Annotated in this window: 120 protein-coding genes, 3 tRNA genes and 1 pseudogene (2 of these 124 running past the window's edge); 50 read left to right on the forward strand and 74 right to left on the reverse strand. The window is 46.0% G+C overall.

The features are described 5' to 3' along the window. Positions 1–581: the beginning of a pyridoxal phosphate-dependent aminotransferase gene (locus ZMTM_RS08545; RefSeq protein ID WP_221763479.1), read on the reverse strand. The gene continues 646 nt to the left of window position 1, outside the view; 581 of the gene's 1,227 nt are visible here — the first part of the coding sequence; it begins with the start codon at positions 579–581; its stop codon lies off the left edge, out of view. Positions 582–746: 165 nt separating this feature from the next. Between ZMTM_RS08545 and ZMTM_RS08550 the strand changes: the two genes are divergently transcribed. Next, positions 747–1,136 (forward strand): Mth938-like domain-containing protein, encoded by a 390-nt coding sequence (locus ZMTM_RS08550; protein WP_221763480.1) that lies wholly within the window; start codon positions 747–749, stop codon positions 1,134–1,136. Between the two features lie 12 nt (positions 1,137–1,148). Here the strand turns inward: ZMTM_RS08550 and fabB are convergent, their stop codons facing one another. Beyond that, the gene (fabB, locus tag ZMTM_RS08555) at positions 1,149–2,378 is read right to left on the reverse strand and encodes a beta-ketoacyl-ACP synthase I (protein ID WP_221763481.1); all 1,230 of its coding nucleotides are present in this window, start codon (positions 2,376–2,378) and stop codon (positions 1,149–1,151) included. Positions 2,379–2,440: 62 nt separating this feature from the next. Further along, positions 2,441–2,956 carry a 3-hydroxyacyl-[acyl-carrier-protein] dehydratase FabA gene (fabA, locus tag ZMTM_RS08560; protein WP_221763482.1) on the reverse strand — a complete coding sequence of 172 codons (516 nt, stop codon included), beginning with the start codon at positions 2,954–2,956 and terminating at the stop codon, positions 2,441–2,443. Between the two features lie 242 nt (positions 2,957–3,198). On the opposite strand from fabA, the gene ZMTM_RS08565 reads away from it, so the two are divergent. The 6 genes from ZMTM_RS08565 to ZMTM_RS08590 are packed head-to-tail and all read left to right on the forward strand — an operon-like array spanning position 3,199 to position 8,678. Further along, complete coding sequence (locus ZMTM_RS08565) at positions 3,199–4,215, forward strand: AAA family ATPase (protein WP_221763483.1); 1,017 nt, start codon at positions 3,199–3,201, stop codon at positions 4,213–4,215. A gap of 24 nt (positions 4,216–4,239) precedes the next feature. Next, the gene (locus ZMTM_RS08570) at positions 4,240–5,103 is read left to right on the forward strand and encodes a DUF58 domain-containing protein (protein WP_221765655.1); all 864 of its coding nucleotides are present in this window, start codon (positions 4,240–4,242) and stop codon (positions 5,101–5,103) included. Between the two features lie 46 nt (positions 5,104–5,149). Continuing rightward, on the forward strand, positions 5,150–6,139 hold the full coding sequence (locus ZMTM_RS08575) for a hypothetical protein (RefSeq protein WP_221763484.1): 990 nt from the start codon (positions 5,150–5,152) through the stop codon (positions 6,137–6,139). Continuing rightward, on the forward strand, positions 6,139–7,119 hold the full coding sequence (locus ZMTM_RS08580; protein WP_221763485.1) for a vWA domain-containing protein: 981 nt from the start codon (positions 6,139–6,141) through the stop codon (positions 7,117–7,119). Before ZMTM_RS08575 ends, ZMTM_RS08580 begins: the two co-directional genes overlap by 1 nt. Beyond that, positions 7,110–7,646 (forward strand): hypothetical protein, encoded by a 537-nt coding sequence (locus ZMTM_RS08585; RefSeq protein WP_221763486.1) that lies wholly within the window; start codon positions 7,110–7,112, stop codon positions 7,644–7,646. The genes ZMTM_RS08580 and ZMTM_RS08585 overlap by 10 nt, the downstream gene beginning before the upstream one ends. 21 nt (positions 7,647–7,667) lie before the next feature. Next, a complete protein-coding gene (locus ZMTM_RS08590) occupies positions 7,668–8,678 on the forward strand; it encodes a vWA domain-containing protein (RefSeq protein WP_221763487.1) in 1,011 nt (336 codons plus the stop codon). Positions 8,679–8,681: 3 nt separating this feature from the next. Here ZMTM_RS08590 and ZMTM_RS08595 read toward each other — a convergent pair whose 3' ends face one another. Further along, positions 8,682–9,143: a protein YgfX gene (locus ZMTM_RS08595; protein ID WP_221763488.1), complete on the reverse strand. Its 462-nt coding sequence runs from the start codon at positions 9,141–9,143 to the stop codon at positions 8,682–8,684. A 105-nt stretch (positions 9,144–9,248) separates the two neighbouring features. Here ZMTM_RS08595 and ygfZ point away from each other — a divergent pair, with 105 nt between their 5' ends. Beyond that, positions 9,249–10,265 (forward strand): CAF17-like 4Fe-4S cluster assembly/insertion protein YgfZ, encoded by a 1,017-nt coding sequence (gene ygfZ / locus ZMTM_RS08600; RefSeq protein WP_221763489.1) that lies wholly within the window; start codon positions 9,249–9,251, stop codon positions 10,263–10,265. Between the two features lie 17 nt (positions 10,266–10,282). Here the strand turns inward: ygfZ and ZMTM_RS08605 are convergent, their stop codons facing one another. The 12 genes from ZMTM_RS08605 to ZMTM_RS08660 all read right to left on the reverse strand — a co-directional run bounded on the left by ZMTM_RS08605 (position 10,283) and on the right by ZMTM_RS08660 (position 22,323). Then, on the reverse strand, positions 10,283–11,746 hold the full coding sequence (locus tag ZMTM_RS08605; RefSeq protein ID WP_221763490.1) for a sensor domain-containing diguanylate cyclase: 1,464 nt from the start codon (positions 11,744–11,746) through the stop codon (positions 10,283–10,285). Positions 11,747–11,795: 49 nt separating this feature from the next. Next, positions 11,796–12,173, reverse strand: coding sequence for a cell division protein FtsB (gene ftsB / locus ZMTM_RS08610; RefSeq protein ID WP_221763491.1), 378 nt, complete (start codon positions 12,171–12,173; stop codon positions 11,796–11,798). A 19-nt stretch (positions 12,174–12,192) separates the two neighbouring features. Beyond that, complete coding sequence (gene eno / locus ZMTM_RS08615; protein ID WP_221763492.1) at positions 12,193–13,479, reverse strand: phosphopyruvate hydratase; 1,287 nt, start codon at positions 13,477–13,479, stop codon at positions 12,193–12,195. Positions 13,480–13,544: 65 nt separating this feature from the next. Further along, on the reverse strand, positions 13,545–14,384 hold the full coding sequence (kdsA, locus tag ZMTM_RS08620; RefSeq protein ID WP_221763493.1) for a 3-deoxy-8-phosphooctulonate synthase: 840 nt from the start codon (positions 14,382–14,384) through the stop codon (positions 13,545–13,547). Positions 14,385–14,387: 3 nt separating this feature from the next. Further along, the gene (locus tag ZMTM_RS08625) at positions 14,388–16,025 is read right to left on the reverse strand and encodes a CTP synthase (protein ID WP_221763494.1); all 1,638 of its coding nucleotides are present in this window, start codon (positions 16,023–16,025) and stop codon (positions 14,388–14,390) included. 368 nt (positions 16,026–16,393) lie between these two features. Continuing rightward, positions 16,394–17,218, reverse strand: a complete 825-nt coding sequence (locus ZMTM_RS08630; protein WP_221763495.1) for a TatD family hydrolase — start codon at positions 17,216–17,218, stop codon at positions 16,394–16,396. Between the two features lie 7 nt (positions 17,219–17,225). Next, complete coding sequence (ribD, locus tag ZMTM_RS08635) at positions 17,226–18,350, reverse strand: bifunctional diaminohydroxyphosphoribosylaminopyrimidine deaminase/5-amino-6-(5-phosphoribosylamino)uracil reductase RibD (protein ID WP_221763496.1); 1,125 nt, start codon at positions 18,348–18,350, stop codon at positions 17,226–17,228. 2 nt (positions 18,351–18,352) lie between these two features. Continuing rightward, a complete protein-coding gene (gene nrdR / locus ZMTM_RS08640; RefSeq protein ID WP_221763497.1) occupies positions 18,353–18,844 on the reverse strand; it encodes a transcriptional regulator NrdR in 492 nt (163 codons plus the stop codon). A gap of 21 nt (positions 18,845–18,865) precedes the next feature. Further along, positions 18,866–20,113, reverse strand: coding sequence for a serine hydroxymethyltransferase (glyA, locus tag ZMTM_RS08645; protein ID WP_221763498.1), 1,248 nt, complete (start codon positions 20,111–20,113; stop codon positions 18,866–18,868). Positions 20,114–20,471: 358 nt separating this feature from the next. After that, positions 20,472–20,771 (reverse strand): high-potential iron-sulfur protein, encoded by a 300-nt coding sequence (locus ZMTM_RS08650; RefSeq protein WP_221763499.1) that lies wholly within the window; start codon positions 20,769–20,771, stop codon positions 20,472–20,474. Between the two features lie 325 nt (positions 20,772–21,096). Next, the gene (locus tag ZMTM_RS08655; RefSeq protein ID WP_221763500.1) at positions 21,097–21,564 is read right to left on the reverse strand and encodes a DUF3429 domain-containing protein; all 468 of its coding nucleotides are present in this window, start codon (positions 21,562–21,564) and stop codon (positions 21,097–21,099) included. Between the two features lie 12 nt (positions 21,565–21,576). After that, on the reverse strand, positions 21,577–22,323 hold the full coding sequence (locus ZMTM_RS08660; protein WP_221763501.1) for a tetratricopeptide repeat protein: 747 nt from the start codon (positions 22,321–22,323) through the stop codon (positions 21,577–21,579). 176 nt (positions 22,324–22,499) lie between these two features. Here ZMTM_RS08660 and ZMTM_RS08665 point away from each other — a divergent pair, with 176 nt between their 5' ends. The 7 genes from ZMTM_RS08665 to lpxO all read left to right on the forward strand — a co-directional run bounded on the left by ZMTM_RS08665 (position 22,500) and on the right by lpxO (position 28,914). Further along, positions 22,500–24,023, forward strand: coding sequence for a fumarate hydratase (locus ZMTM_RS08665; RefSeq protein WP_221763502.1), 1,524 nt, complete (start codon positions 22,500–22,502; stop codon positions 24,021–24,023). Positions 24,024–24,035: 12 nt separating this feature from the next. After that, complete coding sequence (locus tag ZMTM_RS08670) at positions 24,036–25,115, forward strand: NADH:flavin oxidoreductase/NADH oxidase (protein WP_221763503.1); 1,080 nt, start codon at positions 24,036–24,038, stop codon at positions 25,113–25,115. An 18-nt stretch (positions 25,116–25,133) separates the two neighbouring features. Continuing rightward, complete coding sequence (iscX, locus tag ZMTM_RS08675) at positions 25,134–25,328, forward strand: Fe-S cluster assembly protein IscX (RefSeq protein WP_404804661.1); 195 nt, start codon at positions 25,134–25,136, stop codon at positions 25,326–25,328. Between the two features lie 21 nt (positions 25,329–25,349). Next, entirely contained in the window at positions 25,350–26,750 is a 1,401-nt protein-coding gene (locus ZMTM_RS08680; protein WP_221763504.1) for a phosphomannomutase/phosphoglucomutase, read from the forward strand. A gap of 12 nt (positions 26,751–26,762) precedes the next feature. Beyond that, complete coding sequence (locus ZMTM_RS08685) at positions 26,763–27,239, forward strand: retropepsin-like aspartic protease family protein (protein WP_221763505.1); 477 nt, start codon at positions 26,763–26,765, stop codon at positions 27,237–27,239. A 140-nt stretch (positions 27,240–27,379) separates the two neighbouring features. Beyond that, positions 27,380–27,862, forward strand: coding sequence for an EF-hand domain-containing protein (locus ZMTM_RS08690; RefSeq protein ID WP_221763506.1), 483 nt, complete (start codon positions 27,380–27,382; stop codon positions 27,860–27,862). 149 nt (positions 27,863–28,011) lie between these two features. Next, positions 28,012–28,914 carry a lipid A hydroxylase LpxO gene (lpxO, locus tag ZMTM_RS08695; protein WP_221763507.1) on the forward strand — a complete coding sequence of 301 codons (903 nt, stop codon included), beginning with the start codon at positions 28,012–28,014 and terminating at the stop codon, positions 28,912–28,914. 143 nt (positions 28,915–29,057) lie between these two features. Here the strand turns inward: lpxO and ZMTM_RS08700 are convergent, their stop codons facing one another. After that, a complete protein-coding gene (locus tag ZMTM_RS08700) occupies positions 29,058–30,707 on the reverse strand; it encodes an alpha-D-glucose phosphate-specific phosphoglucomutase (RefSeq protein ID WP_221763508.1) in 1,650 nt (549 codons plus the stop codon). Between the two features lie 188 nt (positions 30,708–30,895). Here ZMTM_RS08700 and ZMTM_RS08705 point away from each other — a divergent pair. Together ZMTM_RS08705 and ZMTM_RS08710 are read left to right on the forward strand one after the other, a co-directional pair. Continuing rightward, positions 30,896–30,971, forward strand: a tRNA-Lys gene (locus ZMTM_RS08705). A 142-nt stretch (positions 30,972–31,113) separates the two neighbouring features. After that, positions 31,114–32,016, forward strand: coding sequence for a hypothetical protein (locus tag ZMTM_RS08710; RefSeq protein WP_221763509.1), 903 nt, complete (start codon positions 31,114–31,116; stop codon positions 32,014–32,016). A gap of 176 nt (positions 32,017–32,192) precedes the next feature. On the opposite strand, the gene ZMTM_RS08715 is transcribed toward ZMTM_RS08710, so the two are convergent. Beyond that, complete coding sequence (locus tag ZMTM_RS08715; RefSeq protein ID WP_221763510.1) at positions 32,193–32,798, reverse strand: LexA family protein; 606 nt, start codon at positions 32,796–32,798, stop codon at positions 32,193–32,195. Between the two features lie 145 nt (positions 32,799–32,943). Between ZMTM_RS08715 and ZMTM_RS08720 the strand changes: the two genes are divergently transcribed. The 4 genes from ZMTM_RS08720 (at position 32,944) to ZMTM_RS08735 (ending at position 36,345) form a co-directional block, all read left to right on the forward strand. Beyond that, positions 32,944–33,546 (forward strand): LexA family protein, encoded by a 603-nt coding sequence (locus ZMTM_RS08720; protein ID WP_318840490.1) that lies wholly within the window; start codon positions 32,944–32,946, stop codon positions 33,544–33,546. A 165-nt stretch (positions 33,547–33,711) separates the two neighbouring features. Continuing rightward, complete coding sequence (locus ZMTM_RS08725; RefSeq protein ID WP_221763511.1) at positions 33,712–35,130, forward strand: cytochrome ubiquinol oxidase subunit I; 1,419 nt, start codon at positions 33,712–33,714, stop codon at positions 35,128–35,130. A gap of 44 nt (positions 35,131–35,174) precedes the next feature. Continuing rightward, positions 35,175–36,182, forward strand: coding sequence for a cytochrome d ubiquinol oxidase subunit II (gene cydB / locus ZMTM_RS08730; RefSeq protein ID WP_221763512.1), 1,008 nt, complete (start codon positions 35,175–35,177; stop codon positions 36,180–36,182). Next, positions 36,169–36,345, forward strand: coding sequence for a DUF2474 domain-containing protein (locus tag ZMTM_RS08735; protein ID WP_221763513.1), 177 nt, complete (start codon positions 36,169–36,171; stop codon positions 36,343–36,345). The genes cydB and ZMTM_RS08735 overlap by 14 nt, the downstream gene beginning before the upstream one ends. Positions 36,346–36,390: 45 nt before the next feature. Here the strand turns inward: ZMTM_RS08735 and cheZ are convergent, their stop codons facing one another. From cheZ to flhD, 17 genes are all read right to left on the reverse strand, one after another. After that, positions 36,391–37,062, reverse strand: a complete 672-nt coding sequence (gene cheZ, locus ZMTM_RS08740; RefSeq protein WP_221763514.1) for a protein phosphatase CheZ — start codon at positions 37,060–37,062, stop codon at positions 36,391–36,393. A gap of 1 nt (position 37,063) precedes the next feature. Further along, complete coding sequence (gene cheY / locus ZMTM_RS08745) at positions 37,064–37,462, reverse strand: chemotaxis response regulator CheY (protein ID WP_221763515.1); 399 nt, start codon at positions 37,460–37,462, stop codon at positions 37,064–37,066. A 130-nt stretch (positions 37,463–37,592) separates the two neighbouring features. Beyond that, on the reverse strand, positions 37,593–38,669 hold the full coding sequence (locus ZMTM_RS08750) for a protein-glutamate methylesterase/protein-glutamine glutaminase (RefSeq protein ID WP_221763516.1): 1,077 nt from the start codon (positions 38,667–38,669) through the stop codon (positions 37,593–37,595). A gap of 31 nt (positions 38,670–38,700) precedes the next feature. Then, entirely contained in the window at positions 38,701–39,312 is a 612-nt protein-coding gene (gene cheD, locus ZMTM_RS08755) for a chemoreceptor glutamine deamidase CheD (RefSeq protein WP_221763517.1), read from the reverse strand. After that, a complete protein-coding gene (locus ZMTM_RS08760; protein ID WP_221763518.1) occupies positions 39,309–40,184 on the reverse strand; it encodes a CheR family methyltransferase in 876 nt (291 codons plus the stop codon). The genes cheD and ZMTM_RS08760 overlap by 4 nt, the downstream gene beginning before the upstream one ends. A gap of 137 nt (positions 40,185–40,321) precedes the next feature. After that, on the reverse strand, positions 40,322–42,997 hold the full coding sequence (locus ZMTM_RS13550; RefSeq protein ID WP_221763519.1) for a methyl-accepting chemotaxis protein: 2,676 nt from the start codon (positions 42,995–42,997) through the stop codon (positions 40,322–40,324). A 160-nt stretch (positions 42,998–43,157) separates the two neighbouring features. Continuing rightward, positions 43,158–43,385, reverse strand: a complete 228-nt coding sequence (locus tag ZMTM_RS08770; protein WP_221763520.1) for a hypothetical protein — start codon at positions 43,383–43,385, stop codon at positions 43,158–43,160. Between the two features lie 186 nt (positions 43,386–43,571). Continuing rightward, positions 43,572–46,268 (reverse strand): methyl-accepting chemotaxis protein, encoded by a 2,697-nt coding sequence (locus ZMTM_RS13555; RefSeq protein ID WP_221763521.1) that lies wholly within the window; start codon positions 46,266–46,268, stop codon positions 43,572–43,574. A 74-nt stretch (positions 46,269–46,342) separates the two neighbouring features. Then, positions 46,343–46,843, reverse strand: coding sequence for a chemotaxis protein CheW (locus ZMTM_RS08780; protein WP_221763522.1), 501 nt, complete (start codon positions 46,841–46,843; stop codon positions 46,343–46,345). After that, positions 46,840–49,212: a chemotaxis protein CheW gene (locus ZMTM_RS08785; RefSeq protein ID WP_221763523.1), complete on the reverse strand. Its 2,373-nt coding sequence runs from the start codon at positions 49,210–49,212 to the stop codon at positions 46,840–46,842. The genes ZMTM_RS08780 and ZMTM_RS08785 overlap by 4 nt, the downstream gene beginning before the upstream one ends. Positions 49,213–49,294: 82 nt before the next feature. Next, on the reverse strand, positions 49,295–49,660 hold the full coding sequence (locus tag ZMTM_RS08790) for a response regulator (protein WP_221763524.1): 366 nt from the start codon (positions 49,658–49,660) through the stop codon (positions 49,295–49,297). Between the two features lie 95 nt (positions 49,661–49,755). Then, positions 49,756–50,304 (reverse strand): chemotaxis protein, encoded by a 549-nt coding sequence (locus ZMTM_RS08795; RefSeq protein ID WP_221763525.1) that lies wholly within the window; start codon positions 50,302–50,304, stop codon positions 49,756–49,758. A gap of 48 nt (positions 50,305–50,352) precedes the next feature. Continuing rightward, the gene (motB, locus tag ZMTM_RS08800; protein WP_221763526.1) at positions 50,353–51,282 is read right to left on the reverse strand and encodes a flagellar motor protein MotB; all 930 of its coding nucleotides are present in this window, start codon (positions 51,280–51,282) and stop codon (positions 50,353–50,355) included. Positions 51,283–51,339: 57 nt separating this feature from the next. Further along, the gene (gene motA / locus ZMTM_RS08805) at positions 51,340–52,200 is read right to left on the reverse strand and encodes a flagellar motor stator protein MotA (RefSeq protein ID WP_221763527.1); all 861 of its coding nucleotides are present in this window, start codon (positions 52,198–52,200) and stop codon (positions 51,340–51,342) included. Between the two features lie 193 nt (positions 52,201–52,393). Further along, entirely contained in the window at positions 52,394–52,978 is a 585-nt protein-coding gene (locus ZMTM_RS08810) for a class I SAM-dependent methyltransferase (RefSeq protein WP_225906997.1), read from the reverse strand. 335 nt (positions 52,979–53,313) lie between these two features. After that, positions 53,314–53,868: a flagellar transcriptional regulator FlhC gene (gene flhC / locus ZMTM_RS08815; protein WP_221763528.1), complete on the reverse strand. Its 555-nt coding sequence runs from the start codon at positions 53,866–53,868 to the stop codon at positions 53,314–53,316. A 109-nt stretch (positions 53,869–53,977) separates the two neighbouring features. Beyond that, complete coding sequence (gene flhD / locus ZMTM_RS08820; protein ID WP_221763529.1) at positions 53,978–54,295, reverse strand: flagellar transcriptional regulator FlhD; 318 nt, start codon at positions 54,293–54,295, stop codon at positions 53,978–53,980. A gap of 647 nt (positions 54,296–54,942) precedes the next feature. On the opposite strand from flhD, the gene flhB reads away from it, so the two are divergent. The 10 genes from flhB to ZMTM_RS08870 all read left to right on the forward strand — a co-directional run bounded on the left by flhB (position 54,943) and on the right by ZMTM_RS08870 (position 67,038). Continuing rightward, positions 54,943–56,121 carry a flagellar biosynthesis protein FlhB gene (gene flhB / locus ZMTM_RS08825; RefSeq protein ID WP_221763530.1) on the forward strand — a complete coding sequence of 393 codons (1,179 nt, stop codon included), beginning with the start codon at positions 54,943–54,945 and terminating at the stop codon, positions 56,119–56,121. Continuing rightward, the gene (gene flhA, locus ZMTM_RS08830) at positions 56,118–58,196 is read left to right on the forward strand and encodes a flagellar biosynthesis protein FlhA (RefSeq protein ID WP_221763531.1); all 2,079 of its coding nucleotides are present in this window, start codon (positions 56,118–56,120) and stop codon (positions 58,194–58,196) included. The genes flhB and flhA overlap by 4 nt, the downstream gene beginning before the upstream one ends. After that, positions 58,196–59,728: a flagellar biosynthesis protein FlhF gene (gene flhF, locus ZMTM_RS08835; RefSeq protein WP_221763532.1), complete on the forward strand. Its 1,533-nt coding sequence runs from the start codon at positions 58,196–58,198 to the stop codon at positions 59,726–59,728. The genes flhA and flhF overlap by 1 nt, the downstream gene beginning before the upstream one ends. Then, a complete protein-coding gene (locus tag ZMTM_RS08840) occupies positions 59,721–60,587 on the forward strand; it encodes a MinD/ParA family ATP-binding protein (RefSeq protein ID WP_221763533.1) in 867 nt (288 codons plus the stop codon). Before flhF ends, ZMTM_RS08840 begins: the two co-directional genes overlap by 8 nt. An 11-nt stretch (positions 60,588–60,598) precedes the next feature. Next, positions 60,599–61,333: an RNA polymerase sigma factor FliA gene (locus ZMTM_RS08845; protein ID WP_221763534.1), complete on the forward strand. Its 735-nt coding sequence runs from the start codon at positions 60,599–60,601 to the stop codon at positions 61,331–61,333. After that, positions 61,315–62,055 carry a flagellar motor protein gene (locus tag ZMTM_RS08850; RefSeq protein ID WP_221763535.1) on the forward strand — a complete coding sequence of 247 codons (741 nt, stop codon included), beginning with the start codon at positions 61,315–61,317 and terminating at the stop codon, positions 62,053–62,055. Before ZMTM_RS08845 ends, ZMTM_RS08850 begins: the two co-directional genes overlap by 19 nt. Before the next feature lie 14 nt (positions 62,056–62,069). After that, complete coding sequence (gene motD, locus ZMTM_RS08855) at positions 62,070–62,981, forward strand: flagellar motor protein MotD (RefSeq protein ID WP_221763536.1); 912 nt, start codon at positions 62,070–62,072, stop codon at positions 62,979–62,981. 14 nt (positions 62,982–62,995) lie between these two features. After that, on the forward strand, positions 62,996–64,036 hold the full coding sequence (locus ZMTM_RS08860) for a Gfo/Idh/MocA family protein (protein WP_221763537.1): 1,041 nt from the start codon (positions 62,996–62,998) through the stop codon (positions 64,034–64,036). Positions 64,037–64,105: 69 nt separating this feature from the next. Then, complete coding sequence (locus tag ZMTM_RS08865) at positions 64,106–65,827, forward strand: sensor domain-containing diguanylate cyclase (RefSeq protein ID WP_221763538.1); 1,722 nt, start codon at positions 64,106–64,108, stop codon at positions 65,825–65,827. 29 nt (positions 65,828–65,856) lie between these two features. Continuing rightward, entirely contained in the window at positions 65,857–67,038 is a 1,182-nt protein-coding gene (locus tag ZMTM_RS08870; RefSeq protein ID WP_221763539.1) for a PilT/PilU family type 4a pilus ATPase, read from the forward strand. 82 nt (positions 67,039–67,120) lie between these two features. Here the strand turns inward: ZMTM_RS08870 and ZMTM_RS08875 are convergent, their stop codons facing one another. The 3 genes from ZMTM_RS08875 to flgA form a co-directional block, all read right to left on the reverse strand. After that, positions 67,121–67,579, reverse strand: a complete 459-nt coding sequence (locus ZMTM_RS08875; RefSeq protein ID WP_221763540.1) for a flagella synthesis protein FlgN — start codon at positions 67,577–67,579, stop codon at positions 67,121–67,123. 21 nt (positions 67,580–67,600) lie between these two features. Then, positions 67,601–67,909, reverse strand: a complete 309-nt coding sequence (gene flgM / locus ZMTM_RS08880) for a flagellar biosynthesis anti-sigma factor FlgM (protein WP_221763541.1) — start codon at positions 67,907–67,909, stop codon at positions 67,601–67,603. 140 nt (positions 67,910–68,049) lie between these two features. Then, entirely contained in the window at positions 68,050–68,790 is a 741-nt protein-coding gene (flgA, locus tag ZMTM_RS08885) for a flagellar basal body P-ring formation chaperone FlgA (RefSeq protein WP_221763542.1), read from the reverse strand. A gap of 231 nt (positions 68,791–69,021) precedes the next feature. Here flgA and flgB point away from each other — a divergent pair, with 231 nt between their 5' ends. From flgB to flgL, 11 genes are all read left to right on the forward strand, one after another. Further along, positions 69,022–69,438 (forward strand): flagellar basal body rod protein FlgB, encoded by a 417-nt coding sequence (gene flgB, locus ZMTM_RS08890; protein ID WP_221763543.1) that lies wholly within the window; start codon positions 69,022–69,024, stop codon positions 69,436–69,438. Positions 69,439–69,485: 47 nt separating this feature from the next. After that, on the forward strand, positions 69,486–69,893 hold the full coding sequence (gene flgC / locus ZMTM_RS08895; RefSeq protein ID WP_221763544.1) for a flagellar basal body rod protein FlgC: 408 nt from the start codon (positions 69,486–69,488) through the stop codon (positions 69,891–69,893). 63 nt (positions 69,894–69,956) lie between these two features. Then, the gene (locus ZMTM_RS08900) at positions 69,957–70,637 is read left to right on the forward strand and encodes a flagellar hook assembly protein FlgD (RefSeq protein ID WP_221763545.1); all 681 of its coding nucleotides are present in this window, start codon (positions 69,957–69,959) and stop codon (positions 70,635–70,637) included. Between the two features lie 59 nt (positions 70,638–70,696). Continuing rightward, the gene (gene flgE / locus ZMTM_RS08905; protein ID WP_221763546.1) at positions 70,697–71,908 is read left to right on the forward strand and encodes a flagellar hook protein FlgE; all 1,212 of its coding nucleotides are present in this window, start codon (positions 70,697–70,699) and stop codon (positions 71,906–71,908) included. Positions 71,909–71,956: 48 nt separating this feature from the next. Next, entirely contained in the window at positions 71,957–72,700 is a 744-nt protein-coding gene (flgF, locus tag ZMTM_RS08910) for a flagellar basal-body rod protein FlgF (protein ID WP_221763547.1), read from the forward strand. A 75-nt stretch (positions 72,701–72,775) separates the two neighbouring features. Next, entirely contained in the window at positions 72,776–73,558 is a 783-nt protein-coding gene (gene flgG / locus ZMTM_RS08915) for a flagellar basal-body rod protein FlgG (protein ID WP_221763548.1), read from the forward strand. 61 nt (positions 73,559–73,619) lie between these two features. Further along, entirely contained in the window at positions 73,620–74,351 is a 732-nt protein-coding gene (locus ZMTM_RS08920) for a flagellar basal body L-ring protein FlgH (protein WP_318840491.1), read from the forward strand. A 64-nt stretch (positions 74,352–74,415) separates the two neighbouring features. Next, on the forward strand, positions 74,416–75,495 hold the full coding sequence (locus tag ZMTM_RS08925; protein ID WP_225907141.1) for a flagellar basal body P-ring protein FlgI: 1,080 nt from the start codon (positions 74,416–74,418) through the stop codon (positions 75,493–75,495). A gap of 9 nt (positions 75,496–75,504) precedes the next feature. Beyond that, positions 75,505–76,407 carry a flagellar assembly peptidoglycan hydrolase FlgJ gene (gene flgJ / locus ZMTM_RS08930; protein ID WP_221763550.1) on the forward strand — a complete coding sequence of 301 codons (903 nt, stop codon included), beginning with the start codon at positions 75,505–75,507 and terminating at the stop codon, positions 76,405–76,407. 110 nt (positions 76,408–76,517) lie between these two features. Further along, positions 76,518–78,407 carry a flagellar hook-associated protein FlgK gene (gene flgK, locus ZMTM_RS08935; RefSeq protein ID WP_221763551.1) on the forward strand — a complete coding sequence of 630 codons (1,890 nt, stop codon included), beginning with the start codon at positions 76,518–76,520 and terminating at the stop codon, positions 78,405–78,407. 48 nt (positions 78,408–78,455) lie between these two features. Next, positions 78,456–79,373 (forward strand): flagellar hook-associated protein FlgL, encoded by a 918-nt coding sequence (gene flgL, locus ZMTM_RS08940; protein WP_221763552.1) that lies wholly within the window; start codon positions 78,456–78,458, stop codon positions 79,371–79,373. A gap of 31 nt (positions 79,374–79,404) precedes the next feature. On the opposite strand, the gene fliR is transcribed toward flgL, so the two are convergent. The 13 genes from fliR to fliF form a co-directional block, all read right to left on the reverse strand. Next, positions 79,405–80,196: a flagellar biosynthetic protein FliR gene (gene fliR, locus ZMTM_RS08945; protein WP_221763553.1), complete on the reverse strand. Its 792-nt coding sequence runs from the start codon at positions 80,194–80,196 to the stop codon at positions 79,405–79,407. Positions 80,197–80,285: 89 nt separating this feature from the next. After that, positions 80,286–80,555, reverse strand: coding sequence for a flagellar biosynthesis protein FliQ (gene fliQ / locus ZMTM_RS08950; RefSeq protein ID WP_221763554.1), 270 nt, complete (start codon positions 80,553–80,555; stop codon positions 80,286–80,288). Between the two features lie 26 nt (positions 80,556–80,581). Further along, positions 80,582–81,358, reverse strand: coding sequence for a flagellar type III secretion system pore protein FliP (gene fliP, locus ZMTM_RS08955; protein ID WP_221765660.1), 777 nt, complete (start codon positions 81,356–81,358; stop codon positions 80,582–80,584). A gap of 7 nt (positions 81,359–81,365) precedes the next feature. Continuing rightward, on the reverse strand, positions 81,366–81,830 hold the full coding sequence (gene fliO / locus ZMTM_RS08960; RefSeq protein WP_221763555.1) for a flagellar biosynthetic protein FliO: 465 nt from the start codon (positions 81,828–81,830) through the stop codon (positions 81,366–81,368). 23 nt (positions 81,831–81,853) lie between these two features. Next, positions 81,854–82,291 (reverse strand): flagellar motor switch protein FliN, encoded by a 438-nt coding sequence (gene fliN / locus ZMTM_RS08965; protein ID WP_221763556.1) that lies wholly within the window; start codon positions 82,289–82,291, stop codon positions 81,854–81,856. After that, positions 82,275–83,285, reverse strand: coding sequence for a flagellar motor switch protein FliM (gene fliM, locus ZMTM_RS08970; protein ID WP_221763557.1), 1,011 nt, complete (start codon positions 83,283–83,285; stop codon positions 82,275–82,277). The genes fliN and fliM overlap by 17 nt, the downstream gene beginning before the upstream one ends. Positions 83,286–83,323: 38 nt before the next feature. Further along, complete coding sequence (gene fliL, locus ZMTM_RS08975) at positions 83,324–83,821, reverse strand: flagellar basal body-associated protein FliL (protein WP_221763558.1); 498 nt, start codon at positions 83,819–83,821, stop codon at positions 83,324–83,326. A 172-nt stretch (positions 83,822–83,993) separates the two neighbouring features. Next, positions 83,994–85,259 (reverse strand): flagellar hook-length control protein FliK, encoded by a 1,266-nt coding sequence (locus ZMTM_RS08980; RefSeq protein WP_221763559.1) that lies wholly within the window; start codon positions 85,257–85,259, stop codon positions 83,994–83,996. Between the two features lie 74 nt (positions 85,260–85,333). Further along, positions 85,334–85,780: a flagellar export protein FliJ gene (gene fliJ, locus ZMTM_RS08985; RefSeq protein WP_225906998.1), complete on the reverse strand. Its 447-nt coding sequence runs from the start codon at positions 85,778–85,780 to the stop codon at positions 85,334–85,336. 67 nt (positions 85,781–85,847) lie between these two features. Then, positions 85,848–87,263, reverse strand: a complete 1,416-nt coding sequence (fliI, locus tag ZMTM_RS08990; RefSeq protein ID WP_221763560.1) for a flagellar protein export ATPase FliI — start codon at positions 87,261–87,263, stop codon at positions 85,848–85,850. Further along, on the reverse strand, positions 87,260–87,940 hold the full coding sequence (locus tag ZMTM_RS08995; protein WP_221763561.1) for a flagellar assembly protein FliH: 681 nt from the start codon (positions 87,938–87,940) through the stop codon (positions 87,260–87,262). Before ZMTM_RS08995 ends, fliI begins: the two co-directional genes overlap by 4 nt. Beyond that, complete coding sequence (gene fliG / locus ZMTM_RS09000) at positions 87,933–88,928, reverse strand: flagellar motor switch protein FliG (RefSeq protein WP_221763562.1); 996 nt, start codon at positions 88,926–88,928, stop codon at positions 87,933–87,935. Before fliG ends, ZMTM_RS08995 begins: the two co-directional genes overlap by 8 nt. Beyond that, positions 88,921–90,603, reverse strand: coding sequence for a flagellar basal-body MS-ring/collar protein FliF (gene fliF, locus ZMTM_RS09005; RefSeq protein ID WP_221763563.1), 1,683 nt, complete (start codon positions 90,601–90,603; stop codon positions 88,921–88,923). The genes fliG and fliF overlap by 8 nt, the downstream gene beginning before the upstream one ends. Positions 90,604–90,798: 195 nt before the next feature. On the opposite strand from fliF, the gene fliE reads away from it, so the two are divergent. Next, positions 90,799–91,179 carry a flagellar hook-basal body complex protein FliE gene (fliE, locus tag ZMTM_RS09010; RefSeq protein WP_221763564.1) on the forward strand — a complete coding sequence of 127 codons (381 nt, stop codon included), beginning with the start codon at positions 90,799–90,801 and terminating at the stop codon, positions 91,177–91,179. Between the two features lie 28 nt (positions 91,180–91,207). Here fliE and ZMTM_RS09015 read toward each other — a convergent pair whose 3' ends face one another. The 10 genes from ZMTM_RS09015 to ZMTM_RS09060 form a co-directional block, all read right to left on the reverse strand. Then, complete coding sequence (locus ZMTM_RS09015) at positions 91,208–91,597, reverse strand: EscU/YscU/HrcU family type III secretion system export apparatus switch protein (RefSeq protein ID WP_404804706.1); 390 nt, start codon at positions 91,595–91,597, stop codon at positions 91,208–91,210. 10 nt (positions 91,598–91,607) lie between these two features. Continuing rightward, positions 91,608–92,687, reverse strand: a complete 1,080-nt coding sequence (gene fliK / locus ZMTM_RS09020) for a flagellar hook-length control protein FliK (RefSeq protein ID WP_221763565.1) — start codon at positions 92,685–92,687, stop codon at positions 91,608–91,610. 9 nt (positions 92,688–92,696) lie between these two features. After that, positions 92,697–93,035, reverse strand: a complete 339-nt coding sequence (locus ZMTM_RS09025) for a flagellar protein FliT (protein ID WP_221763566.1) — start codon at positions 93,033–93,035, stop codon at positions 92,697–92,699. A gap of 2 nt (positions 93,036–93,037) precedes the next feature. Then, the gene (gene fliS / locus ZMTM_RS09030; RefSeq protein ID WP_221763567.1) at positions 93,038–93,520 is read right to left on the reverse strand and encodes a flagellar export chaperone FliS; all 483 of its coding nucleotides are present in this window, start codon (positions 93,518–93,520) and stop codon (positions 93,038–93,040) included. A gap of 13 nt (positions 93,521–93,533) precedes the next feature. Further along, positions 93,534–95,531, reverse strand: coding sequence for a flagellar filament capping protein FliD (fliD, locus tag ZMTM_RS09035; RefSeq protein WP_221763568.1), 1,998 nt, complete (start codon positions 95,529–95,531; stop codon positions 93,534–93,536). Between the two features lie 20 nt (positions 95,532–95,551). Then, positions 95,552–95,920 carry a flagellar protein FlaG gene (locus ZMTM_RS09040; RefSeq protein ID WP_221763569.1) on the reverse strand — a complete coding sequence of 123 codons (369 nt, stop codon included), beginning with the start codon at positions 95,918–95,920 and terminating at the stop codon, positions 95,552–95,554. 79 nt (positions 95,921–95,999) lie between these two features. Beyond that, positions 96,000–96,800, reverse strand: coding sequence for a flagellin N-terminal helical domain-containing protein (locus ZMTM_RS09045; RefSeq protein ID WP_221763570.1), 801 nt, complete (start codon positions 96,798–96,800; stop codon positions 96,000–96,002). A 268-nt stretch (positions 96,801–97,068) separates the two neighbouring features. Then, a complete protein-coding gene (locus tag ZMTM_RS09050) occupies positions 97,069–97,827 on the reverse strand; it encodes a hypothetical protein (RefSeq protein ID WP_221763571.1) in 759 nt (252 codons plus the stop codon). A gap of 122 nt (positions 97,828–97,949) precedes the next feature. After that, positions 97,950–98,594, reverse strand: a complete 645-nt coding sequence (locus tag ZMTM_RS09055; protein WP_221763572.1) for a response regulator — start codon at positions 98,592–98,594, stop codon at positions 97,950–97,952. A gap of 29 nt (positions 98,595–98,623) precedes the next feature. After that, the gene (locus ZMTM_RS09060) at positions 98,624–100,102 is read right to left on the reverse strand and encodes a sensor histidine kinase (RefSeq protein ID WP_225906999.1); all 1,479 of its coding nucleotides are present in this window, start codon (positions 100,100–100,102) and stop codon (positions 98,624–98,626) included. A 355-nt stretch (positions 100,103–100,457) separates the two neighbouring features. Between ZMTM_RS09060 and ZMTM_RS09065 the strand changes: the two genes are divergently transcribed. The 3 genes and pseudogenes from ZMTM_RS09065 to ZMTM_RS09070 all read left to right on the forward strand — a co-directional run bounded on the left by ZMTM_RS09065 (position 100,458) and on the right by ZMTM_RS09070 (position 102,362). Beyond that, positions 100,458–100,712, forward strand: a complete 255-nt coding sequence (locus ZMTM_RS09065) for a hypothetical protein (protein WP_221763573.1) — start codon at positions 100,458–100,460, stop codon at positions 100,710–100,712. Positions 100,713–101,118: 406 nt separating this feature from the next. Then, positions 101,119–101,262, forward strand: a pseudogene (locus tag ZMTM_RS13575) (helix-turn-helix domain-containing protein); the annotation flags it as partial. 56 nt (positions 101,263–101,318) lie between these two features. Further along, positions 101,319–102,362, forward strand: a complete 1,044-nt coding sequence (locus ZMTM_RS09070) for a tyrosine-type recombinase/integrase (protein ID WP_221763574.1) — start codon at positions 101,319–101,321, stop codon at positions 102,360–102,362. Between the two features lie 38 nt (positions 102,363–102,400). On the opposite strand, the gene ZMTM_RS09075 is transcribed toward ZMTM_RS09070, so the two are convergent. From ZMTM_RS09075 to ZMTM_RS09120, 10 genes are all read right to left on the reverse strand, one after another. Beyond that, positions 102,401–102,477: transfer RNA gene (locus tag ZMTM_RS09075), tRNA-Pro, on the reverse strand. A 75-nt stretch (positions 102,478–102,552) separates the two neighbouring features. After that, positions 102,553–102,975, reverse strand: a complete 423-nt coding sequence (locus ZMTM_RS09080; RefSeq protein ID WP_221763575.1) for a MerR family transcriptional regulator — start codon at positions 102,973–102,975, stop codon at positions 102,553–102,555. Further along, positions 102,956–103,258 carry an integration host factor subunit alpha gene (locus ZMTM_RS09085; RefSeq protein ID WP_221763576.1) on the reverse strand — a complete coding sequence of 101 codons (303 nt, stop codon included), beginning with the start codon at positions 103,256–103,258 and terminating at the stop codon, positions 102,956–102,958. The genes ZMTM_RS09080 and ZMTM_RS09085 overlap by 20 nt, the downstream gene beginning before the upstream one ends. 34 nt (positions 103,259–103,292) lie before the next feature. Next, positions 103,293–105,644 (reverse strand): phenylalanine--tRNA ligase subunit beta, encoded by a 2,352-nt coding sequence (pheT, locus tag ZMTM_RS09090; RefSeq protein WP_221763577.1) that lies wholly within the window; start codon positions 105,642–105,644, stop codon positions 103,293–103,295. 2 nt (positions 105,645–105,646) lie between these two features. Further along, positions 105,647–106,666, reverse strand: coding sequence for a phenylalanine--tRNA ligase subunit alpha (gene pheS / locus ZMTM_RS09095; protein WP_221763578.1), 1,020 nt, complete (start codon positions 106,664–106,666; stop codon positions 105,647–105,649). 85 nt (positions 106,667–106,751) lie between these two features. Continuing rightward, complete coding sequence (gene rplT / locus ZMTM_RS09100; protein WP_221763579.1) at positions 106,752–107,114, reverse strand: 50S ribosomal protein L20; 363 nt, start codon at positions 107,112–107,114, stop codon at positions 106,752–106,754. 11 nt (positions 107,115–107,125) lie between these two features. Beyond that, a complete protein-coding gene (gene rpmI, locus ZMTM_RS09105) occupies positions 107,126–107,323 on the reverse strand; it encodes a 50S ribosomal protein L35 (RefSeq protein WP_221763580.1) in 198 nt (65 codons plus the stop codon). Between the two features lie 80 nt (positions 107,324–107,403). Continuing rightward, complete coding sequence (gene infC / locus ZMTM_RS09110; RefSeq protein WP_221765664.1) at positions 107,404–107,928, reverse strand: translation initiation factor IF-3; 525 nt, start codon at positions 107,926–107,928, stop codon at positions 107,404–107,406. 50 nt (positions 107,929–107,978) lie between these two features. Then, positions 107,979–109,886, reverse strand: coding sequence for a threonine--tRNA ligase (thrS, locus tag ZMTM_RS09115; protein WP_221763581.1), 1,908 nt, complete (start codon positions 109,884–109,886; stop codon positions 107,979–107,981). A gap of 105 nt (positions 109,887–109,991) precedes the next feature. Then, positions 109,992–110,068: transfer RNA gene (locus ZMTM_RS09120), tRNA-Val, on the reverse strand. Between the two features lie 86 nt (positions 110,069–110,154). On the opposite strand from ZMTM_RS09120, the gene ZMTM_RS09125 reads away from it, so the two are divergent. The 4 genes from ZMTM_RS09125 (at position 110,155) to ZMTM_RS09140 (ending at position 113,648) form a co-directional block, all read left to right on the forward strand. After that, positions 110,155–110,823: a 2OG-Fe(II) oxygenase gene (locus ZMTM_RS09125; RefSeq protein ID WP_221763582.1), complete on the forward strand. Its 669-nt coding sequence runs from the start codon at positions 110,155–110,157 to the stop codon at positions 110,821–110,823. Then, positions 110,813–112,279, forward strand: coding sequence for a pyridoxal phosphate-dependent decarboxylase family protein (locus ZMTM_RS09130; RefSeq protein WP_221763583.1), 1,467 nt, complete (start codon positions 110,813–110,815; stop codon positions 112,277–112,279). The genes ZMTM_RS09125 and ZMTM_RS09130 overlap by 11 nt, the downstream gene beginning before the upstream one ends. Before the next feature lie 208 nt (positions 112,280–112,487). Continuing rightward, the gene (locus ZMTM_RS09135; RefSeq protein ID WP_221763584.1) at positions 112,488–112,799 is read left to right on the forward strand and encodes an EF-hand domain-containing protein; all 312 of its coding nucleotides are present in this window, start codon (positions 112,488–112,490) and stop codon (positions 112,797–112,799) included. Positions 112,800–112,826: 27 nt separating this feature from the next. Beyond that, positions 112,827–113,648, forward strand: coding sequence for a tetratricopeptide repeat protein (locus ZMTM_RS09140; RefSeq protein WP_221763585.1), 822 nt, complete (start codon positions 112,827–112,829; stop codon positions 113,646–113,648). Between the two features lie 52 nt (positions 113,649–113,700). On the opposite strand, the gene ZMTM_RS09145 is transcribed toward ZMTM_RS09140, so the two are convergent. The 3 genes in view from ZMTM_RS09145 to ZMTM_RS09155 are tightly spaced (at most 8 nt apart) and all read right to left on the reverse strand, a layout consistent with a single transcriptional unit that may run on beyond the window. Then, positions 113,701–114,588: an SDR family oxidoreductase gene (locus ZMTM_RS09145; RefSeq protein WP_404804707.1), complete on the reverse strand. Its 888-nt coding sequence runs from the start codon at positions 114,586–114,588 to the stop codon at positions 113,701–113,703. Positions 114,589–114,593: 5 nt separating this feature from the next. Further along, positions 114,594–115,175, reverse strand: coding sequence for an NUDIX domain-containing protein (locus tag ZMTM_RS09150; RefSeq protein ID WP_221763587.1), 582 nt, complete (start codon positions 115,173–115,175; stop codon positions 114,594–114,596). 8 nt (positions 115,176–115,183) lie between these two features. Beyond that, a protein-coding gene (locus ZMTM_RS09155; RefSeq protein WP_221763588.1) for a DUF2818 family protein crosses the window boundary here: on the reverse strand, positions 115,184–115,343 show its 3' portion. The gene runs 179 nt beyond the window's last position; 160 of the gene's 339 nt are visible here — the last part of the coding sequence; the start codon falls outside the window, past its right edge; the stop codon is at positions 115,184–115,186.

Raw genomic sequence — 115,343 nt, forward strand, 5'->3', positions numbered from 1 at the left:
ATGACCTTCAACAAGAAGTCCGCTGGGTAAAGCGAACCTGTCGGGTTATTCGGATTGATGAGCACAATGCCACGGGTATTGGCTGTGATCTTGGCTTCCATATCCTCAAGATCAGGAAGCCATCCATCCTCTTCATTGCAGCGGTAATGGCGTGGCGAACCACCAGCAAGCGTGACTGCGGCCGTCCATAATGGATAGTCAGGCATAGGCACCAGAATCTGGTCACCATTGTTCAGCAATGCTTGCATGGCCATGACAATCAGTTCGGATACGCCATTACCGATGATAATGTCATCGATGGTGACGCCTGCAATCTTCTTTTGCTGTGTGTAATGCATGATGGCTTTGCGTGCGGCGAACAGGCCTTTGGAATCTGTATAGCCAGAAGCCTGGTCCATATTGCGAATCACATCCTGCAGAATCTCTTCAGGTGCTTCAAAGCCAAACGGCGCAGGGTTGCCGATATTCAGCTTGATGATGCGATGACCCTCTTCCTCCATCTCACGGGCTCGCGCAAGCACGGGGCCACGAATATCGTAGCAAACGTTGCTGAGCTTTAAAGATTTGAGTATGGGTTCCATGATTGCCTGTCGTGTTTTTTCTAATGGTATCTAGTCGTATGAGTATCCATACAACTAGAACTTGATTAAAAGGCTGACTTAAAAGTATGCTATTTTACATTGACACGGGCGCTACAAGCAATTTAAGCCGCGCTATTCTTCATTATTAACAGCCATATATCATCAATGAAACTGCACCTAACAAAAGCCGCTGGCAACCAATTGATTACAGGCTATGGCGCTGGCTGGATTCAAGTCAACGAATTACGCTACACGCAAAGCCTGATTGTGCTGCCTGAACTGGTAATACCTGATTGGGATGTGCAAACCTTCAGTGACCTGACCGAGGCGCATTTTGAGAAGTTGATTGAATCTACCTCTGGTAGTGCAAAGCTTGAAGTAGTGCTACTCGGCACCGGTGAAAAACACCAGTTCATTCACCCCAAATTAAGCCGTGCTTTGATAGAAGCTGGCATTGGTATTGAATGCATGGACACCGCTGCTGCCTGCCGTACTTACAATATACTAATGGCAGAAGGCCGCAACGTAGCTGCGGCGCTTCTCCTAAGCCATTAGAGTCCTAAGCAATTAAAGCCCTGTACGCGAAAACACTAACGTTGCGTTAGTACCGCCGAATCCAAAACTGTTGGATAAAGCAGTCTGAACATTCGCTTTATCAATACGTTTCTGCACGATAGGTAAACCTTCTCCAACAGGGTCTAAGGTTTCGATATTCGCAGATGCAGCGATAAAGTCATTCTCCATCATAATCAATGTATAAATGGCTTCATTCACACCAGCTGCGCCAAGTGCATGGCCAGATAAAGACTTAGTCGAGGCAATTGCAGGTACTTTGCCGTACGCACCATCACCAAATACTTCGCGAATCGCTTCCAACTCTTTCGTGTCGCCTACAGGGGTGCTGGTGCCATGTGTGTTGATGTAATCAACATCGCTAATGCCTTGCAATGCAAGCTTCATACAGCGCACTGCGCCCTCTCCGCTTGGTGCAACCATGTCATAGCCATCAGAAGTCGCGCCGTAACCCACCACCTCTGCGTAAATCTTAGCGCCGCGTGCTTTGGCATGCTCGTACTCTTCAAGCACCAAGATACCACCACCGCCGGAGATTACAAAACCATCACGGTCAGCATCATAGGTCCGTGATGCTTTCTCAGGCGTGTCATTGTATTTGCTGGACATCGCACCCATGGCATCGAACAAATAAGACAATGTCCAATGTTCTTCTTCGGCACCTCCAGCAAATACGATATCTTGCTTACCAAGCTGAATCTGCTCTACACCAGCGCCGATACAATGCGCGCTTGTTGAACATGCTGAGCTGATACTGTAATTAACGCCCTTGATCTTGGCACCAGTCGCAAGGGTTGCAACTACACCACTCGACATCGCTTTGGTGACCATATAAGGCCCGACACGACGAATGCCTTTCTCGACAAGCACTTGATTGCTTTCTTCGATGCTTTCAGTTGAAGGGCCGCCAGCGCCAACGATAATGCCAGTTCTTACATTTGAGACTAGTTCTTCACCCAATCCAGCATCGCCAATCGCTTCTTGCAAAGCAATCCACGCATAGGCATGACCGTTCGCCATAAAGCGCAGCAGTTTACGGTCTATAAGTGCAGGAATATCCAGATTCTTGACTGAGCCAGCCACTTGTGAGCGCATGCCATGCTCAGCATATTCAGGTTGATATGTGATGCCTGAACGACCCTCAAACAGGCTATCCAATACTTCTGCTTTATTATTACCAAGGCTGGAGACTATCCCCATACCAGTGACGACTACACGACGCATTGCGTGCTCCTCAAAATATTTTCTAAATGACTATCGAAATTTTTTAAGTTTGAAATGTGAGGCTAAAAGTTTTCTGTACTTGTGAACAGACCTACACGCAGATCACGCGCAACATATATTTCACGCCCATCTAGCTCCATGCGCGCATCGGCAATACCCATCACCAGCTTGCGCATCATTACACGTTTCAAATCAATGTAATAGGTTACTTTCTTGCCTGTAGGCAATACTTGACCGCTAAATTTGACTTCGCCAGCACCAAGTGCACGACCGCGACCAGGGCCACCCATCCAGCCCAGAAAAAAACCAACCAGTTGCCACATCGCATCAAGGCCTAAACAGCCAGGCATGACAGGGTCACCAGTAAAATGGCAGCCAAAAAACCATAGATCAGGTGTGATATCCAGTTCAGCAATAATCTCACCATGGCCATACTTACCGCCATCTTCTTTAATACTTACAATGCGGTCAAACATGAGCATAGGCGGCAATGGTAATTGCGCATTGCCTGCGCCGAACATTTCCCCGCGACCACACGAAAGAAGCTCTTCATACGTAAAGCTATTTTGTTTTTCCATTGAATTATTTTGCTTTTAGGTTAATTAAGTGTGCTTAATTTTTATTAAGTTTAAATGAACAACCGCTATTTTCGCTGGAAATGACCTTAAACGAAAGCCCTAAAATCGTTTAGCTATATACAGGTCTGTTTACACCCGGGCATAAAATCGTTAATATGCAGTAACATTTGTTTACAAATAGGCTGCTTGAGCATATTTATCAAGCAGCACTTTTTTCTAATTCATCAGATCAGGATACGTCAATGAGTGACAGCCAACTAGCCGACTGGCGCCAACATGCGCTAAAACTAGAATCGGAAATCAACAAAGTAGTCGTCGGACAAGAATCACCTGTTCGGCTGATTACCACCGCCATTTTCGCCCGTGGGCATGTATTGCTTGAAGGCGATGTTGGCGTTGGTAAAACCACACTCCTGCGCGCATTTACGCGCGGTATCGGCGGTGGTTACCAACGCATTGAAGGCACCATCGACTTAATGCCGAATGATCTGATCTACCACACCTACCTTGGTGAAGATGGTCGCCCACACGTAAGCCCGGGTCCTCTATTGGCGCAGGGTGAAGATTTGTCCGTATTCTTTTTTAACGAGATCAACCGTGCTCGCCCACAAGTACACTCCTTACTACTACGTGTGATGGCTGAGCGCACATTATCTGCATTCAACAAAGAATATGTCTTCCCGCATATGTTGGTATTCGCTGACAGAAATCAAGTAGAACGCGAAGAAACCTTTGAGATCCCATCGGCAGCGCGTGACCGCTTCATGATGGAAATCCCGATTCTGGTACCTAGTGATGAAAACATTCTTGAATCACTGATTTTCGACACACGCTTCCATAACGTAGATGCGCTTGTTGAGCAGGTTCAGCCCGACATTCTCCAATTCGACAAACTGAATGACGTGGCCAGCAATATCCAGAAAACAGTTAAGGCCAGCGATACCTTACGTCGCTATGCGCTTAACCTGTGGTTGGCTACTAAAGCCCCAGCGCAGTACGGCGTAAAAATTGATGGTGTAGACATCAACCGTTTAGTCATCGCAGGTGCAAGCCCACGCGGCATGGCGATGATGATGCGAGCCGCCCGTGTGAACGCCTGGCTGAATGATCGTGAAGCAGTAGTGCCTGAAGATATTCATACGGTATTCCATGAAACCATCGCCCACAGACTGGTGTTCAGCCCCGTATATGAAATGCGCCGTACCGCTATTGCACGTGAATTGCTCAGCAAGATTATTCACGTCATTTCTGCGCCTTAAAAATACAAATCAATCGTTATCATGATGGTTAATAGCCTGGCTAAAGAATTCACTTACCAGATAGGTTGGCGCTCAAAAGGCCGCCACCCTGGCAGGCATGCGAGCGTGCAACGTGGGTTAGGCATGGACTTTGTCGGGCATGCCCCGCTGATTTCATACCCTGATCCACGGCGTATTGATTTGCGCCTCACGCTGCGCGACCCGTTTGAGCAGGTCTTTGTACGTATATTTAACCAACGCAGCTCAACGCCTATCTTTGTGGCATGTGACCTTTCAGGCTCTATGGGGTTTTTGGGTGAACATCACAAGTTGCATATAGCCGCTGAAATTACTGCATCAGCAGCTTACTCGGCATCACGTGCAAGCGACCCCTTCTCCTTCATCGGCTTTGATAATCAAGTCCGTGAAGATTGGATCAGCCATGCCAGCACGCGAGTGCAAGGTGCTTATGAACTCGCTGAACGATTGAAGGATTACCGTCCAGAGCAAGTGGCTGGCGAAGGCATACTCGGAGTCAGTGCACATTTATCACGTGAACGCGCATTGGTATTTCTTGTATCAGATTTTCATATGCCGCTGGATGTGCTTGAAGAAGCCATCAACAGCATGCAACGCCACCATATCGTGCCTATCGTGTTGTGGGATGCGGCGGAATACAAAAAATTACCCGAATTCGGCATCACGCATGTGATGGATAGCGAAACTGGCGAGCGCCGTAGCCTGTTCTTGCGTGGCGATATGCATGCACGCATTCAGGCTTCGTTTGCCGAACGTCGCGAAGCACTGTATCAACTTTTCATGCGTTATGACTTTCCACCATTCTTTGTTGAAGATGGTTTTGATGCAAATAGTTTGACCGAGTACTTCTACCAGTTTCTGGGTGCGTAACACTGGATATCTAATACAAGACGCTTAAAATAATGAGTATTGAATAATGAAATTAGCTAATCTATTAAGCACAATTGCAATCTGCTCTGGCTTGCTAACAAGTCTGCTTAGCGGAACTTCAGCAAGCTACGCTGCAGATGTCGATGCTCCTGCACCCAACCAAAACCCAACGGTATATGTCACGGCAATTGACCCTGTGCGTGATGTCGGTTATCACGTGGGCGACATTCTCAATCGTACGATTACATTAAGAGTAGAAAAGCCTTACAGAATCCTGCAAACATCGCTACCTCTGCAAGGTACAGAGAAAAAATATAGAGGTCAGAATCAAGGCTTGGAGGTTCGGTCTGCAGTACTGACGGCAGAAGAGACCAAGCACGATACTATCTACAAGCTAGAACTGAGCTATCAGGTATTCACCAATAGTGTCGTGGTCAAACCCAGCCAGCTCCCACCTGAATATGTGAAATTTGGTGGCAATGGCCATATGTTTACCGTGCGTATTCCAAACTTTCCGTTCCGTATTTCACCATTGACCATTTATGGCTCAGTGAAAGTCGAAAAGGATATGAGCCAGTTCCGTGGGCCTCTGCTACTTGATAGCACATGGAACCATTATGCATTGATCGCTTGTTTGGTCATATTAAGCGTAGTTGTGATCGGACTTTTCTATATTCTTGGCAATAGATCGTGGTTACCGCGGATGGGTGGTCCATTTGCCCGCGCCTACCGCGATTTGCGCAAAATTAAAGGTAACAAAGACAATACAAGTACCCAGGAAAATATCTCTAAAATGATTGAGCGCCTTCATGTGGCATTCAACCAATCCACCGGCAATAGCGTGTTTACAGCAGACGAGGTGATTACGACCAAGCCTCAATTCACGCCAATCAAAGATGAAATCACCAAATTTTTTGCGCTATCTCGCCATGTGTTTTTTGATAGTGATGCTCGGCACGGCATAGAGCAGGATTTGCAGCTTTGGCTACGCCAGTTCTGCCGTCGTTGCCGTGATTGTGAGCGAGGTTTAAGCTAGTGAATTTTGCCGCACCTTGGGCCTTATTGCTGCTGCCCATCGCCTTAGTGCCCTTGCTGCTAGATCGCCAGCACACGCGCAGCTATTCGTGGATGAATCTGCTGCCAAAAGATCGTTTGTCAGACCTGCTTGGCTTGTTGCTGAAAATACTGGCGGCCATTGCTATATTTCTAGCCGTGATTGGCATAGCCAGGCCCGTAAGTCATATCCAGTATATTGAGCGAGTTGGCGTAGGTGCGCAGTTGGTATTGGTATTTGACCGCAGCGCCAGTATGGATGACCCCTTTTCTGGCGCAGAAGCCAGCGGCAATGCGGGTGAAACCAAGGCGCAAGCGGCCGAACGCCTGATTACCAAATTCGTGAATGAGCGCAGCAACGACATGTTCGGCATGGTGACCTTCAGCAACTCAGCCATGCATGCCATGCCACTCACTGATAATCGCGATGCGATTCTCGCGGCAATTAAAGCAGCTGGCGGGTCAGCACTATTTCAAACCAACATTGGTAGCGGGCTTACCACTGGCCTTGCACAGTTTGATAAAACACCAGACTCGGGCTCGCGTGCGGTGATTTTATTATCAGATGGTGGTGGCCGTATTGGCGCAGCAACACAAGAAAAAATACGTGACTGGCTAGACCGCATGCATGTAAAGCTCTACTGGATTGTGCTGCGCAAGCCGGGTGGCATCAGTATCTTTGACCCAAACTTCAAACCAAAAGAAGATGCACCCCTGCCAGACGTGATTGAACTCAATGAATTCTTCAAAACCTTCCATACAGGCTTTCAAGCCTATGAAGCTGAAGACCCAAAGTCTTTGGCAGAGGCAATTGAAGACATCAACCGCAAAGAGAAAAAACCGATACGTTATATTGAAGAAATCCCAGGCCGTGACTTTGCACCATTCTGCTACGGAATAGCGGCCTTATTGATTGCGTTGCTACTTGTAGTCAAATTTTTTGAGGTAAGAACATGGCATTAAGTGCTAAAAAAACCACATTCCTACTCAGCGTGATTGCCATTGCTAGCGCACTAGGCGCGGGCTGGGAGGCAGTACGTATTAACCAGATACATCACTTCAATCATGCGGTGCTTAATGGTAAAGCGCCAGCCACTGATAAAGATTCGTACGAGGCTAGATTTGCAGTGGCTTACTGGCAGGCACATAACGGCAAATATCAAGAAGCTACGTTGCTATTCGCTAAATTAAAAGACGAGGGTACGGATACACAGAAATCAGCCGTCCTGTATAACTCGGGCAATATCTACCTGCTACGTGGCTTGGCGATCAATGGCCGTGACATGACGGTGAAAGATCAAACTGAATACCTGCTAACACAAGCAAAAACAGCTTACCAAGCATCATTAAGGTTAGACAATAACTTCTGGGATGCACGGCATAACCTGGACCGCGTCATCTCAATGTTGCCAGCGACACCAACGCCAGGCGTAGGTGATTCAGATTCACCAGGCCTGATTATGGGCAGTATTCCCGTTGGTTTGCCGTAAGCACGGTTAAGAGACACATCCATGCAATTTAAAGCTTCTATCAAGAAATTCTGGCATTACCTGCTGCATCGCAGGGATGCCGCATTTTTGTCACTCGCGTTTATCCTGCTGGTAGCGGCAATATTCAAGCCTGTAGTGCCTGTTCCGCGCAATATCTACAGCTACATGTTCGTGGTGGACATCAGCCAGAGCATGAATACAAAAGGCATGTTCTGGCATGGGCAGGAGATGACGCGACTGGAATATACCAAAACCATGTTGCACGACATGATCAGCACATTGCCTTGCGGTAGTCGTGTGAGCTTATCGGTATTTGCAGGCTTTACGGTCGCTGCATTGTATGCCCCGATTGAGGTCTGCGGGAACTACGATGCCATTCAAGATACGCTCAACCACTTGGAGTGGCGTATGGCATGGTCTGGCAATAGCCGAATCCGTGAAAGCGCCGAAGCCATCAGCCGCTTGTTAAGAACCTTACCAGAGCCTGCACAAGTAGTATTTTTCACTGATGGTGAAGAAGCGCCACATCTGCATGCATTTAACACGCGTGACCTCAGCGGGTTTCAGGGTGGTAACGGCTGGTTAGTCGTTGGGATTGGTAGCCTGGATGCCTACCCTATTCCTAAACTGGACGAAAAAAATACCATCATCGGTTACTGGTCTGCTGAAAACTTCACCATGCAGCCTGGTATCGCACAGATTTCACAGCAGAACTTTGGTAACCGCGATGACAACGTAGCAACCAATGAAGATGACCGCTATCCATCACGCCTGGATGAAGAATATCTCAAACAGTTCAGCGGTGAGATTCATGCTGAATATGTGCGCGGAGATAGCGAGCCTAATGTAAAAGCCGCCATGCAGCGCCTGAAACCTGCAAAAAGAGACTTCAGCCCGATGCAGATAGACTGGCTGTTAGGCTTGCTAGCGATTGCCTTGATTATTAGCGCCTACACACCGCAACGCCTACTGCATTTAATGAAACGCTTGTCACATCGGGCACAGAATTTTCGTAGCCGTAAAACTGTCTGATTTCTAAACGGCATCCTCTAACTCGGCATGGGCATCATTACTTTTATGTGATGCCCATTTAAGCCAAACGCGCAAACGCCTCAAATCATCAGGGTTTGCGTTATCAGGTAATAAAATCAAGCTTTTGCGCAAGAACGGTTGCTCTACTTTTAATTGCAGTACGATTAAATAGCTAGCAACCAGACTCTCTGGCAAAACTGTCACTGTGTGCTGCACACCGTTTTTAGCGGTCAACTGAAACTGGTGTTGGCTATCAATTTCAAGCGCCACCCATGACCAAGGCAACAAACCTAAAGCATCTCTGGCGATGTAAAAAGCACTACTGAGTATGACCAGCAGAATCAGCAAGGCTTTGAGCCAAAGTAATAGAGGCATGCAGGCGATCACCAGCATACTCAGCCCACTGGCTACGCACAAAATGCTGAGCAGATAATAAGAAGGCTTGGAGTTAAATTTGATATTCATGAATCGATAGAGAGATTAAGTTTGTTAATACTACCGCCTTGAAATATAAGCCATACGCCTTCACGTTATAATCATTCACATATTTATCCGCAACGGCATCCAATCATGACACAGTGGCAAGATTTTTTAATATCCCAGGGCGCGACGATTGAGAATAATCAAGTCACCGCTTTTGCAGGCAACAGCGGCATTGTTGCTAATCAAACCATACTCGCCGACTTATCCCATATAGGCCTGCTGCAACTTGATGGGGAAGATGCAGCAGATTTCTTGCAAGGCCAAGTCACTAATGATGTTAAAAAACTCGACGGCAGTAATTTTCAATACGCTGGCTACTGCACTCCCAAAGGCCGTTTGCTAGCTTTGTTTCTTGCATTCGCACATCAAGACCATCTTCACTTGCAACTCAATCGCGATTTGCTTGAGCCTATATTAAAACGCCTCAAAATGTATGTGATGCGCTCTAAAGTCACTATCAAAGATGTCTCCGATGACATCATTCGCTTTGGTATTGCTGGGCCAGAAGCTTTATCAGCAATGAACAGTTGCTTTGGTGCAGAACACCTTCCTCAACAAGCTTATGCCTTAACTACGCTCGCTCAATCCACTTTGCTGCGCCTGCCAGGTGACACTCCTCGCTATCAAATCTATACCACCAACGACCATGCTGCAGAAATATGGGCAACATTAAGCGAACACGCCCAGCCCGCAGATAAAGGCCAATGGGATTACTGGGAGATACAAGCCGGTATCCCCGATATCGCGCCAGCAACACAAGAAGCCTTTGTGCCGCAGATGATCAACCTGGATGCACTGGACGGTATCAATTTCAAGAAAGGCTGCTACACGGGCCAGGAAATCGTTGCCCGCACCCATTATTTGGGCAAGGTAAAACGACGCACCCAACTTTCGCATGTAAAATCTGAACAAGCCCCCCAAATTGGGGACGACATCATGAGTAATAATGATGTCGTTGGTAAAGTGGTCAGAAGTGCGCCAGCGCCTGAAGCTGGTTACGAGTTGCTCGTTGAGCTCAGGCTTGAGATTCTCGAGCAAGGCAGTGAATTGTTATGGCAAGGGTTCGCGCTTAAAATTAAGCCGCTCCCTTATCCATTAGCATAGCGATAAGGCTAGTTTAATCAGCTTAATATGCTGCGATTACGGCCTTGCTTCTTGGCTTGATACATTGCTTTATCTGCACGCACCACCAGGTTTTCCAAAGTCTCTGATGGTTTACCAATAGCCGCACCGATGCTCACGGTGAGGGCAATCGTCTGGTTTTGGTATGTAGTAGTGTGGTGCTCAATACTTTTGCGTACTTTTTCAGCCAGTGCGATGATATTGTGTTCATCGCAATCCCTCACTACCACCAAAAACTCTTCTCCACCCCAGCGGCAAATAAAATCAGCAGCACGCAAGCTTGATTTAATGATGCTAGCTGCTTCCGTTAGTACGTAATCGCCACCTATGTGGCCATATTGATCATTAATGGCCTTAAAGTGATCAATATCCAGCACCAAGATAGCAATAGTGCCGCCACTACGTGCGGTATCGTTAGACATGACTTCAATCACAATATCAAAAGCACGCCGATTCGGCAGGCCTGTGAGAATGTCTGTCGTCGCCATTACTTCAAGCCTTTGCTGGTAGCGCTTGAGAGCTATGTCGGTAATAGCAACTACAATCAGGGTGACGGCAAGACAAACCAGCAGGTTGAGAATGAATGTATTTTTAATACCAGAGATTGCTTGGGTCTCGCTTTTTTCAACGAACAAATACCATTTCAGCTCTGGAATATAGCGCACATTGATCAGGTGATTGGCATGATGATCTTCGTATTCATACTCGTATTCACGGGTTGTTTCGGCACTAGTCTGGGTGATTGGTTGATCAATGATTTCTGCGGGCAGACTGTTCATGCCATCCACATCTTTAATGTTTTTACCAGCCGCATGGCGCTGGCTGCCTGAAAGCATGATCGTGCCATCGTGGCTCACAAAATAGACATCGCGCTGATATTTCTTCTGGTAGCTGGCAATCAGTTTTTGTACGCTATCTACATTGAGGCCTATGCCCACAGTGCCGATAAAACGATTGCTGTAATCCAACACACGATAATTGACAAAAATAGTGAGCTCATCATGGTGCGCTAGATCTTTATCCACATTGATCTCGTAGGGTTGGCTGAGATCACGAACACGAAAATACCAAGCATCGCGTGGCTCATCCTGTTTTACCTGCTTGAGTATGCCTTCGCCGTAGTAGTAATTGTGGGTGCGCTCAGTGACCAGAAAGCTGACGAAAGCGCCATAGGTCGTTTGCACCTGCTGCAGATATTTACTGATCTTCTCTGTACCCTGCTCACCCTCTATTACCCAATCCCTGAGAAAGGTATCCGAGGCCATCATGGAAGAAATAAATACAGGCCGAACCAAGTCTTTTTGAATCTCGGAATAGATGTTATCGGCGGTAAGCGGCAACTCGTTATCAACAATAGTCTTGTGTATCGCCTGTTTAGAGACGTGATAACTAAAAAAAGAGGTGGTAACGAAGCCAACGACCAGCACGATTGCTAGAATGATCAATACTTTAGGTCTATTCATATCGCTATTCTGTATTTCACTCTTTTGTATTTATGGCGCCGCGCTGTGTTTAAGGCAATTTGGTGGCTGGAATTGCAGATGTGCTGTTGTTGGGTGCTGGAGTAGCATTTTGAGGTTTTGAGTCTGGGCTAGACGGTTGGCTGGCATTCTGGCCGGTTCGCTCAATAATCTGATAGAACACTTCATCCTGCTTGACCATGCCAAGCTCATTGCGTGCACGCTCTTCAATCGCTGCGTAACCTTGTTTCAGGTCGCGCACTTCGGCATCGAGCGTATCGTTACGAGCCTTTAGGACAGCATTTTTGTCTTTTTGCTCAGTAATCTGGCGACTGAGATCCCACACCCTGAGCCAACTCCCTTTGCCGAGCCACAGCGGATACTGTAGCGCGGCAATCAGAATAACAAATATTAGGGTGAGAGCTCTCAAGTGCTAGATAGCGAAAGGATTAGCGTTTTAAATGGTAAAACGCATCCAAACCAGCATAGCTGGTAGCATCGCCTAACTCTTCTTCAATACGCAGCAACTGATTGTATTTGGCAATACGTTCAGAACGCGATAAAGAACCTGTCTTGATTTGCAGTGCATTTGTAGCCACTGAAATATCCGCAATGGTCGTATCTTCAGTTTCACCAGAACGATGTGAGATTACTGAGGTATAGCCTGCACGCTTGGCCATTTCAATGGTCTGGAAAGTTTCAGTCAAAGTACCGATCTGGTTGACCTTGATCAGCACAGAGTTACCCACACCTAAGCGGATACCTTCACGCAGAATCTTCGGGTTGGTCACGAAAATATCATCGCCGACCAGCTGTACGCTCTTGCCCAGGCGGTCGGTCAATACTTTCCAGCCATCCCAGTCATGCTCGCTCATGCCATCTTCAATGCTGATGATGGGATACTTATCGGCCAAAGTCGCCAGATAGTCTGTGAATTGACCAGAAGAAAGAGAGATGCCTTCTGATTCCAGATGATATTGACCATTTTTGTAAAATTCTGAGCTAGCGCAATCCAAACCTAGCAGCACATCGCGACCCGGCTCGTAACCAGCCGCTGATACAGCCTCCAGAATTAACTGAATCGCAGACTCGTTGGATGGCAAGTCAGGCGCAAAACCACCTTCATCACCCACTGTGGTTGCCAAGCCTTTTTTATGCAGGATTTTCTTTAATGCATGAAATACTTCTGCACCGCAGCGCACAGCCTCGCGGAAGGTAGGCATGCCAGCAGGGATAATCATGAATTCTTGAATATCCACACTGTTATCGGCATGTGCACCACCATTGATGATGTTCATCATAGGGGTTGGCAATTGCATGAAGCCTGAACCGCCTAAATAACGATAAAGAGGCAAGCTTGACTCTTCAGCTGCCGCGCGAGCACAGGCCATAGAAACGGCCAAGATGGCATTGGCGCCCAAGCGCGCTTTGTTTTCAGTACCATCAAGCTCAATCAAGGTGTTGTCGATAAAACTTTGTTCTTCGACATCCAGCCCAACAATCGCTTCTGTAATCTCGGTATTGACGTTCTCAACCGCTTGCAAGACGCCTTTGCCCAAGTAGCGTGAATTATCGCCATCACGCAGCTCTACGGCTTCTTTAGTACCTGTAGAAGCACCTGAAGGCACGGCCGCGCGGCCAATAATACCACTCTCTAGCAACACATCCACCTCAACGGTTGGGTTTCCGCGTGAATCAATAATTTCGCGAGCAATGATATCTACAATGGCACTCATATTCTTTCCCTTATTAACTTTTGAATTAATGTGTGCACGCTACAAGGTGCGACACTCTAGTTTTTTTAAAGTGTGTGTTCTATAAACCCAGCTTTTTTTACTACACGGTCTAAATCCAGCAATACTTCCAGCAAGTCTTTCATTTTGTGCAGCGGCCATGCGTTAGGGCCGTCAGATAAGGCCTTTGAAGGATCGGGATGGGTTTCCATAAACAACCCTGCTATGCCGCTGGCAACTGCCGCGCGAGCCAAGACAGGCACAAACTCACGCTGACCTCCGCTCTTATCACCTTGTCCGCCTGGCTGCTGTACCGAATGCGTAGCATCAAACACAACGGGGCAATTGGTCTCGCGCATAATCGCCAAACCGCGCATATCAGACACCAAGGTATTGTAGCCAAATGAAGCACCACGTTCACAAACCATAATACTGTCTTGATTGCCATTGGCTTCTTTGGCTTTTTGTACCACTTGCTTCATATCACCAGGCGCTAAAAACTGGCCTTTTTTGATATTGACTGGTTTACCGCAAGTGGCTACCGCAGTAATAAAGTCTGTTTGGCGGCACAGAAACGCTGGCGTTTGCAGTACATCTACCACAGAGGCTACTTCAGCAACCTGCTCTTCAGTATGCACGTCGGTCAATATCTTTACGCCAATCTGGCTACGCACTTCATCCAGAATTCTCAGGCCTTCTGTAATACCAAAACCACGGAAAGTCTTATTGGAGCTGCGGTTGGCTTTGTCATAAGAAGATTTATAGATGAAATTGATGCCTACTTGCTCGCAAATCTCTTTGAGTGCGCCAGCGGTATCAATCGCCATTTGCTTGGACTCAATGACACATGGCCCAGCAATCAGAAAAATAGGATGTTCAATGCCAACATCAAAACCACATAATTTCATAAGTTAGCCTTTTGTTCCTGCTTTATGGTCAAGCGCCGCCTGAATATAGGCCTTGAATAATGGGTGCCCGGTACGTGGGTTAGAGGTAAATTCTGGGTGGAACTGGCAAGCCACAAACCATGGATGCACGTTTTGCGGCAGTTCAATCATTTCACAGAGGTTTTCAGTCGGAGTACGTGCCGAGATCACCAAGCCAGCCGACTTCAATTGTTCAACATAATTGTTATTCACTTCATAGCGATGGCGATGACGTTCATTGACTTCAAGGCCGTAAATCCCAGCCGCCATGGTGTCAGGCACAATCGGACAGCGTTGTGCGCCTAAGCGCATCGTGCCACCTAGATCAGACTCTTCAGAGCGGGTTTCGATTTTGCCATCTGCTGCTTGCCACTCGGTAATCAAGCCTATCAATGGATGCGGCGCGTCTGGATTGAATTCAGTGCTATTGGCATCTTTCAGATTCGCGACATTGCGCGCAAACTCAATGACAGCCAGTTGCATACCAAGACAAATACCTAAATAGGGAATTTTCTGTTCGCGTGCATAGCCAATCGCGGCGATCTTGCCTTCGGTGCCACGTTTACCAAAACCGCCTGGCACCAAGATCGCATCCATCTTAGCTAAAGCAGCTGTGCCATTCACTTCAATATCTTCTGAGTCTATGTAGTGGATACGTACTTTTGAATGTGTATGAATACCTGCGTGAATCAACGCCTCAGTCAGTGATTTGTATGATTCAGTTAAATCAACATATTTGCCGACGAATGCCACATTCACTTCAAACTGTGGTTTTGCCAATGACTCAACAATCTTCTTCCAGCTTGATAAATCTGCTGCTTTGGCCAGAATATTTAACTTATGACAGACAATCTCGTCCAGCATCTGGTCGTGCAAAAAACCAGGAATTTGGTAAATCGAAGTAGCGTCAACTGCTGATATCACAGCCTCTGGCGCTACATTGGTAAACAAGGCAATTTTACGGCGCTCATCATCAGGAATACTGCGGTCGGCACGGCACAGCAATATATCTGGCTGAATACCGATCTCACGCAGCTCTTTTACAGAGTGCTGAGTAGGTTTGGTTTTCAGCTCACCAGCAGCTGATATCCAAGGCAATAAGGTCAGATGGATATAACAGGCATTGTTGCGGCCTTCTTCAAAACCCATCTGGCGGATTGCTTCGAGGAATGGCAATGACTCAATGTCACCTACCGTGCCACCCACTTCAACAATCGCGACATCAGCGCCTTCAGCACCACGCTTAATATGAAGTTTTATTTCGTCCGTGATATGTGGGATCACCTGGACGGTTTTACCCAGATATTCGCCGCGACGTTCTTTTTTAATCACGGTTTCATAAATCTGACCCGTGGTGAAATTATTACGCTTACCCATGCGTGCACTAATGAAGCGTTCGTAATGGCCTAAGTCCAAATCGGTTTCTGCGCCATCATCTGTGACAAACACTTCACCATGTTGAAAAGGACTCATGGTGCCAGGGTCAACGTTAATGTATGGGTCTAACTTGAGCATGGTGACTTTAATCCCACGCGATTCGAGAATGGCGCCAAGGCTTGCAGCTGCAATGCCTTTGCCTAAAGAAGAAACAACCCCGCCGGTAACAAATACATATTTAGTCATATTTAAGCTTAAAGATTAGCAATCTGAGGACATTGCGGACGGGAGTACATTTTACTGGAAACAGTCGGATGCCACAATTAAACAGCAATTAAACTTGGGCTTAAATTCAGCCTATAACAGCCAGTTTAAATATTGGGGTCACTCGCCATGGCGACCATATTCTTTTTAGCTATTAGCTCATGCCGAAATAGGAGTAATTCCTATCCACAAAATCTGTGGATAATTTTGTGGATAGCTGTGACTTAAAAATGTAACTCATGAATCCATAAGCCTTTTTTTGAAACGCCTATTTTTTAACCGTATTTTTTTATTATATAAATCAACGGCTTACTGTATGTCATTGGATTGCTATGGTTTTTTGACCTAAGTTAAAGTAGCACTTGAGGTGGTGTGCATAACTGCGCTAATTTTGGTAATACTTGCAGCGCATTCTTTGTTGTAATATCAGCCACTTGCGCACTATTTAAGCCACGTAATTGGCCGAAGACTTCAGAAATTCTTAAAAGTTCATGCGGGCTATTACGTCCATGGTGCCCTAACCATTCTGGTGGAATATCAGGAGCATCCGTCTCCAGTACAACCGCCTCTACAGGCAGTGTGGTGGCTAATTCACGAATTTTTAATGCGCGTGGATACGTCATTGCGCCACCAAACCCCAACTTGAAACCTAACCTGATAAATTCGTTGGCTTGTTGAAAACTGCCGTTGAAAGCATGCGCAATTCCGCCACTCACTTTAATCCGCCGCAAATGCTTAAGTACATCATCCACTGAACGACGCACATGCAAAATCACGGGCAAGTCAAAGTCACGCGCGACTTTTAACTGCTCTGAGAAAAAATACTCCTGGCGTTCGCGCCCACCATTTTGGGTGGCTTGATCCACAAAGAAATCTAGGCCTATCTCGCCTACTGCAACAGGTTGATTTTGCGTGGCTAAACTTTGCTCAATCGTTACCCTGAGGAGAGCAAGGTCAGACTCTTGCGACTGATCAACATACAAAGGATGAATGCCCAGCGCATAAGCACAATGCGGGTATTCGCTCGCTAATGCTTGCACGACTGCAAAATTGCTACGCATCACGGCGGGTACCACGATTAATTCGACCCCATTCTGCAAGGCTAGCGTAGCCACCGCATTACGATCCGCATCAAACTCGCTTGCATCCAGATGGCAGTGCGTATCGATGAGCATCTATCTACTACTCAGAAGAGTAAATCGGCTTGGCGATGATGCGAATATCCGCGCCAAATTGTCGGGTATCTTTCACTTCAAGACCAATGCGTTGCTTCATGTCTGTAAAAGTGGGCAACTCAAAGATACCGCGTGCCTGGTTACCCAGTAAAACTGGCGCGTAATAAAGCACCAGCTCATCAACCAGCTTATGCTTCATCAGAGCGCCATTCAAGGTTTGTCCTGCCTCAACCATAAGTTCATTGATGCCAAGCTCTGCAAGATGGCTTAACAGGCTTTTCAGGCATACCTTGCCACTAGCATCTGTCAGCTGAATGAGTTTTAAGCCTGCCGCCTGTAAAACATCGATTTTGGCTTGAGCTGCATTGGCATAAACTACCAGCGCATTGCCTTGAAGTATTTTAGCGTTAGCTGAAATGCGCAATTGGCTGTCGACAATCACTCGCAAAGGTTGACGGCCAATCTCTATAGTCCGCACATCCATATGCGGATCATCCGCCAGTACTGTGCCTATGCCAGTGAGTATTGCACATGAACGTGCGCGCCAATGCTGCACGTCACGCCTTGCAGGCTCACCAGTAATCCATTTGCTTTCGCCATTCGCGAGAGCAGTACGGCCGTCCAAGCTCGCTGCTACTTTAGTGCGGACATAAGGTAATTGGCGCGTCATGCGCGATATAAAACCAACATTCAGTTCGCGCGCTTGCCCTTCCATTAGGCCAGAAGCGACTTCAATACCATGTGCCTGCAGGCGAGCAAGGCCACTGCCTGCAACTTTTGGGTTTGGATCCTGCATGGCCACAATCACACGCTTAACTCCCGCCTCAATCAGCGCATCGGCACAAGGCGGCGTGCGGCCATGATGGCTACACGGTTCAAGGGTGACATAGACATCTGCGCCTTTAACTTGGTCACGAGCATTCTGATGCGCTTGGCGCAAGGCATGCACCTCAGCGTGCGGCTCACCTGCCTTTAGATGCGCGCCTGAACCAATCACGAGGCCATTTTTAACAATCACACAGCCAACACGCGGATTAGGCGTTGTGGTGTAAAGACCTTGCTCTGCAAGTTGCAGTGCTTGCGCCATCCACTGGTGATCCATTTCAGAAAACAGATTCTGGGCGCTAGACATGCTTATGTTTTGGAGGGTTTGGATTTATCAGCAACACGGCGGTGCGGAATATCGAGATCACGTATGACATCATGAAAGTCATCCACATCCTGAAAGCTACGATAGATGGATGCGAATCGAATATAAGCCACCTTATCCATCAAGCGCAGCTCCTGCATCACAATCTCACCGAGGTCACGCGAATTCAGTTCGCGCTCTCCCTGCCCGAGAATTTTCTGCACGATGTGATCTAGCGCCCTATCCACATACTCGGTAGGCACTGGTCGCTTGTGCAAGGCGCGGGTGAATGAAAGCCTCAGCTTATCGCGATTAAACTCCTCGCGATTACCATTTTGTTTCACAACCTGCGGCATATGCAGTTCGGCGGTTTCATAGGTGGTAAAACGCTTATCACACACAGCACAACGGCGACGGCGACGAATACTGTCGCCCTCGTCATTCACGCGTGAATCAATGACTTGTGTGTCGTCTGTACCGCAAAAAGGGCATTTCACAAGTAGCTCGCCGCTTGCAGCTTAAGCACCGTAGACGGGGAAACGATTGGTCATGGCATGCACCTTGGCCTTGGTAGCAGCAATCACCGCTTCATCTGTCGGATTATCCAGTACATCAGCAATCAAGTTAGCCACTTCTCTTGCTTCAGCCTCTTTAAAACCCCGCGTGGTAATAGCTGGTGAGCCGATACGGATACCAGAAGTCACGAATGGGCTTTCAGGGTCATTCGGAATTGCGTTCTTGTTCACAGTGATATGTGCTTGACCAAGGTAGGCATCTGCAGCTTTACCAGTCAAACCTTTAGGGCGTAGATCCACCAGGAATACATGGGACTCAGTACGGCCAGAGATGATACGCAGACCGCGCTCAGCCAAGGTTTGCGCCATCGCGCTGGCGTTTTTCAATACTTGCTCTTGATAAGTTTTAAATTCAGGTTGTAATGCCTCAAGGAATGCCGTGGCTTTACCTGCAATCACATGCATCAAAGGGCCGCCTTGCAAGCTTGGGAATACGTTGGAATTGATACTTTTCTCAAACTCAGCCTTCGCCAAGATGATACCGCCACGTGGTCCACGCAAAGTCTTGTGTGTAGTGGAGGTCACAAAATCAGCATGGGGCACAGGGTTAGGATAAACACCTGCGGCAATCAAGCCAGAGTAATGCGCCATATCCACCATGAAATATGCACCTACTTTTTTTGCAATTTCAGCCATACGCGCCCAGTCAAAACGCAATGCATAAGCTGAAGCGCCGCCAATCAACAACTTAGGCTTGGCTTCAATGGCAATACGCTCCATCTCGTCGTAATCGATTTCTTCTTTTTCGTTCAGTCCGTAAGCCACGATGTTAAACAGCTTGCCTGAAAGATTGGCTGGAGAACCATGGGTTAAATGACCACCATGACCAAGGTTCATCCCCATCACCGTATCACCTGGTTTCAGGATAGAAAAATATACCGCCTGATTGGCTTGTGAACCTGAGTGCGGCTGCACGTTAGCATATTCGGCGCCATAGAGTTTCTTCAGGCGATCAATTGCCAATTGCTCAATCTGGTCAACAAACTCACAACCACCATAAAAACGTTTACCTGGATAACCTTCTGCATATTTATTAGTCAGCTGCGAGCCTTGTGCCTGCATAACCGCTGGGCTGGTGTAGTTTTCAGAAGCGATCAGTTCGATGTGCTCATGCTGACGTTGGCGCTCTGATTCCATGTATCCCCACAATTCGGAATCAACCGCATTAAGTGTGTTTGCCGCGCTAAACATATTCAGGTTTCCAGTTCTGTTTCGTTTACTAAATTGAAGAGTGGGATTTTAACATGCAGAGGCATAAGCACAATGCAGAAGCGCAATACAGAAAATAAGTAGTATCAGATACATCTACTTAAAGAATGTTCAGAATATATGTTGAATGGCAAAAATATTAGGGAATGAATAAGCTGCAATTGAGCCGAGACTTAGATACTGGCGGTGCTGAATATAATAATCCGCTATCTGGACTCAACTTTTTGGGTTGTCATCTTAAAGATGAAGATAGCGGATTGAATTCGGGTGCGTCTTTTGGACGACTTAATTTTATTGAACTACTTGATTTTTAACTAAAGAACTACTTTAGTTTACGAACTTATGCAGGTTTAGCTGCGAAAGCACTACACCAGCCTGCTGAATGAACTTCTTTACCAGCAAACAATGGGCAAGGGCCTTTTGTATCTCCAGCTTTTCCACCGAAGAACATGCAAGCACCACAGTGTTGACCAGCTTTGTATTTACCGTTAGTTGCCTTTGTTGCATCTGAGACATAACCCAAACTAACAGCAGTTGGATCTTTTTCGTTTACATATTCTGCAAATGCGATTTTCGCTAATGGCAATGAAACACCAGCAGCAATGATTTGCAACATAAAAGTTCTTTTAGAATTGTTCATGAGTGCTCCTAAATTAAATTAAACCGTGCATTAAATTTACAAAATTATTATCTAATTTGTGAAAATTCAGACTTGGATAATACACAAAAGTTTTAATAATTTTCAACAACTTAGAAGATTATTTTGGGTAAAAAGAATCATTCTCAATACGGCTTAAAATTAGAGAGTTGGATTCCTATAGATGTCATCATTCCCAGCCTGAAAAATCATGAACTTAAGCAAAATTAGTGAGATTTAATTCAAAAATGGAGGGATTGGGATTTTTACAACAAATTAAGGCGAATTTTGCAGAAAACATACAGTGCGCATTAAAAAAACAATGGCGCTACATGGTTAATGCGTAAATTTGCCCAGACAAGATGCCTAGTGATGCAAGCATGGTCAGCATAAAACGAAGGGGTAAATACCAAGCCGGCAGTTGAATTGCTCTGACCAGTTTGACATCCATTACACAATGCAGCGCGAAGCCAAGCAACGAAATCAGCAAACCTATCCGTAATGGCAATAACAATGAAATCCAGCCGATCAATGCAGGGATTACGCTCCATAGATACATACTATTTCTACGGGATTCAGAAATGGTGGATGCCATCATGGCGAATGCCCAATGCAAGGCTCCAATAAAAGAGAGAATCACTGCACCATAGGCCAATAATGCGTAAAGACTGATGATTGCGTGATAGTTCTGAAACCACGGCAGAACACCAAACAATAAGAAAGGGATAACGCCCGCCAAGCCCAGATAACGCGGCCAAGCTGGGATTAGAACCAGACTTTTATACAAAGGCGACATACGCGAAAATTATCAGCAGTCAGTAAAACGATTAGCGCTGCAGGCATTTGCAGATGATTTAGCTTCTGCAAGCTGCTCGACAGTCATCTTGTTTGCATAAAAACTCAGCACAGTAAATCGCTTGCTGTTGTTTCTTGCTGGCTCATTCAACTGGGCATTATTGGGTTGTGTAGATAAATAGACCCACATATAGCCCTTTACCAAATCCTCGGCTACACCCTCACCTTTAAGATACATGCTACCAAGGTTAAATTGCGCTTCTGTTAGGCCTTGGCTGGCTGCAAGTTTGTACCATTTAATCGCTTCAGCATAATCCTGATCAACCACTGCACCACTGTAGTAAATCACGCCCATATCCAGTTGAGACTTCACATGGCCTTGTGTAGCAGCGGCTTTGTACCATTTAACTGCCTCTGCATAATCTATAGGCACAATATCGTTACGGAAATAAATCACACCCAGGCGATACTGCGCCTCGGCAAAGCCGCCATTGGCTGATGTGGTAAACCACTTGAGCGCTTCGGCATTATCCTGTTTCACACCATCGCCATTCAAATACATCAAACCCAAGTTGTATTCGGCCTTCACATCGCCCGCTTGGGCTGCTTGTTGATAAATCTTGGCAGCTTTTGCAAAATCAGCTTTGGCAATGGCGGCCTTTGCATCAGATAAATTGTCCGCATTAGCTTGTAATGCAAAGCTGGTTAACAAGCCGCTTATTAATAGATATGCGCTGATTTTAGGTAAAAGTATGTTCATTTTTATTGTGCTCACTAAATCGAAAATTTAGGACAGGCCAGACTTAAAAACATTCAAGCTCACTTTAAAAAATTCATCATGTAGGTGACTCAATCTAACAAGCTTATTAGCAAGATGCCAAGTTATAATCATTGTTGAATAATCACAAAACGACGCTGCCCCATTCATGAGCCGCCATGACTTTAATTAAACAAGAAGATTTCATCAGTAGCATCCATCAGGCGCTGCAATATATCGCTTGCTATCACTCGCCTGATTTTCTCGCTGCCTTGCATCATGCCTGGCAACACGAAGAATCAGATGCGGCAAAAGATGCCATTGGCCAAATCCTCATTAACTCTTATCTGTGCGCCCAAGGCCAGCGCCCGCTTTGTCAGGACACTGGCATCGTGGTGTCATTCATTAAAGTAGGCATGGATGTGCGCTGGGATAGCAGTTTAAGCCTGCAAGAATTGGTGGATGAAGGCGTTCGCCGCGCTTATGGCGATTTGAACAATCCACTGCGCGCCTCCATCGTGAGTGACCCCGCTGGAGGGCGTATCAATACACGCGATAACACGCCCTCCGTTGTCCATGTTGAATTAGTGCCTGGCAACCAGGTTGACATCAACATTTCAGCCAAAGGCGGCGGCTCTGAGAATAAGGCTAAATTAGCCATGCTAGAACCTAGCGATAGTATTGTGGATTGGGTGCTGGAAACCGTGCCGACCATGGGCGCTGGCTGGTGCCCGCCTGGTGTGCTTGGCATAGGCATAGGCGGCACAGCGGAGAAAGCCGTCTTGCTCGCCAAGCAATCACTGTTTGCTCCGATTGATATCCAGGCGTTAAAAGCACGTGGTCCCAGCAATAAGGCTGAAGGGCTGCGGCTTGATCTTTATGAAAAAGTGAATCGTCTGGGCATAGGTGCGCAAGGCCTTGGCGGGCTGACGACAGTATTGGATGTAAAGATACTGGATACCGCCACCCACGCGACCTCATTGCCTGTCGCCATGATCCCCAACTGCGCCGCCACCCGCCACGTGCATTTCACCCTCGATGGCAGCGGGCCAGCAGTATTGCCTGTGCCAAAACTAGAAGACTGGCCGCAGATTGCGCTTGATGCCAGCACGCCAAGCCGTAAAGTGAATCTGGATATCCTGAAAAAACAGGATATTGCATCGTGGCAACCAGGCGAAAAGCTCTTGCTTAGTGGCAAATTACTCACTGGTCGCGATGCCGCACACAAGCGCATTGTCGATTTAATCGCACAAGGCAAGCCGATGCCAGATGGCCTGGACTTCACCAATCGCTTTATCTATTACGTAGGGCCAGTCAATGCAGTGCGTGATGAAGCTATCGGCCCAGCAGGTCCAACGACTGCAACGCGTATGGATAGATTCACCGACGTCATGCTTTCGAAAACTGACCTGCTCGGCATGATAGGCAAAGCCGAACGTGGCGATGATACGATTAACCTCATCAAGCAGCACCAGTCTGCATACCTCATCGCCATCGGCGGCGCGGCTTACCTGATCTCGCAAGCCATTAAATCAGCGCGGATAGTCGCTTTCCCAGATTTAGGGATGGAAGCTATTTACGAATTCGTGGTCGAAGATATGCCAGTGACAGTGGCGGTAGATAGCAAGGGCCATTCGGTACACAGCACAGGCCCTGCGGAGTGGCGCGCAAAGATTGCAAATATTCCGGTGATTGTTGAATAGAAAGACTTAAGCATGGCTAAATTATTTACCGAGTTCAAACTACGTGAAACAGTGTTTAAAAACCGTATTTTCGTTTCACCTATGTGCCAGTACTCGGCCGAAGATGGCATCCCCAACCATTGGCATCTGGTCAACTATGGTAGCCGCGCCGTTGGCGGTGCTGCACTGGTGATGGTTGAAGCGACCGCGATCAATCCAGAAGGCCGCATTACGCCGCACTGCACTGGCCTGTGGTCGGACAAACATACCGAAGCATTCAAACCAATTGCTGACTTTATCAAGAAAAATGGCGCAGTAGCCGGCATCCAGATTGGTCATGCTGGGCGTAAAGCCTCTAGTGATATGCCGTGGAATGGTGGCGGATTTCTGCCTAAAACCCAAGGTGGCTGGCAAACCGTTGCGCCTTCTGCTCTACCGGCATCCAGCGCCCATGGAGCGCCCCTTGCTTTATCCACAGACGATATTAAAAGCATCAGCCAGCAGTTTTTAGATACCGCAAAACGTGCGCTTGAGGCAGGTTTTGACGTCATCGAACTACATAGTGCGCATGGCTATTTGCTGCATGAATTCTTGTCGCCCATCTCCAACCAGCGCACCGATGAATACGGCGGTAGCCTAGAAAATCGTTGTCGTTTAACGCTTGAGATTGCCAAGGTGCTACGTGATTTCTGGCCGCAAGACAAACCCGTGTTTGTCCGCATCTCAGTCACAGATTGGATGGAAAACACAGGCCAACAAAGCTGGGATCTAGCGCAATCTATCCAGCTATCAAAATGGCTAAAAGAGATCGGTATCGACTTGATTGACTGCTCAAGCGGCGGCTTAGTACTGGATGCCACAATACCTGTAGGCGCTGGGTACCAGACACAATTCGCCGAAGCGATCCGTAAAGAAGCTGGCATTGCCACCAGCGCAGTCGGCATGATTACAGAGCCAGTGCAGGCTGAACATATATTAATGACTGGCCAAGCAGATGTGGTTTCGCTAGCACGAGAAATGCTGCGCGACCCATACTGGCCGCTGAGGGCAGCAAAAGAATTGGAAGCGGATATAACTTGGCCTCTGCAATACCAACGCGCCAAACGCACTTAAAAAATAAAGGAAATACTTATGAAATGGACAGACAGTTTAGATATTGCCATCGCGCTCTACGATAAATTCCCCGAGCTAGACCCAAAAACCATACGCTTCACCGATTTATATCAATGGGTGCTTGATCTCGAAGAATTTGACGACGAGCCAAGTAAATGCGGCGAAAAAATACTAGAAGCCATACAACTCGCCTGGATAGATGAGGCCGAATAAGTCGTATCGCGTAGTTTGCGCATGATCATCCCCAAAGAAATCTTCAAAGCGTACGACATTCGCGGCATCGTCGGCAAAACGCTCACACCAGAGATTGTGCAAGCGATTGGTCAAGCTATCGGTAGCGAGGCCATTGCACGGAAACAAACGAGGATTTGTGTTGGTTACGATGGCAGGCTTTCAGGGCCTGAGCTTGCAGCAGCGCTTTCATTAGGCATCCGTAAAACGGGCATTGATGTCATTCAATTAGGCTGCGTGGCAACACCCATGGTCTATTTTGCGGCACATCACTTGGGTACGGATTGTGGCGTGATGGTCACGGGTAGCCACAACCCACCCGATTACAATGGCCTAAAAATAGTCTTGGATGGCGAAACCTTATCTGAAGCCGCCATCCAAAGTTTGCGCGTGCGTATTGAGCAAAATGACTTAGTAGAATCGAGCTTGGGCGCAGAAAGCCATTACGATATTGCACCTGATTACATCGCTCGCATTGCATCAGACATCAAACTCACCCGCAAGATGAAAGTAGCCGTCGATTGCGGCAATGGGGTTGCTGGGGCATTTGCACGCAAGCTTTATGAAGCGCTGGGCTGCGAGGTCGAAGAGCTGTTTTGCGAAGTAGATGGGCATTTCCCCAACCATCACCCAGACCCATCCGTGCCAGAAAATCTGGCAGACTTGATCACAGCGCTGAAAAATGGCGATGCTGAAATTGGTCTGGCATTTGATGGCGATGGCGACCGTTTGGGTGTCGTCACCAAACAAGGCAACATTATTTACCCAGACCGCCAGCTTTTGCTATTCGCAGAAGATGTGCTCAAGCATGAGCCAGGCGCAACCATCATCTTTGACGTGAAATGCACGCGCAACCTAAGCTCATGGATTAAAGCGCGTGGCGGCAAGCCAGTGATGTGGAAAACTGGCCATTCTCTGGTCAAAGCCAAAATCAAGGAAACCAGCGCCGCTCTGGCGGGGGAAATGACAGGCCACCTATTTTTTAATGATCAAGACGCCGCTACCCGCAAGAAACGCTGGTACGGCTTTGATGATGGCTTGTATGCTGGTGCTCGCCTGCTGGAAATCTTGAGCAGATCTGATAATCCATCCGCCATTCTGGATGCACTCCCTGACAGCATTAGCACGCCAGAGCAGCACATCAGGATGCTTGAAGGCGAGACACATAAACTTATTACGCACTTACAATCATCCGCAAAGTTTGAAGGCGCGATTGAAGTCATCACCATCGATGGCCTGCGTGTGGAATACGCTGATGGCTTTGGCTTGATGCGCGCATCTAACACCACACCAGTGCTTGTATTGCGCTTTGAAGCCGATGACCCTGAAGCGCTAAAACGTATTCAAAATGCATTTCGCGCCATTATTTTGGCGGCTGAGCCATACCTTAACCTGCCCTTTTAGTGAGCTCACACCATGACTAAAGGCAACATCATCGCGGGGATTATATGGCTGGCTTTGGCTGGGCTCATTTATCACCTGGCAGATGGCTTCATTAACCCCAACAAAGCAGCAGTATTAGGCTCATCCAGCAGCGTGGTGCTTCAACGCGGGCCAGATGGTCATTACCGTGCAGAAGCCATTATCAACGGGCAAAAAGTGAATGTGCTGGTGGATACAGGCGCAACCGATGTCGCCGTATCGCAAAACATAGCCAAGCAGCTTAATCTCAGCAGCCATACCGCCATCACCACCAATACAGCCAATGGCAACAGCATTGCCTACGTCACAAGACTGGATTCAGTAAAAATTGGCGGAGTTGAAGCTAAAGATGTTTCTGCGGTGATTGCCCCTGGTTTGCAGGGTAATGTGTTACTCGGCATGTCATACCTAGGCCGCATGGATGTCAGATTATTTCATAACACCATGACAATCAAACAGCTTGAACAATAGCTGCAGCCTTCTCAAACCTCTGCATCTGGCCACCTCAAAAAATAAATGTAAGTAATTCTAAACGCTCCTGACTAATGTTCGCTAACGCGAGATTCCACACACTTGTTGGAATTTACTTAAATTTATTTGGGAGTTTTATCATGAAGATTCAATTAAACAATGTTGCTTTAATCGGCTGTATTCTACTTTCTACCGCTGCATTCTCTGCACCGACCTTTGCCGCAGATGCCATGTTAAGCACTGGTGGTTATGCCCGCGAATTACACAAAATGGACATGATGAAAATGCTGGATGCCGATGGCAACCACATGGTGACAAAAGCTGAAGCAGATGCATACTACGGCTCATTATTCGATGCCTTGAACAAAGACGGCGACGACACGCTGGATGCCAAAGAATGGGTAGGCACCAAAGGCCAGGAAAACATCAGCATTGCAACAGGCGGCTATAGCCATCAATTGCGTACGATGAAGATGATGAAAATGATCGATACCGATGGCGATCACACAGTCAGCAAGGAAGAGTTCCTGAAATACAACGAAACCATTTTCACCGCAATGGATAAATCAGGCGATGGCCAGATTGACCCACAAGAATGGCTGGCCAAACAAACAGGCAACTAAGTATCGCTATTCTTGTAGTAGATAAACGGGCTCTAAGCGGCCCGTTTTTTATTCATGATTTTATTAAGTCGAAATCTTGGACTTAGCCACAATTAAAAACTAAAATGCATCTACTTAGCTCTCAATAGCATTCTACGAAGCCAGCCTCCATGAAATACGTCATCATCGCTTTATACGCATCTGCCATTCTCTTCGTGCACTTTCGTGGCAAAGCACGCTTGCCATTTTTCAGGCAAGTATTCGATCATTCATCAGTTGTCTCGCCAATCAATATCTTTATTTATTTACTCTCCAAAGTCCCGACCACCACGGCTTATCTGCCTTTGAGTGACTTCAAAGGCTTGCAGTTGCTACAGGATAACTGGGAGATGATTCGGGATGAAGCGCTGGCGCTTGAACAGCTGGATAAGATAAAGGCAGCGGAAAAAAATGACGATGCTGGTTTCAACTCATTTTTCAAAAAAGGCTGGAAGCGTTTTTACCTGAAATGGTACGAGGCCAACCATCCTTCTGCTGCCCAGTTTTGCCCCAAGACAGTGGCGCTGTTAAAGCAGGTACCAGAAGTCAAAGCGGCCATGTTTACCGAGTTACCACCAGGTGCCAAGCTCAACCCGCACCGCGATCCCTATGCAGGCTCATTGCGTTATCACCTGGGGCTAGTCACGCCGAATGATGATCGCTGCTTTATTAACGTGAATACCGAGAACTATAGCTGGCGAGATGGCCAGGGCGTGATGTTCGATGAAACCTACATCCACTGGGCGCTGAATGACAGCGACGAGACCCGCATTATCCTGCTGTGCGATATAGAACGGCCGATGAAATATCGCTGGGCACAAGCCGTGAATCGCTGGCTGGGTCGAGTAGTAATGACAGCCGCGAGCTCACCGAATGAAACAGGTGACCAGACGGGCGGCATTAATAAAGTGTTTCGTTTTTTCTGGGCAGTGGGTAAATACAGGCGCAAACTCAAGGCATTCAGCCGCCCTTTGTATCATCTGATCAAGTTCGGCCTGATTATTGGCGTGATCGCGCTGATCTACTTTATATAAGGCTTGGGTTTATTTGAGGTTTGGGCAATAAAGCCAAACTCACTGGTATCTAGCCAAATCTTTAAAACACCGTCATTCCCGCGAAAGCGGGAATCCATTTTAAATAATCACTTGAATCCCCGCTTTCGCGAGGATGACGAACTCTAAGTAATCACCGTCGGCGTATCCCGCCCTGTTCTCTTCTTCAGCTCAGATATTTCCAGTGCAATCTTGATCATCTCAGCCAGTGCTACCTGCGCATCCAGGTGATGTTTGCTGGCATCTGGCTCGTACGCTTCTAGGTATATCCGCAAAGTCGCGCCCTCTGTGCCTGTGCCAGATAGGCGGAATACAATACGTGAATCATCCGTGAACAAAATCCGTACGCCTTGGTTAAGGCTGATGCTGCCGTCCACAGGGTCTGTGTAGCCAAAATCATCACAGGTTTTGACGATGTAACGGCCGAATTGCGCACCTGTCAGCTTTTTATAACTGTCTTGAATATGCTTGATCACGCCACTGGCCGCCGTGCTAGGCAAGCCCTCGTAATCATGCCGCGAATACACATTGCGTCCGTATTTCAGCCAATGTGCTTTAACCAGTTTTTCAACCGATGGCTTTTCGTTATCCGCCACCTCTTGCTGCGCGAGGATATTCAGCCAGAACAACACAGCCCACAGGCCATCTTTTTCACGCACGTGGTTAGAGCCTGTGCCAAAACTCTCTTCACCGCACAGCGTCACCTTGCCAGCATCCATCAGGTTGCCAAAGAATTTCCAGCCCGTTGGTGTTTCATAACAGGGAATTCCGAGCGCCTTGGCCACGCGGTCTGCAGCTGCGCTGGTCGGCATGGAGCGTGCAATGCCAGCAAGTCCTTTGCTGTAGCCTGGCACCAGCTTGGCGTTGGCCGCTAATATCGCCAAGCTATCAGATGGCGTTACAAAAAAGTGGTTGCCCAAAATCATGTTACGGTCGCCATCACCATCAGATGCCGCACCGAAGTCTGGCGCATGTTTACCGTAAATCACTTCCACCAACTCATGCGCATAAGTCAGGTTAGGGTCTGGGTGACCGCCACCAAAATCTTCCAGCGGTACTGCATTCATAATGCTATCGGCTGGCGCGCCTAGTTGATTGATAAATATCTCGCGAGCGTATGGGCCAGTCACTGCATGCATGGCGTCAAATTTAATTCTGAACCCACTGGCAAGCAAAGAGCGTATCGAGTTAAAGTCGAATAGTGAAGTCATCAACTCGGCATAATCAGCCACCGCATCAATTACCTGCACCTTCATGCTAGCCAAGTCATATTCGCCAATCACATCCAGCGGAATATCATCAGCTTCAATCAAGCTGTATTGCGTAATTTTTGTAGTATTGGTGTAAATGGCCTCAGTAATCTTTTCAGGCGCAGGGCCACCGTTAGGCATGTTGTACTTAATACCAAAATCGCCGTCTGGCCCGCCAGGATTGTGGCTCGCAGAGAGAATAATGCCGCCAAAAGTCTCATATTTACGGATGATGCATGAAGCCGCTGGTGTAGAAAGTATGCCCGCCTGCCCCACTAATACACGGCCAAAGCCATTAACAGCCGCCATCTTCAAGATAATCTGGATCGCCTCGCGGTTGAAATAACGGCCATCGCCGCCCAACGTCAGCGTGGCGCCTGCAGGTGGGTTCACCGTATCAAAAATACTCTGCACAAAATTCTCAAGATAATGTGCCTGCTGAAACACGGTCACGCGTTTGCGCAAACCAGAAGTGCCAGGTTTTTGATCATCAAATGGCTGGGTATCAATACGCTGAAGAGACATTAGGGCGGGGCTTTCACAATAAACGATGATGTAACTTACAAGATTAGGAGTGGCGTTTCAAGTGATGGTTGCAAGATAGGCCTAAAGTTAAGGGCTATTGTATAAACTAAGGCCAAGGTTTCTTTCGCCCAAGCAATATGCCAAGTTGACACAGCATGGCAATATCTTGATAATTGCACCCCTTACAAGGGGGAATAGCTCAGCTGGTAGAGCAGCGGACTCTTAATCCGTTTGTCCGGGGTTCGATCCCCCGTTCCCCCACCAGAATTTTAAAAAGGCTCATACTCAGGTATGGGCTTTTTTATTTTCATGGTATGAATTACCTAAAGTATTAAAATAATCAGCAATTATTCAATTGGTTATACACTATTCCACTCAGCCATAAAAACAATAATAAGGATTTAAAATGAAATTATTTACTAGTAAAAAAAGCGTCTTAATTATCTTTTCCATTTTATTTACAATTCCTTTAGTAATTTACTTTTATAACTTTCATGGTAATTTTTCCTCAAAACAGGACGATTGGGGTGGATTTGGTTCATACATAAGCGGATTTTACGGCACACTTGCATTCTTAGTTTTAGTCTATACAACTAGACTTACTACTAAGCAGTTTAAAATTCAAAATGAAGATAATGTATTTTTTAGACTTTTTGACTCTCTCCAAGCTCGTATTTCCAATGCGCAAATCATATCTGAAAACCAGACATATACTGCCCATCAGTCTCTGCGATTTTTGGCAGAGAGCTTTGAAAAAGAACTTTCATTTGAATCCATAGGAATTGCAAAAAATTTATTAAAAAGTGTGCCAGAAAAGATCTCTGATACTCAATTTTTAAAAATATATGAGGCCTTAAAAAAAGACTGGAACATTGAGTCATATGAAGAATTCAGAGCTAAATTTCTTGCTGATATGAATAAAGTAACTTCGAGTGATAAAGGTGAGATTTTAAAAGTATATATAGGTGGATTTAATCAACAATCGCCAAAACTGATAGATGCCTTACGTTCTACTGGGAGTGTAAATTTCTATCGAATACCGTTCTCAGTAAGAAGACATTATTATGGCATTGTCGCTGAGAGACTTATCTCAAAGCATGGGGAGTTCTTAGACGGATATTTAAAAAACATTTGTTTTTTGTTAGAAATTGCATCTAATTCAGAAAATGAAAATCATTATATTAATTTTTTAAAATCTCAATTAACAAAATATGAAATTATTATTCTTTTTTATTTAATAGCTGGGGCTGAGTTCAATTTTAAGAAAAAAGAGTTTTTTATAAATATGAAATATTTAAAGAAATATTAACTCCAGGCTGTCAAACTCTTATGATTGATTGCCCGTCTCGTGAGATAGTTTTAAAAGAAATAACAAACATTTTTCGTACCAAAGATATGGGTACTACAGAGATAGATATACTTAACTAACAATTCACACATAAATATTTTTTTGTTTGTAATTTCATATCTCATTGACTCTCGACTTTATTTAAACTTCCGCAATGACCCAGTAACCACACCCCAAACATCAAAGTCCATTCCCTCTTTAATCTCGATAGGTGAAAACTTCGGGTTAGCTGGAAGTAGTCGCGGGGTTAATTCCTTGGTTTTGCCAAGTGTCTTAACAGTAAACTCCCCATCCACTGAGGCTAGGACAATATCTCCCATGCTGGCTACCAGTGACTTATCTACGATCACCACATCATTATCGAATATGCCAGCATCAATCATAGAGTCACCCCTGATGCGCACAAAGAACGTAGCATCGGCTTCTCTAATCATGTACTCATTGAGGTCTAGGCGTTTATCTACATGGTCATCTACGGGGCTGGGGAGGCCAGCAGGCACTCGATTGCTGTAGAGGGGAATACCTATTGTTGGTGGGTTGATTGCAGGCTGCTCTATGCTCTGCACGTTATCTAGCTGGCTACTTAGCTGCTTACGCTTGAAGGCCTCAAGAAAATCTCTAATGACTGGCTCTTGGCTTTCAGGAATGCGGATAGCCTTAGTCTTTTCCTGAAAAGGGCTCCAAGGCTTTCTGCCTGAGCCTTCACGTTTGCCGCCTCTTAGTGTTGTATCTTTAGTTGTCATTTGATTATTGTACGACAATCAAACGAAAGTGAGTTAGTTAGATGAAGAAAACCCCTAACAGCGCTTGCAAACTAATCTGATTACATTGATAATTTAATGAACGAACGTTCGTTTTAATTGTTGCTCAAATAAAATGAGGTGCCTTGTGATAAAAGAAACCATGAACCAAGCCAGTGAAGCTGATAGCAAATATCTAGGCCAATTGCAGGATTACTTTGCTAACCACCGCATATTGCCTAGCTACAGCTATATGCAATCACTGCTGGGCATTAAGTCTAAAGCGACTATATCCAAACTGGTTGCTAGGCTTAAGTTGATTGGCTTTCTTGACCTCGCCCCTGACAAAAAACTGGTACCAGGTTCACGCTTCTTTGAACGGCCTTTGTCAAATAACACGGTGCAAGCAGGCGCTTTTACCCAAGCTTATAGCGAGGGGACTGAATACCTGACGATTGATGAGCACCTCATCAGAAAACCATCCAAGACTGAGTTGATCCCCGTGCGTGGTGAATCGATGAAAGATGTGGGCATTATGGATGGCGATATCGTAGTGGTTGAGAAGCGCCATCTAGCAAATATCGGCGACATCGTAGTGGCAATCATTGATAACGAATTCACCATCAAAACTTTGGGTAAAGAAAAAGACAAATTTGTACTGATCCCCGCTAATAGGGATTTCGATATTATTCGGCCAAAAGAGGCCTTTTCTATTTACGGCATTGTGGTTGGGCAGTTCAGGAGTTATTAGATTATTCGCAGTTTTCGTAACTCCGCATCTATAGCCGAGTTACAAGCATCGAGTCAGGTGGATTATTAGTTAAATATTTTGGCAGCCCAGCGATTTTTTTATATTTTATGTGTCATAAGTATTCATTCAGATTTAACATATTGAAAATCACTAAGGTTACCCATCATGTTAGGTTTTACAGCGCTTGAATTAGCCCGTATTCAGTTCGGTTTCACCATCTCGTTTCATATCATTTTCCCCTCTTTGACTATTGGTTTGGCTGCGTACCTTTTTGTGCTTGAAGGCTTGTGGCTCAAGACAAAAGACCAAGCCTATAAAGATTTGTACCATTTTTGGCTCAAGGTTTTTGGGGTTAATTTCGGCATGGGAGTGGTTTCTGGCCTGGTGATGTCTTACGAGTTTGGTACTAACTGGGGTGGCTTTTCATCATTCGCGGGCAGCGTAACGGGACCATTGCTGGCCTATGAAGTATTGACAGCATTCTTCCTCGAGGCTGGATTCTTAGGCGTGATGTTGTTTGGCTGGAACCGCGTTGGGCCTGGCCTGCACTTTTTTGCTACAGGCATGGTGTCGCTGGGCACATTGATTTCAATGACGTGGATTCTGGCCTCCAATAGCTGGATGCAAACACCACAGGGCTTTGAGATCATCAACAATATTGCCGTGCCTGTAGATTGGTTAAAGATTATTTTCAACCCATCTTTCCCCTACCGTTTAATGCACATGGGCGTGGCGGCATTCTTGGCAACAGCCTTACTGGTTGGCGCAACTGCGGCATGGCAGCTACTGAACAAGCGTGATAACCAAGCGATTAGAACCATGCTATCCATGTCCATGTGGATGCTGGTGATCGTAGCGCCAATTCAGGCGGTGATTGGCGACTTTCATGGGCTGAATACGGCAGAACACCAACCGGCAAAAATCGCAGCGATTGAAGGCCACTGGGAAAATAATCTAGGTGAAGCCGTGCCTCTATATCTATTTGGTTTGCCAAACATGAAAGATGAAGTGACCGATTACGGTTTAGCAATACCGCATTTGGGCAGCCTGATTTTGACCCACTCATGGAATGGCCAGATTAAAGGCTTAAAAGAGTTTGCTCCTGAAGACAGGCCAAACGCCACCATCATCTTCTGGACGTTCCGCATTATGGTGGGCTTGGGAATGCTGATGATACTGGTTGGGTTTTGCAGTCTCTGGCTACGCCGCACCAAAAAGATGTATAGCAACACCCTATTCTTGCGCGCCTGTGTTTTGATGGGCCCCGCTGGGCTTATTGCGATTCTGGCTGGCTGGATGACCACTGAAATTGGCCGTCAACCTTGGGTGCTATATGGCGTGATGCGCACGACAGATGCAGTATCGAAGCATGATATTGCTTCACTAGCTGTTTCATTAGGGCTGTTCATCCTGGTTTACTTCTTTGTGTTTGGCATAGGAGTGGCTTATGTGTTGAGGCTATTGAATAAAGGGCCTTACCCACATGAAGGTGATGAAACAGATGCTGGCGGCCCAGGCCATGACAAGAGCCCTATGCGGCCACTCTCATTGGCAGACGAATCTTTGCCAATCGCAGCGCCATAAGCGAGCTAAAAGAATGAATAAACTACAGTTAAGGAATAAACCCCATGAGCTTTGATCTCTCCTTTATTTGGGGCATCGTGATATTTTTTGTCGTATTGATGTACGTGGTGATGGACGGCTTTGACCTCGGCATAGGCATGCTCTACCCATTTCTGCCAGACCGCGGCGACCGCGATGTAATGATGAATACAGTCGCCCCAGTGTGGGATGGCAATGAGACGTGGTTGGTGCTCGGTGGCGCTGGCTTGATGGCGGCATTTCCCCTCGCCTATTCAGTGGTATTAAGCGCGCTGTACCTGCCGATTATCTTCATGCTATTGGGTTTGATATTCCGTGGCGTGGCCTTTGAATTCAGGTTTAAAGCCCCTGATAATGAACGGCATATTTGGGATAAAGCCTTTATAGGTGGCTCAGTCACCGCAGCGTTCTTTCAGGGCGTAGTTGCTGGTGCATATATTCATGGCATACCCGTGGTTAACCGCGAGTTTGCAGGTGGCTCGCTAGACTGGTTAAGCCCATTCGCGATATTCACAGGCATTGGTGTGGTGATTGCCTATACATTCCTTGGCAGCACTTGGCTGATTATGAAAACTGAAGGCGAGCTTAAAAAGCGCATGACTGAGCTCACTTGGCCATTGGCTGGCTTGGTTATTGTCGCCATCTCGATTATCAGTATTTGGACACCGCTCGAATTCTCGGACATTGCACACCGCTGGTTTAGCCTACCCAACTTCTACTACTTATCGCCAGTACCAATTCTGGTGATAGTCAGCTTGATTTTTCTGGCTAAGACACTGCGTAGCGGCTCAGATAGCGGACCATTTCTATCTGCACTGGCGCTAGTTTTACTCGGGTTTATTGGCTTGAGTATCAGCATATACCCCAACATTATCCCGCCTGGCATTTCGATTTGGGAGGCGGCTTCACCACCACAAAGTCAGTCGTTTGCCTTGGTTGGCATGCTGATCATTATCCCCATGATTTTGGGTTATACCTTGTGGGCTTATTACGTGTTCCGTGGAAAAGTGCGACATGGTGATGGGTATCACTAGTCAACCAAACGGTAGCTTGCAAGAAACCACAGAATCAAGATTCAAACTGTGGTTTAAGCGTGTGGGCTGGCTGGTATTGATATGGTTTGCCAGCGTGCTAGCTTTGGGCGTTGTGGCTCTTGGACTGCGACTCTTTATGAATCTAATTGGCTTGAAAAGCTAAGCTCGCAATTCAAAACTGGGCTTTAATGCTCAAAGCCTTTGCTACCTAGAAGCCGAGGCTATCCAACAAGTCGTCCACTTGCTCCTGATTTGCAACCACAAGCTCTGGCGCTGCTTCAGGTGCAATCTGCGGGCCATTCATCAAGCCGTTATCAGCCTCTTTAGCGACCGTTGGTGCGCCTGGGGTGAAATCAATCAACACTTGCACTAACTGCTGCTCGATACTTTGCGCGATTTCAGTGACTTTTTTGATGACTTGACCAGTTAAATCCTGAAAATCCTGCGCCATCATGATGTCCATCAACTGGGCTTTAGTAGCACTGGTACTCTCTATTGTTTTACCCAAGTATTCCAGCGTTTCATCGACCACTTTATCGTAATCAGTTTTAAGCGATGGTGTAGCTTTGATGGCTAACCATTGAGCTTGCAGGCTAGTAGCGCCTTCTGAAATCTGGTCTTGCAAGGGGTTGGCCAGATCAGTGGCATTCAGTACTTTTTCTGCTGCTTGTTGGGTCATGCGTGCGACATATTTCAAGCGATCACGCGCATCAGGAATATCATTTGCAGCGGTTTCAAGTAACTTATCGAAACCTAGCTCGCGCAGGCTATCGTGCAAGTTACGGGTCAGATGCCCAATACGATTCAGCACCTCATCTTGCGGGCTGAGTATCTCGCTGCTTACTTCTGTGACAGATGACTGGGTGGACTCATTTGTCATATTAACCGCCCGCTTTTTCTAGCTTTTCAAATATTTTTGCTAACTTTTCTTCCAGCGTAGCAGCAGTAAAAGGCTTCACCACATAGCCATTAGCGCCAGCTTGTGCGGCAGCGATAATGTTTTCTTTCTTGGCCTCAGCTGTCACCATCAATACTGGCAGTTTGGAAAGCTTTGGGTCAGCGCGTATTTGTTGGAGCATGGTCAGGCCATCCATATTCGGCATATTCCAGTCTGAGACCACAAACTCAAAATCACCATTTCTCAACATATTGAGCCCCATCACGCCGTCTTCAGCTTCTTCTACATTGGTGTAGCCTAGCTCTTTTAATAGATTGCGGACGATCCGTCGCATGGTTGAGAAGTCATCCACGACAAGAAATTTGGTATTGGGGTTTGCCATCAATTACTCCATCTTTAATTCAATAATGTTCATACAGCTATCTTAATCAATTTTGTTGATTCACATTTATAAATCTAATGTTACATGACTAAACTGGCTGACTTAACGCCAGTGCCAAATAGCTAAATCCTTATACTCGCAATGAACGTGTGCCGTAGCGTGCGAGATGATCCATCACTCTGTGCGGCAGCTCATCGAGCGGGCCAACATCATCAACACCACCCGCTGCAATCGCCTCTTTGGGCATGCCGAACACAACGCAGGTGGCTTCATCCTGCGCAAAATTATAGGCGCCAGCCTCTTTCATCTTTAACATGCCCGCAGCGCCATCTTTACCCATGCCGGTGAGTATTACGCCAATACAGTTCTTGCCTGCGTAAGTCGCGGCTGATTCAAACAATACATCGACTGAAGGCTTGTGGCGATTCACTGGCTCGCCATCATCTAATTTGGTCATGTAGTTAGCGCCACTGCGGGTCAGTTGCAAATGTGAGTGGCCAGGGGCAACAAACGCATGTCCAGGCAATATGCGCTCTCCACCTTGTGCTTCGCTGACTGAAATTTTACATAAGCCATCTAAGCGCTTGGCAAAAGAATTGGTAAAACCAGGCGGCATGTGCTGTGTGATTAATATGCCTGGGCAGTCTGATGGCATTTGCATCAAAAAGGCCTTGATCGCTTCAGTACCGCCAGTTGAAGCCCCAATAATAATCAGCTTTTCACTACTGATGAGATTGTTGCCCACCATGGGCAAGGTGGATTTTGTAGGGGTGAGTGATTTGCTGGATTCTATGGTTCTGGCAAATATCTTGGCCTGTGCTGCCGCGCGAATTTTATCAACAATCAAATCACTGTATTCACGGATGCCGTCAATAATGGCAAGCTTGGGCTTGGTCACAAAATCAACAGCGCCCAACTCCAGTGCGCGCATGGTGATTTCTGAACCACGCTCTGTCAATGTAGAGACCATGACCACGGGCATGGGGCGCAAACGCATTAAACGCTCGAGGAAATCCAGACCATCCATCTTGGGCATTTCAATATCTAGCGTCAGCACGTCTGGGTTGGTCTGCTTGATTAAATCGCGCGCGATAATGGGGTCAGGTGCAGTTGCCACCACCTCCATGTCTGGCTCACTGTTAATAATCTCGCTCAACAAGCTACGTATGAGCGCCGAATCATCAATCACAAGTACTTTTATTTTCATTTTATTGTCTCGTTATTCATTAACGATCAAGCTAGAAAAGCTCGACTTCTCCACCCACTGAATCTGTTTTCAAACGGTTTGCATAAGACTCTTCGCGCTTGAGCAAAGTGTCATTATTAAGTTGCCTGAGTTTTTTGACTAATACCCGCCCAGTTTTCGGGAAAAAATACACTTTACGTGGGTATATATCATTCAAGTCTTCACCCACAACCTTGATCTGTTCAGTTTTCAGAAACCTCAATACAAAGTTTGCGTTACGCTCACCTACATTCATAGTAGTAAAACCACGCAACACATTACCGCCACCAAACACTTTTGCTTCGAGATTCTCGCGCCTTGCGCCACCTTTAAGCAACTGGTTGATCAATACTTCCATAGCATAAGTGCCATAGCGCATGGATTCTGACACTGGGCTATCGCGGTCTGAGCTTGCACCATCAGGCAACATGAAATGATTCATACCGCCGATACCTGAGACTCTGTCACGAATACACGCGGATACGCATGAGCCTAACACCGTCACAATGACCATATCTTGGTCAGTATAGTAATACTCTCCAGGCGATATTTTCGCCGCATTACAATCAAAAGTACGGTCGTAATAAAGCGAGGTTGAGATTTCTTCATTCGCTAGGCTACTCATGCGAGATCAGCCTCATCTCTTTGCGTGAACAATTTTGGTTTGCCGCTTGCCATTCCTGGCTTGCTTAATTCATATACCGTTTTGCCTCTGAGCTTTAATGCATCTGAGACATACAAAAAGTTCTCGGAATGTCCTGCAAATAAGATTGCTTCAGGTTTCATCAATGGGACGAACTTGGCAAGAATTTTTGCCTGCGTAGGTTTATCAAAATAGATCATGACGTTGCGGCAAAAAATGGCGTCAAAAGGCTCTCTTAATGGCCAAGTATCCGCTAGTAGATTCAATTGCTGAAAGGTGATCATCTCGCGCAGTTCGTTTCTAACGCGCACTAATCCCTCTTGTGAACCCTTGCCTCGCTGAAAAAAGGTTTTACAGCGAGTTGCTGACATTTTGCTCAATCTATCCTCGGGATAAACGCCGCGGGCAGCGGTGGCAAGTACGTTGGTATCAATGTCGGTTGCAATGATTTTGACTGGCGGCGTTAGTGTGCCAAAAGCCTCACAGGCGGTCATGGCTATGGTGTATGGCTCTTCGCCTGTTGATGCTGCAGAACACCAGATGGTGATAGGCGTTTTGATGTGCTGTATGTGCTCCATCAAAATCGGAAAATGATGCTCCTCACGAAAAAAAGACGTGAGGTTAGTCGTCAATGAATTGGTAAAAGCTTCCCACTCATCTGGGTTCTTTTCATTTTGCAGATATTCAAGATATGTCTTGAACGAATTTAAGCCTAAAACTCTTAAACGGCGCCCCAATCGGCTGTAGACCATATCAGTTTTAGCTTCGGACAATGAAATGCCCGCACGCTCATAAATTAGCTTACGTACAGTCGCAAAATCATGCGGGGTAAATTCAAACTCACGAGCGTCCAAAACATTCTCTTTCTTTACAAACTGTTGTTGTAAAACTTAATGTAGCTTTTGAATGGCAACAACAAAGTTCATATTGCTTGCTTTAATGTACTCAAAGGCCCTTGATTGAGCGGCCTTGAGCAATAACTTATCAGGTTTTAGAACTCCTCCCAATCATCATTATTAGTGCCCGTGGTTGGGATCACTTTAGCAGCACTTGGTGGGATCGCTCTCGCTGAACTGTTCATGCCTGGTGCTGCAATCGCAGGCGCTGCACTCATGGCTTGTGGTCTGTAGCTGGAGGGAATAGCGGATGAGTGTTTGTTGCTGTTAGGTCTCACACTGCCTTCAATCACAAATACACTGACAGCTTGCATCATGTCATTGGCTTGTTCCATGAGCGATTCAGCTGCAGCTGCGGCTTGTTCTACCAGTGCAGTGTTCTGTTGCGTCATGTCATCCATCTTGATCACGGCGTCATTGACCTGGGCAATACCTGCACTTTGTTCCTGACTGGCTGCTGCGATCTCACCAATGATGTCGGAGACGCGTTTGACGGAGTTGACGACTTCTTCCATGGTCTTGCCTGCGTTCTCAACTAGGGCAGTGCCTTCAGTAGTTTTGCTGACGGAGTCGTTGATAAGCTCTTTGATCTCTTTGGCAGCACCGGCTGAGCGTTGGGCGAGGTTACGCACTTCTGCAGCAACCACGGCAAAGCCTCTACCCTGTTCGCCTGCTCTTGCAGCTTCTACCGCGGCATTGAGGGCGAGGATGTTGGTCTGGAAGGCAATACCGTCAATAACGGAGATGATGTCTTCGATCTTGCGCGCACTCTGATTGATGGAGCTCATGGTGGTGACGACTTCAGCGACCACTTGACCACCCTTAACTGCAACGTTAGAGGCAGCTGAGGCGAGCTGGTTGGCTTGCTTGGCGTTGTCAGCATTTTGTTTAACGGTGCTGGCAAGCTCTTCCATGCTGGCGGCTGTCTTTTCTAGTGAAGAGGCTTGGTCTTCTGTTCTGCGGCTGAGGTCTGAGTTGCCTTGGGCGATCTCTTTGGTGGCGGTGCTGATAGCTTCGGCGGCACCCTTAACGGTGACGATTGGGCTGACGATCATCTCCAGGGTTTCATTCACGCCTTCTACGATCTTACGGAAGTCACCTAGGTGCTTGGTAACATCAGCACGGGTCTGGATGCGTCCTTCACCTGCAGCGGCTACAAGCATCTTGGTGTCATCAACCAAGGCATTGATGGCTTGGATACAGGTGTTGAGGTTGTCTTTAAGGCTGTTGAAGTCGCCGTTGTAGTGTTCGGTGATCTTGTTAGGGATAACACCTTTGGAGATTTGGTCTACATAGCTGGCAGCGACGGTGAGTGGGCCTATGACGGCGTCTAGCGTGTGGTTAACACCATCAACGATCTTGCGGAAATCACCATGATGCTTGCCGGCATCAGCACGGGTTTGTAATTGACCAGCGACGGCAGCTTCGGCCAGCAGGCTGACGTCAGCAATAAGGCTCTTGAGGTTGGCGCGGACTTGTTCGATGGTGTCGTTGATGGCGGCTTTTTTACCAGGCAGACGATCCAGTGGGGCATCGAAGTTACCTTGGCCAAAGGCGGTGACAACGGCCATGGATTTGGTTTGCACATCAATGTAGTCAGAGACCATGCTATTCACGCCAGTGGCCATGGTGGCGTAGTCACCGTGGTATTTGCTGACGTCGATCATGACGTCAATCTCGCCTACGGCATGGTTGGAGGACATTTGTTGCATGTCGGCAATAAAGCTCTTGATGTTAGTGCGGACCTTCTCAATGGTGTCGTTGATAAAGGCTTTCTTACCAGCGAATTTCTCTAACGGGGCATCAAAGTTTCCTTCGCCAAAGGAGGCAACAACGTCCATGGCTTTGCGGTTCATGCTGACGTGGCCAGCGACCATGGTGTTGATAGCTTGGGCAACTTCCCTGAATACGCCTTCGAAGTATTCGGCTTTGAGGGTTTCATCAATGTCGCCTTTGTCATGTGCGGCACTGACATATTGGAGTGAGTCAATCAGGCCTTTGAGGGTCTTTTGCAGGCGGCGGATAGAGTAGGCAACACTGGTCTTGTCAGTGTCAGGTACTTTGATCTCGGCTGATAAATCCCCTGCCGCAAAGCTGCGCGCTAGTGACGCTAATTTGGTGGGCTCGTCTCCTAGGTCTTTCAGCAAATTGCGAACAATATAAAGGCCAAGACCTAAAACTGCTGCGAGTGCAGCAAGCCCAATCAAAAAGGCTGTCGTGGTTGCAGCAGACTTAATCCGCTCAGCTTCTTTAGCACCTGTGGCAGCGAGGCCAGAGTTATATAGCCTATGGTTATTTAATGCAGCTTGGACGCCACGGATTGTTTCTATATTTGCCAGCAAAATATCTCTTGCTTCATTTTTCTTATTGGCAAGCGAGTCAGTGAGCACATTACCCGCCATTTCATCAAATTTGGCGAGCGCTTCTCTATCCTTTTTCAGCAGTTCACCATCTTGCTGATCGGCAATTAACGTATCTTCGTACTCTTTCAGCGAGTCGGTTAATTCTTTATGTTTCGCTGCAACTTTGACTTCTATCTCTGACATTTTTGCATTGTCAGTATTGGTCATATGCTGCCAAACCAGACTATTTACCTCTTCAAACTGCGCCAAGGCTTTATCTAGCAGAAATACGCTGGGAAATGAGTTTGTGTTGGGATAGTTGGCAATCTGATAAACGCGGTTAATTTGATATAACCCCGTGCCTACAAGTGCTGAAATACCTAAAGCTACAACAAACATCAGCAAATACATACGCTTAGCAACCGTCATGCTCTTCTCCGTTACAAACTATCAATGATTAAAAAGATAATGATAGTTTAATTATTATTTTTAGTAATAAAATCAGGAGGAGAGCCTGATTTAACTCTTATATCGAGTTATACATGGCGCTCCGCCTAATCTTCTTCACTATGCTTTGATTCCAGTTCAATTACTTCTTCACATCATTTGCTGCAGTTTTTGTACCCGCTACTTCTACCTTTTTAGCTTCAGCTACTGCATCGCCCTTCATGTGTGCAGATGTTTCTGTCGAAGCTGCAGCATCGTCATAACATACGCGACCCATCATTGATACTTTGCAAACTTCTGCTGCAGAAATATTCGCAGCGTATACAGAAACTAGTGCGGTTAATACTAAAGTAGATAAGTTAAATTTCATGATTCAGCTCCATAAATTAATGTAGGGTTAAGGATTAACTAGCAATGCTTTTGTAAGACTCAAGCGCTCTTCTAGCCATCCCTAGCAACTACGTTTAATTTAGGGCAATCTTTAATTATCTTTCAATTAGTTAACACCTTTTACAATTGGCTAACAGTAAGGCACATATCATTTACAACTTAGCCTCTAAAACTCCTCCCAATCATCATTATTAGTGCCCGTGGTTGGGATCACTTTAGCAGCACTTGGTGGGATCGCTCTCGCTGAACTGTTCATGCCTGGTGCTGCAATCGCAGGCGCTGCACTCATGGCTTGTGGTCTGTAGCTGGAGGGAATAGCGGATGAGTGTTTGTTGCTGTTAGGTCTCACACTGCCTTCAATCACAAATACACTGACAGCTTGCATCATGTCATTGGCTTGTTCCATGAGCGATTCAGCTGCAGCTGCGGCTTGTTCTACCAGTGCAGTGTTCTGTTGCGTCATGTCATCCATCTTGATCACGGCGTCATTGACCTGGGCAATACCTGCACTTTGTTCCTGACTGGCTGCTGCGATCTCACCAATGATGTCGGAGACGCGTTTGACGGAGTTGACGACTTCTTCCATGGTCTTGCCTGCGTTCTCAACTAGGGCAGTGCCTTCAGTAGTTTTGCTGACGGAGTCGTTGATAAGCTCTTTGATCTCTTTGGCAGCACCGGCTGAGCGTTGGGCGAGGTTACGCACTTCTGCAGCAACCACGGCAAAGCCTCTACCCTGTTCGCCTGCTCTTGCAGCTTCTACCGCGGCATTGAGGGCGAGGATGTTGGTCTGGAAGGCAATACCGTCAATAACGGAGATGATGTCTTCGATCTTGCGCGCACTCTGATTGATGGAGCTCATGGTGGTGACGACTTCAGCGACCACTTGACCACCCTTAACTGCAACGTTAGAGGCAGCTGAGGCGAGCTGGTTGGCTTGCTTGGCGTTGTCAGCATTTTGTTTAACGGTGCTGGCAAGCTCTTCCATGCTGGCGGCTGTCTTTTCTAGTGAAGAGGCTTGGTCTTCTGTTCTGCGGCTGAGGTCTGAGTTGCCTTGGGCGATCTCTTTGGTGGCGGTGCTGATAGCTTCGGCGGCACCCTTAACGGTGACGATTGGGCTGACGATCATCTCCAGGGTTTCATTCACGCCTTCTACGATCTTACGGAAGTCACCTAGGTGCTTGGTAACATCAGCACGGGTCTGGATGCGTCCTTCACCTGCAGCGGCTACAAGCATCTTGGTGTCATCAACCAAGGCATTGATGGCTTGGATACAGGTGTTGAGGTTGTCTTTAAGGCTGTTGAAGTCGCCGTTGTAGTGTTCGGTGATCTTGTTAGGGATAACACCTTTGGAGATTTGGTCTACATAGCTGGCAGCGACGGTGAGTGGGCCTATGACGGCGTCTAGCGTGTGGTTAACACCATCAACGATCTTGCGGAAATCACCATGATGCTTGCCGGCATCAGCACGGGTTTGTAATTGACCAGCGACGGCAGCTTCGGCCAGCAGGCTGACGTCAGCAATAAGGCTCTTGAGGTTGGCGCGGACTTGTTCGATGGTGTCGTTGATGGCGGCTTTTTTACCAGGCAGACGATCCAGTGGGGCATCGAAGTTACCTTGGCCAAAGGCGGTGACAACGGCCATGGATTTGGTTTGCACATCAATGTAGTCAGAGACCATGCTATTCACGCCAGTGGCCATGGTGGCGTAGTCACCGTGGTATTTGCTGACGTCGATCATGACGTCAATCTCGCCTACGGCATGGTTGGAGGACATTTGTTGCATGTCGGCAATAAAGCTCTTGATGTTAGTGCGGACCTTCTCAATGGTGTCGTTGATAAAGGCTTTCTTACCAGCGAATTTCTCTAACGGGGCATCAAAGTTTCCTTCGCCAAAGGAGGCAACAACGTCCATGGCTTTGCGGTTCATGCTGACGTGGCCAGCGACCATGGTGTTGATAGCTTGGGCAACTTCCCTGAATACGCCTTCGAAGTATTCGGCTTTGAGGGTTTCATCAATGTCGCCTTTGTCATGTGCGGCACTGACATATTGGAGTGAGTCAATCAGGCCTTTGAGGGTCTTTTGCAGGCGGCGGATAGAGTAGGCAACACTGGTCTTGTCAGTGTCAGGTACTTTGATCTCGGCTGATAAATCCCCTGCCGCAAAGCTGCGCGCTAGTGACGCTAATTTGGTGGGCTCGTCTCCCAATTCGCGCAAAATACTTTTAAGTACGATAAAACCAGCGACGGCTAATATAATTAAAGCAGCAATCACAATAACAATAGACAGATTCAGTGCTGAATTTTTAGCTACTGCCGCTGCTTTAATTGCCTCGCTAGAATTATCATTGTTATATTTTATGTGCGCTTCGATCGTCTTGTTAATTTCCAGCGCCTGCTTCTCGCTGACATCCAGCGCCTGTTTCGCAGCGTCTATACCTTCTGGATTTGAAAGCGACTGTTTAGAGAGGCTCAACACCTTATCTACAGTTGCAAAATAATCCTTAAGTGCTGCACTATCAGCATCAAATAAACGCTTATCTTCCTCATCGGCAATTAAACCACCTCCATAGGTATCTAACGCCTGATAGAGGTCGGCTTTTAGTTTAGTGATGCGGACTTCGTTAAATTGCTTTTTATCTAGCTCATTGCTTGCAACATGTTTTATAAGGTTAATACGAATACGTAAGAAATTACCATTCACTACGTCAAGCTTGGTAACACTTGGAATAAAATTATTGGCAAGGTCTTCACTTTTACTATAAACAGTTTTTATTTCGTGATAAGACAATACGGTCAAAGCAATTAAGCCTAGCGCAGCAATTAATATCAGTAATTTAATTCTACCTGCGACTGTTAATTTCATTTTTACTCTCCTGAAACCAATACTTTTAACATTCAAGTATTTCTATTTATATGTGCATGCCTGTTGAGATTCATTTAATGGGTAGCGGCCTGATCCATTAGCTCCATCTCTTCGCTGGTCATCAGCCGTTCGATATCCACAAGAATGAACATTTTTTCTTCAATGGAAGCCAAGCCCGTGATGAAACTGGTATTGATCTTTGAAACGATATCTGGCACTTCACGTATCTGGCTAGCCTGTAAATTCATGACATCTGATACGCCATCAACCACCATACCAACGACACGGCCGCTTAAGTTCAGAATAATCACCACAGTAAACTCATCGTAATCTACTTTACTCAAATGGAACTTAATACGCAGGTCAACAATAGGCACAATGCGGCCGCGCAGGTTAATCACACCTTTGATAAATGGGGGGGTGTTCGCAATTTTGGTCACAGTGTCATAACCGCGAATCTCTTGTACTTTTAATATCTCCAAGCCGTAAGATTCATCACCTAACACAAAAGTCAGGAATTCCTTTGATGGCCCAGTAGCGGCTGCATCTTGCTCAATAGTGGATGTTGTATTCATTGGTAAACCCCCTCTAAATTATTGTATTGCCCCATTTTTATAATGGATGGCACATCTAAAATCAGCGCTACAGAACCATCGCCCATAATAGTGGCACCTGATACGCCAGGCACTCTGCGGTAATTACTTTCCAGACTTTTGATGACTACTTGCTGCTGACCAACTAATCCATCGATAAACAATGCGGCTTTTTTACCTTCAGATTCAATAATCACTAATACGCCCAAGGTAGGATTAGTAACGGTCGTTGGCTGATTAAATAAAGTGTGTAGCGGAATAATTGGTAAATATTCTCCACGCATGTGCACCATCAAGCCAGCACCTGTGACGGTCTTGATGTCTTCGGCTTTTGGTTGAATGGTCTCGATGATTGAATTCAATGGAATCACATACAGGCTGTCGCCCAGCGATACTGACATGCCGTCCAGAATAGCAAGTGTGAGCGGGAGTGAAATTGACATGGTCGTGCCAAAACCAGGTGCAGAGCGGATGTCGATCACGCCGCCCATGGCACTCACGTTACGCTTGACGACATCCATGCCAACACCTCGGCCAGATACGTCAGTGACTACTTCTGCTGTTGAGAACCCAGGGGCAAAGATCAACTGCCATACGTCGGAATCAGGCATGGTATCTGTGACTGGCAGGCCAGACTGCTTGGCTTTACTAAGAATACGTTCGCGATTCAAGCCTGCGCCATCATCTGATACTTCAATCACAATATTGCCACCACGATTCATGGCAGAGAGCGCTAAGCGGCCAGCTTCATTCTTACCAGTGCTCTGGCGCACGCTGGGAATTTCAATACCATGGTCAACGCTGTTACGCACCAAATGGGTTAACGGGTCAATAATTCGCTCAATTAAACCTTTGTCTAACTCTGTTGTTGCGCCCTCGGTGACAAATTCAATTTTCTTGCCCAGCTTGGTGGCAAGATCGCGCACCATGCGGGGAAAGCGCGAAAATACATAGTCCATCGGCATCATGCGGATAGACATTACGGCCTCTTGCAAGTCACGTGTATTGCGTGTGAGTTGACCAATGCTGTTGACCAAGTCTTCATTGGCGATCGGGTCAAGCTTGCTGACCCGCTGCTCAATCATGGCTTGTGTAATGACCAATTCACCAACCAGGTTAATCAACTGATCAACTTTTTCTACACCCACGCGAATTGAGGTACTTTCTTGCGCATTGGCAGCTGGCGCTTTTGGTACTTCACGTTTAGCAGTTGGAGCTTTATCTGTGGCTGCTGATGCGCCGTCAGCGCTAGCAGCTGGTGCAGGGGCCGCTTCAACAGGTGGAGTAATCGGCACAAAAAAGCCAAAACCCTCATCCTCTTCAATTTTTTCTGGGGCTTTAGCTGCTGAGGCGGCGGCCATTTGTGCTTGGGATTGCTCTGTGACAGTCAAATCATCTGGATCTAAAATAAACGAGCTGATTGCAATAATATCTTCTACCGAACCTTCAGTAACTAGGTGCAACGTCGCTTTGCCTGCTGCATCTTGATTGAGGCTGGTTGTGCCGATTAAGCCTAATTCAGACTGTAAATTAGTTAAGTCTTTAGCGGATAATGCTGGCAAGCCAAGCACAAATAACTTGCTACCTGCAGGTATTTCAGCAGCGGAATCAGTTGATTGGACTTCTGAAGGTTTTGCAGTCGCGCTCTGTGACTGCTCAGTAATCACTAAATCGTCAGGGTCCAGAATAAAAGAACAGATAGCAACAATATCGTCTGCAGAGCTCTGGGTGACTAGCTTAATCGTGACTTTTCCAGCCGCATCTTTATGCAGGCTGGCTGTACCCAGTAAGCCTAACTCAGCTTCTAGGTTAGTTACATCTTTCTCGGGCATTGTAGGCAAGCCGATATGAAACAGCTTATTACCTTCAGGTACTTCAATAGTGGGCGTAGCGACTGGAGTAGCTAAAACAACAGGTGCAGGCTCAACTGGCTTCACAACAGGTTTAGTGCCATCACCTTTTAGTGAAAGCGCCTGCAAAGTAGCGCGCACACTATTGACGGCATCTGCATCCACCGAATCCATATCGTTCGCGCGATGCGCATCGACTTGCATCTGCAGAATATCTTTTGCTGAAAGAAATGCCTCTACATGCTCGGCAGTTAAAGCCATTTCATTTTTACGAATTTTATCGAGCAGGGATTCAAGAACATGGGTGATTTCGGTCATATCGGTCATGCCGAAAGTGGCGGCGCCACCTTTGATAGAGTGTGCAGCGCGAAAAATAGCATTGAGATCTTCAGACTCTGGATGATCAATATCAAGCGCCATTAACAGGCGCTCGGCTTCAGCCAGCAATTCATCGCACTCTTCAAAGAATACTTGATAAAACTGCGTCATATCTATGGTCATGACATCTCTCCAATACTACCGTACAGCTCAATATTTATAATTGTGTAATGCTTTTGGGTAAATTCAGTACAAGCTTTGTTGTTTATCCAATTACTTTTTTAACCACATCAATTAACCGCTTTGGGTCAAAAGGTTTTACCAGCCAACCTGTAGCACCCGCTGCACGCCCCTGCGCTTTCATTTCATCGCTGGATTCGGTCGTCAACATCAAAATTGGTACTGTTTTATACGACTCCATGGCACGCAAAGATTTAATCAATGTCAGGCCATCCATATTAGGCATGTTTTGGTCAGTCAGCACCAAATCAACCACTTGGTTTCTGGCTTTATTCAAGCCATCTTGGCCATCCACTGCCTCAATCACCTGATATCCAGCTGCATTAAGGCTGAATGCCACCATTTGCCTTAACGAACCAGAATCATCGACCGCTAAAATTGTTTTTGCCATTGGTTTACCCCTGCGCTTGAGTAACTGCTTAAAAAGCAATCACCACGATTTGTTATATAAACGATTTTTAATGTCACACGCCACAACTGGTACTTTTAAAACAACTCAATATCACCACTATCCATATCTTGCTGGCTCACCGATTTACGTGACTCAGTGGTCAGTACATTACTTTTAAACCTAAGCGTCTGGTTAATGGATTCCAGCAACTTGGCAATATCCTCATTGCTGCTCGCATGATTCAAGGTATCACCATATTCATCAAGCGAAGTCAGTAATTCTTTCAACCCAGCAATCCGTTTGACGATTCGGGCAATTAGCTGCGCGGTCAAATCCTGGAATTGCAATCCAGTCACCGCAGTACCTACCTCATCTGCAATTTTCTGGCGGAATACCTCCAGTTGGGCTGCTTCAGTCTCAGACAGATTCTGCGCAGTCAGCATGACATCCAATGCTTTTTGTTGCGCAAGCACAGCATTGTGAATGGCAAAAAAACTGATACCCAGTTTTTCAATCGCCTCTGCCAATAAGGTAGTCGTTTGCGACAAGTCTGCTTCGACTTCAGCCAGATGACTTTCGCCATTACTGGCTAGCTCTTGGAGCAGGCTTCTGAGTTCAGCCACATGCAATGTTTCGCTGGTCATTAAACTGATATCCATTTCCATGAAATTAAAGTACCAACTGAGAATGCACTAATGTTGCCCTGCTGTTACCGCACTCAAATCTGGGCTTGTGTCATCTGAAGAAACATTCACAGATGCATCATCCTTGATAATGTCCTGCTCGGTCTTTTTATTCATGATAATAATGCTAATACGACGATTCACTGGATTGGTAGGATTAGCTTTATCGAACAATACAGCAGAAGCCAAGCCCACTACACGTAGCAATTTATCTTCCTCCATGCCACCTGCAATCAATTCACGGCGAGATGCATTTGCCCGGTCTGAAGACAACTCCCAATTACTGTAATACTTTTCACCCGTTGGGTAAGGCACGGCATCTGTATGTCCAGACAAACTAATCTTGTTGGAAACTCCATTTAAGGTACCGCCCAATTCATGCAATATCTGTTTAGCATAAGGTTGTAATTCGGCCTTGGCGGAAGCGAACATTGGTCTATTCTGGTCATCTACAATCTGTATGCGCAAACCTTCTGAAGTAATATCAATCAGCAGTTGGTTTTTAAACTTACTCAAAGTTACACTAGATGCTATTGCTTCTTCAATCCGCTTCTTTAATGCCTCTAGCTTTTCCATTTCAGCTTTTTCGACAGCTTCTTGGGCGCTTTTAAGATCAGGCTTTTTATCTTTAGGGGCATCTTCCTTTTTCGTCACTTGCCCCTGTTTTTTGGTGATGTTATTGCCACCGCCCTTCAACACAGAATCACTAGCACCAGATCCATCACCACCTGCCATCGCCACTTTCAGCGGCGTTTTGAAATATTCGGATATGCCTTGCAAATCACCTTTGGCCGTTGACCCTAGCAACCACATCAGCAAAAAAAACGCCATCATGGCTGTCACAAAGTCAGCGTAAGCAATTTTCCATGCGCCACCGTGATGACCCCCTGCGACTTTTTTTATGCGCTTTACAATAATCGGCTTGGTGTCTTCAGCCATGGCTAGACCAACTTCTCGTATGCATATTGCTCATCAATTGAAACCATATCAAAACACTTATTTCGATTTTGCTTGTTTAACATGCTCTTCCAGCTCGCTGAACCCTGGACGCTCTGTGGAATAAAGCACTTTACGCCCAAACTCTACGGCGATCGCTGGCGCATAGCCATTAAGGCTAGCAAGCAAAGTTACTTTAACGGTCTGGAATAATTTGGAGGATTCATCAAGCTTCTGTTCCAGCAAGCCTGAAAGCGGCCCAACGAACCCGTATGCAAGCAGAATACCGAGGAATGTACCTACCAGCGCATGCGCAATCAGCATGCCCAACTCTGAAGGTGGAATACCCACTGACTCCATGGTGTGCACTACGCCCATCACCGCAGCCACAATACCAAAGGCTGGCAGGCCATCGCCGATCTTAGCAATACAGTGAGCAGGAATTAAGCCTTCGTGATGATGCGTTTCGAGTTCGTTATCCATCAGGTTTTCGATTTGAAACGCATCCATGTTCCCCGAGATCATCAAACGCAAATAATCGGTAATGAATTCAGTTAGATGGTGATCTTTAAGGACTTCAGGATACTTGCTAAATAGCGCACTACTTTCAGGGTTTTCGACATCGTTTTCAATCGACATCAACCCGTCTTTACGAATTTTGCTGAGAATTTCAAAGAGGAGCGCAAGTAAATTCATATAACGCTGCTTGCTGGCTTTTGAGCCACCGAACAAGCTAGGTATACTTTTTAAAGTTGCTTTGATTGACTTACCATCGTTACCAACAAAAAAAGCGCCTAAAGCGCCGCCCCCAATCATCAATAGCTCTAACGGCTGAAATAAAGCAGCCAAATGCCCACCCGCAAGAGCAAAACCACCGAAAACACTACCACATACAATGACGTACCCAATGATTACTAACACGTTTTAGCCCCGAGTTTTATAGAAAGACTAGCTTTCACATTTATGAATATTGACTCAAGCATATCAAATTTGCATGTGAGGCGATTGCCAAATTAAAAGCACACTTACATGCTATCTCTACATCATCATGATAATCGGCATTATTAAGTAAAACTTAAAATCTTTTAATTAATATAGTGCTATTGCCAATAATTCACATTCTCCACACATAGAGCAATGGTAAATCCTCACGCACAGATATATCAATAGTTGCTGGCACCTGATCAATATTAAATTCGTAGCTGATGAGCAAGCTGCCTGGGCACATCTCACTTTTTGCTTTTTGCCAAAGCGCCGCCATGGCTGCAGGTGACAAATAGGCGAATACAACATCAAACTCAGAAAAATTGAGTGCATAGTAATCACCAAGTATAAATTTGGCTTTTGATCGCTGCAGTCTAGCCCGCACCACACTTATGAACCAAGGTAATGGTGCGATTTCAACCCCTAGAAAATAACTCTCCTGACGCTGCTTGGCCAAGTACATAGTTAAATCGCCCAGACCACTACCAATATCAACCATGTGAATTGAGCTGCCTTGTGGGATTAACTCAGCGACATGCTTCCAGACCGCTGGGCGAGAGGGATAAAACGGGACTTGCGTTCGAAATGTAGTCCAATAGAGGCTTAAGCTAATCAAAAAACCAATTAAATAGAATTGCGTTGGCAAATGCAGGGCGAGCATGCCATATACCGCTAAAGGAAATACGAAATGAATATATCTCCACCAAACTGGCATACGAAGCAAGCTTGATAACCCAACTGTGAGTAATGACTGGAGTAGGACTAAGACAAAAACAGGTAACACCAACGAGAATAATTGATTGAATACCCAGAGTGAAAACAACAAGAAAACCAGCACACCAAACTGGATCAAGATCGCTAAAGTGGCAGGTAAAAAACGTTTTGAAATAATGAGGTCTTTAATGGATTTTTGAAATTAGTAAATATGCTTGTAGTAAATAAGCAAAAGAGCTGCTCTAGGCAGCTCTTTTGCTTAAAACTTGGGATTAGATTAAATCATGAAAGGCTTTAATTCAAGGTCTAATCTGCCCCATGCACAACCGATAACAATCAGGCGATCATTTCAGCAGCATATTGAAGTTCTTTAGCTTTTTTGGTTTTACCAGCACGTGAAGGCACGTGGCATAAGTTGCAATAATAATCTTTGTTCAAATCGTAGGCATTCACTACAAATTCACCACCGCAGCATGTGCAGGGCTGCATTTTCAACATTTTGCTCTCTACGAATCGCACTAATGTCCAAGCGCGGGTCAGTGATAATACGTGTTCATCAGAGGCTTCAGCCTCAACTTGTTGCAGATACAGGTGATAGGCTTTCATGATAGCCACAATGCCTTTAACTTCTGCATGCTTAAGCAAAAATCGATAGATATTCAGGAAGATTGAAGAGTGAATATTGGGTTGCCAAGTCAAGAACCAATCGGTTGAAAAAGGCAACATACCTTTAGGAGGCGAAATGCCTTTCAGTTCTTTATACAACTTGATCAAGCGCTCTCGGGATAAAGTGGTTTGTGATTCCAGCAGTTGTAATCTTGCGCCTAATTTAATCAACTGCATGGCTAATTGAATCTGCTCTGACTCGTTTACTACACTTTTCTTATCCATGATGCACTCCCAATCTTTTGTGTTTGAGTAAACAATGCTACTCAAATAAAACTCAATTACGCGACACCCAAAATGCTTTACTTATCAAATAAATCTTTACTGCCAATCTTTATGCGACTTCTTGTGCTTTTTGACCTGACATCAAGATAGCTGCATGTGCATTCGCTAACTGACGGTCTTTCGTGTAGCTAGTCAACATCGTTAGAATCGTACTGTCTTCAAAACGGAAGCGAGCAAGCATCATGTTGGAACTACTAAGTTTAAGGAGTTGAGCGTTGCTCAGTGATTCAAGAAGATCAGCAATATCTTTGCTCAAACCCAAGCGAAAGATTGCAGATGCTTTATCAGAACGGATCATTTGTTGTGCAAGCATTAAGTAGCTTAAGTTTGCATCTTTAATGTCAGACATTATTTCGTTTTCAGTCATTTTGTGTGCCTCGCGTTAAAACGTTGTTGAATTGCAGTACGTGAGGCGTACTTTGGACTTTTGGAATTAAAGTAAATACTGGACGTTCGCTATATTTTTTGTAGGCGACACAGACACGCAAGAGTACAGTGTTTGTCTTACAAACACTGCAGAGAGGCTATGGATATGGTTTAGAGCGGTACTACTGTTTAATAAAAATTAAAAATTATCTGTTCATTCCAAATATTTATTTACTTGTTACGGCAGCAAAAAACAAAACTTTAGGGTTTTCTGCAACATTTTTTAAAAAAATTAAAATTAAACGTTTTATGCAATTACACACTTGGTCGTTTAACTTTCATTTTTCTTACAATTTGTTTTACGGTAGTAATTCTGGAAACTTTAGGATTTATTTAAAATAAATTGAAAATAATTTAAATTTATTAATAAGTAATTGTTTTTATTTAAATAAATATTTAAATAATTTTCATATTTTCACTCTAATTCTTGTAAAAACTCTCTAATTTCATCAAATTTCGATGAAATTAAAGTCATCTCATAAAAAGAAAGCAGGCATTTCACCCTTTTATTCCACAGATGCAATGTTGTCTTCTCGCTAAATAATTGCTCCACGTCACAAGACCGAAGTTTATGGAGTTGGAAGCGACATGGCTGAAGATAGCGATTTAGAGAAAACAGAACCAGCGACCCCCAAGCGCATTGAAAAAGCGCGGGCGGAAGGCGATGTTCCACGCTCTAAAGAACTTGGCACATGCACCCTATTACTTGCAGCTGGCCTGGGAATATTAATGCTGGGCTCTCATTTGAGCGCTGCCATGAAGCAGAACCTATCTAGTGGCTTAAGTTTTGAGAGACAAGCTGCATTCGATCCACAATTTCTATTGGTAAAAATCGCAGAAGCGCTTTTTGATCTATTAATTGCTTTTGCACCACTCGCTTTTCTACTGTTTGTAGTAAGCATCGGTTCGGCCCTTATATTAGGTGGCTGGAATGTCAGTGAAAAAGCATTTATTCCCAATTTCAATCGCCTCAACCCAATCAAGGGCTTCGGTAATTTTTTCTCAAAAAATTCTGCCGTTGAGCTGGTTAAGGCCATAGGGAAAACCCTGTTGGTAGGTTCTATCGCCTGCATGGTGATCTGGGGCGATATAGACAAGATCATGGCACTATCTCTACAGCCTTTGCACACGGGCATAGGCATGGTGAATGATCTATTACTCAAAGGATTTCTGGCTATTGTGGGTGGGCTGGTATTGATTGCGGCTATCGATGTGCCTTGGCAACTGAAGAGCTATGCCGATAAGCTGAAGATGACCAAGGAAGAAATCCGCCAAGAATCTAAAGAGAGCGAAGGCAACCCTGAGATCAAGGCAAGAATCCGCCAGCAACAACGTGAAATCGCACGGCGCAGGATGATGTCTGAAATCCCTAAGGCTGATGTTGTCATCACGAACCCAACCCACTATGCGGTAGCCATCAAATACTCTGAAAGCGGCATGCGCGCACCTGTGGTCGTGGCGAAAGGTTCTGATGCCATTGCATTGAAAATTCGCGAAATTGCTGGCGAACATAATATACCGACGCTTGAAGTGCCTAAGCTTGCGCGGGCTTTGTACGCACACACCGAGCTAGGCGATGAAATTCCAGAAGCACTTTACTCTGCTGTTGCAGAAATACTGGCTTATGTATTCCAGATGCGCATCTTTAAGAAAACTGGCGGTTTCCGTCCGGACACCCCGAATGAAGTGCCAGTACCAGACGAATTAGATCCACACAACGAACTCTTGGTCACCATTAACCCTAACTTGAAAGCGATTGCGTCATGAACGCGCTTAATTTCAGTACCTGGCTAAATAAAGTCGGTGCACGTGCAGTAGCTGCGCCGCTGATTATTATCTTGTTACTGGCAATGATGATTTTACCATTGCCAGCCATTGTGCTTGATGTGCTCTTCAGCTTTAACATCGCTCTCGCTATCTTAGTATTGTTGATAGGTTTAAACACTTCCAAACCCCTCGACTTTATCGCGTTCCCAACCGTGTTACTCGTCACTACCATGCTGCGCTTGTCACTCAACGTAGCCTCTACCCGTGTAGTGCTGACGGAAGGCCACAACGGCCCAGATGCTGCAGGCAAGGTGATTGAAGCCTTTGGCCACTTCCTGATTGGCGGTAACTACACAGTGGGTATCGTAGTTTTCGTGATTCTGACCATCATCAACTTCACAGTAGTCACAAAAGGTGCTGGCCGTATCGCAGAAGTTGGGGCACGGTTTACCTTGGACGCCATGCCAGGTAAACAAATGGCGATCGATGCGGACTTGAACGCTGGCTTGATTGGTGAAGATGACGCCCGTGCACGCCGCAAGGAAATCGGCCAGGAAGCTGAATTCTATGGCGCGATGGACGGCGCAAGTAAATACGTACGTGGTGATGCGATTGCTGGCATCTTGGTTACCGTGATCAATATCATCGGCGGCTTGATTGTAGGTGTCGTACAGCACGATATGGGCTTTGCCGATGCAGTGAAGAATTACACCTTATTAGCCATTGGTGATGGCTTGGTGGCACAGATCCCATCACTGGTCATCTCAGTTGCTGCAGGTGTAGTCGTATCACGTGTGGCTAACAATCAGGACATCAGCGGCCAATTGATTAGCCAGTTGTTTACAAACTCGCGCGCCTTGTTTGTGACGGCTGGCATTGTGGGCGGCATGGGCATTATCCCTGGCATGCCCCATTTTGCGTTCATCCTGCTTGGACTCATCATCGCTGGCTTGGCTTACATGGTGAGCGAACAGAAGAAACATGACGACATACCTGTAGCAGAAGCTCCACCAGAAATCGCCCCTGAACCTGAAGAAGCTAGTTGGGGCGATGTGGTACCTGTCGATGTGATTGGCCTTGAAGTTGGCTATCGCCTGATCCCACTGGTGGATAAAGCCCAGGGCGGTGATCTGCTCAAGCGCATTAAAGGCCTGCGCAAAAAATTTGCGCAGGAAGTCGGTTTCCTGGCGCCTACCGTCCATATCCGCGATAACCTTGAACTCAAGCCAGCCGCTTATCGGATTACGCTCAAAGGCGTTGAAATCGCCACAGGTGAATCGCACCATGGTCAGTTCCTCGCAATCAACCCTGGCATGGTGACTGGTGCATTACCAGGCCCTATAACCAGCGACCCAGCCTTTGGGTTGCCAGCGGTCTGGGTAGATCAATCCATGCGTGACCAAGCACAAGGCATGGGTTACACCGTGGTAGATACAAGCACGGTGATTGCAACACACCTTAACCATATCATTACCACCCATGCAGCTGAATTATTGGGCAGACAAGAAGTACAACAACTCATAGACCATGTAGGTAAAGATTCACCCAAGCTGGTTGAAGATTTAGTACCCAAGATGTTGTCACTCGCTGTGATTCAAAAAGTATTGCAGAACCTGCTGATTGAAGGCGTACACATCCGTGACATGCGCACCATTATCGAAACGCTGGCTGAGCATGCTGGCCGCACCCAAGATAGCAGTGAGCTGACTTCACTTGTGCGGGTTCAACTAGGTCGCGCGATTGTGCAACAGCTATTCCCTGCTGGGGACGAAGTTTCAGTAATGGCATTGGATGGCCATCTGGAACGCCTGCTCATACAAGCCATGCAAGTCAATAACTCGACTGGTGCAGCCATTGAGCCAGGCTTGGCTGAAACACTTGCCAGACAAACAGAACAAGCCTCAAGACAGCAAGAGCAAATGGGCATGACGCCAGTATTACTGGTGCCAGCCGCCCTGCGCGCTGCGCTTGCCAAATTTTTACGTCGTGCAATCCCCAACCTTCGTGTGCTTTCGCATGAAGAACTCCCTGATACCAAAACCATCCGTGTTACTAGCCTTATTGGAGCGCAATAATGAACATCAAACGATACTTTGCCAAAAATTCACGTGAAGCACTGAGTATGGTCAAAAAGGAGTTGGGAGAAGATGCTGTCATCCTGTCTAACCGAGCGGTAGATGGCGGCAACGAGATCCTTGCTTTCAGGGAGGCCGATATTGAATCGATGATTTCTGACGAACCATCAAGAAAACCTGTAAGACATAGGCTTGAAGATTTTGACGAAGCAGCTTCAGAGCCAACATTCTTGTCATACGTGAATAAAAACCACCGTGATTATCGAGGCGAAGTAGCCAGCAGCGGATTTTCCGACAGTGATGAACGAGAATTTGATAGATCAGAAACCGATCAATCAGCGCATGTCAGAAATTTACCGCCTAAGGTATTTACCCAAAGGCGCAGTGCAGAAAAATTATCGATTGACCCTGCCATGCTAGAGCCCATCAACAGGCCTGCACAAAAGAATGTAGTAAAAACCAGCGCAACAAAACCTGTAGTGGCAACTCAAGCAGCACCAGCGCCAAAAGTCATTGAAACTATCGTAACGAGCAACGCTGACCGCGAAGCAAGCGAGCAACAAATAGCCAACATGATGAGTGAAATACGCATTATGCGTAACGCCATTGAATCTCAGTTGACCGAGATGTCATGGGGCAGCATACAAAAACGTGACCCTGTCAAAGCCATGATGTTGGGCACCCTGCTCACAGGCGGCTTCAGCCCTGCTCTTTCGCGCCAGCTTGCTGAGAAGATGCCAGCCAACCTGACACAAAAAGAGGCCATGAACTGGACTCAGGCCATCATCGATAAAAACCTGATCACCATGCCTGACGAAACAGACATTCTGGACAAAGGCGGTATCTTTACTCTGATTGGCCCAACTGGCGTAGGCAAGACCACGACTACAGCTAAACTGGCTGCACGTTTTGTGATGAAGCATGGTGCCAGCAAGTTAGGCCTGATCACGACTGATGCATATCGTATTGGCGGCCATGAACAACTGCGTATTTACGGCAAGATTCTTGGTGTGATGGTGCATGCAGTTAAAGATGAAGCCGACTTGCAAATTGCCCTTGAAGAACTCAAAGGCAAGCACACCATATTGATTGATACAGTAGGAGTAAGCCAACGTGACCGCATGGTCTCTGAGCAAATCGCAATGCTTTCCAATACCAATCGCAAGATCAAGAAGTTGCTATGCCTGAACGCGACCAATACCAGCGAAACCTTGACCGATGTGATCAACGCTTACAAAGGCAAAGGGCTGGACGGCTGCATCATCACCAAACTGGATGAAGCCGCCATCATCGGCAATGTGCTGGATGTTGCTATCCGTGAAAAACTCAGAGTGTATTACGTTGCAAATGGGCAGCGCGTGCCTGAAGATTTACATCTGGCCAATAAAAAAGTGCTGGTGCATCGCGCATTGAAACTTGGTACACAAAATAATAGCCCTTATAAACTGGCTACCAGTGAGATTCCATTCGTGATGGGTGCTACCCGTAACAAACCTGGTGTTGCACACCTGATGGAAGCTGACCATGCCTAATACTAATCATGGTTTTATAGAAGACCAGGCTGCTGGCCTACGCCGTATCATGGCGGGGCCAATCCCAAGGATTATTACAGTCATTTCAGCGTTCAACAGTGATTGCCATAAGGAACAGCCTAGATTGCTGAGCAATCTGGCAGCTTCGCTCTTACTGCAAAGCAGTGAAGTGCTGATTATGCATACAGGGCCAGAAACACGCGAAGCTACTATTCAATATAGTTTGAATCAGGCACCCGCTTTGATTGATGCTGTGATGCAAAAATCGACACTCGAGGAGATCATGGCGCTATGTGGCGAGAGAAAATATGAAGATGGCTACAATATTGCCAAACTTAGCCATAAAAGCCGCAGCCACCCAGCTTTTGATGGCATTACAAAGACCGCATTGAGCCAAAATTTTAGTCAATTAGCGTCACACTATGATGTCATTCTGCTGGATGCTGTATTGAATAAGCATCATGAATTACCATTACCTATACTGAGTGAGCATGAAATCGTGATTCACCTCACACAAGAGGCTGAATCAATCAAACAAGCCTATATACTGATTAAACAAATGTGCCAGAAAATCGGCCAACGCTCTTTCGGCATATTAGTCAGCCACGCAAATAACGCCGAGGCACAAATCGTCTTTAACAATATTTCTGAAGTTGCCCAACGATTTATGCAAATTGAATTAGAGTTTATTGGTAATGTCCCTAAAGATGAGCATATCAGCCATGCAACAAGTCTAGGTCGCGCAGTGGTCAATGCCTTCCCTAGAGCGCAAGCATCGTTAGCATTCAAGGGCTTAGCAAAACGGCTTGATTACAAACAAGATTTGTCTAAAATGGCTGGGCAGGTATCATTCAGTTAGAAAGACAAAGTATGTACACGGCAACAGGCAAGACCAATCAAAAAGATGAATTGCTAAATCAGCATGCCGGCCTTGTCAAAAAGCTGGCATACCAGCTGAAAGCAAAATTGCCGCCTAGCGTTGAGCTGGATGACCTGATCCAGGCTGGCATGATGGGTTTGCTCGATGCCGTCAACCGCTATGAAGACACACATGGTGCGCAGTTTGAAACCTATGCAGCCCAACGTATCCGAGGCGCAATGATTGATGAGTTACGTAGTGCCGATTGGCTACCACGCAGTGTGCGTAAGAATATGCGTGACGTAGAAGCGGCTATTCATCAACTCGAACAACAACTCGGCCGCCCGCCTACTGAGGGCGAAGTCGCCAAGAAACTTGATTTAGGCCTGGAGGAATACTACGACATGCTGGGTGACTGCAGCGGTCACCAATTGCTGCATTACGAAGATTTCGGCGAATCAGACAACAGCGACCATTTTCTTGACCGTTTCGTGCAAGATAACAGCGGCGACCCGATGCAGGGATTGCTCTCCGATAACTTCCGCACAGCCTTGATAGAAGCCATACAAGGCCTGCCCGAACGTGAAAAAATCCTCATGGGTTTGTATTACGAGCAAGAACTGAATCTGAAAGAAATTGGTGCGGTGATGAATGTTTCAGAATCGCGTGTATGCCAACTACATAGCCAAGCGATTGCAAGGCTGCGTGCCAATATGAAGGAACAGGCATGGACTGGGGCAGTTTAGTCGGCATTGTTATCGCCTTTGGCGGTATTCTGGCAGGTCAGGCAATTGAAGGTGGGCATATCAGTTCGTTGGTACAGCCCGCTGCCTTTATTATTGTCGTACTTGGCACATTGGGGGCAGTCCTGCTGCAAACTAAACCCTCTACCTTTGTCGCTGGTATAAAAATGGCAAGCGAGATATTTGTGCCCGCCCGCGATGACCGTCCAGAGCTGGCTAAAAAGATCATGATATGGAGCAATATCGCACGAAAAGAGGGCTTACTCAGGCTAGAGAATAATCTCAATGCTGAAAAAGATCCTTTTGTAAAAAAGGGCTTACGCCTGATGGTCGATGGTATCGCCCCTGAAAAGATTCGCGAAATTATCAGTATTGATATCTACTTTTATGAAACTAGGATGCGTAACGCAGCCAAAATCTGGGAGGCCGCTGGCGGCTATGCCCCAACTATCGGCATTCTGGGCGCGGTGCTGGGTTTGATTCATGTGATGGAAAACCTGTCTGATCCAACCAAGTTGGGCAGTGGTATTGCAGTGGCGTTTGTGGCAACTATTTATGGCGTAGGTTTGGCCAATATTGTGTTTTTGCCCATTGCCAATAAACTCAAAACCATCATCCAGTTAGAAGGTATGCGCCGCGAAATGTTGCTGAATGCTTTTGTCTCGATTGTGAACGGCGATAACCCGCGCGTCGTTGAAGAACGCTTACAGGCCTATTTACGTTAAAGTGAGTCAATGCAATGATTCGTAGAAAACCGCATGAGGATGAACACGAAAACCATGAGCGCTGGCTGGTCTCTTATGCCGACTTTATCACGCTGCTATTCGCATTCTTTGTGGTGATGTATTCCATTTCCTCCGTCAATCAAGGTAAATACAAGCAACTTACCTCTTCACTTGGCAGTGCTTTCAGTGGCGACATTTCTCCCAGAGTCGGCCCACAGGCCAATAATGGCGACATCTCACCAAAAAGTAATTCCCGCTACTCCTCTATCATTCAACCGCTAAAGCTGAATCAACTACATAGCGATAAACAGCGGCGTGAGCGCGAGAACATGGCGGCACTGGCCAATAAATTAGCCAACTCACTCAGTACTTTGATTAACGATGGAAAACTGCGCGTGGTACAGAATAATCGCGGCATCCGCATTGATATTCACGACACCCTACTTTTTGCGCCAGGCTCTGCTGAGTTATCGCCCGCAGCCAAGCAGCCACTGGGCGAAATTGCCAACTTTCTAAAAGAAAGTACTAATCAGATTCAGGTAGAAGGTCACACGGATAATGTACCGATACACACAGAGCAGTTTTTCTCAAACTGGGAGCTCTCAGCCATGCGCGCCACCGCTTTGGTACGGTTATTCACCGAATCAAACATTGTTGAATCACGTCTGAGTGCTGCAGGTTATGGTTCAGCACAACCTATTGCTGACAATGCAACGCCTGAAGGACGTGCTAAAAATCGGCGGGTTTCCATCATGATCTTATACAGTGATGCCAATCAGTCGAATTCGGACAATGGCGAAATTGTGCCTGACCGTGCGCCTGCCCAATCAGACATCAAAACACTAGATCAAGCGCCAAGCCAACTATCAATTTCACCAAACGCAAAATCTCAAATCACCGCCAAACCTTCAGTTGAAGGCATTTAACCTAAAAGTACGCCATGACTCTTGCAACCAAAAGTAGCACCGAAACCAATAAAGTTCGCTGGGGTATTCTAGGCGCGGCGCGTGTCAATGAACGACTGCTGCCCGCCATTGTTGAAGCGGGCAATTCAACATTAGTCGCCATTGCCAGTCGCAGACCAGGCGCAGCGGCTGAAACGCTGAAGAAATACGCACCCAAGCTTACTGATGTCACCACTTACGACACGCTGGAAGACTTGTTAAATGACACCAGCATCCAAGCAGTCTATATCCCTATGGCCAATGATGAGCACGCCGAATGGGCGTTAAAAGCCATTGCTAAAGGCAAGCATGTGCTGATTGAAAAGCCGATGGCACTCACGGTCGCTGATATTGAGGCGATTGCTGTAGCTGCTCAAAAGCATCAAGTGAAGGTGATGGAAGGCTTTATGTACCGCTTTCATCCGCAACATCAGCGCGTGAAAGAAATCATCGCTTCTGGCATCATCGGTGAGGTGCGCTCGGCACGAGCCAGTTATTCATTTTTAATGCGGCCAGCACGCATGTATAGACTGGAAAAAGATACTGATCATGGTGGCGGTGCAATGTGGGATGTAGGCCCTTATGCCATGCACACCTTGCGCTACTGTCTTGAATCTGAACCTCTCAGCGTTTCATGTGTGGCTAAATATGTGGAAAGTGGCGCTGATATATCCACAAGTGGTATGGTGGATTTTGCGAATGGAACCCGTGGACATTTCGATATAAGCTTTGAAAGTGCGCGCCAGACTGAATACACCATAGTCGGTACAAAAGGCAGCGTGAAATGCCATACAGTTTGGCAACTACCTGGCACCAATGATGTGCCTGTGATATCTTGGTGGTCAGATGATGGGCGCAAGGCAGAAGAACAATACCCAGCATCTAATCACTTCAATCTTGAAATTGCGCATTTTAGTGACTGTATATTGAACGACACAGCACCAGCATTAGGCATTGCAGATGCAATAGCTAACTGCAAGCTCATCGTTGCAGCACTAGAGTCCGCAGCTTCCAGCAAAGTAATCAAAATTAAATAGTGCAGGCATTGGTCTTGCTTTGATATGCTGTAGATCACTGTAAAAACCAATGACGTAAAACTAATAACAATGTCCAAAAACACCCAATATTTAGTATCGCCCGATAGCCTGCCGATACACCTGCTGTTTATCACGCAAGGCGATGGGCAGATTCGCCATGGCAATCAGTCAGCATTGAATATGTTTGGGTTGTCACTCACGCAATTAACCGCACTGAAGTTTCCCGAACTTTTGCATGGCAAGCATGCAGAGATTGAAGACCATTTCTCAGCAGCAAGCCTCAACCAAAAAGTGGTACAGCTCAAACCAAACATATCAAATAAACATATATGGGTAGAGCTTTATGCCAACGAGCTCATGCATGAGAATGAGTCCTGTATCTGTGTTGTGCTCAAAGAATACAGTGATAGCCAACTGATACTTTCTGAATTTATCCAGACCAATGTGCTGTATCAGAACCTCATGCGCATTACCCCTGACGCTGCTTTCATTATTGACCTCACGGGAAAAATCATTTGTTCCACTACCTACGGACAAACACTTTTCGGTTATATGCATGCTGATGATCTGGCACACACCAGTATTTTTGATTTACTGGTTCCCCAAGAAATCACCCGTGCACGCAAACACTTTGCCCAAGTCCTGACAGGCACTGAAGCTGGCATGCAGGAATACACTGCAATTAGAAAAACTGGCCAGAATTTTTGGCTGGAACTCAATTTTGGGATTATTCGCCAACAGGACAATACGCCTAAATCCATTTTTCTAGTCGCTAGAGATATTTCACAACGCAAAAAAATAGAAACTGAGCTGCAAACGCAAGAGACCCACTACAGAACACTGGTGGAAAGCGCTCGCAGCATGATTCTGCACATGAGCCCAGATGGTCACATTCTTTTTGTGAATAAGTATGCTGAAGAATTCTTTGGCTTCGCACCAGGTGAGCTGGTCGGTAAACATGTCATGGATACTATCGTGCCAGAGATCGAGACTTCAACTAATCGAGATCTGAGCCAAATGATAGAAGAGATATTTCATGACGTGAATAATTACAGAATCAACATCAACGAAAACATAAGAAAGAACGGTGAGCGTGTATGGGTTGCCTGGTCGAACGGCGCCATATTTGATGCGCAAGGAAAACTGATTGAAGTCTGTTCAGTGGGTAACGATGTCACAGAGCAACGCCAGGCTCAGCATGAGCTGGCAGAAGCCCACAATCAGTTGCAACTGCAATACCAAGAAATCCATTTACTACAAGAAAAGCTGCGAGATCAGGCCACACGCGACCCACTGACCAACCTATTCAACCGTCGCTACCTTGAGGAGACATTATTACGCGAAATGGCACGTTGCGAACGCGAGAAAATTCCGTTAGCGATTGTGATGATTGATATTGATTACTTCAAAAAAACAAACGACGCCTTTGGCCACGAAGCTGGCGACCAGATTCTGCGATCTATCGCTGCTTTATTGCAAAACCATACGCGCGATGAAGATGTGGTCTGCCGATACGGGGGTGAAGAGTTTATTGCTGTATTACCTGGCGCATCTCTCGATCAAGCCCAAAAACGGGCTGAATTCTGGCGCAGTGAGTTTCAAAGCCTAGATTTCACGTTTGATGGCATAGCTCATCAAGCCACCTTCTCCTGCGGCGTATCCGCTTATAATCAGCATGGCAATAATGCTGATACATTGATCAAGCTTGCTGATGATGCACTCTACCAAGCAAAATCAAATGGCCGCAACCAAGTAGTTATTTATCCTAGCACCTCAACTTCAATCGTTTAAGTGCTCACTATCAAATCAGGGACCGATGTATGAATAACGAACAAGCACTAGCGTATATGCATACCTTACTCAAATCGATGCTTGAGAAAAAAGCGTCTGATTTGTTTATCTCGGCAGATTTTCCACCTGCGATGAAAATCGACGGGAAAATGACGCCTGTCACGCAGCAAAAGCTTTCTGGAGAACACACCCAGGCTTTTGCGCATTCATTGATGAACGAAAAACAGCGCAAAGAGTTTGAAGCTGAAAAAGAATGTAACTTTGCTATCTGGCCCAGAGAGATCGGTCGCTTCCGCGTTAATGTATTCGTGCAGCAAGAAAAAGTGGGCATGGTGTTGCGTACTATTACAACAAAAATCCCGAACTTTGATGAAATGGGTCTACCGCCTGTTTTAAAAGATGTAATGATGGCCAAACGTGGCCTCATTATTCTGGTAGGTGGTACTGGTTCAGGAAAATCAACCACGCTGGCAGCCTTGATCGATTATCGAAATGAAAATAGCTACGGTCATATCATCACGGTTGAAGACCCCGTAGAGTATGTACACCCAAGCAAAAACTGCCTGATTACTCACCGGGAAGTTGGGCGTGATACCAATGGCTGGTTTGCTGCACTCAAAAATACATTACGTCAGGCGCCTGATGTGATCCTGATTGGTGAAATTCGCGACCGTGAAACGATGGAGTTTGCCTTGGCCTTTGCTGAAACTGGTCACTTGTGTATGGCTACATTACACGCCAATAGTGCCAATCAGGCATTGGATCGAATTGTTAACTTTTTCCCTGAAGAACGTCATCCACAATTGCACATGGACTTATCGCTGAATTTAAAAGCATTTGTTTCACAACGGCTCGTACCTAAAGCGGGTGGTGGCAGATGCGCTGCTATTGAAATTTTGCTGAACTCGCCCTTGATTGGCGATTTAATACTCAAAGGTGAGACCAACATGATTAAAGAAGTCATGGCTAAGTCAGCAGAACTAGGTATGCAAACCTTTGATCAAGCCTTGTTTAACCTGGCTGAAGAAGGCCGCATTACTGAAGACGACGCATTGCGCAATTCGGATTCAATTAATGAACTACGCCTGAAATTCAAGCTGCACAGCAAACATTCTGGCACTAAAGACTCATCGTCTCGTATTGAACATTTATCGCTGCATGATGATGACGCTAAAGAAGAAGAATCCACAGAAGAAACACCTGCAAGCTAGACTTTAAGACATAAAAAAACCGCCCAAAGGCGGTTTTTTTATCATTAAACTCATAGCATCTTGGGGCTATTCAAAATTCACTTTACACCTGCAAGCTACCACGTAAAAAACTCTGTGAGCTTGATTGACCATTAGGTCCATAAAACTCACCTGAAGATTGACCCGATTGCAACACATTCAGTTGTTGCTGATTACGATTAAAGTGTTTATTGATCAATATACCATTCACGCGGTTCATCTCTTTGGCTTGCGTTAACAGCTTTTGAAACCCTAACCACTCTTGCTTGACTGATACATCGCTCTGTTTGCCAAGCCACTGCATCAGGCCTGCTTCGTTAGGCTCATATCGGTTTGCTTCAAGCATTTTGTATCGATCTAGCAATGCATTACTCATTTGCTGCATGACTACTGATTTTTCTTCGATGATGCCTTCTATTGCATCAATATTGGCGCTGACCAGATTATTTTGTTCGCGCGACAATATCGCCACAAGCTCATCGGCTAGGGCAATATCCTGTTTGAATGAAATAGTCTGAGCCATGAGTAATCGCTTTTTAGAAAACTAACTAGTGGTTAACAATTCTTTTACGGTGCTAATCAAGCCATCTGCCACTTTTTCAGAGTTAACAGTAAATTGTCCACTTGAAATCGCTGATTTAATTGCATCTACTTTTTCAGCATCATAGACACTACCTGCAGCTACTTTGGCTTCTAGTGATTGCAGTTGTGATGATAATGGAGAGAGCGTGACACTTTCTGCACTGCTACCACTAGAACCTGTTTTGGATACTGAGGGCTTTTGGGTTGGTGCTGCATCAACTTTTTCAACCGTTAAGCCACTCGCCGACTTAATTGAATCACTGATTTTCATGGTTTATTTCCTCATGCGTGTTTGGCTATCATATTAGCCAATTATATTGCTCTTATCGGCATATTTGAAACAAACTTTAGGATTTAATTTGGTCATCTTTTTATTGTGATGCATTCGATAGCACTAGATTTGATTCAGTATCAAAATCTCACATCAATTTGGCCGCCATTACGTGCGATGCCAGAAATCACTTGGCCACTGGCTACTTTAACCTGCACGACTTGCCCTTCACCTGCAGTCGTTAAGGCTTGGCCTTCTGCGCTTACTTGAAAACCATCACCGATTGAATTCAATACTACTTTTTGACCTTGTAATACTACAGGCGACATTTTTAACATTTCTTGCCGCAATACCGTCCCTGCTTGTAGCGAAACACTCACGGTGCGGCCAATGACCTGCTCTGGATCAGTAAAGATACCTGAAGGTAACTGCGCCAAATCGCCACTTTGATACATTAAATCTTGGCTAGTCACCACACGCCCTTGGGTTAATGGTGCAGCTGCGGTGAGATATTGAGACATCACGCTGATGTTAGCTTGCAGATAAATCTTCCATACCGGCATATCGCAACTCACACCAATATTGGTTCTACCCCAAACACGACTGCCAGGCGGTAAAAACACTTGCATCTGTGGGCAGGCTGGCAATTTCAGGTTTCTATCTACAGGCGTTGCACTGACGGTGACTTTGCCTGGATAACCTATTGTTTGCATCGTCAGAAACTCTTCGACTTTAACTTTGACAGCATTCAAATCCTGCTTGGCATCAGGGATGGATTGAACCTCTGCATAGCTTGAAAGTGATGACAACAAGAATACTGACACAGCTAACCTAGCAAATGCTTGATTGCTACGAATGAGGTTTTGTAATGGCTTAATCATGTTGGACTCCAATACTGATAGGAAATCTTCAACATGCATTCTACGAACATCAACGCCAAGTCAATCCAAGATAAAAGTGAGAATTACCCTCTTTATCCTGCAATTGAAGTATTAGCAATAACCCTATTATCTGTTTCATCATCTTTAACGGTTATAGCGGAAATTTCTTTAATCGGTCTAACTTTTAGTAGGTCTGACTTTCGCTGATGCTGATGTAAAGGAGGCAATCAATTGGATAAATTAGATGCAGCATTTAACTTTCACCAATCCGCACTGCGCTTGCGCTCTGAGCGGCAAGAGCTGCTTGCCTCCAACATAGCCAATGCCGACACCCCTAACTATAAAGCACGCGACATTGATTTTAACGCTGCATTAAAGGGGGCAATGGCTGGCAATTCTTCATTATCGTTAACGACCTCTAAAACTTCAGCTGAGCATCTAAACGGCATGAATCAAGGTGGCCCAGCCACAGGCGGTGCTGATGCCCCACTCTTCCGCCCGATCATCCAAGGTGCAGTCGATGGTAATACGGTAGATATGGATGTGGAGCGTAATCAGTTCACTGATAACGCCATTCGCTATGAAGCGAGCTTGATTATGCTCAATGGCACTATCAAGAAAATGCTAACCGCGATTACTGGGCAATAACCATGACGTACACCATTGCTCTGCCTAACCGAATTTAGGAGAACGACATGTCACTATTTAATGTATTTAATATTGCGGGCTCAGCGATGAGCGCCCAATCACAGCGCTTAAATACCACGGCAAGTAACCTCGCCAATGCCGACAGCACGACCAGTGCAAACGGTTTACCTTATAAAGCTAAGCAAGTGATTTTCAGCGCTGTGCCGATGAAAGACCAGGCCAGTAGCGGCGTAAAAGTGAATAAGGTGATCGAAGATAATTCCCCACCAAGAGTACTCTACGACCCCAAAAACCCGAAAGCAGATGCAAAAGGCTATGTGACCATGCCTAACGTGAATGTGACTGAAGAAATGGTCAATATGATTTCTGCATCACGTGCCTACCAGAACAATGTGGAAACCATGAACGCAGCAAAAACCATGTTGCTGAAGACTTTGACAATCGGTCAATCTTAAATGGCCCTAATTTTAACAGCAGCCCTACTTTAAATTTACCAAACCCTTTGAAGGGATAACACCATGACGACAGTGAACACCCAGCAAGTATCTAACGAATTGTTAGCCACCATGAACGGTACTTCCAGTACCTCGACTTCGGCACAAACCAGCACGGATGAGGCAACTAACCGCTTTATGACCTTGCTGGTCACACAACTAAAGAACCAGGATCCACTCAACCCAATGGACAATGCTGAGCTCACCAGTCAACTGGCGCAACTCTCAACAGTTACTGGCATCAACCAGCTTAATACCACGGTGGATAGCCTGCTTGGCAGCTTGCAATCCAGCCAGTCTTATCAAGCATCTGGCCTGGTTGGGCATAACGTACTGGTCGATGGAAACAGCTTAACGCTGAAGGATGGTGCTGGGTACTTTGGAATCGACCTGCCAGTAGGCGCCAATAATGTAACGGTCACGATCAAAGACTCCAGCGGCACCCCAGTCAAGAGCATCACGATGGGCAAGCAGGACGAAGGCACACTGCCATTGGTCTGGGATGGCACGACAGATAGTGGCACTACCGCAGCAAATGGCAAATATACATTTGATGTCAGCGCTACTATATCTAATACCAGCGTTACAGCTACAGGCTTGAGTTATCAATCAGTACTTAGTGTTTCAAACACGACCAGTGGTGTAAAACTCAATTTAAGTGATAACAGCTCAGTGAGCACAGACAGCGTTAAAGAGATTTTTTAAAAGAAATATTAAGTGAAATACAGCCAACATTCAGTTAACGAAATAAACAGGAGAACATCATGAGTTTTCAACAAGGTTTAAGTGGTTTAAATGCTGCATCAAAAAGTCTGGACGTCACGGGCAACAATATTGCCAATGCGAATACAGTCGGCTTTAAACAATCCCGTGCAGAATTCGCTGATGTTTATGCCAATTCACTGAATGGCGGCGGCTCGAATACACAAATTGGTATCGGCACCAAAGTAGCCACCATACAAACGCAATTCACCCAAGGCAATATCACCAATACAACTAATTCGCTTGATCTAGCGATTAACGGAGGCGGATTTTTTCGACTCAACAACAATGGAACTGTGATCTATTCGCGAAATGGCCAGTTTCAACTGAATAAAGACGGATACATTGTAAATGCATCGGGCGACCACCTCACAGGCTACACTGCAGATGCAGCAGGTAATCTTTCTACAGGAGCACCTGCTGATCTGTTCATCAATACAGCCAATCTGCCTGCATCAGCGAGTACTACCATCGATGCGGTCGTCAATTTGGATGCGCGCACCGCCGTGAATGCTGCCGTATTTAATGCAACTGACCCTACAACCTATGACCAATCAACATCCGTGACCGTGTTTGATAGTTTGGGCAATCCGCATACCGTACAAAACTTTTATACCAAGACTGCTCCCGGCACTTGGAAAGTAAATACGACTATAGATGGAAGTTCTACAGTTACAGCTGGGTCTCCAGCCACACTTAGCTTTAATACTTCTGGCATTGCTACTGGTGCTACAACACAAAACGTTGCCTTTACTGCCGCTGGTGCAGCTAACGTTTCAATTACATTAGATTATGCTGGAAGTACGCAGTTTGGATCTATCTTCTCAGTCAACAGCCTGGCACAAAACGGTTATACCTCTGGTCAGCTATCCAAATTTACCACTTCAGCTGATGGCACGATTGTAGGTAGTTATACCAATGGTCAAACCAAAGTATTGGGCCAAGTTAATCTCGTCAATTTTGCCAATCCAAATGGGTTAGTTAATCTTGGCAACAATACCTATGCTGAGAGCTCAGCTTCTGGTGTGCCAGTAGCTGGTACGCCAGGCACTGCAAGCTTAGGCGTATTGCAATCCAATGCGCTGGAAGACGCCAATGTTGACTTGACCGCAGAACTGGTAAATTTGATCACCGCCCAGCGTTATTACCAGGCCAATGCGCAGACCATCAAGACGGAAGACCAGATCCAGCAAACACTGGTCAATCTTCGCTAATAGCATTGCAACATTAAGTATTTGAGTCGTGAGCAAAGGAGCTAAACCATGGATCGCATGATTTACACCGCAATGTCAGGTGCAAAACACATCCTTGAGCAGCAGACCACCACTGCGCATAATCTGGCGAACACATCATCTACCGGGTTTAAGGCTCAGGTCGATTCATTCCGTGCCGTGCCTATTGTCAGTGATGGCCTGAATACACGCACATTTGTAGTGGATGCAACGGTAGGGGCTGATTTTTCCAATGGCCCTATCCAAGCCACCAACCGTGATCTGGATATTGCGATACAAGGTAAAGGCTGGCTAGCCGTACAACGTGCAGATGGTTCCGAAGGCTACACGAGAAATGGCGCACTCAAACTCAATGAAAACGGCGTTTTACAAACTTCTAATGGATTAACGGTATTGGGCGATACAGGCCCTATCACTATTCCGCCTGATGTCAGAATATCCATCGGTAAAGATGGCACGATTTCGTCAGTACAGAATACGACAGTGCCAGGCCCAGCCAATACCATTGGCCGCCTGAAGCTGGTCAATCCTGATGAGTCTAATCTGGTACGTGGCGGTGATGGATTGTTTGTCACCGCAGACAACTCACCAGTCCAGGCTGATGCCACAGTTTCTGTGGTGACAGGTGCCTTGGAAGGCAGCAATGTCAACGTGGTAGATGCCATGGTCACCATGATCAGCTTGCAACGACAGTTCGATACGCAAATGCGGCTATTGCAGGATGCCGAGAAGAACGCTGAAAAAGCCAATCAGATCTTCGGATTAAATGGCTAGTAGTTTCGCTATGATAGGGTTTAATCAGGGTTAAAAGACTTTGACTGGCAACAACAAGTTACGAGAGGAAGCAAAATGATACGTTCACTATGGATTTCAAAAACAGGCCTGGATGCGCAACAAACGCAGATGGATGTGATCTCGAATAACTTGGCCAACGTCAGTACCAACGGCTTTAAAAGAACACGCGCAGTGTTTGAAGATTTGCTCTACCAAAATATTCGCCAGCCCGGTGCGCAGTCATCCCAGCAAACCCAATTACCATCTGGCTTACAACTCGGCACTGGTGTAAGACCCGTTGCCACCGAACGTATATTCACACAAGGCAACCTCGAGCAAACCAGCAATAGCAAAGACGTAGCGATTGATGGTAACGGCTTCTTCCAGGTGTTATTGCCTGACGGGACAACCGCTTATACACGCGACGGTTCTTTCCAGACCGATAGCCAAGGTCAATTGGTCACCTCCAGTGGCTTTCCTGTGCAGCCTGCGATCACTATCCCATCTAACGCCCAGAGCTTCACCGTGGGTCGTGATGGTACGGTTTCTATCACACAACCTGGCTCAGCAAATGCAGTGCAAATTGGCAGTATCCAGTTAGCCACTTTTATCAACTCAGCTGGCTTGCTGAGCAAGGGTGAAAATCTCTATGTAGAAACAGCGGCCTCTGGCACAGCAAACACTAATGCCCCAGGTTCAAACGGCGCTGGTGTACTGTCACAGGGTTATGTAGAAACCTCCAACGTCAACGTGGTTGAAGAATTGGTGAATATGATACAAACCCAGCGCGCTTATGAGATCAACAGTAAAGCAATCACTACGTCAGATGAGATGCTGGCAAAACTTTCACAAATGTAGCAATTGATAGCTAGATAAGAATTAAGTAACAAGCGTGCAAGAGATTAGATGAGGTATCAATATGAAAATGATCATTAAAAAGGCTGACAATAGAAAATTGGGCACCATCATGCCTGCAGCCATGATATTTTCTAAACAACAAAATGCCCGTCTATTGCTGATTAGCACCTGCCTGTTGCTCAACGCGTGCGCGATTACGCCAACGTCTATTATTGATAAACCAACAACAGCAATGCCTGCAACGCCAGCGCCTGTTGCATTGAATAGCGGTGGGATATACAACACCGGCACTTTCAGGCCAATGCTGGAAGATCGGCGTGCGCGTTTTGTTGGCGATACCATTACCATCAATATTGTGGAAAATACTTCTGCAACTAAGGCAGGGGGTAGCTCTTCAACTAAAGATGGCTCTGTAGATGCATCGATCAGTGCATTTAATGGCAAGTCTTACCCCAAGGCTACTGCAACAGCAGCTAATAAGCTTTCAAATAAAGATACCGCAGCAGCTAACTCAAGCAATGTATTCAGTGGCTCAATTACTACAACGGTGATTGAAGTATTGCCTAATGGATATCTGGTTGTGAGTGGCGAGAAACAGGTATCCCTGGATAAGGGTACAGAATTCGTCAGGCTCTCTGGTGTAGTGAACCCTGACACTGTTGCGCTTGGGAATACCGTGCCTTCTACCCAAGTGGCTAATGCCAAAGTCGAATATCGTACCAATAGCAAGATTGATGGTGCTTTAATTGCCTCCTCAATCGCTAGATTTTTTCTTAGCCTGACGGCCTTCTAATATATTGATCAAGGCTGAAAAAATCATGAATAGCTCATTAAAGAATGTCCAAAAATTCAGTGCGATGCTTTTAATTGCGCTTTTTATCTTCAGCCCTGTCGCACATGCAGAGCGCCTGAAAGACTTGGCCACTATACAAGGCGTGCGTAGTAACCAATTGATTGGCTATGGCTTGGTTGTTGGCCTGGATGGCACAGGTGACCAAACTACACAGACGCCATTCACTGTACAAAGTATTATCAGCATGATGCAACAGATGGGCATTAACCTGCCCGCTGGCACCAACCTGCAATTGAAAAACGTGGCCGCAGTGATGGTCACGAGCAGCCTGCCAGCATTTGCGCAGCCTGGACAGCTATTGGATGTCACTGTTTCATCGATGGGTAACGCTAAAAGCATACGCGGTGGCACCTTACTAATGACACCGCTTAGGGGTGCTGATAACCAGGTCTACGCCATGGCCCAGGGCAATCTAGTGGTCGGCGGCGTTGGCGCTTCTGCCAATGGCAGCCAGGCGCAAATCAACCATTTAAGTGTGGGCCGTATTTCAGATGGTGCGACAGTTGAACGTAGTGTACCCAGTAACTTCACTCAAGATAACCTGATCAGCCTTGAACTCAAGGATGCAGATTTTTCCACAGCCAGTTTAGTCGTAGATGCCATCAATAAGCGCTTTGGCACAGGCACTGCAGCTGCCCAGGATGCCCGCGTGATCAAGGTATTAGGCCCTTCCACCCAAAATCGCGTTTCATTCATGGCAGCACTTGAAACACTGGATGTCAAACCTGCGCAAACCTATGCAAAAATTATCCTCAATGCCCGCACGGGTTCAGTTGTCATGAATCAATCTGTGTCGCTGGATGATTGCGCTGTTTCTCACGGCAATTTATCAGTAGTGATTAACACGGCCCCTGTGATCAGCCAGCCTGGCGCATTATCCAACGGGCAGACCGTAGTTGCACAGCGTTCGACCATTGAGATTCAGAAAGAGCCAGGAAAGGTCTTGAAGTTACAGGGTGGTGCATCGCTTAATGATGTAATCAAGGCATTGAATGCCATTGGTGCAACGCCACAAGACTTACTGGCCATACTGCAAGCAATGAAGGCTTCTGGCTCATTACATGCTGATCTGGAAATCATCTAGGCAACCGCCATGATTAATACAAAAATCGATGCAGCGAGTGATATGTCAGGAAAATTGGCGATGGATGCCAACAGCCTGAACAAGCTTAAACTTTCAGCCAAAGATAACTCGCCCGAAGCCATCAAGCAGGTTGCTAAGCAATTCGAGTCCATTTTCGTCAACATGATGCTCAAAAGCATGCGGGATGCCTCCCCGCAAGATGGCCCGTTTGATAACGAACAAAGCCGTACCTATACCGCCATGCTGGATCAGCAGCTCAGCCAGACCATTGCATCAAAGGGTATAGGTCTGGCCGATGTATTAGCCAAGCAATTAAGCAAGACTGGCTATGGCACGCACCCAGAAACCAGTGATATGGATCTGGGTACTAGCCCAGATATCACAGAACTTAAAAACCTGTTGAATAAGCAACCTGTTCGCGACACGCCAAACCCTGCACCTGCTAACACATCACTCACTCCAGACTCTTTCGAAGAGAAAATGGCTGGTGCGGCCAATGAAGCGAGCCAAGCCACAGGCATACCATCCAACTATATTCTGGGACATGCTGCACTTGAAAGTGGCTGGGGGAAACGTGAAATCAAAGGCGCTGACGGGCAAACCAGTTATAACCTGTTTGGCATTAAAGCCACGGCCAACTGGACAGGGAAAACAGTGGATGCAGTGACTACAGAATATGTCCATGGCGTAAAACAGATCAAAGTGGAGAAATTCCGTGCCTACGATTCATACGCAGATGCTTTTAAAGACTTTGGCAATCTGATGCGTAATAATCCACGTTATAGCAAGGTCCTGAATAATCTGCAAGATGGCGGGAGCTATGCAAAAGCGGTACAAGCCGCCGGGTATGCCACAGACCCGGACTATGCAACAAAATTAAGCCAGGTGATTAAACAAGTAACCTCGGCCTGATTGTTTGCTGCATTAACAGTATTGCTAAAGTTTGACTTTTTAATGCCGTCATACACATAGAAGCAAAAAATTTAAACTCAATGGATTAAAGCTGGCTTTTCGGCACATATATGGCAACTTCTAACATACTAAGTATCGGTCAGAGCGCACTGTCAGCTGCACAGGCGGGCCTTAGTACGACTGGCCATAATATTGCGAATGCCTCAACCCCAGGTTACTCACGTCAAGTGGTGATTCAAGGCAGTGCAGGCGCTCAAAATTTTGGCTATGGATATGTGGGCCAAGGTACGCAAGTCACTACAGTACAGCGGGTATTCAACGATTTGCTTTCCTCACAAATTTCATCATCGCAATCCAGCTATAACCAGATCAATACCTACGCTACGCAAATGTCGCAAATCGACAACATGCTGGCAGATTCCACCGCAGGGGTATCGCCTGCATTGCAAAATTTTTTCAATACTGCACAAACGCTCTCAGCTAATCCAAGTGATGCCTCTGCGCGCCAGGCTTATCTGTCTGCATCACAGGCATTGGCGAGTCGTTTTCAAAGTGTAGGTAACCAGTTAAATAGCATTAACGACAGCGTAAACACCCAGATCAGTAGCAGTATCACCCAGATCAATTCATATACAAGCCAGATCGCTAACCTGAATGACATGATTACCAAGGCGCAAAACCTGACTGGCCAGCCACCGAATGATTTGCTGGATCAGCGTGATGAACTAGTCAGTGAGCTGAGCAAGCAAATCAAGGTCACAGTAGTCAATCAGCAAGGCAGCTACAACGTGTTTGTCGGTAATGGCCAGCCAATGGTAGTGGGCGGTGATAAATACACACTGGTGCCAGTGAACTCACCTACGGATCCAACCAAGGTCGAAGTAGGTTACCTTAGCAAGGGAGTGGTCACGGTATTGGGCCAGCAGAATATTACCGGCGGTGTTCTTGGTGGTTTACTTCAATTCCGCGATGAATCACTCGACAGCGTAAAAAATCAGCTTGGACAGCTAGCGCTTGTGGTTGGTCAATCGGTGAATGATCAAAATATGCAAGGCCTTGACCTCAATGGCGTACAAGGCGGCAATATCTTTAATGTACCCGTGCCGGCAGTCAATGCCAATACCAATAACCTTGGTAGTGGGGTTGTCACTGCCACTGTCAGCAATGCGAGTGCTGTGACTACCAGTGATTATAAATTAGAGAAAGTTGGCACTAATTTTGTTGTTACGCGCTTGACTGATGGAGTTACCAATACATACAGCAGCTTGCCGCAAACCCTGGATGGCTTGACCATCAACGCCACAGGTACTATGAGCCCAGGCGATAACTTCTTGATTCTGCCAACCGCTAATGGCGCGGCCACCCTGTCAGTCGCAACCACCAATATCAATAAAATCGCAGCTAGCAGCCCTGTGGTTGATGCCAAAGCCGCGACTACTAATGCGGGCAATGCTACGGTTTCAACACCCCTTGTAAACTCAAGCTATGCGGGAGCCCCATTAGCAGCGGCATTTACCCTCACTTACAATAGTGGCACCAACCAGTTATCAGGTTTCCCCTCTGGTGGGCCACAAACTTATACCAGCGGTGCTACGATCACTGTAGGCAATATGAGCTTTGTAATGACTGGTACACCCACTAATGGTGACCAATTCACCGTATCCCCCACTACTACCAATTCGCCAGGTGACAATCGTAATGCGCTTGGTCTGGTGAATCTGCAAACGAGTAAACTGGTTGGCGGCATCAATACCTTTGTGGATGCGTTTGCCCAAGTGGTCAGTAATGTGGGAAATAAAACCAATGAGCTCAATATTACTGGTACGGCCGAGAAAACAAGCTTAGGTTTACTGACGGATGCCCAGCAATCAGATTCTGGTGTAAATCTGGATGAAGAAGCGACCAATCTTTTAAGGTATCAACAGGCTTATCAGGCAGCAGCCAAAATGATGCAAATCGCCAGTCAGTTATTTGACACCCTGCTTACTATAGGACAGTAATTCTGAAAATATCCTGGATATTCATAGAATCTAGCTTAGGAAACGATCATGCGCATTAGCACCAATACCCTTTACAACAACGGCATTTCAAAAATCAATGATCTGACATCAGATCAATCAAGACTGCTCGAACAGATTTCAACCATGAAACGTGTGTTGAAGCCTTCTGATGACCCTGTTGCGGCGGCGCGCGCACTACAAGTTAAACAGGCGCAAACATTAAATACGCAATATGCCAATAATCGCAGTGCGATCACTTCTAATTTGGAGAATGTGGACACTACGCTTAATAGCATTAGCGACCTGTTGATTTCAACCCAATCAACCGTCGTCAGTGCAGGCGATGCAGCATACTCTGATTCTCAACGAGCAGATCTGGCAGCGCAAATCCGTAGCACACTTGGCCAATTAGTCGGCGTTGCTAACAGCAAAGATGCTTCTGGCAATTACATTTTCGCAGGCTATCAAACCAGCACCAAGCCCTACACTGAAACAGCTACAGGTGCTACTTACGCTGGCGATAGCGGCCAGGCTAACATACAGGTATCCGCTGAGCGCACCATGCCAGCAAACTATGCAGGCTCACAGATATTTAATGCGAACGGTGTTGATGTATTTGCAACACTGAGTAATCTGGCAACCCTACTTGAAACACCCGTGACAAACCAGGCAACACGTGATGCATTAACCACTGGTTTAGCAAGTGCCAATACAGCACTGGGCAGTTCTCTTGATGGCCTTCTAGCAGTGCGCTCGCAAGTGGGCTCAAACCTCAGTGAGATAGATAACCTGAACACTGCAGGCACTGATATAGCCACGCAATATGCAAGTACTTTGTCTGGCTTGCAAGATTTGGATTATGCGCAGGCCGTCACAGATTTAACTAAGAACAAGACGGTACTTGAGGCGGCTCAACAGTCATTTGTACAAGTGACCAATCTGTCATTATTCAATTACCTGAAATAACTTCTCACACCACCCTAACGGCCTTAAGCTATTAGGGTGGTGTGCTGTTAGGCACCCCGATCAGATTCATCGTTACAATCCCTTCCTGCATGATTTGTTGAATCGGTTGCAACATAGCAGGTAAAGTAAGTGCAAGCACAATAAAGCCGATGCTAATAGTGATTGGGAAACCAATCCCGAAAATATTGAGCTGAGGTGCAGTTCTGGTCAGTATCCCTAGCGCCATATTGCCAATTAGCAAGGCAGCAACTGCTGGCAGTGAAAGCAATAAGCCTGCACTAAAAATTTTACCCCCCCACATCGCCATTTTCATAAAATCCATACCCATGCCTGCACTTGTAGTAATAGGCATGGTGATAAAGCTATGTGCAAGCGCCGTAATGACGATTAAATGCCCGTCTATGCTCAGGAATATCAGCATCGTAAGCAATAGCAAAAACTGGCTAATTGCATTACTTTGGCCTTGTGACTGAGGATCAAAAAAAGTGGCAAATCCCAAACCCATTGTTGTGCCTATCATCTGACCCGCCATTTCTACCGCAGAAAATATAATACGCATGCTAAAACCAATGGCAGATCCAATCAGTATTTGCTGGGCTAATATCAACAAACCCTGAAATGACAAAATATCAAACATAGGCGGGGTCGGTAGCATGGGCATAATGGCCAGTGTAATCACCAGGCCTAGGCCAAGCTTGACCATATTGGGGATTGCGCCATGACTGAATATTGGTGCAACGGAAATCATCGCCAGCACACGTGTCAATGGCCATAAAAGGCCAATCACCCAGGTTTGGAGCATGTCGCTGCTAATTGAGACCATATTGGCTTAATCTAGATTCAGGGAGTTATTTAAGAAATTTAGGAGATGGATCGCCGTAAGCCAATATATATCCCCTCATGAAAAGCGTGTCAGCCAGCCATCATGGGCAAGCTGGTAAACATCAATCGCATATAATCTGTGAGGACAGTCAGCATCCACGGACCCGCAATGACTAAAACCGCGAATACACCGATCAATTTAGGGATGAATGAAAGAGTGGCCTCGTTGATTTGTGTGGCGGCCTGGAAAATACTGACGACCAAACCAATAGCAAGCACGGTGACAAGCATGGGTGCGGAAACTAGCAATGTGACCTCCATGGCCTGGCGGCCAATCGTCATTACGCCTTCTGGAGTCATGTCATTGTTCCCTCATAAACGTTGCACTAATAAAAACTCTGGACTAGAGAACCAAGCAACAACTGCCAGCCATCCACCAAGACAAAAAGCATTAACTTGAATGGCAAAGCCACAATAGATGGTGAAACCATCATCATGCCCATCGACATCAGTACGCTAGCCACCACCATATCAATAATCAAGAACGGGATGAAAATTGCAAAGCCAATCTGGAAGGCAGTTTTTAACTCACTGGTCATGAAGGCTGGCACTAAGACACGCAATGAGATTTGGTCAGGACTTTCTACTGGTGGAGTTTGCGACATTTTAAGAAACAAAGCCAAATCACTTTCTCGCGTCTGTTTCAGCATGAAGTTTTTCAGTGGCACACTGCCCTTTTCCAAGGCTTCTTGCATAGTGATTTTATTTTCAGATAATGGCTGATACGCTTCTGTGTAGATTTTATCCAGCACTGGGCTCATCACAAAAAAGGTCAGGAATAAAGCAAGGCCAACGAGCACCTGTGTTGGCGGTGACGATTGCGTACCGAGCGCCTGGCGTAGTAAAGATAAGACAATAATAATCCGTGTGAACCCTGTCATCATCAGCAAGGCTGCGGGCAAGAATGACAGTGAGGTCAGCAGAATCAGTGTCTGCAAACTCAAGGTGTAGTTTTGCCCACCACCAGCTGTTGGTGATGCATTTACCATGGGTAAGCCAGCGACTTCAGCCGCCCAAGTGACCGCAGGCAATAACGCTAAAATACAAACCAACAGCACTTGCGGCTTGATGAGCAATTTTGAGTAGCGTTTAAGCGTCTGCATCAACATATCAACGTAACTCATTATTTTCTGGCTTATCCAGTGATTTTTTCAACCATTTGGCAAAGGGGTGAGACATTAATCCATGCGGGTTTGTGGTGTCGCTTGTTGGCATATCAATAGAACCAGCTGCAATGTCAGCAAGCGCATTCACCTGCCCTGGTGCCACACCTACTACTATCCAGCGGTCGGCTATTTCTATGACCACGACACGCTCACGCGTGCCCACGCTAACACCCCCAACAATCTTTGCGACTGATGTCTGACTATTACCAATTGGGGTCAACCGCTTTAAGGCCCAAGCAATCAGCGCCATGATACCCAGCACGACTGCCAACCCCAATATCATCTTCAATGCACTCGTTGCTGGCGTTGGTGTATTGACGGTGGCGGCGAGCACATCATTGACAACTAGTATGGAAATCAGTGAGGTCAATAATGGCAGGCAAACGAATCTGGCGAGCTTGGGTAACATGAGTAAACTTCAGTGAATTCGGCTTATTTGTTAATCTTGCGAATACGCTCGGCTGGCGTAATGATGTCCGTCAGGCGGATACCAAATTTATCGTTTACCACCACAACTTCGCCTTGCGCAATTAGGCAACCATTGACTAATACATCCATCGGCTCGCCTGCCATGCCATCAAGCTCAACTACCGAGCCTTGTGCGAGTTGCAGCAGGTTCTTGATGGCGATTTTGGTGCGCCCCAGTTCTACCGTGAGTTGAACAGGGATATCAAGAATAAAATCTATGTCGTTTTGCGTATCAGCCAATTTATTCTTGGCAGAAAATTCGGTAAAGACTTGTGCTTGGGCTGGCTTTGCTTGCAAAGCAGAAGCGTCAGACTCTTGCTGCTCCGCCATGGCGGCACCCCAATCGTCCTCCGCTATTGCGGCTGCTTCTGTCGCTTCCATCTCTTCAGGACTGTTCGCCATTATTTTCTCCTTTAATGTATTCAGTCGAGTTCGACCTTAACAATTTCTCTACTCTTAGCGCATATTGGCCGTTAAACATACCGTATTTGCATGACATCACAGGCACGCCATCCACCTTAGCCTCAATATCATCTGAAATCGAAAGCGGGATGACATCGCCTACTTTCATATTGAGTACTTGGCTCAACGTCATTTCTGTTTTTGCTAAATCGGCAACCAACTGGATTTCAGCAATTTGAATCTGCTGCGTCATCAGCCTGACCCAACGCTTATCAACCCCTAATACTTCACCTTGCAGGGTAGAAGTCAGCATGTCGCGGATAGGTTCTATCATTGAATATGGGAAACACATGTGTATTTCACCATTGGCTGCGCCCATCTCTATACTAAAAGTGATCGCAACCACGACTTCATTTGGCGTAGCAATATTGGCAAACTGCGTATTCATTTCAGAACGCAAATACTCAAACTTGACAGCATGTACTGGCTCCCAAGCTTTCTCATAGTTTTCCAGCACAATAGCCAACACGCGTTGAATAATGCGCTGCTCAGTTTGCGTAAAATCACGGCCTTCCACCCTAGTATGGAATCGTCCATCACCACCGAACATGTTATCGACAACCGCAAACACTAAAGATGGGTCAAATACCATCAGTGCAGTGCCTCTAAATGGATGCATTTGTACTAGATTAAGGTTGGTTGGCACAACCAAGTTACGAATAAACTCGCTATATTTGGAAACACGTACAGGGCCTACAGAGATTTCGACTGTTTGGCGCATAAAATTAAACAAGCCTATACGCAATAATCTAGCGAAGCGCTCATTAATAATCTCAAGCGTGGGCATACGCCCACGGACAATCCGCTCTTGTGTTGCGAGGTTGTAGTTTCTAACGGCGGATGGGTCTATCTCAGGCTGTTCTTCATCCTGATCACCGCCCACACCCTTAAGCAAGGCATCGACTTCATCTTGAGATAAAAAATTATCAGCCATGATTCTATTTATGCGCCCTTAAGCTATTGCACTATCAATTATTGAACTACAAACGAAGTAAATGAAACACCCAGCACTTCTTGCGGCTTATCACCTGCATTGAACGGCTCTTTAAGCTGCTCGATAATTTCTGTTGATAACGCTTTTTTACCGTCAAGCGTTAACAAATCAGAGGCTTTTTTGCTGGATAACAGCAGCAGCAAACGATTACGCACCTCTGGCATATGCAACTTCAAGAATTCTCCAGTTTCAGCAGAACCTACTTTCAAAGTAATGTCTGTCTGCAAATACTGCGTTTCTGGGTCTGGTTGCAGATTCACGGTAAAAGTCTCCAGCGTTAAAAACACTGGTGGCTTAGGTGCTTCAACCTTTGCCTCTACTGGCTTATGCTCATCTGGTTTATGTTGCTGCGTCATAAAATACCAAGCAGCAGCCCCGCCACCGCCTGCTATTAATACTAATACCAACAAGATCACAATCAGCTTTTTACTGGATTTCTTTGGTTTTATTTCTTCTTTTTCAGCATCTTGTGCCATTTGATTGCCCTCGGTACGCTTCTTTATTATGAAGCAATCATATTATCAAAAAAAACGGTGCAATAAGATGTGTTGATAAGCGTGACTAAACTAGCTCATATCTAAGTTTAGGGTTTTGGAAGGTCATGGGTATAGCACCCGTCAAAAAATCATACCGCCTTTTGCTGCTATATCAGGCAAAGGTATCTACCAGGCCATTACTTATTCGAGTCACCAGCGTTGGTTTAGCATCAGCCTCTGTCGTAGTGAAACCATTTTGATTGCTAATGCTACTATCTCTACTAGATTGCCGCGCCTGCTGCTCTTGCTGCTGGCTTGAGTTAATATTTGCCTGGCCAAGATTAATGCCAGACTGACTCAACATATCCTTAAGATTTGATAAGCCATCTTGCAATGCACGGCGCACATCTGAATTATCTGAAATAAATGTGGTATCTGCCTGGTCATTATGTACATGGATCACTACCTGTAACGGGCCTAAATCTGGTGGATTAAGCGTTAAGGTAGCTGACTGTTCTCCAGAGCCAACCATCCATGCCACTTTCTGGCCAATGGCTTGATCCCAGCCAGTTTTTCCAGGGGTGGGATTAATAATATTGCTGCTTGCGGCCTGCATGGCATTCAAGGGGTTAAGTGCTGTCGTCGCGGCTATATTAGGCACAACATTATTCGTTACAGATTTAGCAGTTAATTCTTGTAGTGCAGCGGCGCCTAACTTGGTAGCGGCTAATGAAGCGTCTGCTTGCTTAGCCTGGTTGGGCAACACACTATCAACCCAGTCTGACAAATCAGCTTTTGTAGTCGCCGCGCCTGATTTTGTTAGGTCGGCCTGTTCTTTAAGCGACAAGCCAAGTTTTTGGGTTGTATCTGGTTCCAGTGTATCTGCCACAGAAGCACTATTTGATACATCTACGGCGAGCTTATCATCTTTCGCCAGCACGCCATGTCTTGCCTCAACGGGTGCGATAGTGGCTTGAACAGGGATACTCAATGCTGCCAATGCCGCATCAGTTGGTAATGGCTGTGGCGATGGTGCATCAGCCTTACTAATGTCTAACTCAGCACTTTCTGCCAGCTTTTTGATTTTTTTCGCCGCATCCAAATCTTCCAATGTCAGAGCAGCACCATCTTGCACGGCAGGCATTTTGCTATCGTCGGCAGTATTCTTATCCTTGATTTGTTCTGCAGGCTTTGCGTCTACACTTTGCGTTTGCTTAGGCGGTGTGGCTTTGGTAATACCTTGGGCAGACTGCGTCTTGGTTTGGCTAAGCTGTTTGGTTTCTGATTGCTGGCTACGCACCTGATTAGAAAGCACGTCTTTGAATGCAGGCCCTGCATCGGCATTCGCGGCACTATTGGCAGTGGAATCCTGCTTACTTAGTGCCGACATTTTTGTTAATGCTGAATTCTGTGGCGATTGTAATGATAGGTTTTGCATGATTTCATCCTTAATCTTTAAAATTTGGCCTGATGTGTTAGGTCATAGCCCAACGTAAGTTAGTATCGAAATTACTATCGGTTGAATTTTCCATGCCGCATGGCATGCTCATCCATCAACTTCTGATCCTGTTTCAACTCTTGCCTGTGCATTCGCTGGTCAGCACGGTCAGACAGCACTTCAAAAGACAGTTTCTTTCTTTGGCTTTCTTGCCATACTTCCCGTTGCATCAATACTTGGCGGTGTGCGTAATCCACACTATCTTTTTGCCCAACAATCGCCTGATCAAGCTTATGCAAAAAATTCTGGTAATTGATATAGCTCTCAGCTCCTAGCCCCAACTTAACGGCACTATCAAATTTCTCCAGATAACTATTGCGATACTCATGCAGCATTACAAGCTTTTTATTCGCTTCATCAAACGCTTTATTCAGGCTGGCTAAACGCTCCGCCACTGCATCCAGCTCTTTAGCAGCCAACTCTTTTAATGTATCAAGCACTTGTGGTTGTATCGCCATCATTCGTTTCCGTTTAACTTGTTGCCGTTAAATTTAGGCCGTAGTCTTAAATCAACATGCTTTACTTGCATCAAGCTTCTACCGTTTCCAATACATCTGCTAATTGCATGATACTTTCTTCAACATTCGCGCGCTCGGCAATATCCTGCTGCAGAAAAGCCACAATGCGCTCATTTTTGAGTATCGCTTCATCAAGAATTCTATCGCTACCAGCCTCATAAGCGCCTACATTAATGAGGTCAATACTACGCATATACCGTGAGTTAAGCTGCTTTAATTTTCTTGATAGCTTCTGGTGTTCAGGGCTAGTAATCGTATGCATCGCTCGACTGATGGATTGCTCAATATCAATCGCAGGGTAATGCCCGCTTTCTGCAAGGCTACGACTTAGCACAATGTGTCCATCCAGAATTGCACGAGCAGCATCCGCAATAGGATCTTGCTGGTCATCACCCTCAGTCAGTACGGTATAAAAAGCAGTGATTGAACCTTCGCCTGGCTTACCGTTGCCTGCACGCTCAACCAGCGCTGGTAGTTTTGCAAATACTGAAGGCGGATAGCCTTTAGTGGCTGGCGGCTCGCCTACTGCAAGAGCAATTTCGCGCTGAGCCATAGCGTAGCGTGTGAGTGAGTCCATAATCAACAAGACGTGTTTGCCTTGGCTACGGAAATACTCGGCTATCGCTGTGGCATAGCTAGCGCCCTGCAAACGCATCAGGGCTGGCACATCGGCTGGCGCTGCGACAACCACTGAACGCGCAAGGCCATCTACACCAAGAATCTGCTCGATAAACTCTTTCACTTCACGGCCACGTTCACCAATCAAGCCGACCACAATCACATCGGCATTGGTATAGCGTGCCATCATGCCCAGCAATACGCTCTTACCCACACCTGAGCCCGCGAACAAGCCCATACGCTGGCCGCGCCCCACGGTTAACATGCTATTGATTGCGCGCACACCGACATCAAGCACTACTTCAATCGGGGCACGCTGCAGTGGATTAAGTGGCCTGGTATTCAGCGGACTACTAGCTTCAGTTTGTAGCGGGCCTAGGTCATCCAATGGCTTGCCTGCACCATCTACCACACGGCCTAATAAACCTTCACCAACGGGTAGGTGGCGTGCCCTGTCTTGGCTTCTTCTGCGCGGCATGCTGGTATTACTTGGCTTGGGTAAGGCCTCTGAAACATCCATGGCATACACTTTTGCGCCTGGCGTAATGCCTTCAACACCACTTTGTGGCATCAAGAGTAATTTCTCGCCATCGAAACCCACTACTTCGGCTTCAACTTTGCGGCCTTCTGCCAGCGGAACGATACAAGCACTACCGATTGGTAGCTTGATGCCCACAGCTTCCATGACAAGACCTGTTAACTTTGTGATGCGGCCAGCTACTTCAAGCGGCTCAACAATATCAATGATCTCACTACAATCATTCATGTAGTGTTGCCAACGCTGCTGGTGTACGGCGGCGAAACTCATTTTCTAGCCTCGTGTGGCTCTTGCCAATCATCCTGTTGCGACAGCGCGTCAGTGATTCTTCTCCAGCGCGTGCCATTGGTCGCGTCGATTTGATTGGCCTGAGTATCAACGATACAACCGCCGCGTTCCACGCTTGGGTCTTCCTGGATCTGCCAACGGTATTCTTTCAACTCATCATCCATGTATTGCCTGAGCAATTTCGCGTCTTCAGGGTTCACCAGCACGCGGCCTGGACTCTGCAAATGAGGCAGATAGCGAATGGCATCGCGAACAATTGGAATCACGACTTCTGGATTGACCTGGAGCTTGGTTTTCAACATGGCTTTAGCGATATCCAATGCCAAGGCGAGGATGTCTTCAGAAATATGCTCATCCATTTTTTGCAGTGCATCATCAAAGCCATGAATCAGGGCAAGCATGTTTTCACGCTCTTCTTGAATTTCCGCCTGTGCCTGCTCCATACCCACGGCAAAGCCCTCTTGCATGCCTTTGGTAAAGCCTTCTTTGCGCACATTCTCAAGAATATCTGCAAGCTTTTTAGTTTCATGCGGATCTGGCTCTGCTTTTTTAACAACGCCTAAGTTTTTCCGTTCCAATGCAGGGTCAGAGGCAAAAGACGAGAGCTCCCAACGCTGGTAAGCGGTTTGCTTTTCTTTAGGAATGGTCGCGTTAGACAAAAGTATCGTCTCCCTTACCACCTAACATGATCTGGCCTTCATCTGCCAAGCGACGGACGATTTGCAGAATTTGTTTCTGCTGTGATTCTACTTCTGAGAGGCGCACAGGACCTTTGGTCTCTAGATCTTCCTTCATCATCTCGGCTGCGCGGGTAGACATGTTCTTGAATATCTTCTCGCGGATCTCAATAGTGGCGCCCTTGAGAGCCACAATCAGTGTTTCAGACTGCACTTCACGCAGCATGACCTGGATACCCTTATCATCAATCTCGAGGATATTGTCGAAGACAAACATCTCATCCATGATCTTCTGCGCCATGTCTTCATCGTAGCTTTTCAGGCCTTCCATCAGCGATGACTCATTCTCACCACTCATGTAATTCATAATATCCGCAGCTGTTTTTACCCCGCCCATTTGCTGTTTTTTCAGGCTTTCATTACCTGTTAGCAGTTTTGCCAGCACATCATTCAGCTCTCTGAGCGCCGCTGGCTTAACACCGTCTAGTGTTGCAATCCTGAGCATGACGTCTTGGCGCAAGCGGTCAGTAAAATGGCCAAGGACATCAGAAGCTTGATCTGATTCCAGGTGAACAAGAATGGTGGCAATAATCTGTGGATGTTCGTTTTTGATGAATTCAGCAACGGTCTGTGAATCCATCCATTTCAGGCTCTCGATACCGCTAGAGTCCTTATTTTGCAGGATACGATTTAGCAGGCCTGAGGCTTTATCATCGCCCAAGGCTTTGGTGAGGACTGAGCGGATATAGTCATCTGAATCAAGGGCGACCGAGCTTTTTTTATCAGCCTCATCCAAGAACTCATCAATAACTTCCTGCAGCTGCTCATGGCCAACTGAATTCATACCTGCCATCGCCGTGCCAAGTTTTTGCACTTCGCGTGGCGATAAGTATTTCATGACTTCCGCAGCTTCATCCTCACCCAAGGCGAGCATCAATACTGCGCTTTTCATAATGCCAGCTTCACTCATTGCTACTTACCCACCCTGTAACGAGATTGGCGACTAGTTTCGGATTTTCTTTTGCCAGTTGCTTTGCAGCTTCAAGATTCTGCTCATAGGCCCTGACTGTAGGCTGCCTAGCCTGAATCTGTGGATTAGCACCCAGATTAACGATTGTATCCTCATCTGATGCTGTTGCCAGAAGCGCTTTTGGCTCAGGTGTCAATTTACGTAACATTGGCTTCATCACGCGTAAGTACAGCAGAATAATCACGACAACTGCAATCCCAACTTTCAGAAACTCTTTCACCATCTCAATATTTTCTGGCTGTTTCCACATAGGAATTTCAGGCAATACATCACGTGGGTCAGCCACAAATGAGCTGTTCACCACTGTGAGGGTATCACCGCGGTCGGCATTAAAACCCATCGCCTGTTTTGCCAGATCACTGATTTGTGTTTTTTCATCGTCGGTCAATGGACGGCTGGTTACTTTGCCTTTGGCATCGACTGACTGCATGTGATTCACCACAATCGCAACACTTAAGCGCTTAACACCACCCATGGGTTGTTGCGTATATCGGATAGTTTTGTCCACTTCATAATTCGTGGTGACATTCTTCTGCGTATTGAGCGGGGTTGGGTCTGGTGTAGCTGCGCCTGTGCCTGTGTTCGCAGGAGTTGCTCCCGCTGCCGCATTTGCAGGCGGATTAGTCACTAATGGGGCTGTAGCAGGTGCAGGTGGCTGGTTAGATAAAGCGCCAGGAACTCCGCCTGAAGCATTAGCATCTGTGGTTTTTGATTCGTTAGACTGCATGCTACGAATCGCAGCCGCATCTGGTGTCTGGTTAGGCTTGTAAAGTTCAGCCGCTTGTTCTTGTACCGAGAAATCAACTTCGGCACTGGCTTCGGCATGTACATTTTTTGAGCCTACGATAGGCGAAATAATCGATTCAACACGTTTGACTATATTCTGCTGCAAGTCATCTACATATTTGAGTTGGCTAGGGTCTAGATTGTTAGCCGTTTTCTTACTGGAGTCTGAAAGCAGATTACCGTTCTGATCAACCACGGTAACATCAGCAGCACTTAGCTCAGGTACGCTACTTGCCACCAGATGCACGATTGCACTGACTTGCTGCTGGTCAAGAACACGCCCTGCCCGTAAATTAAGCAATACTGAGGCAGTAGGCTTCAATTGATCACGAACAAACACTGAGGATTTAGGGATGGCCAGATGGATTCTGGCAACTTCAACTGCGGAGATAGATTGAATACTGCGCTCAAGCTCACCTTCAAGCGCACGTTGGAAATTAACCTGCTCTACAAACTGTGAAACACCAAATTTCTGGTTTTCAAGTAATTCAAAACCGATATTGCCGCCTCGTGGTAAGCCCTGCGCTGCTAGTTTAAGGCGAAGCTCATGCACTTGGTTAGATGGCACTAGAATCGCTGTACCACTGTCAGAGAATTTATAGGGCACATTCATCTGCTCAAGTACCGAGACGATGGCACCACCGTCTTTATCTGCATAATTAGAGAATAAAACGCGATAATCTGGTTGCTGGCTCCATAACCACAAGACCACCATAGCGGCAACTACTGCAGCCAAGCCCAAAACCAGCATGATTCTATTACCGAGCAGTGCTGTATTGAAACCCATCAGGTTTCCATTTCCTAGCGCTACTTCAGGTGATGCTGCCATGATAACTCTCCAAATTTAAGTGTCGCCTGCAGGGTTCACAGGCTTAGTACACAAATTACCTATTGGAGCTATTATCATAGCGCTAAGAAAATTTAAATGTTGGAATAGAGCGATATTCACCAGCTTATTTGATGACTTGCTTAATTTGCACGGTGCTACATTAGCATTCAAGTTATTAACGCGTAGGTGATGATCATGACAATCAATGCGATTGATTCAAACAGAATCCAGTCCATGCTGGCGCAGATGAAAGCTGCTGCGCAAAGCCCAGGCACTGATGTCTCAGCATTAGCTAAACCAGCAAGTGGCCTCAATAGCCTCATGGGTGCTGGGCAAACGCAAGAAACCAAGCGAGTAGATTTCGCAGAAGCATTAAAGTCATCACTCAACCAAGTGAACCAGAGCCAACTCACCGCCGAAAAAATGGGTAAGGATTTTGTGCTGGGTGACGATAAAGTCAGCCTCTCTGATGTCATGATTGCAGGTCAAAAAGCCAACATCACTTTTCAAGCCACTGTGCAAATACGCAACAAATTAGTCGCCGCATACAGCGACATCATGAACATGCAAATCTAAGGTTAAATCTGGGGCTTAAATATAAGCTTTACTCAGTAACTTCAGGTTCATCAGTGTTTTGTGCGAGTAAAGGCTGCGAAATAATATTGTATTCAGGTGGCTTATTATCGCTATAAGATGCGCCCCCTTCTGAGGCTTGCTGTTCTGCACGATAAAGCCAAGCCAGAATTTCCGCGATAGCCCGATAAAGTGCAGGTGGGATATGGTCATCCAAATCAACCTGCATCAACAAAGCAACCAAGTCTTTAGATTCATGCACAAATATCTCATGCTGTTTTGCGCGTTCGATAATTTGTTCGGCCACTGCCCCACGCCCACGGGCGACTACACGTGGGGCAAGATCACCGGTTTCATAAGCAATGGCTACCGCTTGCTGACTTAAATGGCGTGGATTCTTTTCAGACGGATTAGACATCATCATCGCTCAGTCAACCGCTCATGCGGGTGCTGATCGTCAGTCCCTCAACCGCTTGGCCACTCACTTCGAACGCTTTTGATAAATCCGCTGACTGCGTTTTAAGTGCCACTGCAGTTTTAGCGTTGTCTGCCACAATCTGCACTTTGACATGCTCCCCCCAAACATTCAGCTTTGCTGTCACCTTGCCTAAATGTGGTAAATGTAAGGTAATTTCACTGGCAATCGGCATGGCGGCCTGATCAGGTGATGTATTTGTAGAAGACTCGCTATTATCTTGGTCAGGTTGATGCACATCCCACTCCATCAATTGCCCAGGCCAGACCTCACCACGCCAGATTAGGCGCTGGTTTTCGAGGACAGCCAATTGATGCGCCATTAGCGTTGCAGTCTGCGCATTAGGCTGGTTTTGTGGTTCTTGTTGCACTGATTGCAATGTGCGCTGCCCCTCTACAAAATCTTTAAGATGTGATTCATAGAACAGCCCGCTATTGGTGAGCGCACTTTTCAGTTGCTCAGCAAGTTGCTGTGGATTATTGGGGGTATTACTGAGTAAGTCGCCAGCGATATATTTAGTTGAAACGCCATGCTTCTCGGCTTCTCTCAGTTGCTGGTCTATCAGCTTGCCTGCAAGGCTCAACTGTGGCTCATTTTTATCGGCCGCTTGCCCGTGAGGCAAAAGCATAAACGTAGGCACAGGGGCATTATCAACATACTTCAATAATAACGTCTGGCCTAGGCTACCCGTGACATTTGATTTCAGTGCCTCGTTAGTCATCACATCAGCTTGTGCAGCTGCGGCATTGGCTAGAGAGGCTTTGACTGCCTCTGATTGCGACCCAGCACCAGTGGGTAGAGAGATGTACTTGGCAATTGAACCCAAATCCATCTTGAGGACTGCATCCTGTACTTTGACATAAAAATTTTTGTCGTCGGCACGGGAGAGTATTTGTGCGTAGTAACTTTGGCCTTTAACGAGTTGTGCAGCTCTAAAATCAGCTTCGTGCCCAGTATCAGCAACCTTGATAGCAGACAATACTGGGGCGATCTTATCAACCGCTTGTATGCCCAGCAAGTCTGGTAGATTGATCATTTCAAGGCATCATTGCAGCGTATGTTTGTGGCGCTTGGTAGATTGTGATTGTCCGTGTGCCGCATTAATGGTCATCATATTAGAGAATTTAACCATCCAAGGGTCAACCAAGTCGCGGATCTCTCTATCATCGGCCAGTATTTTCTTGATGCTTGCCAATTTACGCGCCAAAGCCTTGCCAGTTAAGGGCTCAGCTTGCTCGTAGTCTTTTAACTTTTCCACATAATCTGCGCAGTTAGCTTCGAGCTCTGCCAACTTTTCCCAATCCTGCTTTCTGGCAGCAACTACCATTTCAGTAGTTAGTAGTGCTACGGATTCATAAATTGCCAATGCATTGTCATGTAGCATGATTAAACCTCTGCAAGTTTAGAGACAGATGATGTTGAGATTGATTTTTCAGAGAAAAATTTAGCTTGGGTATTAGCACGGCCTTGCTGAACTCTGTCTTGTTGCTCAATGGTTTCCCATGAGCTTTTTAAATCAATCAGCAGCTTAATGACTTCATGAATTAACTCAGGGTCGTTTTTGATATTGGCAATATATAAACGATCACTCATATAGGCATACAAGTCATCCAGGCTTTGTGCTATTTCACCGCCGGATTGTTTATCTAGGCTAAGTCTAAGACCACTTTGAATAATCATGATGGCTTTTGATAGCAATGCACTTTTTTTCTCAATGTTCTTCTGGTTCATCTGCAAAACTGCTGATTGGCAAGCTGCAATAGCGCCATCGTAAAGCATCACTACCAGCTTAAGGGGACTGGCGGCTACTACGCCTGTTTCAACGCCAACACGTGAATATTCATTAACGCCTTGATTAAATCCAAACATATTCAATCCCTCTTTAAGATTTGCTATTTGCAGTGAATTGGGCGATTTGCTGCGTTAGGTAAGAACTTGTTGCATTCATGCTACTAATCAGTGTATCGAGCGCTGTATATTGGGCGCGATAGCTAGCTTCTAATTTGGTTAAGCGTGTATTTTCAGCATCCATCTGGTCATTTAAACGATCGATTGAAGTATTAATACCATCCGTTTTCGTCGATAACGCGCCACTGGAACTTAGCAAATTAGTAGTAAACGTATTTAGCTGGCTGGCAAAACCAAGCGTGAAATTAATCGTGCCACGCGCACCAAGCGTTCCATCTGCAATATTGATTTTCAAGCCTTGGGATGCATCACCAAAAGCACCTGTCAGAGTCTGCCCTGCACCAATAGCGGCAACACCGTTAATCGTACCGGCTACATCTAATCCAGTAGTGGCTGTTGGCGAACCGCCAAACAAATCAGTAGCGCCAGAACCACCCGTAACTGCTACTGCAGAACCAGAGCCATAATTATTGGATGTAATCTTTAAGGTACCAGCATTATTACTTACCTGAGCGGCAGCCCCGGCTTGTGTTAGGCGGGTTTGCAATTCATTAATCAAGTCTTGTGTGGTCGCATAGATTCCGGCTGTTAGCGTAAGACTGTAACTCACACCATTCACGGTGAGATTCACCTGATCATTAGCCCCTTGAGTAATAGTAAGATTAGGGGCGCTACTAGCTTGCAAACTACCTTTCGTTGCAAGCTGTGACACTGTCACTGCATAGTTACCTGCCTGGGTTTTATCTGTGCTACTTGTATAGGTAACCAGTTGATCAGTGGCTTTGCCAGCTGCAGTAAACAAAGCAGATATAGAACCAAAATTGTTAGTAATTGCACTTTGTAACTTAGTGCTATCTACCGCCAAACTACCATCACGCTGGAACGCAACGCCGATCTGCGATAGCGAACTCAATGTATCAGTCCCTAGACTTTGAGTAACACTGGCTTTAAGCTGGCTGGCGATATTATTGACTGTAGAATCACCCAACAACAAGCCGGCGACTTGTGTTGTAGCATCGTAGCTAGTAAGACCACGTATTGTTTTGTCCAAGGCATTATATGCATTCACAAACGCAGTCACTGAAGCTTGTACCGTTGTGGAATCATTGCTTACTGAAAGACTCACCGGCACACCTGAACTGGTCTTCAGTAAATTCAGGGTGACGCCATCAATCGCATCGGTAATGGTATTACTGGATTTACTCACAGCGATACCATCTATGTTCAGGAGCGCGTTCTTGGCCGCTTGCATTTCGCTTAAATTCTTACCCGCACCGCTTGTTGCAGTTGGGTCATAGGCTAGCTGTGACAAGCCTGATGCATCTGTATTGCTTCCATCGCTAGTATCCGCAACAGAAATCTTGATTGTATTTTCTAGGCCTGAGTCTTTTGAAGTAATAACAAGCCTGTTGCCACTAGCAGAGCCGTCATTGACAATAGTAGCGGTTACCCCTGCGTTGGCAGCATTAATTGCATCCCTTACACCAGCAAGCGTATTGTTTGAAGAGTCAATCGTAATGCTGACACCAGGTTTGCTAGTATTGCTTGTGAATGTGTTTGTACCAGAAGCATAACTACCAAAAGAGATATTCAGTGTGCCAGTGCCAACAACATCTGTGGTATTGGCAAATCCCGCCAGGGCTATTTTTTGCGGTTGAGCGAGCTGGCTAACCGTGATGGCATAATTACTGACACTAGCGCTACCGCTAGCAGTTGCAGTAAATACAGAGGTATCCCCTGCTGTCACTACTTGGGCATTGAATTTAGATGCGCTGGTAAGACCAGACATTGCCGTCTGATAAGTAGCGAGTGCACTCTTTAAAGTACCAATTGCTGAAAGCTTAGAGTTGTATGCTGTCTTCTGTGCAGTTAGATTATTTAATGTGCCTTTATCCGCATTGACCAACGCCGATACAATGGAGTTAACATCCAAGCCTGAAGCTGAACCACTCGATGTGACGGGACTAGTCATAATAAATCTCCAACCCTAATTTAAGCAGTCTGCTTAATTAACAAACCCTGCAATTTATCCAGTGTTTTGGATATTTGAAGTACTTCTTCATCTGGAATCTGACGCAATACTTTTTGTGTTTCTGAATCCACGACTTTTACGATGGTACGGCCTGAATCTTGGTCCAATGAAAACTCTATACTTTGCGTCATGGGTGAAACAAATTCATTGATATTTTTTACTGCAGCTTCCAAAGCGGATTGTGATACTGGAGCACTTGTTGATTTTGATGCTTGGCTGGCTTCAACAGTAGAAACGGTTGCTTTAGATTGAACACTACCCCCTGTAGAAACAGGCGCTGGCGTTACTATCGGTCTAGCCGAATATAAATCAACACTAGGTATGGACATTTCAATGCTCCTTTATAAACACCAACAGGATTAACGTATTAACCCTGTTGGCTTTCCACTATTTATGCTTTAAAACTCATTAGCCTTTTAACAGTGATAACACGTTATTTGGTATTGAGTTGGCCTGCGCTAACATCGCTGTACCTGCTTGCTGCAAGATTTGATTTTTGGTCAAGTTTGCAGTTTCAGCCGCAAAGTCTGTATCCATGATGCGTGATTTAGAAGCAGTTTGATTCTCAACTGACACATTCAAGCTAGAGATCACAGACTGGAAGCGGTTTTGTACAGCACCCAATGTTGCACGGCTGGTATTCACAGCATCCAATGCAGTATCAATTGCGGTCAATGCTGAGTTTGCGCCACTTACACTAGTGATATCGCCAGTGACTGAGCTTGCAGTGGTTGCTGACACAGTAATTGTTTGACCACTATCAGCACCTACTTGGAATACCAAGCTTGAAGTGCCGAATACAGCTTGGCTATTAAATTTGGTATCGGTACCCAAACGTGAAATTTCTGAAGCCAGTTGTTGGAATTCAGCATCCAGATTTGAACGGTCACCGCTACCATTACTTGCATTAACAGACTGTACAGCCAGTTCACGCATACGTTGCAATGCGTCTGTTACGTTACCCAGCGCGCCTTCAGCAGTTTGTGAGTATGAAATCGCATCGTTAGCGTTACGAATCGCTACAGTTTGACCGCGAACTTGCGCATCAATACGTGTTGCAATTGATAAGCCAGCAGCATCATCCTTTGAGCTGTTAACGCGAAGACCTGATGACAAACGTTGCAAAGAAGTTTGCAAACCCATTTGTGATTTGTTCAGGTTGTTTTGTGCATTCAAAGATGCAATGTTGGTGTTAATTACTAAAGCCATGATATTTCTCCTTCAATTAGAGTTAAGTTCACATACATCTTTTTTGCCGTGAGCGGTGTTTTTAAGTTTCTAATTGCACCGTTGTTGTAACTGTTATCGGTAGAGTTTCGAGAAAGTTTAGAGTGCTACCCTAATTAAGTTTTCTAGTTCAACCGCATATTGGCAAATTGCGTAAGTGTTCACGTCTCCAATTAATTAATCTTTAGCATCAAAAAATATTTAACTTATAACCCATTGAATTATATTAAAAATAAAATATTTTTTAGTTTTACCCTTCAGTTTTTAACACCATATCACGCAAATATTGCGCGGCTTTTACCAGCTGCTTTTCATCAAGTGGTTGATGCAGTATTTGCTGAAAATCGCGAATTTCTTGCACTAACCAAGGCTCAACTTGATCAGAACCAACCAAACTATCAAACAAAATATCCAGCATTCGCAAAAAAGCCTTATGTTTAGCAGCCATGTCATCGGTATATAAACCGATATGCAAGTCCAGACTTTTTAGGTCTGATGACAACTGAATGACCTCTTGCTTTGAAGTAGCATTCTTAAGGCGATGCGCTAAGTATTCAGAAGTTTTGGCTAACTCCGTGTCGTGCTCTAACAAACTAGGGATAGTAGATATGAGCATTTTTGATAAAAGCTCACGCCAGAGTCTTGCCGATGGATTATCTTCACCAAAATCTGAGAAAGGCGTGCTTTTTGGTTTGGTTTCTGCAGGCAATGAAACAAATTTAACGACTTCATCGCTAAATCTTGTCCAGTCACCATCTTCGATCGCTAGCGCTAATCGTAGCCCAAGATCAGTAGAGGTTTTTGCTAAGCGTCTTGCCATACCAAGTGGCGCATCCATCATTAGCTCTTGATGCCCTGATGCAGCATCCCCTGGCTCACCAGTCAGTTCTTCATAGACAGATTGATAATTCACTGGCGTGGGCAACAGATTTCTCTCTGCCAGCGTATGCAGAATGTGCTGAGCCAATTCAAATGTAAGAAAAGTATGGGGAGATGTGTTTTCAGTCATAACGCCAATAGATTGAATCAATATCAAACAATAGCGCTATGGTAATCAATCAAACGATTTTATGAATGCATTAACAACTGGGGAAAAGCCTGTTTAATCTTCACTAGGGCTGTAATTCATCACTAATCAACCAATTCATTCTTAATGGCATAATGCGTGAGTTCCGCATTGTGTTTCATCTGCATTTTCTCTAGCAAGCGAGCCCGGTACATACTGATTGTTTTTACGGAGAGTGAAAGTTTCAGGGCAATATCACTGACAGATAAACCAGACGCAATCATAATCATGGTCTGAAACTCTCGATCAGATAGCGTTTCATGTGGAAGCTTATCGGATGGGCTACTGACTTGATTCGCTAGGGCTTCCGCTAACTCAGGAGTGATAAATTTTTTGCCTTTTGCGATGGTGCGAATCGCTGTCACCAAATCGGATGACGCACTCTGTTTACTCAAATAACCTGAAGCGCCTGCTTTTAATGAACGTATGGCATATTGGTCTTCTCGATGCATTGATAACATCAATACAGCCAGCATCGGGTTATCACGCTTGATCATTTTCAGTGCATCAATACCATTACGATCTGGTAAGGAAATATCTAGCAACATCACATCTGCTTCACTTTTATAGGCAAGCTTGATGGCCTCTGAGGCATTCGTTGCTTCAGAAATCACAATGATATCTTCAGTTTCTGACAAAATTTGCAGCAACCCTTGCCTGAGTATGGCGTGGTCATCAGCAATAATGACTTTGATTTTCTTATGATCCATCGTTGTCTTTGTTATCAATTGAATCGGCCTTATTGCGAAATACCAATACTCATTTTGCCTAACGCTACTTCAGGTAGATAAGGAAGTTTAACCAGAATAGTAGTACCACGTTTTGTGCCGCGCTGAATACTAAAAGTACCATCAAGCGCGGCTAGACGCTCAGACATTCCTCGCAAACCGTATGAATTAGCTTTCAGCATATCGCTAGGTTGTATGCCAATGCCATCATCATCAATCTGCATGATGATTTCATCTGCCAGCAAATTGAGCAAGACCGTGACATGTGTAGCGTTTGCATGCTTGGCAATATTGAATAAGCCTTCTTGGCAAATTCTAAACAATGTAATCGCTTGATCTTGAGTCACCTCAATATCGGTTTTGTTACTAGAGAAATGAGCATCAATACCAATCTGCTTTTCAAACTGCTTGGTTTGCCACTCTAATGCAGCGACAATGCCAAGCTCCAGCACATTAGGGCGCAAGTCACCAGAGATGCGGTGGGCAGCCTCGAATGTATCATCAACCAGCACCTCCAGATTTTTTGCTTTATCCACCAGCACTGCCTCATCTGGCTTAATACGCTGGATGATCGAAGCTAAGCCGATTTTGATCGCCGTGAGATTACCACCAAGATCATCATGAATTTCACGACCTATCCTCTGCCGTTCATCTTCTTTAATCTGTGTCATATGTGCGGAAAGCTCAGCCAGACGCTGACGCGATTGTTCAATCTCATATTTTTCCAGCTTACTCTGCGTGATGTTGGTCATGATACCTTCCCACTGTATCAAGCCATCACTCAGCATACGCGGGCTACAGCGTAAGTTGATCCATTTGGTATCTTGCCATTCATCGATCCAAACACGCCCCTCCCAATTCAATACACTCAGGCCGCTGGCTGATGAACCGATACTTTCTTCAAACGATATGCGATCTTCTGGCAACATCATTTCATAAAATAAGGTGGGTGCCTGCTTTAATCGTTCTGGACTAACGCCAAGCAGGGCTTTGCAGGCATCGCTGACAAAGGTAAATAGCACATGCTGTTTAGATTCAAAACGAAACTCAACCACCAAGCCAGGCGTGTTGTAAAGAATCGCATGGAATCTTGACTCACTCTCATCCAGTGCTTGAATAATGTCTTTTTTGTTTGCCCAGCTATTTTTGGTCGCTACGATAAACTCGTGCTGATTAAAACGAGCTAGCAATACCTTCAGGTGATCATCTTGATAAATGTAATGTTGATTATTAATTTTACTCTGGTGAGCAAACAAATCAGGATTGTCGCGATAGGCGTTAAGACACTTTTGCAAAACAGACTGTTCGACACCAAGCAAAGCCTGCAATGGGTAAGCTTGTAATTGAGTAAGGGTACAATCCAAGTAACTGAGCGCACTATCACTGGCAGCAACGATCTGCATAGATTTTGCATCAATGAGGAAAACTTCGTCCGACACCCCCAAAAGCATGACGTTGAACAACTCTAATACTTCGTTTTGCGAGCTCAACAGATCCCCTCGTTTGATTTATCCCTGCACTTAACAACAGTTAATAATAGCAAATAATTAGGAGCAACTAACTTAGTTGTAGGTGTTTCAATCGACTTAAAACCTAGGGATGCATTAAATTGTGAAACTAAATGCTGAAAATAAAAAAGCCAGCATATAGCTGACTTGATTATCGACGTAACTCATTGATTCGTCTGGTCGGGACGGCAAGATTTGAACTTGCGACCCCTTGCACCCCATTCGCACCCTCAATACATAAACGTAATATTATCAATACCTTGTGACGCTAGCAAAACGTCATAAACAGTTCTGACTAGTGCTGGTTTAAGTTAATTTAACAACAAGGAGTTACGTTATGGCTACACAATTTCAGTTTCAAGCAGATGAAGAAGAAGTCCTTGAATTGGCTTTTTCAGCAGCGGAATTCATGGTAACACATGAGTTTATTCCAACTGTCCCTCATGAAGAAATTAGGGCAAAGCATATTGCCTTAATTGAAGCATTCCATGAGCTACAAAAATGCGGTTATCCAGACAAGTATGATAATTATTTCAATCGTCTTGCTACTGCTTATAAACACGGACTACCTGAATTAACTGAAGAAGAATAAGCAGCATTGATGTCATAAGCTTTAAGATGCAGCGCTCCCGATTTTCCATAGGGTTTGGCCAACAAGCCAAAACCCTGTGGGAAATTCGGAAAAAGAGCGCGTGTTAATTGAATAGAACTAGAAAATTATTGAAAGTGCATTAGCGCCAACGACGACGAAGCATGAGGAGGAGGCGAAGCGGTTGCACAAGTTTGATAAGACATTAAAAAATGAATGGAAGTATTTTGATAGATAACTTACTTTTTAGCTTTTTTTGTTGTTTTTTTACCACACAAAACCGTACCCTTTATAGTACCCCCCCCACAGTAATACGGGGGATACAGAAAATATACCTACCAATTCGTGAGATTCTCTTGATTAATTTTGCTAGCCTGTATTCACGAACAAAACGAAAAGAGGCAGTTAAATGAACACATTGAATCTTGAACAGGCGGCTGTCTTTTTGCACCTTCACCCGATTACGTTACTGAGAATGGCACAGTCTGGACAAGTTCCTGCTGCCAAACCTGCTAAGCGTTGGGTATTCGTAGATATTGACCTAGTCGAATACTTGCGCTCACAATACTCTCAGCTAGCGTCGCAGGGTGACAATGAGGAATTAACGACATGTCACTCTACAAAAGAAAAGACTCCGCGAACTGGTGGGTCAAGGTCTCAGTCCTTGGTTGTAAGCCAATACAACAATCTACTGGCACTACCGACAAACAGAAAGCCTCGGAGTACGAAGCAAAGCTAAAAAATAATCTCTGGGAACAAAAGAGATTAGGCACTAAACCAAGATACACATGGGAAGAAGCAGTAGTTCGTTACATTGAAGAAACTTCTCATAAATCGTCACATAGTAGCGATATTCATCACTTTCGATGGCTTAGCACTTACCTGGCGAATAAGTATCTTGATGAGATAGACCGTAGCTTGTTAGATAGCATCACTGCAATACGTCAGAAAACAGGCGTAACGAACGCAACAGTGAATCGTTGCATGCAGGTAGTTAGCAGGGTTTTAAGGCGTGCAGCGCTCGACTGGGAATGGTTGGCAAGGGCATCAAAGGTAAGAAGCCTACCAGAGCCACAAAAGCGCATACGCTGGTTAACGGTTGATGAAGCAACAAAGCTACTGAATGAGCTACCGCCACATTTGGAAGCAATGGTTAGGTTTTCATTGGCTACGGGTTTGCGTCAAAGCAATGTATATAACCTGCAATGGTCGCAGATCGATTTAGCAAGGCATCAGGCGTGGATTTATGCAGATCAGGCAAAGGGTGGTAAGGCAATCGCAGTTCCTTTGTCTAGCGAAGCAATACAAGTGCTACGTGGGCAGTTATTCAATCAGAAATCCCATGTTTTTACCTATCGAGGTCAGCCAATAACTAACGTTAAAGGTAGAGCTTGGAGAAAAGCGCTGGTAAGAGCTGGTATAGATAACTTTAGATGGCATGACTTACGCCATACTTGGGCTAGTTGGCACGTGCAGAATGGAACGCCGTTACATGTCTTGCAGCAGTTAGGTGGATGGCAATCGTTGGAGATGGTGCAAAAGTATGCGCATCTTTCCTCTGAGCACCTTGCGCCGTATGTAGAGCGCGTTTCTGGATTGAATGTGAATGATGGTGTAACTGATGTAGCTACGTTTCAGCTACGTAAGGGCTAAATGAAAAATGCCGTTCTCTGTTGGAACGGCACTATCACTGGTCGGGACGGCAAGATTTGAACTTGCGACCCCTTGCACCCCATGCAAGTACGCTACCAGGCTGCGCTACGCCCCGACTTTGCCACGCAGTGCGACAAGCAACTATTATAGCGGAAAACGGGAATTCTCAACAAACCTGGCGTTAAAAACTCTATTGGATAGTAAGCAAACTCAATACAGCACTTAACTCTTTACGCAGATAGACCGCATCAACATCTGAAGCACTGCTGGTATGGATTGTATTTTGTTGACCTGATTGTTTGGATTCAGCGATGCTATCCATAACTGAATGCACGCCCCTATCTTCTTGGCCATCCAGTCGATTACGCGCACCACTAATGGTAAAGCCTTGCTCATAAAGTAATTCGCGAATACGGCGAATCAATAGTACTTCATGGTGCTGGTAATAACGACGATTGCCGCGACGCTTAACAGGCTTTAACTGTGTAAATTCCTGTTCCCAATAGCGAAGCACATGCGGTTTTACGCCGCACAACTCACTTACCTCACCGATAGTAAAGTATCGCTTTGCCGGGATGGGCGGCAACACAATCTTAGCTGCGTGCTCCAGCATAAGCCTCCTCTACCTTACTTTTAAGCTTTTGGCTCGCATGAAAGGTTACTACACGTCTTGCTGTAATTGGTATTTCTTCGCCAGTTTTTGGATTGCGACCTGGACGCTCAGATTTCTTGCGTAACTCAAAATTACCAAACCCAGAAAGTTTAACGCTATCGCCAGCTTGTAGCGCTGTACGTATTTCTTCAAAAAACGCTTCGACCATATCTTTGGCCTCACGCTTGTTTAGTCCAACCTGCTCGAATAATAAATCGGCTAAATCCGCTTTAGTCAGTGTCATGCAAACCTCTCAACTACTTATTATATTGTGCTTATTATCTCAGTTCTGCGCCGTGATTCTTTTTGATTGAATCGAGCAATTTAGACATTGCTTCATCGGCTTCAACATCAGTCAAAGTTTTTTGAGTATCTTGCATAAGCACAAGAAATGCAAGGCTTTTTTTGTTTTCGGCGATGCCTTTACCACGATAAACATCAAACAATCTCACATCATTTACCACTGGAATATGTGCAGAAAGCATGGTGTCTATCACGGCTTTAACTTCAATATTTTCATCGACAATCACGGCCAAGTCACGGCGTATCGGCGGAAATTTGGCAACTTCTGTAAATGTCTGTAATTGACGACTTAACAAAGCTGTAGCATCTAGCTCAAAAACAAAAGTAGCCAATGGCAATTGGTAATGTTGCTGCCACTTTGGATGCAATTTACCGAGCCAGCCTATGGCTTTGTTATTCAGCATAATCTGTGCGGATTGGCCAGGATGCAATGCTGGGTGCTGCGCTGCTTTGTATTCCACTCTCAGGCCACCCAAAACATCAGTCACGGTCTTGATATCGAAAAAATCTAATTCACGTGTAGGCTCAGCCCATTGCTCAGGGCTGGCAGCGCCATAAGCCAGACCAGAGATCAACATTTTTTCCTGATATGCATCAGCATCCAAGGTATAGGCAGAACCAATCTCAAACAGGCGTACACGCGCCTGTTTGCGGTTCAGGTTATAGACTAGCGTATCCAGCAAACCAACCCAAAGACTAGAACGCATCACACTCATGTTGCTGGCAATCGGGTTTTTCAGTTTGATCGGCTTAGTGTTACCGAGAATTTCTCGTTCCGTTTGCTCTTCAACAAAGCTGTAATTAACGATCTCCTGATAACCATGGGCAACCGCAATATGTCTGAGCCAGGCTGGCTTCAGTTGGTTTTCAGAAGCTGACAGCATAGTGAGCGCAGCTTCTGGCGCGATAGCAGGAATATGATCATAACCATGCAATCTGGCGATTTCCTCAACCAGATCTTCTTCTATGCTGATATCGAAACGATAACTCGGTGGCGTCACGACAAAGTTACCAGCTTTGTTCTCACAAAAAAATCCAAGCTGGGAAAAATATTGCGCGACTTGGCTTTCACTAATTGCAATCCCTAATATGGACTGCAACTTGCTGTGTCTTAGCGTTACGGCTTTGCGTACAGGCAGAGCGCCTGTAACTTCGCTCACGGGACCAGCTTGGCCACCGCATAATTGCTGAACTAGTTGTGTCGCATATTCAAGTGCTTGCAGCGTATTGCCGTAATCGACACCACGTTCAAAACGATAAGATGAGTCTGTGCTCAGCCCCAAGCGACGAGCCTTGCCAGCAATCGCATCAGGTGTGAAGAAAGCGCTCTCAAGAAAAATAGACTGTGTCGCATCACTCACTGCAGTAAAAGCGCCGCCCATAATGCCAGCGAGTGCAATGGCACCACTATCATCGGCAATCACCAGCATATCGGCATCCAGTTTCACTTCTTGCTGGTTGAGTAACACGATAGATTCAGCAGGCTTTGTAGCACGGACACGAATATCGCCTTGCAACTTGGCAGCATCAAATGCATGCAAAGGCTGGCCAAGCTCGAGTAATACGTAATTGGTGATATCAACAATAGTGCTAATGCTGCGAATACCACTACGCTCAAGGCGGCGCAACATCCAGTCGGGTGTCTGAGCACTGGCATTGACGCCTTCTATCAATCGCCCAGCGTAGCGCAGGCAATCTGATGTCTGCTCAATGGCAATTGATTTTTTATTGGTACTGGTAACTGCTACGGGATTGATTGCAGGCAAACTCAAAGCAGCACCAGTGATGGCGGCCACATCGCGGGCAATGCCTATGATACTTAGGCAATCACTACGGTTGGGCGTGAGTTTGAGGGTGAACAGTTGATCATCCAGCGCCAGAAATTGGCGGATATCCATACCAACTTGTGCGTCTGCTGGCAGCTCGAGCAAACCTGTGCTTTCTTCGGTAAGACCAAGCTCTTTACTGGAACACATCATGCCGAAAGACTCAACGCCACGTACCTTAGCTTGCTTGATGTTAAATCCAGGCAAAGCCGCTCCAACTAGCGCACAAGGCGCTTTCAGACCAGCCCGCGCATTCGACGCGCCACACACAATCTGCAAAAGCTCACCACTACCTACATCAACACGGCAGATTTGCAATCTATCTGCATCAGGGTGTTTCTCGGCGCTCAAAATCTGACCTATCACCACACCTGTAAATACGGCAGCTACTGATTTTTGTTCTTCTACTTCCAGACCTGCCATGGTCAGCGCATGACCCAAAGCATCGCTATCCATCGCTGGATTTACAAACTGTCTTAACCATTGTTCAGAGAATTGCATAATTATTTACCAAACTGCTTCAAGAAACGCAGGTCATTTTCAAAGAACAAGCGCAAATCATTAACGCCGTAGCGCAACATAGTCAGGCGCTCAATGCCAAGACCAAAGGCAAAACCACGGTATTTTTCGCTATCCACGCCTACATGCCTGAACACTTCAGGGTGCACCATACCGCAGCCACCAATCTCCAGCCAACCGCCATTCCAACTCATATCCATCTCCGCAGAAGGTTCGGTGAAAGGAAAGAAGGATGGACGAAAGCGTACTTCCAGGTCATCACGCTCAAAGAAACGTTGCAGAAAATCCTGCACCACACCCTTCAGATTAGCAAAGCTGATATTCTCATCAACCCATAAACCTTCTACCTGGTGAAACATGGGTGAGTGTGTCGCATCGGAATCCACACGATAAACACGTCCTGGCGCAATGATCTTCAACGGTGGCGTTTTGTTTTGCATGTAATGAATCTGCACCGGCGAGGTATGAGTGCGCAAGACATGGGAGTCTTTACCATCGACGGTATCAATATAAAATGTATCGTGCATGGCACGCGCTGGATGATTCTCGGGAATATTCAGCGCGGTAAAGTTGTAGAAGTCAGATTCGATTTCTGGCCCTTCTGCGACTTCAAAACCAATCGAATGGAATAACTCTTCAACGCGCTGCAAGGTCAACGTCACAGGGTGTAGGCCACCTTGCCCGTGAACATTGCGGGCAGGCAAAGTCACATCCAGTGATTCAGCGGCCAGTTGCTCCGCTTGTTCTGCCAGCAATATCGCATCACGACGGTTTTTCAAGGCTAGTTCTACGCCTTGCTTAACCACATTGATTGCAGCACCTGCTGCTGGGCGCTCCTCGCTACTAAGCTTGCCCAGACCTTTAAGAGCGTCAGTCAGAACACCGCTCTTGCCAAGGTATTGCGCCTTAACCTGCTCTAATTCGGTAACCGTTGCGCAAGCGGCAAACTCACGCTCGGCTTGTGGAACAATATGTTCTAAATTCGGATTTTCTGGATTTTGCATGAAGTCTAAATGTGCAGACCTAAATGATTGACAAAAATTTAATAAAAAAAGGAGGCACGTGGCCTCCTTTTTAAATTGCAGCTAATTAAGCAGCGGATAGGCCAGATTTTGCTAGTTCAGCAAACTTGGCAAACGCCACTTTATCGAATACAGCCAGATCAGCTAATACTTTGCGATCTACTTCGATGGCTGACTTCTTCAGACCGTTTATGAAACGGCTGTATGTCAGACCATACTCACGTGCACCTGCATTGATACGCGCAATCCATAAAGAACGGAATTGACGTTTCTTTTGACGGCGGTCACGATAAGCATATTGACCAGCTTTCATTACCGCTTGCTTGGCAACGCGGTAAACATTCTTGCGACGGCCGCGGTAACCCTTGGCTGCGTCTAATACTTTTTTATGGCGGGCGCGTGCGATGACACCACGTTTGACTCTAGGCATAATCTATCTCCTTATTGAGTCGGCATCATGGCGCGTACACGCTTGACGTCTGTTGATGAAACGATGGCTGTACCGCGCAGCTTACGCTTTTGCTTGGTAGTCTTCTTGGTCAGGATATGACGAAGGTGCGAGTGGGTACGCTTTACCTTGCCATTACCTAGGAACTTGAAGCGCTTTTTGGCGCCGCTCTTGGTCTTCATTTTTGGCATTTTGTTCTCCTTTGAGAGTAGTTAAGAGTGCTTGGGCATGCCATTTCGCCGTATCACTCAAAATTCTGTGTTGCTAAATCTTATTTAACTTTTTTGTGAGGCCCTAGAACCATCACCATTTGTCGACCTTCCATCTTGGGAAACTGCTCGACTACTGCATATTCTTGTAAATCTGCTTCTACACGCTTCAATAATGCCAAACCTAGTTCCTGATGCGTAATTTCACGGCCGCGGAAACGTAAGGTGACTTTAGCTTTATCACCTTCTTCCAGAAAACGAATCAGATTACGCAACTTAACGTTGTAATCGCCATCATCCGTACCTGGGCGGAACTTAACTTCTTTAACCTGAACCTGCTTTTGCTTAAGACGGGCTTCGTGCTGCTTCTTGCTTTCGGCGTACTTGAACTTGCCATAATCCATCAGCCTACAGACTGGGGGAGCTGCTTGCGGGGCGATTTCAACCAGATCAATATCTGCTTCTTCAGCCTTGGCAAAGGCTTCGTTCAAACTCATTACACCTAAAGGCTCACCATTCACGCCTACCAAACGAATTTGTTGTGCTGTTATGTCACCGTTAATTCGTACTTCTTTATCTTGAGCTATCGCAAATTCTCCAAATCAATAAATAAATAGACCGCGCTACACCAGTCGGATTAAACCTTTGAGTCCACGTCGTTTTTAAGGAGCTGAATAAATGCATCCAAAGACATTGAACCCAGGTCTTCGCCTTTTCGGGTACGCACGGCCACTTGCCCACGTTGCATCTCACGCTCACCTGCAATTAAGAGGTAAGGTAATTTCTGTAAGCTATGTTCGCGTATTTTATAGGTTATTTTCTCATTCCTCAAGTCGGAATCAACACGGAAGCCGCTTTTCTTCAGTTCAGTGACCACTTGTGAGACATATTCTGACTGACCATCACTGATATTCAGTACCATCGCCTGCATAGGAGCAAGCCATGCTGGTAGCGCTCCTGCGTAGTTCTCAATCAGGATACCGAGGAAGCGTTCCATGGAGCCAACAATGGCGCGATGCAGCATCAGCGGGCGTTTGCGGCTGTTATCTTCGGCTACATATTCTGCGCCCAAGCGCTCAGGCAAGTTAGGATCTAGCTGAATAGTGCCACATTGCCACAAGCGACCAAGCGAGTCTTTGAGCGTAAATTCAATCTTGGGGCCATAAAATGCACCTTCGCCTGGCTGATACTCAAATTCCAGATTATTCAGTTTTAATGCATTGGCCAACGATGTTTCTGCCCTATCCCACTCATCATCACTGCCAATACGCTTTGCTGGACGGGTAGACAATTTAACAATGACCTCATTAAAGCCAAAATCGCCATAGATTTTGTAAAGCATTTTAATGAAATCAGCGACTTCTGTCTCAACCTGTTCTTCGGTACAGAATATATGGGCATCATCTTGCGTGAAGCCACGCACGCGCATTAAGCCGTGCAATGAGCCTGAAGGCTCGTTACGATGGCATGAACCAAACTCAGCCAAACGCAGCGGCAGATCACGGTAGCTATGCAACGCGCTGTTGTAAATCTGTACATGGCCAGGGCAATTCATCGGCTTCACCGCGTAATCGCGATTTTCCGATGAAGTGACGAACATACCTTCGCGATAGTTTTCCCAGTGACCTGATTTTTCCCAAAGACTACGATCCATGATGGTCGGCGTGCGCACCTCCTGGTAGCCATACTCAACAAACTTGGCGCGCATGTATTGCTCGACTTCTTGCCAGATGCTCCAGCCACGTGGGTGCCAAAACACCATGCCTGGCGCTTCATCCTGCATATGGAAATAATCCAGTTGCTTGCCTAATTTGCGGTGGTCGCGCTTCTCAGCCTCTTCCAACATATGCAGGTAAGCATCAAGGTCTTCTTTTTTCGCCCATGCCGTGCCGTAGATGCGTTGCAGCATCTCGTTATTAGAATCACCGCGCCAGTAGGCGCCAGCAAGTTTCATCAATTTGAATACTTTGAGCTTGCCAGTTGATGGCACGTGTGGGCCACGGCAAAGATCAGTGAAACTGCCTTCGGAGTAAAGTGAAACCTCTTGATCGGCTGGAATGGAAGCAATAATTTCGGCTTTATAAGCTTCACCGATAGACTTGAAGTAAGCCACAGCCTCATCGCGCGGCAATACCTTGCGGGTGACAGCCTCATCTTTTTTCGCCAGCTCAACCATCTTCTTTTCGATGGTTTCCAAGTCTTCTGGCGTAAACGGGCGTTTGTATGAAAAGTCGTAGTAAAAGCCGTTGTCGATCACGGGGCCTATGGTCACCTGCGCATCGGGGAACAACTCTTTGACAGCATATGCCAACAAGTGGGCAGTTGAGTGACGAATGACTTCAAGGCCATCTGCATCACGCTCGGTAATAATCGCCAAATCTACATTCTCAGCAATCAGATATGACGTATCAACCAACTTGCCATTTACCTTGCCAGCTAGAGCAGCACGCGCCAAACCAGCACCTATGCTCATGGCGACATCGGCCACTGTTAGCGGTGCGTCAAACGTACGTTCGGAACCATCAGGTAAGCGTATAACTGGCATATTTTCCCAAGGATTTTTAAGGCCTAAAAATAAAAGCTACTTTGTAAAAATAAAAGCCACCTTGGCGGCGGCTAATCATTTTATTATTTTTACCAATTTGATCTTTGGTAGAGAGAACTGGATTCGAACCAGCGACCTCCTCGATGTCAACGAGGCGCTCTAACCAACTGAGCTATCCCTCTACAGAGGTGCGGATTATATAGCAACTACCTTTTATGGACAATAAGACCCTGCATCTGATGAATACTGCGGCGGTATAATAGGTGGCATGACCTCATCCACAATAGAATCAGAATTAGCCGCGCTCAACACCTTAAAGTTTATGGATGCGATCAGGGTAAATGGCTACGCTATTATTGACGACTTCCTGCCAGTGAAACTGATTGCCAGGCTTTTACTTGAGGCAAGTACCCTGCAGCACAATAGTGAAATGCAATCAGCGCAAACTGGAAATATTGACACCCAAAAATCAAGCATTTCGATGTCAGCACGCGGCGACCAAACCTATTGGCTAGATAGTGAACACAACAACATAAGCGAATCTCAGCAGGCTTACTTATTAGCCATGGATACTTTGCAACAGCAACTTAATCGCCAGCTATACCTCGGACTGTTTGAACTAGAAACCCACTTTGCGATTTATCCGATAGGTGCTGTATATGACAAACATATTGACCAGTTACAGCACAACAAGCATCGAATATTGAGCAGTGTTTTATACTTGAATGAAAATTGGCAGCCACAAGACGGCGGCGCACTGCGCTTATATTTGGACGACACCTTGCTATCCGACTTCAAAGACATTAGCCCGATAGGCGGCAGACTGGTTGTTTTCCTTTCCGACCAGTTCTGGCATGAAGTCTTGATTGCAAAACGCCAACGGACCAGCCTCACTGGCTGGTTTCGCAGAAACTCGAGTATCCGTTATGACGCCTAAAACAAACATCGGCGACATGTTTGATGCGGAGAACTTCCGCACAAGTGGCCATGCCTTGATCGATGTTCTGGCTGATCAGTTACAGAGACGACTTACAGGCGTTGGCCCAGTAATCAATTGGAAGAGCCCAGAGCTTGAAGACCAGCATTGGCAACAACCATTGCCTCAGCAAGCAATATTTAATGCTGATGATCTAATCAACAAATTGCAATCGGATATTCTGCCTGACAGCCTCGCCATTCATCACCCTCGCAATATGGGACATCAGGTGGCAACACCACTACCGATGGCAGCATTGTGTGATCTGGTGGCAGCGCTTACCAATCAAGCAATGGCTGTCTACGAAACTGGCCCTAGCGCGACCATGATTGAGCGGCAGGTGATTCGCTGGTTAAGTGAGTTAATCGGCTGGAAACCTACAATTACCAAGCACATCAACGGCATACTGACTTCTGGCGGCGCACAGGCCAATCTCACCGCGTTGCTCGCGGCACGACAGCATTCAGCAAAATCCAACGTTTGGAAGAATGGAATTGCTGATCATAAATTACTTAAAATCCTGGTATCAGAACACAGCCATTACTCAATATCCCGCGCCGCGGGCATCATGGGCTTGGGCACAGATGCCGTGATCAAAGTCGCGACGGATATTGAAGGCCGAATGGATGTTACTCAACTCCAGCATCTGCACCAGGAGAGCCTGATTAAAGGCGAACATATCATTGCCGTGGTTGCAACTGCGGGCTGCACACCGACAGGCAGCATTGATCCACTGTTGCAAATTGGCCAATACTGCAACACACAAGGTTTATGGTTACATGTAGATGGCGCACATGGTGCATCTGCCCTGCTGTCTGAGCAACATCGCCAACAGCTTGATGGCATTGCGCTCGCTGACTCAGTAGTGTGGGATGGACATAAGCTACTCTATATGCCAGCCACAGTATCAGCAGTGGTATTCAAGAACCCTGCGAATAGCTTCGCTGCCTTTGCACAAGATGCCTCTTATCTGTTTCAGGGCGAGAACCACGAAACAGAAGAATTCAATACTAGCTATCGCACGCTGGAATGCACCAAGCGCATGATGGGGTTGAAGCTATGGGCGGCGCTCTCGCTCTATGGTGTTGAAGGCATGGCTTTGCTGATTGATGAAGCCTTTGCCAAAGCCAGACTTTTTGCCGATAAGATACAAGCTGATCAGGCATTTGAACTGCTCATGCAGCCACAAACCAATATCGTCTGTTTCCGCTATCTCAATGATGGCTTGGATGCAGAAAACCTGAACCTGCTGCAAGCAACTATCAGAAAAAGCCTGATAGAAAGCGGTGCATTTCACCTGACACAAGTGACGTTGCATGGAGCTACATGGCTTAGAACAACCCTCATGAACCCAATGACGCAGGCTTCTGATCTGGATGCATTGCTAACTTCCATCAAACAGTTCGCAAAAAACTAACAAAGCTTTACATTGAATGGCCTTGCAATCTTTCCAGCACACCCAATTTAAAGAATATTAGTGACTGCATTTTAGATGTCATCACAATATTAAATATGGAATTGATGTATACCTTAATCAGGCTTGAATCGTTATTTTGCTAAATCAATCATTAATGATTAGCCTTTGTTACTTGTCAGATTTTTCGCCAACCTAAAACGAGGTCATTATGAAAATCCAGTCAAAAGCCAAGCTACTCGCTTCAATATTCTCCGTAACATTACTTGTCAGTCTCAGTGCACATGCTGATCAAGCGGGGGCTGGAGATGGGAAGGTGCAAAAAGTAAAAGCGAAAATGACAGAACGGTTTAATGAGGCGGATACAAACCATGACGGCCAACTGACACTAGATGAAGCCAAAAGCAAAATGCCGCGAGTTGCAAAGAATTTTGACCAGATTGATACCGACAAAAAAGGCTATGTGACTCTAGACCAAATCACCGCTTTCGCTGCAGAAAAAATGCAGGAACACGATAAGTAATTTCACAAAAGGATTTAAGGAGACGTTATGCTTAAAAGTAAACTCAACGCACTGATTTTTTCAATACTCATCACATTCAGTGGCTTTGTTGCTGCAGCTGATCTGCCGACAATCAGCCAAGTCTATGCGGCGGCCCACGCTGGCAAGCTGGATGAAGCCCAGCAAATGATCAACCAGGTTTTACAAGCGCATCCTGAAAGCTCCAAGGCGCATTATGTGGCCTCAGAATTACTGGCCAAGCAAGGCAAAATCGCAAACGCACGCGATGAGTTTAAAACAGCTGAAAAGCTTGACCCAGGCTTAAGTTATGCAAAGCCAGAAGCCGTCAATGAATTGAAGCGGATACTTTCCTCCGCACAAACTAGCCAGACTTCAGTACAGACAAACCAGATTCAAAGCGCACCCTCTGGATTTCCTTGGGGTTTGCTAATTCTTGGCATTGGGTCAATATTGATCATCACTCTAATCATTCGAGCTTTTACGGCGCGAAATGCACCTGTGGTTTATCCAAATGGCTACCAACCCAATACGGTTAACCCAATGACAGGCCAGCCATACCCGGGTGGTTATGCACAACCAACTGCTGGTGGTGGTATGGGTTCAGGCATTATGGGTGGTCTTGCAACTGGCGCTGCGATTGGTGCCGGCATGCTAGCGGGTGAAGCACTAGCTGACCATTTTATTCACGGCAATAACAGCAACAGCGGCATCAACCCAGTAAGCGACTCATGGGCTGATTCAAACAACAACATTAATGACAATATGGGTGGCAACGATTTTGGCATCGCCGATAACTCATCCTGGGATGATAATTCCAGTGATATTTCTGGCGGCGATGACTGGACTTAGAATTCTCAAGAACCAGAAATTATCCGAAAATAGCAGCGTTTAATTCAAAGAATCAAAGCCTGCTTGCATCTAGCAGGCTTTGATAACCAGCCTGATAATCTGGATAAATCAGCTTGTACCCAGAACTCAACATTCGTTGGTTACTCAAGCGCTTATTGCCTAGCACAGCTGGCACTTTAATCGCGCTAACATCCTTGCCCAACTTACTTGCAATCCAAAGTAGCACATCATACTGGGCTACAGGCAGGCTATCTGTCACCAGATAAATCTCATCAACGGCCTGTGCGCTTAGCGCGCGATGTATCAAAAACCTGATGAAAGCAGCACCATCATCACGGTGTATGCGATTTGTCCAAGCATTACTGGCTGGCCAATTTTCTGGCTCAGCAGCCAGTTTGAGCATCCGTGTTCTACCAAGGCCATAGATGCCCGAAAAACGCAGGATTGTGGTATTCACTTGTGCTGGTACTAAACTCGGATCATTAAGCGATGCTTCTGCTTGCAGCATACGTTCACCGTTAAAACCTTTAGGGATGGCTAATACCGTTTCATCAAGCACATCCTCTATCTCCTGCCCGTAAACGCCCGTACTTGATACAAAAAACACATGGCGCAAGGTGCTTGAAAATTTCAGTGCTTGCAGAGTATTTGAGAGCCCATCTACGTAATGGCTTCTGTAACTATCGTCGGTGTATGTATCTGCGGCAACGCAGTAAATCAGGATATCGGGGTTGGTTTCGGCTAATTTATTGAGTGTTTCAGGTTTCGTTACATCTGCCTGAAAAATCTGGCAGCCTTGCAGGGTCTGATTGCTGCGGCGTACACCTGTGACATGCATGCCATCATTGACCAACAGTCGAGCGACTTCTCTGCCTAAATCACCGCAACCAACAATGAGTATATTTGCTTGCATGATGCGCTTATTGGAATGACTACGGATAAAACTTAGGTTTTAGATAACAGACTGGGAAATGGTTGCCACTGCCCACTGAGGTATTTTTCAGCCCAGAACAAAGCAATAATGGTCTTTCCATCTGTAATCTCGCCACGCTGCACCATAGCCAGGCAATCACTTAGGCCAGCCTCAAAAATTTGCAAGGCTTCATCAGCATCACGATTGTGTTCACCCAATCGCAAATTTTTAGCCAGGTAAATATGGATAACTTCGTTGGAATAACCAATACATGGGTGCTGGCTGGCGAGGTACACCCACTCTTGTGCACTGTATCCAGTTTCTTCCAGCAGTTCGCGCTGGCCTGTGAGTAATGGCGCTTCATTAGGGTCAATCTTGCCAGCAGGCAATTCAATAAATACCTGATTAAGTGGATAACGGAACTGCCTCTCAAGCACTAGATTGCCATTATCCAGCATGGCGATAATGACCACTGCTCCTGGATGGATGATGTATTCGCGTTGGCTACTAGCGCCACTTGGCAACAAGACTTGGTCTCGCTTTACCAGCAACATACCACCCTCAACAATGGTTTCTGAGGATATGCAGGTTTCGGTCAGGTCATCCGAATTCATCAAAATACTTAAATTTCTTTCGGGGTTTCTTTGAAAGGTTGATCTATATTTGTTTTAGGTATTTTCCAGAAATAGCGATAAACAAATCCAGGAAAAGCAAACACCAGAAACAGGCAAAACGTGATGGTGTAGAACTCCCATTTCTGGGGAGAGATTTGGCCCATGGTC

This window comes from Methyloradius palustris (genome assembly GCF_019703875.1).
GTDB classification, from domain to species: domain Bacteria; phylum Pseudomonadota; class Gammaproteobacteria; order Burkholderiales; family Methylophilaceae; genus Methyloradius; species Methyloradius palustris.

Bases quoted from the DNA above. Each gene is read 5' to 3' on its own strand.
- ZMTM_RS08550 (WP_221763480.1), top strand. From the start codon at position 747: ATGAAACTGCACCTAACAAAAGCCGCTGGCAACCAATTGATTACAGGC.
- fabB (WP_221763481.1), bottom strand. From the start codon at position 2,378: ATGCGTCGTGTAGTCGTCACTGGTATGGGGATAGTCTCCAGCCTTGGT.
- fabA (WP_221763482.1), bottom strand. From the start codon at position 2,956: ATGGAAAAACAAAATAGCTTTACGTATGAAGAGCTTCTTTCGTGTGGT.
- ZMTM_RS08565 (WP_221763483.1), top strand. From the start codon at position 3,199: ATGAGTGACAGCCAACTAGCCGACTGGCGCCAACATGCGCTAAAACTA.
- ZMTM_RS08570 (WP_221765655.1), top strand. From the start codon at position 4,240: ATGGTTAATAGCCTGGCTAAAGAATTCACTTACCAGATAGGTTGGCGC.
- ZMTM_RS08575 (WP_221763484.1), top strand. From the start codon at position 5,150: ATGAAATTAGCTAATCTATTAAGCACAATTGCAATCTGCTCTGGCTTG.
- ZMTM_RS08585 (WP_221763486.1), top strand. From the start codon at position 7,110: ATGGCATTAAGTGCTAAAAAAACCACATTCCTACTCAGCGTGATTGCC.
- ZMTM_RS08590 (WP_221763487.1), top strand. From the start codon at position 7,668: ATGCAATTTAAAGCTTCTATCAAGAAATTCTGGCATTACCTGCTGCAT.
- ZMTM_RS08595 (WP_221763488.1), bottom strand. From the start codon at position 9,143: ATGAATATCAAATTTAACTCCAAGCCTTCTTATTATCTGCTCAGCATT.
- ygfZ (WP_221763489.1), top strand. From the start codon at position 9,249: ATGACACAGTGGCAAGATTTTTTAATATCCCAGGGCGCGACGATTGAG.
- ZMTM_RS08605 (WP_221763490.1), bottom strand. From the start codon at position 11,746: ATGAATAGACCTAAAGTATTGATCATTCTAGCAATCGTGCTGGTCGTT.
- eno (WP_221763492.1), bottom strand. From the start codon at position 13,479: ATGAGTGCCATTGTAGATATCATTGCTCGCGAAATTATTGATTCACGC.
- kdsA (WP_221763493.1), bottom strand. From the start codon at position 14,384: ATGAAATTATGTGGTTTTGATGTTGGCATTGAACATCCTATTTTTCTG.
- ZMTM_RS08625 (WP_221763494.1), bottom strand. From the start codon at position 16,025: ATGACTAAATATGTATTTGTTACCGGCGGGGTTGTTTCTTCTTTAGGC.
- ZMTM_RS08630 (WP_221763495.1), bottom strand. From the start codon at position 17,218: ATGCTCATCGATACGCACTGCCATCTGGATGCAAGCGAGTTTGATGCG.
- ribD (WP_221763496.1), bottom strand. From the start codon at position 18,350: ATGTCTAGCGCCCAGAATCTGTTTTCTGAAATGGATCACCAGTGGATG.
- glyA (WP_221763498.1), bottom strand. From the start codon at position 20,113: ATGTTTAGCGCGGCAAACACACTTAATGCGGTTGATTCCGAATTGTGG.
- ZMTM_RS08650 (WP_221763499.1), bottom strand. From the start codon at position 20,771: ATGAACAATTCTAAAAGAACTTTTATGTTGCAAATCATTGCTGCTGGT.
- ZMTM_RS08655 (WP_221763500.1), bottom strand. From the start codon at position 21,564: ATGTCGCCTTTGTATAAAAGTCTGGTTCTAATCCCAGCTTGGCCGCGT.
- ZMTM_RS08660 (WP_221763501.1), bottom strand. From the start codon at position 22,323: ATGAACATACTTTTACCTAAAATCAGCGCATATCTATTAATAAGCGGC.
- ZMTM_RS08665 (WP_221763502.1), top strand. From the start codon at position 22,500: ATGACTTTAATTAAACAAGAAGATTTCATCAGTAGCATCCATCAGGCG.
- ZMTM_RS08670 (WP_221763503.1), top strand. From the start codon at position 24,036: ATGGCTAAATTATTTACCGAGTTCAAACTACGTGAAACAGTGTTTAAA.
- iscX (WP_404804661.1), top strand. From the start codon at position 25,134: ATGAAATGGACAGACAGTTTAGATATTGCCATCGCGCTCTACGATAAA.
- ZMTM_RS08680 (WP_221763504.1), top strand. From the start codon at position 25,350: ATGATCATCCCCAAAGAAATCTTCAAAGCGTACGACATTCGCGGCATC.
- ZMTM_RS08685 (WP_221763505.1), top strand. From the start codon at position 26,763: ATGACTAAAGGCAACATCATCGCGGGGATTATATGGCTGGCTTTGGCT.
- ZMTM_RS08690 (WP_221763506.1), top strand. From the start codon at position 27,380: ATGAAGATTCAATTAAACAATGTTGCTTTAATCGGCTGTATTCTACTT.
- lpxO (WP_221763507.1), top strand. From the start codon at position 28,012: ATGAAATACGTCATCATCGCTTTATACGCATCTGCCATTCTCTTCGTG.
- ZMTM_RS08700 (WP_221763508.1), bottom strand. From the start codon at position 30,707: ATGTCTCTTCAGCGTATTGATACCCAGCCATTTGATGATCAAAAACCT.
- ZMTM_RS08710 (WP_221763509.1), top strand. From the start codon at position 31,114: ATGAAATTATTTACTAGTAAAAAAAGCGTCTTAATTATCTTTTCCATT.
- ZMTM_RS08715 (WP_221763510.1), bottom strand. From the start codon at position 32,798: ATGACAACTAAAGATACAACACTAAGAGGCGGCAAACGTGAAGGCTCA.
- ZMTM_RS08725 (WP_221763511.1), top strand. From the start codon at position 33,712: ATGTTAGGTTTTACAGCGCTTGAATTAGCCCGTATTCAGTTCGGTTTC.
- cydB (WP_221763512.1), top strand. From the start codon at position 35,175: ATGAGCTTTGATCTCTCCTTTATTTGGGGCATCGTGATATTTTTTGTC.
- ZMTM_RS08735 (WP_221763513.1), top strand. From the start codon at position 36,169: ATGGGTATCACTAGTCAACCAAACGGTAGCTTGCAAGAAACCACAGAA.
- cheZ (WP_221763514.1), bottom strand. From the start codon at position 37,062: ATGACAAATGAGTCCACCCAGTCATCTGTCACAGAAGTAAGCAGCGAG.
- cheY (WP_221763515.1), bottom strand. From the start codon at position 37,462: ATGGCAAACCCCAATACCAAATTTCTTGTCGTGGATGACTTCTCAACC.
- ZMTM_RS08750 (WP_221763516.1), bottom strand. From the start codon at position 38,669: ATGAAAATAAAAGTACTTGTGATTGATGATTCGGCGCTCATACGTAGC.
- cheD (WP_221763517.1), bottom strand. From the start codon at position 39,312: ATGAGTAGCCTAGCGAATGAAGAAATCTCAACCTCGCTTTATTACGAC.
- ZMTM_RS13550 (WP_221763519.1), bottom strand. From the start codon at position 42,997: ATGACGGTTGCTAAGCGTATGTATTTGCTGATGTTTGTTGTAGCTTTA.
- ZMTM_RS08770 (WP_221763520.1), bottom strand. From the start codon at position 43,385: ATGAAATTTAACTTATCTACTTTAGTATTAACCGCACTAGTTTCTGTA.
- ZMTM_RS13555 (WP_221763521.1), bottom strand. From the start codon at position 46,268: ATGAAATTAACAGTCGCAGGTAGAATTAAATTACTGATATTAATTGCT.
- ZMTM_RS08780 (WP_221763522.1), bottom strand. From the start codon at position 46,843: ATGAATACAACATCCACTATTGAGCAAGATGCAGCCGCTACTGGGCCA.
- ZMTM_RS08785 (WP_221763523.1), bottom strand. From the start codon at position 49,212: ATGACCATAGATATGACGCAGTTTTATCAAGTATTCTTTGAAGAGTGC.
- ZMTM_RS08790 (WP_221763524.1), bottom strand. From the start codon at position 49,660: ATGGCAAAAACAATTTTAGCGGTCGATGATTCTGGTTCGTTAAGGCAA.
- ZMTM_RS08795 (WP_221763525.1), bottom strand. From the start codon at position 50,304: ATGACCAGCGAAACATTGCATGTGGCTGAACTCAGAAGCCTGCTCCAA.
- motB (WP_221763526.1), bottom strand. From the start codon at position 51,282: ATGGCTGAAGACACCAAGCCGATTATTGTAAAGCGCATAAAAAAAGTC.
- ZMTM_RS08810 (WP_225906997.1), bottom strand. From the start codon at position 52,978: ATGCCAGTTTGGTGGAGATATATTCATTTCGTATTTCCTTTAGCGGTA.
- flhC (WP_221763528.1), bottom strand. From the start codon at position 53,868: ATGGATAAGAAAAGTGTAGTAAACGAGTCAGAGCAGATTCAATTAGCC.
- flhD (WP_221763529.1), bottom strand. From the start codon at position 54,295: ATGACTGAAAACGAAATAATGTCTGACATTAAAGATGCAAACTTAAGC.
- flhB (WP_221763530.1), top strand. From the start codon at position 54,943: ATGGCTGAAGATAGCGATTTAGAGAAAACAGAACCAGCGACCCCCAAG.
- flhA (WP_221763531.1), top strand. From the start codon at position 56,118: ATGAACGCGCTTAATTTCAGTACCTGGCTAAATAAAGTCGGTGCACGT.
- flhF (WP_221763532.1), top strand. From the start codon at position 58,196: ATGAACATCAAACGATACTTTGCCAAAAATTCACGTGAAGCACTGAGT.
- ZMTM_RS08840 (WP_221763533.1), top strand. From the start codon at position 59,721: ATGCCTAATACTAATCATGGTTTTATAGAAGACCAGGCTGCTGGCCTA.
- ZMTM_RS08845 (WP_221763534.1), top strand. From the start codon at position 60,599: ATGTACACGGCAACAGGCAAGACCAATCAAAAAGATGAATTGCTAAAT.
- ZMTM_RS08850 (WP_221763535.1), top strand. From the start codon at position 61,315: ATGGACTGGGGCAGTTTAGTCGGCATTGTTATCGCCTTTGGCGGTATT.
- motD (WP_221763536.1), top strand. From the start codon at position 62,070: ATGATTCGTAGAAAACCGCATGAGGATGAACACGAAAACCATGAGCGC.
- ZMTM_RS08860 (WP_221763537.1), top strand. From the start codon at position 62,996: ATGACTCTTGCAACCAAAAGTAGCACCGAAACCAATAAAGTTCGCTGG.
- ZMTM_RS08865 (WP_221763538.1), top strand. From the start codon at position 64,106: ATGTCCAAAAACACCCAATATTTAGTATCGCCCGATAGCCTGCCGATA.
- ZMTM_RS08870 (WP_221763539.1), top strand. From the start codon at position 65,857: ATGAATAACGAACAAGCACTAGCGTATATGCATACCTTACTCAAATCG.
- ZMTM_RS08875 (WP_221763540.1), bottom strand. From the start codon at position 67,579: ATGGCTCAGACTATTTCATTCAAACAGGATATTGCCCTAGCCGATGAG.
- flgM (WP_221763541.1), bottom strand. From the start codon at position 67,909: ATGAAAATCAGTGATTCAATTAAGTCGGCGAGTGGCTTAACGGTTGAA.
- flgA (WP_221763542.1), bottom strand. From the start codon at position 68,790: ATGATTAAGCCATTACAAAACCTCATTCGTAGCAATCAAGCATTTGCT.
- flgC (WP_221763544.1), top strand. From the start codon at position 69,486: ATGTCACTATTTAATGTATTTAATATTGCGGGCTCAGCGATGAGCGCC.
- ZMTM_RS08900 (WP_221763545.1), top strand. From the start codon at position 69,957: ATGACGACAGTGAACACCCAGCAAGTATCTAACGAATTGTTAGCCACC.
- flgE (WP_221763546.1), top strand. From the start codon at position 70,697: ATGAGTTTTCAACAAGGTTTAAGTGGTTTAAATGCTGCATCAAAAAGT.
- flgF (WP_221763547.1), top strand. From the start codon at position 71,957: ATGGATCGCATGATTTACACCGCAATGTCAGGTGCAAAACACATCCTT.
- flgG (WP_221763548.1), top strand. From the start codon at position 72,776: ATGATACGTTCACTATGGATTTCAAAAACAGGCCTGGATGCGCAACAA.
- ZMTM_RS08920 (WP_318840491.1), top strand. From the start codon at position 73,620: ATGAAAATGATCATTAAAAAGGCTGACAATAGAAAATTGGGCACCATC.
- ZMTM_RS08925 (WP_225907141.1), top strand. From the start codon at position 74,416: ATGCTTTTAATTGCGCTTTTTATCTTCAGCCCTGTCGCACATGCAGAG.
- flgJ (WP_221763550.1), top strand. From the start codon at position 75,505: ATGATTAATACAAAAATCGATGCAGCGAGTGATATGTCAGGAAAATTG.
- flgK (WP_221763551.1), top strand. From the start codon at position 76,518: ATGGCAACTTCTAACATACTAAGTATCGGTCAGAGCGCACTGTCAGCT.
- flgL (WP_221763552.1), top strand. From the start codon at position 78,456: ATGCGCATTAGCACCAATACCCTTTACAACAACGGCATTTCAAAAATC.
- fliR (WP_221763553.1), bottom strand. From the start codon at position 80,196: ATGGTCTCAATTAGCAGCGACATGCTCCAAACCTGGGTGATTGGCCTT.
- fliQ (WP_221763554.1), bottom strand. From the start codon at position 80,555: ATGACTCCAGAAGGCGTAATGACGATTGGCCGCCAGGCCATGGAGGTC.
- fliP (WP_221765660.1), bottom strand. From the start codon at position 81,358: ATGCAGACGCTTAAACGCTACTCAAAATTGCTCATCAAGCCGCAAGTG.
- fliO (WP_221763555.1), bottom strand. From the start codon at position 81,830: ATGTTACCCAAGCTCGCCAGATTCGTTTGCCTGCCATTATTGACCTCA.
- fliN (WP_221763556.1), bottom strand. From the start codon at position 82,291: ATGGCGAACAGTCCTGAAGAGATGGAAGCGACAGAAGCAGCCGCAATA.
- fliM (WP_221763557.1), bottom strand. From the start codon at position 83,285: ATGGCTGATAATTTTTTATCTCAAGATGAAGTCGATGCCTTGCTTAAG.
- fliL (WP_221763558.1), bottom strand. From the start codon at position 83,821: ATGGCACAAGATGCTGAAAAAGAAGAAATAAAACCAAAGAAATCCAGT.
- ZMTM_RS08980 (WP_221763559.1), bottom strand. From the start codon at position 85,259: ATGCAAAACCTATCATTACAATCGCCACAGAATTCAGCATTAACAAAA.
- fliJ (WP_225906998.1), bottom strand. From the start codon at position 85,780: ATGATGGCGATACAACCACAAGTGCTTGATACATTAAAAGAGTTGGCT.
- fliI (WP_221763560.1), bottom strand. From the start codon at position 87,263: ATGAGTTTCGCCGCCGTACACCAGCAGCGTTGGCAACACTACATGAAT.
- fliG (WP_221763562.1), bottom strand. From the start codon at position 88,928: ATGAGTGAAGCTGGCATTATGAAAAGCGCAGTATTGATGCTCGCCTTG.
- fliF (WP_221763563.1), bottom strand. From the start codon at position 90,603: ATGGCAGCATCACCTGAAGTAGCGCTAGGAAATGGAAACCTGATGGGT.
- fliE (WP_221763564.1), top strand. From the start codon at position 90,799: ATGACAATCAATGCGATTGATTCAAACAGAATCCAGTCCATGCTGGCG.
- ZMTM_RS09015 (WP_404804706.1), bottom strand. From the start codon at position 91,597: ATGATGTCTAATCCGTCTGAAAAGAATCCACGCCATTTAAGTCAGCAA.
- fliK (WP_221763565.1), bottom strand. From the start codon at position 92,687: ATGATCAATCTACCAGACTTGCTGGGCATACAAGCGGTTGATAAGATC.
- ZMTM_RS09025 (WP_221763566.1), bottom strand. From the start codon at position 93,035: ATGCTACATGACAATGCATTGGCAATTTATGAATCCGTAGCACTACTA.
- fliS (WP_221763567.1), bottom strand. From the start codon at position 93,520: ATGTTTGGATTTAATCAAGGCGTTAATGAATATTCACGTGTTGGCGTT.
- fliD (WP_221763568.1), bottom strand. From the start codon at position 95,531: ATGACTAGTCCCGTCACATCGAGTGGTTCAGCTTCAGGCTTGGATGTT.
- ZMTM_RS09040 (WP_221763569.1), bottom strand. From the start codon at position 95,920: ATGTCCATACCTAGTGTTGATTTATATTCGGCTAGACCGATAGTAACG.
- ZMTM_RS09045 (WP_221763570.1), bottom strand. From the start codon at position 96,800: ATGGCTTTAGTAATTAACACCAACATTGCATCTTTGAATGCACAAAAC.
- ZMTM_RS09050 (WP_221763571.1), bottom strand. From the start codon at position 97,827: ATGACTGAAAACACATCTCCCCATACTTTTCTTACATTTGAATTGGCT.
- ZMTM_RS09055 (WP_221763572.1), bottom strand. From the start codon at position 98,594: ATGGATCATAAGAAAATCAAAGTCATTATTGCTGATGACCACGCCATA.
- ZMTM_RS09065 (WP_221763573.1), top strand. From the start codon at position 100,458: ATGGCTACACAATTTCAGTTTCAAGCAGATGAAGAAGAAGTCCTTGAA.
- ZMTM_RS09070 (WP_221763574.1), top strand. From the start codon at position 101,319: ATGTCACTCTACAAAAGAAAAGACTCCGCGAACTGGTGGGTCAAGGTC.
- ZMTM_RS09080 (WP_221763575.1), bottom strand. From the start codon at position 102,975: ATGCTGGAGCACGCAGCTAAGATTGTGTTGCCGCCCATCCCGGCAAAG.
- ZMTM_RS09085 (WP_221763576.1), bottom strand. From the start codon at position 103,258: ATGACACTGACTAAAGCGGATTTAGCCGATTTATTATTCGAGCAGGTT.
- pheT (WP_221763577.1), bottom strand. From the start codon at position 105,644: ATGCAATTCTCTGAACAATGGTTAAGACAGTTTGTAAATCCAGCGATG.
- pheS (WP_221763578.1), bottom strand. From the start codon at position 106,666: ATGCAAAATCCAGAAAATCCGAATTTAGAACATATTGTTCCACAAGCC.
- rplT (WP_221763579.1), bottom strand. From the start codon at position 107,114: ATGCCTAGAGTCAAACGTGGTGTCATCGCACGCGCCCGCCATAAAAAA.
- rpmI (WP_221763580.1), bottom strand. From the start codon at position 107,323: ATGCCAAAAATGAAGACCAAGAGCGGCGCCAAAAAGCGCTTCAAGTTC.
- thrS (WP_221763581.1), bottom strand. From the start codon at position 109,886: ATGCCAGTTATACGCTTACCTGATGGTTCCGAACGTACGTTTGACGCA.
- ZMTM_RS09125 (WP_221763582.1), top strand. From the start codon at position 110,155: ATGACCTCATCCACAATAGAATCAGAATTAGCCGCGCTCAACACCTTA.
- ZMTM_RS09130 (WP_221763583.1), top strand. From the start codon at position 110,813: ATGACGCCTAAAACAAACATCGGCGACATGTTTGATGCGGAGAACTTC.
- ZMTM_RS09135 (WP_221763584.1), top strand. From the start codon at position 112,488: ATGAAAATCCAGTCAAAAGCCAAGCTACTCGCTTCAATATTCTCCGTA.
- ZMTM_RS09140 (WP_221763585.1), top strand. From the start codon at position 112,827: ATGCTTAAAAGTAAACTCAACGCACTGATTTTTTCAATACTCATCACA.
- ZMTM_RS09150 (WP_221763587.1), bottom strand. From the start codon at position 115,175: ATGAATTCGGATGACCTGACCGAAACCTGCATATCCTCAGAAACCATT.